General features: G+C 63.6%; 104 protein-coding genes, 2 tRNA genes and 1 pseudogene (2 of these 107 running past the window's edge). 47 read left to right on the plus strand and 60 right to left on the minus strand.

Features of this window, described 5'->3' with window-relative positions:
• The 4 genes from pstA to phoR form a co-directional block, all read right to left on the minus strand.
• Positions 1 to 322, minus strand: partial view of a phosphate ABC transporter permease PstA gene (gene pstA / locus IB267_RS12785; protein ID WP_192447940.1) — the 5' end (the start) only. It extends 1,001 nt beyond the left edge of the window; the window shows 322 of its 1,323 coding nt (coding positions 1–322); the start codon lies at positions 320 to 322; its stop codon lies off the left edge, out of view.
• On the minus strand, positions 319 to 1,803 hold the full coding sequence (pstC, locus tag IB267_RS12790; protein ID WP_192447941.1) for a phosphate ABC transporter permease subunit PstC: 1,485 nt from the start codon (positions 1,801 to 1,803) through the stop codon (positions 319 to 321). Before pstC ends, pstA begins: the two co-directional genes overlap by 4 nt.
• Positions 1,804 to 1,897: 94 nt before the next feature.
• A complete protein-coding gene (locus IB267_RS12795; protein WP_192447942.1) occupies positions 1,898 to 2,932 on the minus strand; it encodes a substrate-binding domain-containing protein in 1,035 nt (344 codons plus the stop codon).
• Between the two features lie 195 nt (positions 2,933 to 3,127).
• Positions 3,128 to 4,393 (minus strand): phosphate regulon sensor histidine kinase PhoR, encoded by a 1,266-nt coding sequence (gene phoR, locus IB267_RS12800; RefSeq protein WP_192447943.1) that lies wholly within the window; start codon positions 4,391 to 4,393, stop codon positions 3,128 to 3,130.
• A 232-nt stretch (positions 4,394 to 4,625) separates the two neighbouring features.
• On the opposite strand from phoR, the gene ppk2 reads away from it, so the two are divergent.
• Positions 4,626 to 5,522 carry a polyphosphate kinase 2 gene (gene ppk2 / locus IB267_RS12805; RefSeq protein ID WP_192448315.1) on the plus strand — a complete coding sequence of 299 codons (897 nt, stop codon included), beginning with the start codon at positions 4,626 to 4,628 and terminating at the stop codon, positions 5,520 to 5,522.
• An 84-nt stretch (positions 5,523 to 5,606) separates the two neighbouring features.
• Here ppk2 and IB267_RS12810 read toward each other — a convergent pair whose 3' ends face one another.
• Positions 5,607 to 6,848, minus strand: coding sequence for a biotin transporter BioY (locus IB267_RS12810; protein ID WP_192447944.1), 1,242 nt, complete (start codon positions 6,846 to 6,848; stop codon positions 5,607 to 5,609).
• Positions 6,849 to 7,189: 341 nt separating this feature from the next.
• Here IB267_RS12810 and IB267_RS12815 point away from each other — a divergent pair, with 341 nt between their 5' ends.
• Both IB267_RS12815 and IB267_RS12820 read left to right on the plus strand, forming a co-directional pair.
• Entirely contained in the window at positions 7,190 to 8,200 is a 1,011-nt protein-coding gene (locus tag IB267_RS12815) for a nitronate monooxygenase family protein (RefSeq protein WP_192447945.1), read from the plus strand.
• Between the two features lie 76 nt (positions 8,201 to 8,276).
• Positions 8,277 to 8,352 (plus strand) — tRNA-Thr (locus IB267_RS12820).
• A 45-nt stretch (positions 8,353 to 8,397) separates the two neighbouring features.
• Here the strand turns inward: IB267_RS12820 and IB267_RS12825 are convergent.
• From IB267_RS12825 to IB267_RS12840, 4 genes are all read right to left on the minus strand, one after another.
• Positions 8,398 to 9,069 (minus strand): VOC family protein, encoded by a 672-nt coding sequence (locus tag IB267_RS12825; RefSeq protein ID WP_192447946.1) that lies wholly within the window; start codon positions 9,067 to 9,069, stop codon positions 8,398 to 8,400.
• Positions 9,070 to 9,160: 91 nt separating this feature from the next.
• Complete coding sequence (locus tag IB267_RS12830) at positions 9,161 to 10,387, minus strand: hypothetical protein (RefSeq protein ID WP_371742531.1); 1,227 nt, start codon at positions 10,385 to 10,387, stop codon at positions 9,161 to 9,163.
• 4 nt (positions 10,388 to 10,391) lie between these two features.
• Positions 10,392 to 11,348 (minus strand): DUF2950 domain-containing protein, encoded by a 957-nt coding sequence (locus IB267_RS12835; RefSeq protein WP_192447947.1) that lies wholly within the window; start codon positions 11,346 to 11,348, stop codon positions 10,392 to 10,394.
• Positions 11,349 to 11,369: 21 nt separating this feature from the next.
• Complete coding sequence (locus IB267_RS12840) at positions 11,370 to 12,731, minus strand: DUF3300 domain-containing protein (protein WP_192447948.1); 1,362 nt, start codon at positions 12,729 to 12,731, stop codon at positions 11,370 to 11,372.
• 55 nt (positions 12,732 to 12,786) lie between these two features.
• On the opposite strand from IB267_RS12840, the gene IB267_RS12845 reads away from it, so the two are divergent.
• A complete protein-coding gene (locus IB267_RS12845; protein WP_192447949.1) occupies positions 12,787 to 13,014 on the plus strand; it encodes a hypothetical protein in 228 nt (75 codons plus the stop codon).
• Between the two features lie 106 nt (positions 13,015 to 13,120).
• Here IB267_RS12845 and IB267_RS12850 read toward each other — a convergent pair whose 3' ends face one another.
• Both IB267_RS12850 and IB267_RS12855 read right to left on the minus strand, forming a co-directional pair.
• Complete coding sequence (locus IB267_RS12850) at positions 13,121 to 13,474, minus strand: EF-hand domain-containing protein (RefSeq protein ID WP_192447950.1); 354 nt, start codon at positions 13,472 to 13,474, stop codon at positions 13,121 to 13,123.
• A gap of 17 nt (positions 13,475 to 13,491) precedes the next feature.
• Entirely contained in the window at positions 13,492 to 13,743 is a 252-nt protein-coding gene (locus IB267_RS12855; RefSeq protein ID WP_192447951.1) for a glycine zipper 2TM domain-containing protein, read from the minus strand.
• 532 nt (positions 13,744 to 14,275) lie between these two features.
• Here IB267_RS12855 and ampC point away from each other — a divergent pair.
• Together ampC and IB267_RS12865 are read left to right on the plus strand one after the other, a co-directional pair.
• Positions 14,276 to 15,448, plus strand: coding sequence for a class C beta-lactamase (gene ampC / locus IB267_RS12860; RefSeq protein WP_192447952.1), 1,173 nt, complete (start codon positions 14,276 to 14,278; stop codon positions 15,446 to 15,448).
• A 299-nt stretch (positions 15,449 to 15,747) separates the two neighbouring features.
• Complete coding sequence (locus IB267_RS12865) at positions 15,748 to 16,902, plus strand: alpha/beta hydrolase (protein ID WP_371742540.1); 1,155 nt, start codon at positions 15,748 to 15,750, stop codon at positions 16,900 to 16,902.
• 30 nt (positions 16,903 to 16,932) lie between these two features.
• On the opposite strand, the gene IB267_RS12870 is transcribed toward IB267_RS12865, so the two are convergent.
• The 8 genes from IB267_RS12870 to IB267_RS12905 form a co-directional block, all read right to left on the minus strand.
• Positions 16,933 to 17,628 (minus strand): response regulator, encoded by a 696-nt coding sequence (locus IB267_RS12870; protein ID WP_192447954.1) that lies wholly within the window; start codon positions 17,626 to 17,628, stop codon positions 16,933 to 16,935.
• A complete protein-coding gene (locus tag IB267_RS12875) occupies positions 17,625 to 20,321 on the minus strand; it encodes a sensor histidine kinase KdpD (protein WP_192447955.1) in 2,697 nt (898 codons plus the stop codon). The genes IB267_RS12870 and IB267_RS12875 overlap by 4 nt, the downstream gene beginning before the upstream one ends.
• Positions 20,322 to 20,343: 22 nt before the next feature.
• Complete coding sequence (gene kdpC / locus IB267_RS12880; protein WP_192447956.1) at positions 20,344 to 20,913, minus strand: potassium-transporting ATPase subunit KdpC; 570 nt, start codon at positions 20,911 to 20,913, stop codon at positions 20,344 to 20,346.
• A gap of 2 nt (positions 20,914 to 20,915) precedes the next feature.
• Positions 20,916 to 23,033: a potassium-transporting ATPase subunit KdpB gene (kdpB, locus tag IB267_RS12885; protein ID WP_192447957.1), complete on the minus strand. Its 2,118-nt coding sequence runs from the start codon at positions 23,031 to 23,033 to the stop codon at positions 20,916 to 20,918.
• Between the two features lie 124 nt (positions 23,034 to 23,157).
• On the minus strand, positions 23,158 to 24,867 hold the full coding sequence (gene kdpA, locus IB267_RS12890) for a potassium-transporting ATPase subunit KdpA (protein WP_192447958.1): 1,710 nt from the start codon (positions 24,865 to 24,867) through the stop codon (positions 23,158 to 23,160).
• An 85-nt stretch (positions 24,868 to 24,952) separates the two neighbouring features.
• A complete protein-coding gene (kdpF, locus tag IB267_RS33875) occupies positions 24,953 to 25,039 on the minus strand; it encodes a K(+)-transporting ATPase subunit F (protein ID WP_043618850.1) in 87 nt (28 codons plus the stop codon).
• A 326-nt stretch (positions 25,040 to 25,365) separates the two neighbouring features.
• Entirely contained in the window at positions 25,366 to 26,526 is a 1,161-nt protein-coding gene (locus IB267_RS12900; protein ID WP_192447959.1) for an AI-2E family transporter, read from the minus strand.
• Between the two features lie 188 nt (positions 26,527 to 26,714).
• A complete protein-coding gene (locus tag IB267_RS12905) occupies positions 26,715 to 27,938 on the minus strand; it encodes an MFS transporter (protein ID WP_246810618.1) in 1,224 nt (407 codons plus the stop codon).
• Between the two features lie 349 nt (positions 27,939 to 28,287).
• Here IB267_RS12905 and IB267_RS12910 point away from each other — a divergent pair, with 349 nt between their 5' ends.
• From IB267_RS12910 to IB267_RS12930, 5 genes are all read left to right on the plus strand, one after another.
• On the plus strand, positions 28,288 to 29,988 hold the full coding sequence (locus IB267_RS12910) for a long-chain fatty acid--CoA ligase (RefSeq protein WP_192447961.1): 1,701 nt from the start codon (positions 28,288 to 28,290) through the stop codon (positions 29,986 to 29,988).
• 139 nt (positions 29,989 to 30,127) lie between these two features.
• The gene (gene pgi / locus IB267_RS12915) at positions 30,128 to 31,753 is read left to right on the plus strand and encodes a glucose-6-phosphate isomerase (protein ID WP_192447962.1); all 1,626 of its coding nucleotides are present in this window, start codon (positions 30,128 to 30,130) and stop codon (positions 31,751 to 31,753) included.
• Between the two features lie 159 nt (positions 31,754 to 31,912).
• Entirely contained in the window at positions 31,913 to 32,392 is a 480-nt protein-coding gene (locus tag IB267_RS12920) for a hypothetical protein (RefSeq protein WP_192447963.1), read from the plus strand.
• Positions 32,393 to 32,504: 112 nt separating this feature from the next.
• Complete coding sequence (locus IB267_RS12925; RefSeq protein WP_192447964.1) at positions 32,505 to 33,059, plus strand: DUF2975 domain-containing protein; 555 nt, start codon at positions 32,505 to 32,507, stop codon at positions 33,057 to 33,059.
• Positions 33,060 to 33,062: 3 nt separating this feature from the next.
• Positions 33,063 to 33,275 (plus strand): helix-turn-helix transcriptional regulator, encoded by a 213-nt coding sequence (locus tag IB267_RS12930; protein WP_192447965.1) that lies wholly within the window; start codon positions 33,063 to 33,065, stop codon positions 33,273 to 33,275.
• A gap of 3 nt (positions 33,276 to 33,278) precedes the next feature.
• Here the strand turns inward: IB267_RS12930 and IB267_RS12935 are convergent, their stop codons facing one another.
• The 7 genes from IB267_RS12935 to IB267_RS12965 all read right to left on the minus strand — a co-directional run bounded on the left by IB267_RS12935 (position 33,279) and on the right by IB267_RS12965 (position 39,953).
• On the minus strand, positions 33,279 to 34,205 hold the full coding sequence (locus IB267_RS12935) for a carbohydrate kinase (RefSeq protein WP_192447966.1): 927 nt from the start codon (positions 34,203 to 34,205) through the stop codon (positions 33,279 to 33,281).
• Positions 34,206 to 34,297: 92 nt separating this feature from the next.
• A complete protein-coding gene (locus IB267_RS12940; RefSeq protein ID WP_043618867.1) occupies positions 34,298 to 34,990 on the minus strand; it encodes an orotate phosphoribosyltransferase in 693 nt (230 codons plus the stop codon).
• 27 nt (positions 34,991 to 35,017) lie between these two features.
• A complete protein-coding gene (gene pyrC / locus IB267_RS12945; RefSeq protein WP_192447967.1) occupies positions 35,018 to 36,055 on the minus strand; it encodes a dihydroorotase in 1,038 nt (345 codons plus the stop codon).
• A 186-nt stretch (positions 36,056 to 36,241) separates the two neighbouring features.
• On the minus strand, positions 36,242 to 36,862 hold the full coding sequence (locus IB267_RS12950; RefSeq protein WP_192447968.1) for a nucleoside triphosphate hydrolase: 621 nt from the start codon (positions 36,860 to 36,862) through the stop codon (positions 36,242 to 36,244).
• A complete protein-coding gene (locus IB267_RS12955; protein ID WP_034797240.1) occupies positions 36,859 to 37,641 on the minus strand; it encodes an ATP-binding cassette domain-containing protein in 783 nt (260 codons plus the stop codon). The genes IB267_RS12950 and IB267_RS12955 overlap by 4 nt, the downstream gene beginning before the upstream one ends.
• Positions 37,641 to 38,726, minus strand: coding sequence for an ABC transporter permease (locus tag IB267_RS12960; protein WP_192447969.1), 1,086 nt, complete (start codon positions 38,724 to 38,726; stop codon positions 37,641 to 37,643). Before IB267_RS12960 ends, IB267_RS12955 begins: the two co-directional genes overlap by 1 nt.
• A gap of 201 nt (positions 38,727 to 38,927) precedes the next feature.
• Positions 38,928 to 39,953, minus strand: coding sequence for a sugar ABC transporter substrate-binding protein (locus IB267_RS12965; RefSeq protein ID WP_034797243.1), 1,026 nt, complete (start codon positions 39,951 to 39,953; stop codon positions 38,928 to 38,930).
• Positions 39,954 to 40,294: 341 nt separating this feature from the next.
• Between IB267_RS12965 and IB267_RS12970 the strand changes: the two genes are divergently transcribed.
• Complete coding sequence (locus IB267_RS12970; protein WP_192447970.1) at positions 40,295 to 41,527, plus strand: ROK family transcriptional regulator; 1,233 nt, start codon at positions 40,295 to 40,297, stop codon at positions 41,525 to 41,527.
• A complete protein-coding gene (locus IB267_RS12975) occupies positions 41,527 to 41,955 on the plus strand; it encodes an RbsD/FucU family protein (RefSeq protein WP_192447971.1) in 429 nt (142 codons plus the stop codon). The genes IB267_RS12970 and IB267_RS12975 overlap by 1 nt, the downstream gene beginning before the upstream one ends.
• A gap of 188 nt (positions 41,956 to 42,143) precedes the next feature.
• Here the strand turns inward: IB267_RS12975 and IB267_RS12980 are convergent, their stop codons facing one another.
• The gene (locus tag IB267_RS12980) at positions 42,144 to 42,566 is read right to left on the minus strand and encodes a DoxX family protein (protein ID WP_043618888.1); all 423 of its coding nucleotides are present in this window, start codon (positions 42,564 to 42,566) and stop codon (positions 42,144 to 42,146) included.
• 263 nt (positions 42,567 to 42,829) lie between these two features.
• On the opposite strand from IB267_RS12980, the gene IB267_RS12985 reads away from it, so the two are divergent.
• Both IB267_RS12985 and IB267_RS12990 read left to right on the plus strand, forming a co-directional pair.
• Positions 42,830 to 43,534, plus strand: coding sequence for a Crp/Fnr family transcriptional regulator (locus IB267_RS12985; RefSeq protein ID WP_043618891.1), 705 nt, complete (start codon positions 42,830 to 42,832; stop codon positions 43,532 to 43,534).
• A gap of 5 nt (positions 43,535 to 43,539) precedes the next feature.
• Positions 43,540 to 45,402: a CHASE2 domain-containing protein gene (locus IB267_RS12990; protein ID WP_192447972.1), complete on the plus strand. Its 1,863-nt coding sequence runs from the start codon at positions 43,540 to 43,542 to the stop codon at positions 45,400 to 45,402.
• 35 nt (positions 45,403 to 45,437) lie between these two features.
• On the opposite strand, the gene IB267_RS12995 is transcribed toward IB267_RS12990, so the two are convergent.
• Complete coding sequence (locus tag IB267_RS12995; protein WP_192448317.1) at positions 45,438 to 46,061, minus strand: FecR family protein; 624 nt, start codon at positions 46,059 to 46,061, stop codon at positions 45,438 to 45,440.
• Between the two features lie 215 nt (positions 46,062 to 46,276).
• On the opposite strand from IB267_RS12995, the pseudogene IB267_RS33880 reads away from it, so the two are divergent.
• Positions 46,277 to 46,822 (plus strand): annotated as a pseudogene (locus tag IB267_RS33880) (sel1 repeat family protein); the annotation flags it as partial.
• Positions 46,823 to 47,137 (plus strand): tetratricopeptide repeat protein, encoded by a 315-nt coding sequence (locus IB267_RS33885; protein ID WP_371742541.1) that lies wholly within the window; start codon positions 46,823 to 46,825, stop codon positions 47,135 to 47,137. It begins immediately after the preceding pseudogene.
• 87 nt (positions 47,138 to 47,224) lie between these two features.
• Here IB267_RS33885 and IB267_RS13005 read toward each other — a convergent pair whose 3' ends face one another.
• Complete coding sequence (locus tag IB267_RS13005) at positions 47,225 to 48,259, minus strand: proline racemase family protein (protein ID WP_034797259.1); 1,035 nt, start codon at positions 48,257 to 48,259, stop codon at positions 47,225 to 47,227.
• Between the two features lie 200 nt (positions 48,260 to 48,459).
• Here IB267_RS13005 and IB267_RS13010 point away from each other — a divergent pair, with 200 nt between their 5' ends.
• The 8 genes from IB267_RS13010 to IB267_RS13045 all read left to right on the plus strand — a co-directional run bounded on the left by IB267_RS13010 (position 48,460) and on the right by IB267_RS13045 (position 57,757).
• Positions 48,460 to 49,266: a phosphodiesterase gene (locus tag IB267_RS13010; protein ID WP_192447974.1), complete on the plus strand. Its 807-nt coding sequence runs from the start codon at positions 48,460 to 48,462 to the stop codon at positions 49,264 to 49,266.
• Between the two features lie 41 nt (positions 49,267 to 49,307).
• Positions 49,308 to 49,622, plus strand: coding sequence for a YkgJ family cysteine cluster protein (locus IB267_RS13015; RefSeq protein WP_043618902.1), 315 nt, complete (start codon positions 49,308 to 49,310; stop codon positions 49,620 to 49,622).
• Positions 49,623 to 49,808: 186 nt separating this feature from the next.
• Positions 49,809 to 53,516 carry a trifunctional transcriptional regulator/proline dehydrogenase/L-glutamate gamma-semialdehyde dehydrogenase gene (gene putA / locus IB267_RS13020; RefSeq protein ID WP_192447975.1) on the plus strand — a complete coding sequence of 1,236 codons (3,708 nt, stop codon included), beginning with the start codon at positions 49,809 to 49,811 and terminating at the stop codon, positions 53,514 to 53,516.
• A 364-nt stretch (positions 53,517 to 53,880) separates the two neighbouring features.
• Positions 53,881 to 54,465: a YigZ family protein gene (locus IB267_RS13025; RefSeq protein ID WP_192447976.1), complete on the plus strand. Its 585-nt coding sequence runs from the start codon at positions 53,881 to 53,883 to the stop codon at positions 54,463 to 54,465.
• A gap of 191 nt (positions 54,466 to 54,656) precedes the next feature.
• The gene (locus IB267_RS13030) at positions 54,657 to 55,643 is read left to right on the plus strand and encodes an aldo/keto reductase (RefSeq protein ID WP_192447977.1); all 987 of its coding nucleotides are present in this window, start codon (positions 54,657 to 54,659) and stop codon (positions 55,641 to 55,643) included.
• Between the two features lie 40 nt (positions 55,644 to 55,683).
• Positions 55,684 to 56,115, plus strand: coding sequence for a DUF1810 domain-containing protein (locus tag IB267_RS13035; RefSeq protein ID WP_192447978.1), 432 nt, complete (start codon positions 55,684 to 55,686; stop codon positions 56,113 to 56,115).
• Between the two features lie 371 nt (positions 56,116 to 56,486).
• Complete coding sequence (locus IB267_RS13040; protein WP_210335835.1) at positions 56,487 to 56,882, plus strand: MerR family transcriptional regulator; 396 nt, start codon at positions 56,487 to 56,489, stop codon at positions 56,880 to 56,882.
• 206 nt (positions 56,883 to 57,088) lie between these two features.
• Positions 57,089 to 57,757, plus strand: a complete 669-nt coding sequence (locus IB267_RS13045) for a hypothetical protein (protein ID WP_192447979.1) — start codon at positions 57,089 to 57,091, stop codon at positions 57,755 to 57,757.
• A 235-nt stretch (positions 57,758 to 57,992) separates the two neighbouring features.
• On the opposite strand, the gene IB267_RS13050 is transcribed toward IB267_RS13045, so the two are convergent.
• From IB267_RS13050 to IB267_RS13060, 3 genes are all read right to left on the minus strand, one after another.
• Positions 57,993 to 58,069, minus strand: a tRNA-Arg gene (locus IB267_RS13050).
• A gap of 319 nt (positions 58,070 to 58,388) precedes the next feature.
• Positions 58,389 to 59,870, minus strand: a complete 1,482-nt coding sequence (locus IB267_RS13055; protein WP_192447980.1) for a HAMP domain-containing sensor histidine kinase — start codon at positions 59,868 to 59,870, stop codon at positions 58,389 to 58,391.
• A 442-nt stretch (positions 59,871 to 60,312) separates the two neighbouring features.
• On the minus strand, positions 60,313 to 62,316 hold the full coding sequence (locus tag IB267_RS13060; RefSeq protein WP_192447981.1) for a methyl-accepting chemotaxis protein: 2,004 nt from the start codon (positions 62,314 to 62,316) through the stop codon (positions 60,313 to 60,315).
• 397 nt (positions 62,317 to 62,713) lie between these two features.
• Here IB267_RS13060 and rpmH point away from each other — a divergent pair, with 397 nt between their 5' ends.
• From rpmH to IB267_RS13090, 6 genes are all read left to right on the plus strand, one after another.
• Complete coding sequence (rpmH, locus tag IB267_RS13065) at positions 62,714 to 62,848, plus strand: 50S ribosomal protein L34 (protein ID WP_077962533.1); 135 nt, start codon at positions 62,714 to 62,716, stop codon at positions 62,846 to 62,848.
• Between the two features lie 20 nt (positions 62,849 to 62,868).
• Positions 62,869 to 63,267 (plus strand): ribonuclease P protein component, encoded by a 399-nt coding sequence (rnpA, locus tag IB267_RS13070; RefSeq protein ID WP_034797300.1) that lies wholly within the window; start codon positions 62,869 to 62,871, stop codon positions 63,265 to 63,267.
• Positions 63,267 to 65,054 carry a membrane protein insertase YidC gene (gene yidC / locus IB267_RS13075; protein ID WP_192448319.1) on the plus strand — a complete coding sequence of 596 codons (1,788 nt, stop codon included), beginning with the start codon at positions 63,267 to 63,269 and terminating at the stop codon, positions 65,052 to 65,054. Before rnpA ends, yidC begins: the two co-directional genes overlap by 1 nt.
• A 158-nt stretch (positions 65,055 to 65,212) precedes the next feature.
• Positions 65,213 to 66,145, plus strand: coding sequence for a DMT family transporter (locus tag IB267_RS13080; RefSeq protein ID WP_060607210.1), 933 nt, complete (start codon positions 65,213 to 65,215; stop codon positions 66,143 to 66,145).
• Positions 66,146 to 66,201: 56 nt separating this feature from the next.
• On the plus strand, positions 66,202 to 66,855 hold the full coding sequence (gene yihA / locus IB267_RS13085) for a ribosome biogenesis GTP-binding protein YihA/YsxC (protein WP_043616883.1): 654 nt from the start codon (positions 66,202 to 66,204) through the stop codon (positions 66,853 to 66,855).
• Between the two features lie 150 nt (positions 66,856 to 67,005).
• The gene (locus tag IB267_RS13090) at positions 67,006 to 67,542 is read left to right on the plus strand and encodes a DUF1269 domain-containing protein (protein ID WP_192447982.1); all 537 of its coding nucleotides are present in this window, start codon (positions 67,006 to 67,008) and stop codon (positions 67,540 to 67,542) included.
• A 13-nt stretch (positions 67,543 to 67,555) separates the two neighbouring features.
• On the opposite strand, the gene msrB is transcribed toward IB267_RS13090, so the two are convergent.
• From msrB to IB267_RS13110, 4 genes are all read right to left on the minus strand, one after another.
• A complete protein-coding gene (gene msrB, locus IB267_RS13095) occupies positions 67,556 to 68,047 on the minus strand; it encodes a peptide-methionine (R)-S-oxide reductase MsrB (RefSeq protein ID WP_192447983.1) in 492 nt (163 codons plus the stop codon).
• Positions 68,048 to 68,253: 206 nt separating this feature from the next.
• Positions 68,254 to 68,811 carry a fasciclin domain-containing protein gene (locus IB267_RS13100; RefSeq protein ID WP_192447984.1) on the minus strand — a complete coding sequence of 186 codons (558 nt, stop codon included), beginning with the start codon at positions 68,809 to 68,811 and terminating at the stop codon, positions 68,254 to 68,256.
• Positions 68,812 to 68,976: 165 nt separating this feature from the next.
• Positions 68,977 to 69,696 carry an anti-sigma factor domain-containing protein gene (locus IB267_RS13105; RefSeq protein ID WP_192447985.1) on the minus strand — a complete coding sequence of 240 codons (720 nt, stop codon included), beginning with the start codon at positions 69,694 to 69,696 and terminating at the stop codon, positions 68,977 to 68,979.
• Positions 69,693 to 70,232: a sigma-70 family RNA polymerase sigma factor gene (locus IB267_RS13110; RefSeq protein WP_192447986.1), complete on the minus strand. Its 540-nt coding sequence runs from the start codon at positions 70,230 to 70,232 to the stop codon at positions 69,693 to 69,695. The genes IB267_RS13105 and IB267_RS13110 overlap by 4 nt, the downstream gene beginning before the upstream one ends.
• A 156-nt stretch (positions 70,233 to 70,388) precedes the next feature.
• On the opposite strand from IB267_RS13110, the gene argB reads away from it, so the two are divergent.
• A complete protein-coding gene (gene argB, locus IB267_RS13115; protein WP_065372260.1) occupies positions 70,389 to 71,276 on the plus strand; it encodes an acetylglutamate kinase in 888 nt (295 codons plus the stop codon).
• 86 nt (positions 71,277 to 71,362) lie between these two features.
• Here the strand turns inward: argB and IB267_RS13120 are convergent, their stop codons facing one another.
• The 4 genes from IB267_RS13120 to IB267_RS13135 all read right to left on the minus strand — a co-directional run bounded on the left by IB267_RS13120 (position 71,363) and on the right by IB267_RS13135 (position 75,047).
• Complete coding sequence (locus IB267_RS13120) at positions 71,363 to 72,130, minus strand: isocitrate lyase/phosphoenolpyruvate mutase family protein (protein ID WP_192447987.1); 768 nt, start codon at positions 72,128 to 72,130, stop codon at positions 71,363 to 71,365.
• Positions 72,127 to 73,206 (minus strand): bifunctional transcriptional activator/DNA repair enzyme AdaA, encoded by a 1,080-nt coding sequence (locus IB267_RS13125; protein ID WP_192447988.1) that lies wholly within the window; start codon positions 73,204 to 73,206, stop codon positions 72,127 to 72,129. The genes IB267_RS13120 and IB267_RS13125 overlap by 4 nt, the downstream gene beginning before the upstream one ends.
• 76 nt (positions 73,207 to 73,282) lie before the next feature.
• Entirely contained in the window at positions 73,283 to 74,197 is a 915-nt protein-coding gene (locus tag IB267_RS13130; protein WP_192447989.1) for a DMT family transporter, read from the minus strand.
• 58 nt (positions 74,198 to 74,255) lie between these two features.
• Positions 74,256 to 75,047, minus strand: a complete 792-nt coding sequence (locus tag IB267_RS13135) for a sterol desaturase family protein (RefSeq protein WP_192447990.1) — start codon at positions 75,045 to 75,047, stop codon at positions 74,256 to 74,258.
• Between the two features lie 159 nt (positions 75,048 to 75,206).
• Between IB267_RS13135 and IB267_RS13140 the strand changes: the two genes are divergently transcribed.
• Complete coding sequence (locus IB267_RS13140) at positions 75,207 to 75,920, plus strand: pyrimidine 5'-nucleotidase (RefSeq protein WP_043616820.1); 714 nt, start codon at positions 75,207 to 75,209, stop codon at positions 75,918 to 75,920.
• A 172-nt stretch (positions 75,921 to 76,092) separates the two neighbouring features.
• A complete protein-coding gene (locus tag IB267_RS13145) occupies positions 76,093 to 76,614 on the plus strand; it encodes an EF-hand domain-containing protein (RefSeq protein ID WP_192447991.1) in 522 nt (173 codons plus the stop codon).
• Between the two features lie 107 nt (positions 76,615 to 76,721).
• On the opposite strand, the gene IB267_RS13150 is transcribed toward IB267_RS13145, so the two are convergent.
• Positions 76,722 to 77,621: an LOG family protein gene (locus tag IB267_RS13150; protein WP_192447992.1), complete on the minus strand. Its 900-nt coding sequence runs from the start codon at positions 77,619 to 77,621 to the stop codon at positions 76,722 to 76,724.
• Between the two features lie 365 nt (positions 77,622 to 77,986).
• Between IB267_RS13150 and dapD the strand changes: the two genes are divergently transcribed.
• The 3 genes from dapD (at position 77,987) to IB267_RS13165 (ending at position 81,343) form a co-directional block, all read left to right on the plus strand.
• The gene (gene dapD, locus IB267_RS13155) at positions 77,987 to 78,844 is read left to right on the plus strand and encodes a 2,3,4,5-tetrahydropyridine-2,6-dicarboxylate N-succinyltransferase (protein ID WP_192447993.1); all 858 of its coding nucleotides are present in this window, start codon (positions 77,987 to 77,989) and stop codon (positions 78,842 to 78,844) included.
• A gap of 5 nt (positions 78,845 to 78,849) precedes the next feature.
• Positions 78,850 to 79,233: a DUF805 domain-containing protein gene (locus tag IB267_RS13160; RefSeq protein WP_113536592.1), complete on the plus strand. Its 384-nt coding sequence runs from the start codon at positions 78,850 to 78,852 to the stop codon at positions 79,231 to 79,233.
• 139 nt (positions 79,234 to 79,372) lie between these two features.
• Entirely contained in the window at positions 79,373 to 81,343 is a 1,971-nt protein-coding gene (locus IB267_RS13165; RefSeq protein ID WP_192447994.1) for a DEAD/DEAH box helicase, read from the plus strand.
• Between the two features lie 160 nt (positions 81,344 to 81,503).
• Here IB267_RS13165 and IB267_RS13170 read toward each other — a convergent pair whose 3' ends face one another.
• On the minus strand, positions 81,504 to 82,415 hold the full coding sequence (locus tag IB267_RS13170; RefSeq protein WP_192447995.1) for a LysR family transcriptional regulator: 912 nt from the start codon (positions 82,413 to 82,415) through the stop codon (positions 81,504 to 81,506).
• A gap of 140 nt (positions 82,416 to 82,555) precedes the next feature.
• Here IB267_RS13170 and IB267_RS13175 point away from each other — a divergent pair, with 140 nt between their 5' ends.
• From IB267_RS13175 to IB267_RS13195, 5 genes are all read left to right on the plus strand, one after another.
• Entirely contained in the window at positions 82,556 to 83,380 is an 825-nt protein-coding gene (locus IB267_RS13175; RefSeq protein ID WP_192447996.1) for an alpha/beta hydrolase fold domain-containing protein, read from the plus strand.
• Between the two features lie 79 nt (positions 83,381 to 83,459).
• On the plus strand, positions 83,460 to 84,662 hold the full coding sequence (locus IB267_RS13180; protein ID WP_192447997.1) for an efflux RND transporter periplasmic adaptor subunit: 1,203 nt from the start codon (positions 83,460 to 83,462) through the stop codon (positions 84,660 to 84,662).
• Between the two features lie 128 nt (positions 84,663 to 84,790).
• Positions 84,791 to 87,976 carry an efflux RND transporter permease subunit gene (locus tag IB267_RS13185; RefSeq protein WP_192447998.1) on the plus strand — a complete coding sequence of 1,062 codons (3,186 nt, stop codon included), beginning with the start codon at positions 84,791 to 84,793 and terminating at the stop codon, positions 87,974 to 87,976.
• A 246-nt stretch (positions 87,977 to 88,222) separates the two neighbouring features.
• Entirely contained in the window at positions 88,223 to 89,416 is a 1,194-nt protein-coding gene (gene dapE / locus IB267_RS13190) for a succinyl-diaminopimelate desuccinylase (protein ID WP_192447999.1), read from the plus strand.
• Positions 89,403 to 90,002 (plus strand): hypothetical protein, encoded by a 600-nt coding sequence (locus tag IB267_RS13195; protein WP_192448000.1) that lies wholly within the window; start codon positions 89,403 to 89,405, stop codon positions 90,000 to 90,002. The genes dapE and IB267_RS13195 overlap by 14 nt, the downstream gene beginning before the upstream one ends.
• Positions 90,003 to 90,012: 10 nt before the next feature.
• Here the strand turns inward: IB267_RS13195 and truA are convergent, their stop codons facing one another.
• The 3 genes from truA to def all read right to left on the minus strand — a co-directional run bounded on the left by truA (position 90,013) and on the right by def (position 92,378).
• Positions 90,013 to 90,756, minus strand: coding sequence for a tRNA pseudouridine(38-40) synthase TruA (truA, locus tag IB267_RS13200; protein ID WP_034797373.1), 744 nt, complete (start codon positions 90,754 to 90,756; stop codon positions 90,013 to 90,015).
• Positions 90,756 to 91,691, minus strand: a complete 936-nt coding sequence (gene fmt, locus IB267_RS13205; protein ID WP_192448001.1) for a methionyl-tRNA formyltransferase — start codon at positions 91,689 to 91,691, stop codon at positions 90,756 to 90,758. The genes truA and fmt overlap by 1 nt, the downstream gene beginning before the upstream one ends.
• A 162-nt stretch (positions 91,692 to 91,853) precedes the next feature.
• Positions 91,854 to 92,378: a peptide deformylase gene (gene def / locus IB267_RS13210; protein ID WP_192448002.1), complete on the minus strand. Its 525-nt coding sequence runs from the start codon at positions 92,376 to 92,378 to the stop codon at positions 91,854 to 91,856.
• A gap of 151 nt (positions 92,379 to 92,529) precedes the next feature.
• Here def and IB267_RS13215 point away from each other — a divergent pair, with 151 nt between their 5' ends.
• The 3 genes from IB267_RS13215 to IB267_RS13225 all read left to right on the plus strand — a co-directional run bounded on the left by IB267_RS13215 (position 92,530) and on the right by IB267_RS13225 (position 97,441).
• Positions 92,530 to 93,723, plus strand: a complete 1,194-nt coding sequence (locus tag IB267_RS13215) for a DNA recombination protein RmuC (protein ID WP_192448003.1) — start codon at positions 92,530 to 92,532, stop codon at positions 93,721 to 93,723.
• Between the two features lie 52 nt (positions 93,724 to 93,775).
• Entirely contained in the window at positions 93,776 to 94,675 is a 900-nt protein-coding gene (locus tag IB267_RS13220; RefSeq protein ID WP_192448004.1) for a ribokinase, read from the plus strand.
• Positions 94,676 to 95,035: 360 nt separating this feature from the next.
• A complete protein-coding gene (locus tag IB267_RS13225) occupies positions 95,036 to 97,441 on the plus strand; it encodes a methyl-accepting chemotaxis protein (RefSeq protein WP_192448005.1) in 2,406 nt (801 codons plus the stop codon).
• A 75-nt stretch (positions 97,442 to 97,516) separates the two neighbouring features.
• Here the strand turns inward: IB267_RS13225 and IB267_RS13230 are convergent, their stop codons facing one another.
• Positions 97,517 to 98,461, minus strand: coding sequence for a nucleoside hydrolase (locus tag IB267_RS13230; RefSeq protein WP_192448006.1), 945 nt, complete (start codon positions 98,459 to 98,461; stop codon positions 97,517 to 97,519).
• 240 nt (positions 98,462 to 98,701) lie between these two features.
• On the opposite strand from IB267_RS13230, the gene IB267_RS13235 reads away from it, so the two are divergent.
• Positions 98,702 to 99,133: an Hsp20 family protein gene (locus IB267_RS13235; RefSeq protein WP_034797386.1), complete on the plus strand. Its 432-nt coding sequence runs from the start codon at positions 98,702 to 98,704 to the stop codon at positions 99,131 to 99,133.
• A gap of 47 nt (positions 99,134 to 99,180) precedes the next feature.
• Positions 99,181 to 99,438: a DUF1150 family protein gene (locus tag IB267_RS13240; RefSeq protein ID WP_034797387.1), complete on the plus strand. Its 258-nt coding sequence runs from the start codon at positions 99,181 to 99,183 to the stop codon at positions 99,436 to 99,438.
• 165 nt (positions 99,439 to 99,603) lie between these two features.
• On the opposite strand, the gene IB267_RS13245 is transcribed toward IB267_RS13240, so the two are convergent.
• From IB267_RS13245 to trpS, 14 genes are all read right to left on the minus strand, one after another.
• Entirely contained in the window at positions 99,604 to 100,302 is a 699-nt protein-coding gene (locus IB267_RS13245; RefSeq protein WP_192448007.1) for a tRNA (guanosine(46)-N(7))-methyltransferase TrmB, read from the minus strand.
• A 165-nt stretch (positions 100,303 to 100,467) separates the two neighbouring features.
• Positions 100,468 to 101,736 carry a methionine adenosyltransferase gene (metK, locus tag IB267_RS13250; RefSeq protein WP_192448008.1) on the minus strand — a complete coding sequence of 423 codons (1,269 nt, stop codon included), beginning with the start codon at positions 101,734 to 101,736 and terminating at the stop codon, positions 100,468 to 100,470.
• A 202-nt stretch (positions 101,737 to 101,938) separates the two neighbouring features.
• Positions 101,939 to 102,358 carry a helix-turn-helix domain-containing protein gene (locus IB267_RS13255; protein WP_034797393.1) on the minus strand — a complete coding sequence of 140 codons (420 nt, stop codon included), beginning with the start codon at positions 102,356 to 102,358 and terminating at the stop codon, positions 101,939 to 101,941.
• Positions 102,359 to 102,504: 146 nt separating this feature from the next.
• Complete coding sequence (lnt, locus tag IB267_RS13260; RefSeq protein ID WP_192448009.1) at positions 102,505 to 104,100, minus strand: apolipoprotein N-acyltransferase; 1,596 nt, start codon at positions 104,098 to 104,100, stop codon at positions 102,505 to 102,507.
• A 233-nt stretch (positions 104,101 to 104,333) separates the two neighbouring features.
• Positions 104,334 to 105,494 carry a hemolysin family protein gene (locus IB267_RS13265; protein WP_192448010.1) on the minus strand — a complete coding sequence of 387 codons (1,161 nt, stop codon included), beginning with the start codon at positions 105,492 to 105,494 and terminating at the stop codon, positions 104,334 to 104,336.
• 12 nt (positions 105,495 to 105,506) lie between these two features.
• The gene (gene ybeY / locus IB267_RS13270; protein WP_192448011.1) at positions 105,507 to 106,013 is read right to left on the minus strand and encodes an rRNA maturation RNase YbeY; all 507 of its coding nucleotides are present in this window, start codon (positions 106,011 to 106,013) and stop codon (positions 105,507 to 105,509) included.
• An 18-nt stretch (positions 106,014 to 106,031) separates the two neighbouring features.
• Positions 106,032 to 107,087, minus strand: coding sequence for a PhoH family protein (locus tag IB267_RS13275; protein ID WP_043615671.1), 1,056 nt, complete (start codon positions 107,085 to 107,087; stop codon positions 106,032 to 106,034).
• 27 nt (positions 107,088 to 107,114) lie between these two features.
• Complete coding sequence (miaB, locus tag IB267_RS13280; RefSeq protein WP_192448012.1) at positions 107,115 to 108,515, minus strand: tRNA (N6-isopentenyl adenosine(37)-C2)-methylthiotransferase MiaB; 1,401 nt, start codon at positions 108,513 to 108,515, stop codon at positions 107,115 to 107,117.
• A gap of 71 nt (positions 108,516 to 108,586) precedes the next feature.
• Entirely contained in the window at positions 108,587 to 109,378 is a 792-nt protein-coding gene (locus tag IB267_RS13285) for a 1-acyl-sn-glycerol-3-phosphate acyltransferase (protein WP_060519777.1), read from the minus strand.
• A gap of 155 nt (positions 109,379 to 109,533) precedes the next feature.
• Entirely contained in the window at positions 109,534 to 110,031 is a 498-nt protein-coding gene (locus IB267_RS13290) for a GNAT family N-acetyltransferase (protein ID WP_192448013.1), read from the minus strand.
• A 6-nt stretch (positions 110,032 to 110,037) separates the two neighbouring features.
• On the minus strand, positions 110,038 to 110,697 hold the full coding sequence (gene tsaB / locus IB267_RS13295) for a tRNA (adenosine(37)-N6)-threonylcarbamoyltransferase complex dimerization subunit type 1 TsaB (protein WP_192448014.1): 660 nt from the start codon (positions 110,695 to 110,697) through the stop codon (positions 110,038 to 110,040).
• Between the two features lie 101 nt (positions 110,698 to 110,798).
• Positions 110,799 to 111,365, minus strand: coding sequence for a NifU family protein (locus IB267_RS13300; RefSeq protein WP_043615659.1), 567 nt, complete (start codon positions 111,363 to 111,365; stop codon positions 110,799 to 110,801).
• A gap of 106 nt (positions 111,366 to 111,471) precedes the next feature.
• Complete coding sequence (locus IB267_RS13305) at positions 111,472 to 111,963, minus strand: universal stress protein (protein ID WP_043615656.1); 492 nt, start codon at positions 111,961 to 111,963, stop codon at positions 111,472 to 111,474.
• A gap of 165 nt (positions 111,964 to 112,128) precedes the next feature.
• A protein-coding gene (gene trpS, locus IB267_RS13310) for a tryptophan--tRNA ligase (RefSeq protein ID WP_192448015.1) crosses the window boundary here: on the minus strand, positions 112,129 to 112,667 show its 3' portion. It continues 526 nt past the right edge of the window; only the last 539 of its 1,065 coding nucleotides appear in the window; its start codon lies off the right edge, out of view; the stop codon is at positions 112,129 to 112,131.

Raw genomic sequence — 112,667 nt, forward strand, 5'->3', positions numbered from 1 at the left:
TGACGAGCGCGTCGCGCACCAGCAGCGGATAGTTGGCGGTCATCAGCACCTTGCCGTCGGTCGCGCGTTCGCCCTTGGGGTCGATGACCTTTTCGGTGAACTCGATCGGCAGCGTGATTGTCGTCTGCTGAAATGCGGTGTAGCCGTTGGAAAATACGGTCCACAGCAGCAATGCCAGAAAGAAGAGACCGGTGCTGATCGCGGCCATGCCGTAGAAGCGGAACCGGCGTTCGGCAGCATAGCGACGCTTGATGCCGATATCGCGCTTGGCGGATGCGGGACGGGCGGAGATCCGGACGGTCGGGGAAGCGATGTCGGTCATTCGTACTGTTCCCGGTATTTGCGCACGATGTAGAGCGCGTAAATGTTGAGGCCGAGCGTGATGACGAAGAGCGTGATGCCCAGCGCGAAGGCCACCAGCGTCTGCGGCGAGGTGAACTCAAGGTCACCCGTCAGCTGGTTGACGATCTTCACCGTCACCGTCGTCATCGGCTCGAACGGATTGATCTGCATGCGGGCCGCGACACCGGCTGCCAGCACCACGATCATGGTCTCGCCGACGGCGCGCGAGGCAGTCAGCAGCAGCGCGCCGACGATGCCCGGAAGAGCGGCGGGAAGGATCACCTTCTTGACCGTTTCCGAGCGGGTGGCGCCAAGGCCGAGCGAGCCGTCACGCAGGGCCCGTGGCACCTGGGTGATGATGTCGTCCGACAGCGACGACACGAATGGGATCAGCATGATGCCCATGACGATGCCGGCCGTCAGCACGCTCTGTGCCTGGATGAAGTTCTGGTAGTTGCCGGTCATGAGACCGTTCATCTGCGCCGAGATATCGCGCAGGAACGGACCAACCGTCACCAGCGCAAAGAAACCGTAGACGATGGTCGGAATGCCGGCGAGCACTTCGAGCAGCGGCTTTGCGGTGGAGCGCAGGCGCGGGCTTGCATATTCCGCCATGTAGATCGCAGCGAAGAGGCCGATCGGCACTGCGAAGAGCATGGCGACGAAGGCGATATAGAGCGTACCGGCGAGGAGCGGGATCAGGCCGAACTGGCCCGAAGCGCCACCGCTGCCGGCAGCCGCAAAGCGCGGATCCCAGACCGTTCCGAAGAAGAACTCGAACGGCGAGACCATGGTGAAGAAGCGGCCGGCTTCCGACAGCATCGAGGCGACGATGCCGACCGTCGTCAGGATGGCGATGGAGGACGCGACGATCAGCGAGCCGAGAATGACCCGCTCGACCTGGTTGCGGGCGCGGAAGCGGGTCGCGACGTTGCGGATGGCGTAGACGCCGCCGGCAATCGCGATCAGCAGAACGGCGACCGTCATCAGCCAGCGGTTGGTCGCGGTCATCGCGTTGAAGTGCTTGGCGACGGTGACCATGTAGGGATCGCCTTCGCCAGCAAGGGCAACACCCTTGGACGCGAGCGTCGCGCGAAGATTGGCGGAGCCGCCCTCAAGGGCTGCGAGCTCTTCGCCGCTCAGGCGCAGAAGGCCACCGGCAACGGATTTGACCTGACCGAGCGCGAGCTGCACGGCGGCAGGGCCCTGGCTCTGGACGGTATCCGGCAAGGCCGCGCGCGTGCTTCCGTCGATATACACGGGAGCGGCGAACAGCCAGGTGCCGAGAACGAGTGCGGCCGGAAGCATCGCCCAGATGGCGACGTAGCTACCATGATAGCCCGGCAGAGAATGAAGGTTGGAGAGCTTGCCGCCGGACTGCGCCAGCGAACGGGCGCGGCCTGCAAAATAAGCAATGAAACCAATAACAATAATGAGCAAAAGAAGGAGCGAAGTACTCATCCGCACGTCTCCCCGGCATCGCCCGTCATGGGTGCCGGCAAATCGAATGAAGGCATGCCCCGGCGCGAAGACATCGCGCCGGGGCTTGTCATTATCAGAGCATGTTGCCGGCAGAGAAAGCCTTGCGGATTTCTTCGCGCTCAGCGTCCGGAGCGGCAACCAGGCCGTATTCGGCGAGCGGGCTTTCCGGGCCGATCATCTGATCGTCGAGGAAGAACTCAACATATTCCTTGAGGCCCGGGATAACGCCGAGATGTGCCTTCTTGACGTAGAAGTACAGCGGGCGGGAAACCGGATACTCGCCGGAAGCGATCGTTTCGGTCGACGGTACGATGCCGTTGACGGTCGCGACCTTCAGCTTGTCGGCGTTGTTTTCGTAGAATGACAGGCCGAACACGCCGATGCCGTTCTTGTTGGCAGCGATGCGAGCGAGCGTTTCGGTGTAGTCGCCGTCGATGTCGACAGCCATGCCGTCCTTGCGGACTGCGACGCACTTGCTGTGCTGCTGCTTTTCATCGGCAACGGCTGCCTTGATCACGTCAACGGCGCCAGCGTCCTTGCAGCCTGCAGCGAGGATCTTTTCTTCGAAGACTTCGCGGGTGCCGTGCTTTTCGCCCGGGATGTAAGCGGCGATTTCGACGGCCGGCAGAGCGGCGTTGACTTCGGACCACTTCTTGTAGGGGTTGGCGACGACCTTGCCGTCGACGACGACTTCAGCAGCGAGCGCCTTGTAGAGGTCTTCCGGCTTCAGGGCGAGGTCGGCATTGCCGGCGTCGGTCGCAAAGACGATGCCGTCATAACCGATCTTCACTTCCTGGATTTCGGTGACGCCAGCGGCCTTGCAGGCCTCGACTTCGCTGTCCTTGATCTTGCGCGAGGAGTTGGCGATGTCGATGGTATCAGGGCCGACGCCCTTGCAGAATTCCTTCAGGCCAGCGGAGGAGCCGCCGGATTCGACGACCGGGGTCTTGAAGTCAGGGAAGGTCTCGCCGAACGTCTCGGCGACGATCTTGGCGTAGGGAAGAACGGTCGAGGAGCCAGCGACCTGAACCTGATCGCGAGCGGCGGCTGCGCCGGCAAATGCGGCCGAAGCTACCAGCGCCGCGACAGTGAGTTTAAGAGCTTTCATAAAAGTTCTCCCGGAATGGGCTTGTGTTGGTGTGCGCCAAGCGTTGCAGCGCTCTTCGCCGTCTTATCGGCTGCCCCTAACTAGCTGCCGATGGCCACACCTTTTATGTCAGTTTGACGAAACATTTATGACAGCTCATGTCGTTGAAAACGCTAATGAAAAATGAAAGGCCCCGGGTTTTCCCGCGCCAATATGTCAGAAGCGGACCGTAAAAGTCGTACCTTTACCGACCTCGGAATGGATGAGGAGGCGGGCGCGGTGGCGCGTAAGAATGTGCTTGGCGATGGCAAGGCCAAGGCCGGTGCCCTTCTTCGAGCGGCTGGCTTCGACATTGACCCGGTAAAACCGCTCGGTGATGCGCGGCACATGTTCGGCCGGAATGCCCGGGCCATAGTCCTTGACGACGACTTCAGCCTCGCCGCCCTCGCCGCCGCGCAAGGTGACATCCACCTTCTTGCCTTCCTGGCCGTACTTGCAGGCATTCTCGATCAGGTTCTCGAAGACCTCGATGAGCTCGTCCCGTTCGCCGCGGACGACCACGGGCTTGTCCGGCACGACGAGCGAGACAGTGACATCCAGATCCTTCGCCAGCGGCAGCAGGCTGTCGCGGACATGCCCGAGCAGCGGCGCCAGATCGACCGGATCATCTGGCGCAATATGCGAGCGCAACTCCAGCCGCGACAGCGACAGCAGATCGTCGACGAGCCGGCTCATGCGCGTCGCCTGCTCGTGCATGATGCCGAAGAACTTTTCCTGCGCCTTCAGATCGTTGCGCGCCGGGCCCTGGAGCGTTTCGATGAAGCCGCGCAAGGATGCCAGCGGCGTGCGCAGCTCGTGGCTGGCATTGGCGACGAAGTCAGAGCGCATGCGGTCGATGCGGCGCGCCTGGGAGATGTCGCGATAGGTCAGCAGGAAGATCCGCTTGACCGGCCCGTCGCCCGGAATCTCAGCCGGAGCGACGCGCACCACATAGACGGCGTCGGACGGCAACTGCTCGTTATGCTCGATCTGGTTCGCCTTGCCGGTCGCCATCGTCTCGCGGACCATGTCGAGGATGCCGGGCGAGCGCACCCGAGCGGCAAGATAGGTGTTTGGCGGGATGGTCCCGAAGGCCTTCTCGGCGGCGATGTTCTGGAAGACCACCGTCTCGTCGGCGGCAATCACCAGAACCGGCATGTCGAGTGCGTTCAATGCCGGCACGAGCGGATCGCTCGCCGGGCCGGCAGCAACCACCGCCTTGGCCGGACTCAGGATCACCGAGGCCGGCGCGCTACGGTTGAGCAATGCGGCGACGAGAACGATCCAGAAGGGCAGGACAATGAGGAAATGAATGCCCGCGACGGTCGCAAGGATCGCCAGCAGCACGGTCAGTCCCAGCAGCCAGCGCTCTGCTTTCAGTCGCGGAACCAGGTCCCGCCAGAACGCTTTCGAACCGTCCACCTCGACATCCTCGTGAATCACTTTCTTTTCCTCCCGGACCAAAATGGTCGAGGAATAGCGATACTTCATGACATGATTTTCACGACCGGCTTGAATCCGCAACGCAATTATGGCCTCCTCCAACGAAATCGGGTCGCGAGCGCCTTCTTCATCAAACGGCAGGCGCGCGTCCGAAAGTTTGAAAACGCGCATGATCCTTCCGATGATCGAGGCCGGTTTTCGGGCCCGTGCGCCAAGCCGAAAGGGCGAACCGATGGCGTTGACGGAAACGGCGGACAAGGGTGCGAACCGCGCAGTGGAACTCGTGATCGACGGCAAGAGCCGCGTTTTCGACATCGACAATCCCGAGTTGCCGAAGTGGATCGACGACGCGTCCTTTTCCTCCGACGACTATCCCTACAAGAAGAAGCTCGACGAAGACGAGTACACCGAGACGCTGGAAGCGCTTCAGGTCGAGCTGGTCAAGGTCCAGCTCTGGCAGCAGAAGACCGGCAAGCGCATGATGGCGCTGTTCGAGGGCCGGGACGCTGCCGGCAAGGGCGGTGCGATCCATGCGACGATGGACAATCTCAACCCCCGCTGGGCGCGCGTCGTCGCGCTGACCAAGCCGACCGAAACCGAGCACGGCCAATGGTATTTCCAGCGTTATGTCGCGACCATGCCGACGGCTGGCGAATTCGTGCTGTTCGACCGCTCCTGGTACAACCGCGCCGGCGTCGAGCCGGTCATGGGCTTCTGCACGCCCGAAGAGCACAAACAGTTCCTGAAGCAGGTTCCTCGCTTCGAAAAGATGATCGTGCACGAGGGCATCCAGTTCTTCAAATTCTGGATCAATATCGGCCGCGAGATGCAGCTCAAGCGCTTCCACGATCGCCGCCACGACCCGCTGAAGATCTGGAAGCTGTCGCCGATGGACATCGCGGCGCTCAACAAATGGGACGATTACACCGCCAAGCGCGACGAGATGCTGAAGGCGACCCACACGGATCATGCGCCCTGGACAGTGGTGCGCGGCAACGACAAGCGGCGGGCCCGGCTCAACCTGATCCGCCACATCCTGCATTCGCTCGATTACGACGGCAAGGACAAGGGTGCGATCGGCGAGATCGACGACAAGATCGTCGGATCCGGCCACGGCTTCCTGAAATAGACGCCGGCCCCCTCAGAGCCGGCAAAGCTGAGCGGCCGGCAGGTTTTCCTGCCGCCCTGTCTCGAAAAGCCTTGGCGACCGGCCTTATTGCCCCGGCAGGACGCGGATGGCGTAGAGGTTGAGGCTGTTGCCCTCGCCGGTAATATCGCTGTTGATCACGATCTGGCCGGGCGAACTCGGCGCCAGACTGCGGTCGAAGGTGACCTTGAACAACATGTCGATCCGCTCGTCATGCACGGTGAAGCGATAACGGCCGCATTCGCCGAGCGAGGAGAAATTGCACTCGACGGCAAACTCCGTGGTCTTGCCGGGCTCGGCCTGCACGGTCAGCGCCAGGGTCGACGTCTTGCCGGAGAGTTCGGCCAGAACCGCGGCCGGGATCTCGATGGTGATGTCCCCAGCCGCGTCGGCGACTTGCGAAGTCAACAAGACACGCCGCCCGCCTTCGTCGTCTACTGGCTCGACCTTGGCCTGCGCCCCGGGCGCGATCGCGCCGGTTTCCGTCGGCTTGAAGACCTCCACCCAGTCACCGGTGAATCCCTGCTGGGCACCCAGCGTCTGCAATCCGGCGGCGCCATCGAAGTTTTCGGAGGCAACCGATGCCGGAGGATTGGCGACATTGGTGTCGCGCTCGGCGGCGGACTTCAGGAGATCGTTGGTCTGCACCCACCAGACGGCGGCCCCGACTGCGGCTGCAAGCGTGAGAACCACCATGGTGAAGGACAAAAAGCGGCTGCGCTTGCGCCGGCGCTTGCGCGTATCTCCGCGGACCGTCGGCGCAAGGCCCGTCGCTTCACCAGCATCCGCCTTGCTCTCGGCGGCTGCGCGCGTCGACACCACCGGACCGTCACGATCGGCGCGCAGACCGCCGAGACCACCGAGACCGCCGTCGCTCGCCGCCTGACGCGGCGCGTCAGCGGCAAAGCCGGGCTCCCGACGTCCCGTTGCCGGGGCATGTGGCTGGCTCTGCGGCGGTGTCTGGGTCTGGGGTTGAGGTTGGGCCTGCGTCTGGGGCTGTGACCGGACTTGCGGCTCGACCCGCGGCTGTGCGGCCCCGCGCGTCCGCGCGGCATCGTCGAGGCTGACCACGGGCGGCGCCGGCTGTCGCGTCCTCAGCGCCGCTCTTTCCTCCGTTTCGATCGCATGGATGACGGCTTCGAGCCGATGGCGCTGCTGGGCGATGACGTTGCCATCCTCGATACCCTGCTTCTGCAGTCCGGTTTCCAGTGCCTGGCGGGCAGATTGATAGATGCGCGCCCGCGTTTCCGCATTGGTGCGATCGGAGCGCTCAAGGGCATTTCTGATTGCAGTCTCAAGTCCGCTCACATCAAGTCCTTCTGTGTAGGCAGGGCTTTGGACCTGCCGGCGCGCCGCGGTTGACCACCGCTCTCGATCCAACCGCAAGGGCATAAGGGTTAAATCTGGAGGCACGCCGTTGGTTTTGTTAACAATTGCGTAACCGCTGCTGCCAAAATCCGCAAGTCCGGCGACGGGCGCTGCCGGCCAAGGCGGGGGAAAACGCTTTGCTTGGCCGCGCCTGCGCGAAAAAGAGGCGGCGACATCGCGGTCAAGCCGCCCTTTGCAAGCGGCGAACTTGCTGCTATCTATTTTGACGTTTACGCAAACGTCAAAAATTTGGCGCGCCTTACTGAGGGATGGAGAAACCGATGCCGCTTCCGCCAATTCTTTCCGGAACGACGAGACTGCCGGTTGTCGGCGCCCCCCTGTTCATCATTTCCAACCCGCAGCTGACGATCGCGCAATGCAAGGCCGGCGTGATCGGCGCCTTCCCGGCGTTGAACGCCCGCCCGCAATCGCAACTCGACGAATGGCTGGCGGAGATCACCGAGACACTCGCCGATCACGATGCCAAGAATCCGGGCCGGCGCGCCGCGCCCTTTGCCGTCAACCAGATCGTGCACAAGTCCAATGCGCGGCTCGAGCAGGACCTGATGCTCTGCGTCAAGTACAAGGTGCCGGTCGTCATTTCCTCGCTCGGCGCCGTGCCGGAGGTCAATGCCGCCATCCATTCCTATGGCGGCATCGTGCTTCATGACGTCATCAACAATCGCCATGCCAATTCGGCGATCCGCAAGGGCGCCGACGGCCTGATTGCGGTTGCTGCCGGCGCCGGCGGCCATGCGGGCACGCTGTCCCCCTTCGCTCTGGTCCAGGAAATCCGCTCCTGGTTCGACGGGCCGCTGCTTCTCTCCGGTGCGATCGCGACCGGCGGCGCCATTCTGGCCGCCCAGGCGATGGGCGCCGACATGGCCTATATCGGCTCGCCCTTCATCGCGACGGAGGAAGCACGCGCCAGCGACGCCTACAAGCAGATGATCGTCGACAGCAATGCGGCCGACATCGTCTACTCCAATTACTTCACCGGTATCCACGGCAACTACCTGAAGCCCTCGATCTCGGCCGCCGGCATGGATCCGGAAAACCTGCCCGAGGCCGACCCGTCGAAGATGGATTTCGGCGCAGCGACTGATGGCGCCAAGGCCTGGAAGGACATCTGGGGCTGCGGCCAGGGCATCGGCGCAGTCAAGGAAGTGACATCCGTCGCCCGCATGGTCGACCGGCTGGAGCGCGAATACGACGCGGCCCGCACCCGCCTCGGCCTGCATCCCACACCCGCAGTGACAGCCAACAAGGAATTTTCAAGTTCTCGCAACTGATGGCTTGAAATCTCGGCGCTTTGCGTTTATCAGCGCCTCACATTCGTTCCGCGGACGTCCGCGGAACTGCCTCCGGGCCGCTTTAGCTCAGTCGGTAGAGCACATCATTCGTAATGATGGGGTCACGTGTTCGAGTCACGTAAGCGGCACCACTTCTCTCCCATAAATCAAGCCGACCTTTACTTCGCGAACGCAGGCTATACCGCGTGAACCTTCCAGCCGCGGAGAGGGTTCACCAGCATTCCTGGCGCTTTCACGCCTTCAAGTAAGATTTCCAGGCCCTTCGCACTCGGCAACTGGCGCCGCTCCGGGAACCACGGCCGGTCTGGGGCGACGGCGATCACAAGTCCCTCGTCGTCACCAATGGCGGCAAAGCTGGGTGAGGCCTGCCCAAGAGTGGTCACCGCGAACGTACGGGCGAATTCGGCAGCGGTGCCGACAACATCGTCGGCTGGAACACCGACCTCGCTGACGCAGTCCAGGTCCGAGCCGCCAAAGGGTCCTGTTTGGGAAGAGCCAGCGAGCCTGCGGCGGCCGATCAGCTCGAGAACCGCATTGTCGGGACCTTCGAAATAGACGGATTTCGACTGCCAATCGCCCTCCAGCACCGCGCATTCTCCGCTTTCCGGCACGCGTTGCAGCGGGGTGCGTTGCTTCAACCATGACATTGCGGCATCAAACCGCTCATAGCCCACATTGAACGCCAGATGGACACCGCGCGGCGGCTCGCCGATCGCAGGAACCAGGCGAATCTCGCTCCATCCGACGCGGATCGAACTTTCGGTCGCCGGCAACTCAAGCAGGTCTCGAAAGAAGGCAACGCTTTTCGAAACATCGGACGTTGGCAATGTCAGTTTACGGATGCGCATGGAGCCTGATCCTATCGCGAGTGAGTGACTCGTGACGGATACGACCTCAAGCCAACTTGAGGTCAAGACTGGCGCCGATGGCAGTGCCTGATCAAAGCAGCAGCAGCTTCTTCAGCACCGAGAAGACTTCCTTGTAGGGCAACCTGGTTGCGCCGGCGACGGCGAAGGGGATGAGGGCGGCGGCGGCAACGGGGACGACGGCGCTCCGGCTGATGAGCACGGTCGAGAGCTTGCTGGTCGCGTCGAAGAGCTTGCCGGGATCGGCCAGTTCCTCTTCCGGTTCCGGGCCCGGATCGGCAGCCACGTTGCGACCGAGCACCTTGCGTTCGGCGGCGCGCTGGAAGCGCGTCGCCTGCACGCCGAGCATCAAAAGCCCGCTCTCCTTCAACTGCGCCAGAGGCTTCGAGAAGGCCGACAGCGGATAGGCGAAGAACGCGACGACGATCGCGAGCCAGCCGCTCATGATCATGCTGAAGGTCGTCATCGACAGCGTTTCCTGCAGCAGGTGCTTCATGACCGCGGCAGCGATCGCAGCACTCATGCCGAAGACGAAGAACATGTAGGCGTTCGGATATTGCGACAGAAAGCCGAGCCCGCCCTTGCCATCCGGATGGGTCGCGACCAGGCGAAGCTCCAGCCGGGCGATCTTGCGCAACAGCCGCGCCCAGACGAAGTGCCGCCAGACCCCACGCAGGAACAGGAAGACGAACAAGGGCAGGCTGACACAGATCGACCACCAGCCCGCCGCAGTAATCCGGTTGCCCTCGGCCGCATGCTCGACGGCCCAGAACGAGGCGGGCGACGTATGGAAATTCAGGAAGGAAAGCAGCGCTGCGACCGCGGCGAGAGCCAGGCAGACGGCTTCCGCGAGCCCGGAATCGCGCTGCTTCAGTGCGTCGGAAATCGCGCGCGCGGCTGATGGCATCGAGGTCGGGGCGATCAGCGGCGCGCGCGAAAACTGGCCGAGCTTGATGCGCAGCCCGCGTTCGACCTGCTGTTCGGCCAGCACGAAGGCGGCAATGGCAATGAAGAACTTTGCCCAGACGCCCGGGTCGCTCAGAAACGCGCCCTGCTCCAGCGGGAAGCTCCCCGGCAGGCTCAGCAAGAAAGGCACGCCCCAGGCGAGCGCGACGAAAACCAGCGCCCGCTTGCCCGACTGCAGCGCATTTGCATGTAGCAGCTTCAGCCGGGCCTGAAGCTCGAAGAACGGCCCGCCATGGGCGGCGAGGAACTCGGCGATCCTTCCCTGCCGAGACACCGGCGCGGCATCCGCCGCGTCGCTGCCGGATGTCTTGGCGCCTGGGTCCGCTCCGTCCACCGCATCAATCCTCCACGACCTGCCAGTTGTCGTTCGGATTGAACTGCCGGATTCCGTTGGCAACGCTCTCGGTCTTGTCGCCCAGATCGGCCTGGTAGACGGTTCCGTTGCGGTTGACGACGAAGGTGTGAACGCCCGTCGCGCCGTATCGCACCGGCCAGGCGACGAGCGCGAAGCCGGCGATCATGTTGCCGTTGATGATGTAGTCGAACTTGCCGCCCGCGATGTTATCGCCCTGGCTCGTCAGCACCCGGTAGCGATAGCCGAAGTAGCCCTTGCCGGCTTGCGCCTTGGCAAGCACCGCGCCATCGGCGAGCGCCTCGCCGGCCGGGCTTTGCGGTTCGCCTTCGCCGGCGGGCCAGTAGAGCCCATCGGTCTTGCCCTCGCTGCTGATCAGCTTCTGCGCGTATTCGAGAACGCCGTCGCCGTCATGATCCTCGAGCGCATATTCCTCCTGCGCCTCGACATAGGCGCGGACCGTCGCGATCGTGTCGAGTTCGTTGCGGCCGACGAGGCGATTGGCGATCTCCTCGAGCCCGACATAGGTGTCGAAGGCCCACTTGCCGTCTTTGCCCTTGGCGATCGGGAACGGGAAGGGCCAGAGCACCTCACCGATCTCCAGAACCTTGCGGTTCTCGACATCCTGCACCGCCACCTTCTTTTTCACCCCTGCCTGGATATCGGCATAGGCATCCATGACGCCGTCGCTCGTCTTGGCCTTGGCGGCATCAAGGCCGACGAGGTTTGCGAGCTTGTCGAAATCGCCGGAAGCAACGGCCGACTTGAAGGCGTCGATCGCCTGTTCCGGCGTGTCGAACACCGGCGGATCGCTTGCTGCCGCATAGTCGGAGAGCGGCGTGTGCGCCGCGGCATCCTGTGCCGACGCGAACGTCGCGGAACCGCTGACGAGCACGGCGGCAGCTATGGAGGACAGGAGCAGATGATGTACGCGCTTGGTCATTTTCGTTCTCCTCTCCTTCAGTTACCGGTGCCGTCCGCCGCCACCACCGCCACCGCGCTTGATTTCGCGATGCGGCTGGCCACCACCACGCTGACCGCCGCCAAGCGCCTGCCGGCCGCGGTCCGACTGGACCTTGGTGACCCGTCCACTCTGGACCTGGCCGAGCGCCGATGGCTTGCCACCGCCGCCACGATCGACCTTGCCACCCGGTTTCGGCTTGGCGACCTGCCGGTCGGCCCGGGCCGCGGGCTTGGCATTGCCGACCTTGCCGGCGCCGTCGGGCCTTGCCTTGACCTGGTTGCCCGGTTTGCGGTCGCCAGGAGCTGCGTTGGCTCGCCCGACATTTTCGCGCTGGCGCGCCTCGACCTTGCTCTTGCGGACATCGTCGACCGAGACCCGGCTACCGGCCCTGTTTGCCGCCGCGCCGACCTGGTCGGTGCGGGCCACCTTCGCCCGGTTGGCGATGTTGTTGCCTTTCGCCGACTTGAAGTCCCGCTCCATCGAGGTGCGATCGATCTTGGCGAACTGGTTCTTGTCGAAGCTGATCTTGCTGCGATCGACATTCTTCCAGTCGACGTCGTTGAACTTCACCTTGCCGTTGACGTTGTTGAAGCAGTTGTTGCAGTCGATATCGACATCGCCGCCGTTCCAGCGCCCGCCCCAGACGCCCCAGTCGTCCCAGTCGACGACCGCGGCAAAGGCAGCGCCCGTGACCACGCCGGCAAAGAAGGTCGCCGTCGGATAGTAGTAATTCGGATAGGGCTCGGGATAATAGGCGATCGGGGCCGGCTGATAGCCCGGATCATAGAGCATCTGCGGCTCGTATTGCGGGACGTAGATTTTTTCCGGATCGGCGGCCTGGATCACGACGTTGTTGTTTTCCTGCTTCACCACCACCTTGTCGTCCGACTTGATGACGCCGTCGGCGACCGCCTTGTCGCGCAATTGCTGGATGGCGACGAGCACATCCTGCTGCTGGTAGGCGAGCGCGTCGCTGAGCGACTGGGTCCAGTCGAGGTCGTCGCTCATCATCTTGACGATCTGGGGGTAGTTCAGCAGCGAAACGATGCTGCCGTCCCAGCTGTCCTTGGGCTTCATATCCTTCTTGGTCTTGGAAACCTCCAGGAAGCGCTCCGCCTCGACGATCTGCAGCGGATAGAGCGAGGCGGAGGTCACGAGCGCGACGAGTTCGTCGGGATAGAGCGCAATGCGCGCGACGAGGACCTCGAGTTCGTCCTCGCTGAGCGGCTGCGGCGCCTCTTCGCTCGCCGCCTGGGTGGCGGCCTGCTCCTGCGCCAGCGCAGTGCCCACTGCAAACGAACCCGTCAGCATGGCAAGCAATGCCACCGTCGGCGCACGCAAAGAACGAGGTCGGTCGAACATGGTCTCTCCTATCCAGGCACAACGATCAACAAACGAGCCCGGGAGATCCCCCGGCTTGGACGTCAAGGCGCCGGCCATGCGGCCGGCGGAGCAATCGCGAGAATTCCCATTTGCTGTCGTCGACGCCCCCTTGCGCAAGACGGATGCTTGCATTGGGAGCCAGCTCGCTTGTCAGAAAGCCGAATGGGACAATCAGGAAGAGCGGCATGAGCACCGGCAGCCAGCTGCCGGTGAATTTCAGCTAAGAGAAACAGAACGCCCGGCAAATGCAACCGGAAAATGAGGCTATCAGCGTGCACGCCTCCTTTCTTGCGCGATGCCGTCGGCCGGAGCCTGTGCCGGCAGCCGGGACGATCGAAATTCATGGTGGTCGGCTCCGGCACCGCGCGTCATTTCAGGGCACCGTCACCACTTCGGTCGGCGGTCTTGAAGTCCGCCATGACCCGATCCAGGAACTCGTTCCGGCTGATCTTGCCGTCACCGTTGGTATCGGTGGCGGCAAACTGCTGAGCGTTCAGCGCCTGCTTCGTCTCGTCGGAGGTCAGGTTTCCGTCCTTGTTCTTGTCGAGATTGACGAAGGCGTTCGACATGAAGGCCTCATACTCGGACCGCTCGATCGCGCCGTCCTTGTTGCTGTCGAGCGCGCTCATCTGTCCCTGATTCATCGTCGCAGCCTGCTGCTGCGCGATCGCCGGTGTGATCTGGCCGAGCGCAAGCACGCTCATAAGAACGATTTTCTTCATCCTGCTTTGTTCCTTGATCAATAATAGCGGCATGCCAGCGCATTGCCGGCAGCAGCGCCAAGCGTCGCTCCGCCACCAACCGCCCAAAGCTGACCGGTACCTGAACCGATCGTCGAGCCGATCAGGCCGCCGACGATGGCCCCGCCAACGGTTCCGGCAATGCAGCCGAATTCGTTGCCGGTCGGACCGCTCTTGGACACATAGGCTGATTGGCACCCCGATAAGGCTAGGGCGCCGGCAAGAATGAGAGTTATGGTCTGCTTGCTCATTTTATCCTCCAATATGGCCGTCTGATTGCAATAGAGATCGGCGGAGGCGCCATTGATTGGCGTCGGATGTAAATAAGCTTCCGAATATGCCCCCGGAATCGGGGAGACTCTTCTGTTCGATCAGAAGCAGCTCGTGGATTAAAAATGCAGTCTGGCAACAACGAGGCCTTAAACTGCCGGCGAATACTACGCCCGAGCGCCCGCAATGACAACGGACCACGCAATTTTATGGAATGCACGGCGCCAACGCCCCTCGCCGCCGCCTTCGCCCCCTGAAAATCGGCTCCCCCGGCGCGACATCTCGCCTTAGATTTTCTAGGGTCTCCCTCGAAATATCGTCATTTGTGCCGTCGGGCCGGGCGGTCTAGCTCTTTGCCGTCCTTTTGGGCTCCCCTTGCAGGTCTCCATGGCCTGACGGGAAAAAGGGGTTGGTACAGCGCCGGCTCGATCCGACACCCATCTCCGACCGTGGCCGCACGCCCCCCAATGCCCGCGCCACCGACAAAACACCTATCGAGAGAGAACACATCGAATGGACAGATTGGCGACAATTAGATTAGGCCTTGCTACTGCAACCCTTGCAGCCCTGGCGTCGAACGCGCTCGCCGAAGGCGGCGATCGGGCCCAGATTGCCGCCGTCGTGGACAAGGCAATCCGCCCTGTCATGCACGAACACAAGGTGCCGGGCATCGCCGTCGCGGTGACCGTTGACGGCCAGCGCTACTTCATGAATTACGGCGTCGCTTCCAAGGAAACGAAGGCTCCAGTCACCGAAGATACGCTGTTCGAACTCGGCTCGATCAGCAAGACTTTCGCCTCGACACTGGCGTCCTATGCGCAGGTAACCGGCAAGCTCTCGTTCGCCGACCATCCCGGCAAATTCATGCCGGCCCTTGCGGGCACGGCGATCGACAAGGCGACCCTCCTCCATCTCGCCACCTATACCGCCGGCGGGCTGCCGCTGCAGTTCCCCGACGCGGTCAAGAGCGACGCCGACATGGTCGACTATTTCAGCACGTGGAAGCCGGAAGCCAAGCCCGGCAAGAAGCGTCGCTATTCCAACCCGAGCATCGGCCTCTTCGGCCACACCGCGGCATTGGCGATGGGCGGCGACTTCAGCGCGGTCCTCGAAAGCGAGATCTTTCCCAAGCTCGGGCTGAAGCACAGCTATGTCCGCGTTCCAGACAGCCAGATGGGCAGCTACGCCTGGGGCTACGGCAAGGCTGACAAGCCCATCCGCGTCACTGCCGGAACGTTCGACGCGGAGGCCTATGGGGTGAAGTCGTCGGCGGCAGACATGATCCGCTTCGTCGAGGCCAACATCCGGCCTGAACAGTTGGACGGGCCTATCCGCAAGGCGATCGAAGCCACTCACGTGGGGTATTTCGACAGCGGCAAGATGGTGCAGGGGCTCGGCTGGGAGCAGTACCCCTACCCGGTTTCGCTGGAGCGGCTGCTCGACGGCAACTCGCGCGACATGGCCCTGAAGAGCAACCCGGTCAAGGCATTGAGCCCGCCGAGGCAACCCGACGGTTCGACGCTCTACAACAAGACCGGCTCCACCAACGGCTTCGGTGGATATGTCGCCTTCGTGCCGGAAAAGAAGATCGGCATCCTGCTGCTTGCCAACCGCAACATTCCGATCCCCGAGAGGATCAAGGCGGCCCACGCGATCCTGACGGCGCTCGAAGCGAGAGCGAAGTAACGGCGGAAAATTCCCGTGCCGCGGCGAGCCCGCGACACGGGAAACGACATCCATCAACAACTCTGTAGCGAATCTTCAATCAGGGCCTGCTTGCATATTAGCGCCGAGTATTGTCATCTGCGTTTCGCGAAAGCGCGATCAGATGCAGTCGAGTTCAGGCGTATGTGGGGATGCCGATGTTCGAGTGGTTGGGAGTTCAGAGTTCGCTACATCGGCAACGTGCAGGCAGGGGGCGGACAATCTTCGTGCTTGCAGCGTTGACGCTGCTTGCCGGCTGCGGCGGCCATGCCAAGGGCGTGATGGCGCCTGTCGCGCTGACCGCTCCGGTTCCAGGCGCCTCCACCGTCGACATGCTTGTGGCGACCACGCGCGAACCCTCGGGCGATCCGGCGACACTCTTTTCCGGCGAGCGCGACGCCAACACCTTCCTTACCGATGTCGCGGTTTCGATCCCGCCCGAAACGGCACGCAAGTCGGGCACGGTGCAATGGCCGCGCAAGCTGCCGCCGGATCCGGCCAAGGAATTCGCCGTCACGCGGGTCAATGAGCTCAGATCGCTCGACGAGGCCAAGTCCTGGTTCCTGCAGCACGATGTCGGCGGCAACGCCTTCGTCTTCGTGCACGGCTTCAACAACCGCTACGAGGATTCGGTCTACCGGCTGGCGCAGATCGTCCACGATTCGGACGTCAAAGCGACACCGGTTCTCTTCACCTGGCCTTCGCGCGCCAACGTGTTCGACTACAATTACGACAAGGAAAGCACGAACTATTCGCGCACGGCCCTTGAAGACATTCTGAAGAAGCTTTCCGACGCACCGAAGGTCAAGAGCATCACCATCCTCGCCCACTCCATGGGCACCTGGCTGACGATGGAATCGCTGCGCCAGATGGGTATCCGCGACGGCAACGTGCCGTCGAAGATCGAGAACGTCATTCTTGCTTCGCCGGATATCGATCTCGACGTCTTTGCCAAGCAGTTTGTCGAGATGGGCCACAAGCGGCCGAAATTCACGATCTTCGTTTCGCAGGACGACCGGGCGCTGGCGCTTTCGAGCTTCATCTCCGGCGACGTCTCTCGCCTCGGCGCAATCGACCCGTCGGCAGAGCCCTACCGGACCCAGCTGGAACGCGCCGGCATCACCGCCATCGACCTGACGAAGGTTAAGTCTGAGGACGGCCTGCACCACGGAAAGTTCGCTGAAAGTCCTGAAATCGTTCAGTTGATCGGCACGCGGCTCGCCACGGGACAGACGCTGACCGACTCTGACATCTCGGTCGGAACCGGCATCGCTGCAGTCGTCGCCGGCACGGCCAGAAACGTCGGCAACGTCGCGGCCGTAACGGTCTCGGCGCCTGTTTCGATCCTCGAAAACCCGCAACCGGCAAAGAAGAAGAAGGTGGTCGTCGGAGACACGCTCGCGACCGACATGCCGACGCCGGTGAAGATCAAGTAAGGGTCTCAGCGGCCGTTGGCGGTAACCCCGTCAACCGTCGTCGTCGCCGACGAAGCGGTAGCCGACGCCGGGCTCGGTGCGGATGATCTTCGGGTCGGCCGGATCGCGCTCGATCTTCCCGCGCAGTTGCCCGATGAAGACGCGCAGATAGTGCAGGTCTTCGCCATGGGCCACGCCCCAGACCGAGGTGAGCAGCGTCTTGTGGGTGACGACCCGGCCGGCGTGATGCGCCAGCATCACCAGGAGGTCGTATTCCTTCGGCGTCAGCCGCACCGGTTCGCCGTCCTTCGTCACCACCCGCTTGATCGTGTCGATCGAAACGCCATCGGCGGACAGCTGCGTCTGGCCGCCTTCCATCTGCACCCGGTGGCGAAGGGCCGCACGGATGCGGGCCGTCAGTTCGCCGATGCCGAAGGGCTTTTCGATGTAATCGTCGGCGCCGAGATCGAGTGCGGCGATCTTTTCGCTTTCCCGGTCGCGGGCCGACAGAATGATGATCGGCACCTGCGACCAGCCGCGCAAGTTGGCGATGACCTCCTTGCCGTCCATGTCCGGCAGGCCGAGATCGAGTATGACGACATCCGGCGCCATCGTCGCGGCCGCCTTCAGCGCCTCGGCACCGGTCATCGCCTCGCGAACGTCATAGCCGGCGGCACTCAGCGCGGGTTTCAGGAAACGCTGGATCTGGGGTTCGTCGTCGACGACGAGGATACGCTCCACGCTCATGCACGGTCCTTTTCGGAAATTTCAGCCTTGGCGGCGGGAAAGCGCATGGAAATGCGCGTGCCGCGGCGGCGAAGCGCCGGGCTTTCCGCCTTGATCTGTCCGCCCATCGCCTCGACGAAGCCCCTGGCGATCGACAGCCCCAGCCCCGTTCCCGGCGTGCGGCCGTCGGCCTTGCCGCGACGGAAGAATTTCTCGAAGACCTGCTCGAGATCCCGCGGCGGGATACCTTTGCCGAGATCGGTTACCGACAGCACGATCTCGCTGCCTTCAGTACGGGCATAGATGCTGATCGGCTCGTCGCCGCCATACTTGTTGGCATTGTCGAGCAGGTTGAACAGCACCTGGCCGAGCAGCACGCTGTCGCCGCGCATCAAGGGCAGGTCGGCTGCAATGCTGGTTTCGACCTCGCGGTCCGGGAAATACTTGCGGGCGCGATCGACGGCGGCTCGCACGACGTCGGCGACATCGACCCAATCGCGCTTGGCGTTGACGGTGCCGGCCTCGATGCGGGTCATGTCGAGCAGGTTGGCGACAAAGCGCGTCAGCCGACCGCCCTCCTCCTCGATCGACTGCAACAGGTCGTCGCGGCTTTCCGGCGGCATCCGGTCGCCGAGTTGGCGCAGGCTGGTGACGGCACCGGTGATCGTCGCAAGCGGGGTTCTCAGGTCATGCGAGATGGATGAGAGAAGAGCGGCGCGGAAGCGTTCGCCTTCGAGCTTGGCCGCCTGGTCGAGGCTTTCGCGCGACAGGCGCGCCCGATCGACCGCGATCGCCGTCTGGTCCAGGATCGCCGCCAGTGCCCGCTCTTCGTTGATCTCCAGTGGCTTGTCCGCCTGGACGAAGCCACAGACGCCGACGACGCCATGCGGGCTTGTCAGCGGACGGAAGTGGAAGGGGCTGTTCGGCAACGTGCCGGTGCCATTGCCGGCCGGCTCGCGTTTGTCCATCGCCCAGCGTGCAGCCATGATGTCGGTGACGTCAAGCTCGGTGTCCGGAGGCCAGGCTGCCTTCAGCTGCAGGTCGCCTTCCGCGGGCAACAAGAGGGCGGCGCTGCGTTTCAGCGTCGACTGCATCTGCGTGACCGCCGCCCAAAGCACGTCGTCCGGCTTGGCCGTGCCGGAAAGTTTGCGGGAAAAATCATAAAGCGCCTGGGTCGCGGCGGCACGCTGCCGCGCTGCCTTCGCCTGCTCGCGCACGCGGGAGGCGAGGCTGCCCGCGAGTGCCGCGGCGACCAGGAAGACAACGAGCGCGAAAACCTCGTGCGGCTCGGCGATGGTGAAGGTGCCGGTCGGCTTGATGAAAAAGAAATTGTAGGCGAGCACCGAAAACAGCGCTGCGGCGATCGCCGCGATATGGCCGGCATAGGTCGCGGACGCCAGCACCGCGAGCAGATAAAGCAGCGATATGTTGGGCAGGACGACGAAACGGCCGAGCAGCAGGCCGACACCGGTCGAGATGGCGACCGATCCGGCAGCGATGCCGATCGCCCGCCCGGTTCCCGGCGGCAGCGTCCTCTTCCTCTTTGATCGCCGCTTGACGGGCGTCGTCTCGCGATCGGTAACGAGGTAGATGCCGATGCCGGACACGCGCTCGGCCAGGGCATCGGGAAGCGACTGCCGGAAGAACCGCATCGGGAAGGATTGGCGGCGCGCGCCGATGACGATCTGCGTCGCATGCTCGCGGCGCGCGAGCTTCAGGATTTCCTCGACAAAATCATTGCCGACGATGCGACGGGTTTCGGCGCCGAGCTGTTCGGCAAGGCGGAAGGTTTCGTCGAGCCGGCGCACATCCTCTCCGTCGCCGCTTTCACGGTCGGCGCGCTCGATGAAGACGACGATCCACGGTGCGTTCAAGCCCTCAGCAAGCCGGCTTGCGGTACGCACGACTTTTTCCGACAGCGGATCGGGGCCGATGCAGACGAGCAGGCGCTCTCCGCTCGCCCAGATGCCTTCGATCGCGTTCTGCTTGAGGTAGTCGACCATCTGGTCGTCGACCCGGTCGGCCGTGCGCCGGAGCGCGAGTTCGCGCAGCGCCGTCAGGTTGCCGAGGCGGAAGAAGCGATCGACGGCGCGCTTGGCGCTGTCGGGCAGATAGACCTTGCCGTCCTTCAGGCGCTCGATCAACTCGGCCGGCGGCAGATCGACAAGCAGCACCTCGTCGGCCCGCTTCAGCACGGTATCCGGCACCCGCTCGCGCACGGGAACACCGGTAATCTGGGCGACGATGTCCGAGAGGCTTTCGAGATGCTGGATGTTGAGCGCGGTCCAGACATCGATGCCGGCGGCGATCAGTTCCTCGATGTCCTGGTAGCGTTTGGGGTGCCGGCTTTCGGCCGGGTTGCTATGGGCCAGTTCGTCGACGACGATGATCCTTGGACGCCGCGCAAGGGCGGCGTCCAAGTCGAATTCCGACAGCAGTCGGCCGCGATGGTTCACATCGCGGCGCGGCAGTATTTCCAATCCATCGATGAGCGCTGCGGTCTCGCTGCGCCCATGTGTCTCCACCAGCCCGACGACGATATCGATGCCGTCGTCCTTCAGTCGGCGGGCCCGCGACAACATCGCATAGGTCTTGCCGACGCCGGGAGCGGCACCGAGGAATACGGTCAGCTTTCCCCGGCGGTCCTGCGCGGCAAGCGCCAGCAATGCGTCTGGATCCGGGCGACTTTTGGCGTCGCGTTCACTGTCGGGCATTCATGATCTCAGGCGTGAGGAATCAGGTTCGGGGCGCATCAAGGGCCAGGTTGAGTTCTAGCACATTGACGCGCGGCTCGCCTACGACCCCGAACAGCCGTTCCTCCGTCGCCCTGGAAACCAGGCCGGCAACGTCCGCTTCGCTCAGGCCCCGCGCCTTGGCGACGCGGGCAACCTGGGCTTCGGCAAAGGCCGGCGTGATGTGCGGGTCGAGACCGGAGCCTGACGTGGTCGCCGCATCCGCCGGAATTTCACCGTTGACGCCGGCCGCCTTCAGCCGCTCGACATCGGCTGCAACGCGATCCTTCAGCTTGACCGAGGTGGTGCCGAGGTTGGAGCCGCTCGAAGCGCCGGCATTGTAGGCTTCCGGACCGGTCGCGGAGGGCCGCGGCCAGAAATACTTGTCGGAGGTGAAATTCTGGCCGATGAGGGCGGAGCCGATGAGGGCGCCGTCCTTTTCGATGAGGCTGCCATTTGCCTGGGCGGGCATCAGCACCTGCGAGGCGCCGGTGATGGCGAAGGGATAGGCAAGGCCGGTGATCGCGGTCAGAAGTACGATCATCACGATGGCGGGGCGAAGTTGGTTCAGCATGGTTACACCAGATTGAGTGCGTTGACGGCAAGGTCGACGAGCTTGATGCCGGCGAAGGGCAGGACAATGCCGCCGAGGCCGTAGACGAGCAGGTTGCGGCGCAGAAGCGCTGCCGCACCGACCGGCCGGTACTTGACGCCCTTCAGCGCCAGCGGGATCAGCGCGACGATGATGAGCGCGTTGAAGATCACCGCCGACAGGATCGCCGATTGCGGCGAGGCGAGGCCCATGACGTTGAGCGCGGCCAAGGCCGGATAGGTGGTGATGAACAGCGCCGGGATGATGGCGAAGTACTTCGCAACGTCGTTGGCGATCGAAAAGGTCGTCAGCGACCCACGGGTCATCAACAGCTGCTTGCCGATCTCGACGATCTCGATGAGCTTCGTCGGACTGGAATCGAGGTCCACCATGTTGGCGGCCTCGCGGGCGGCCTGCGTCCCGGTCTGCATGGCGACGCCGACATCGGCCTGGGCAAGCGCCGGCGCGTCGTTGGTGCCGTCGCCGCACATGGCGATGAGACGACCGCCCTGCTGTTCCTTGCGGATATAGCCAAGCTTGTCCTCGGGGGTGGCTTCGGCGAGAAAGTCATCGACGCCGGCTTCAGAAGCGATGGCTGCCGCAGTCACCGGGTTGTCGCCGGTGACCATGACCGTGCGAATGCCCATGGCGCGAAGGGCGGCGAAGCGTTCCTTGATGCCGGGCTTCACCACGTCCTTCAGGTGGATGACGCCGAGCAGGCGCGGACCGTCGGCGACGGCAAGCGGAGTGCCACCGGTGCGGGCCACCTGATCGACGGCGCGGCGAAACTCGTTCGGCACGTTCTCGTCGCGGATGCCGGTGAACTTCAGGATCGAGTCGACGGCACCCTTGCGCAACCGGCGACCGCCGAAGTCGACGCCCGAAAGCCTCGTTTCCGCAGCGAAGGGAATGACCGCGTCGATCCGGGTCGCACCGGCCCGACTTGCGCCGCCGCCGACGGCAAGCGCCAGGACCTCGCCCTTGTCGGACGCGGGCAGCGACACATCTGGCGTCTGGCGGCCAAATTCACCGGTGGCGAGCGCTGCGATCGAGCGCCCCTCCGGCGTTTCGTCGGCAAGGCTCGCAAGCAGTGCGGCATCGGCAAGCTCGGCCTCGGTAACGCCCGGCACCGGCATGAAGTCGGCGGCCATGCGGTTGCCGAAGGTGATGGTGCCGGTCTTGTCGAGCAGCAGCGTATCGACGTCGCCGGCAGCCTCGACGGCGCGGCCGGAGGTGGCGATGACGTTGAAGCGGACCAGACGGTCCATGCCGGCGATGCCGATCGCCGAAAGCAGACCACCGATGGTGGTCGGGATCAGCGTTACCAGAAGCGCGGCCAGCACGGTGACCGAGAGAACGGTACCGGAATAACCGGCAAGGCCCCAGAGCGTGACGACGGCGACGAGGAAGATCAGCGTCAGGCCCGAAAGCAGGATCGAAAGGGCGATCTCGTTCGGGGTCTTCTGGCGCTGCGCGCCCTCGATCAGAGCGATCATGCGGTCGACGAAGGTGTCGCCCGGTGCGACGGCGATGCGGATCTTGATCCAGTCTGACAGCACCTGCGTGCCGCCGGTGACAGCCGAGCGGTCGCCACCGGATTCGCGGATGACGGGCGCCGATTCACCGGTGATGGCGCTCTCGTTGACGGAAGCGACGCCTTCGACGACTTCGCCGTCGCCGGGGATCAGTTCGCCGGCCTCGACAAGCACGAGGTCGCCGACCTTGAGTGATGTCGCCGGGATCGTCTGGGTCTCACGGCCTTCGTCGGCGACGAGTTTGCGCGCCGTCAGCTCGGACTTGGTACGGCGCAGGCTGTCGGCCTGGGCCTTGCCGCGACCTTCGGCGACGGCTTCGGCAAAGGTGGCAAAGAGCACGGTGAACCAGAGCCAGGCAGCGATCTGGCCGGAGAAGAGTGCGCCTCCGCCGCCGGTTACGAGATCACGGACGAAGAGGCCGGTGACGACGGCGGCGACCACTTCGGTGACGAAGATCACCGGATTGCGCACGAGCTGGCGCGGGTCGAGCTTGACGAACGCCGCCTTGATCGCCGGCAGCAGGATCGCCGGGTCCAGAAGACTGGGAGCGATGGGTTTGGAAGACATGTGTCGAATTCCTTTAGATCGCGATGGTTTGGGTCTAGTCGACCCAAACCATAAACGTGATCGTTTCTAATAAGTTAGAGCGGGATGCGGGCGGAAAACCGCACACACTTTTCCTCATCCCGCTCTAGAAGGTCTGACCGGCAAGCATCGAGAGATGCTCGACGATGGGACCAAGCGCGAGCGCCGGGAAGAACTGCAACCCGCCGAGAATGAGGATGATGCCGACGAGCAGGCCGACGAAGAGCGGCGTGTCGGTCGGGAAGGTACCCTTGGAGGCCGGTACGCGGGTCTTGACCGCGATCGAGCCGGCGATCGCCATCACCGGAACGGCATAGGCGAAGCGGCCGAGCAGCATCGCGAAGCCTAGCGTCGTGTTGTACCAGGGTGTGTTGCCGGTGAGCCCGCCGAAAGCCGAGCCGTTGTTGCCGGCCGCCGACGTGAAGGCGTAGAGGATTTCCGACAGGCCATGCGGACCCGCCGTGCCGATGCTGGCGACAGCAAAGGGCAGCATCGCGGAGACGGCGGCAAAGCCGAGGATCGTTGCCGGCAGGATGAGGACGGCGAACATCGCGTATTTCATCTCGCGGCTTTCGATCTTCTTGCCGAGCAGTTCCGGCGTACGGCCGACCATCAGGCCGGCAACGAAGACGGCGAGGATCGCAAAGACGACCATGCCGTAGAGACCGGAACCGACGCCGCCCGGCAGGACTTCGCCAAGCTGCATCAGGAACATCGGCACGAGACCGCCGAGGCCCGTCAGCGAGCCGTGCATGCTGTTGACGCCGCCATCCGAGAGGCCCGTCGTAACAGCCGCATAGAGCGCCGTCATCGCCTGGCCGAAGCGAACTTCCTTGCCCTCCATGTTGCCCTGGGCGGCATCGAGGCCAAGGGCGGTCAGGATCGGGTTGCCCTGGGCTTCAGCCCAGTAGACGACCGCGACGCCTGAGATCAGCAGGATGCCGGTGACGGCGATGAAGGCCCAGCTCTGGCGGCGGTTGCCGACCATCTGGCCGAAGGTGTAGACGAGCGCCGCCGAGATCGACAGCATCGAGAAGATGTTGAGATAGTTGGAGAAGGCCGTCGGGTTTTCGAACGGATGGGCGGCGTTGACGTTGAAGAAGCCGCCGCCATTGGTGCCGAGCTGCTTGATCGCTTCCTGGCTTGCGACCGGGCCGACTGAGATCGTCTGCTTGACGCCTTCGAGCGTGGTTGCGGTGAGATCGGCGTGGAAGGTCTGCGGCAGGCCGCTCCAGACCATGGCAAGCGCCATGACGACGGCAATCGGCAGGAGCACGTAGAGCGTCGAACGGGTGAGGTCGACCCAGAAATTGCCGACGGTCGAGGCGTTCGAGCGGGCGAAGGCGCGGGTGACGGCAAGCGCCATGGCGATGCCGGTCGCAGCCGAGACGAAGTTGTGCACCGTGAGCCCGGCCATCTGGCTGAAATGGCTGAGCGTGGTTTCGCCGCCGTAGTTCTGCCAGTTGGTGTTGGTGACGAAGCTGGCCGCCGTGTTGAAGGCGAGGTCGGACGGCATGCCCGAGAAGCCTTGCGGGTTCATCGGCAGATAGGCCTGCAGCCGGAGGATCGCGTAGAGCGAAACGAAGCCTGCGAGGCTGAAGGCAAGCATCGACATCGTATAGGCGAGCCAGCCCTGCTCCTTCTTCGGATCGACGCCGGCGGCAAGATAAAGGCCGCGCTCGACGGGGCCGAGGACGGGCGAAAAGACGTTGCGTTCACCGGAGAAGACCCGCGCCATGTAAAGCCCCAACGGCTTGATGACGATCAGGACGGCGATGAAGAGGAGGCTGATCTGCAGCCACCCGATGATAGACATGAGATTACTCCGCTAAGGGCGGCCGGACGGCGCGACGGCGCCCGGCTGATGCGAACGGCCAACGGGTCCGATCCCGTCGACCGGGTCAGAACCGTTCCGGGCGAACGAGGGTGACGACGAGGTAGGCCGCAAGCGCGACAGCGACGGCAAGACCGAGCAGGGCTTCGAACATGACGCCCTCCTAAAGCCGGCTTAGCGCGCGCGCATAAAGCGCGAACACGACAAAGCCGCCGACGCCGGCAGCAAGAAAAAGAACATCGGACATGCAAATTCTCCGGACTGTTGAGGTCCGGAGTGTGCATCCGCAACGGGTCAATTATCGATTGCGATGGTCGGAAGGCGGCATAAGGAAAAGATAAAGACGCCCGCCAGGGTCCGCTGACGAAGGCGGAATACGATCTTCATAAGCGCGGGATCCGGTCGTTATCGGCCTATCAGCGAGATGCCGGACAGATCCAGGGCGACCGCACGTCCGCGACCGCCGGCTTGGCGTGACGCCTAGCCCTTGATGATGTGGTTCACGCTCGTTTCGGTGGGCGCGGTGACTTCGCGCATCCATTCGCGCCAGATGGCAACGAGCAGCGCCATCAGCACCGGGCCGACGAAGAGGCCAAGGAAGCCCATGGTCTTCACGCCACCGACAAGGCCGAAGAAGGTCGGCAGGAAGGGAAGCTTGATCGGGCCGCCGACGAGGCGCGGACGCAGCGTCTTGTCGACGATGAAGAGTTCGGTCGTGCCCCAGGTGAACAGCGCCAGGCCGTGAACGGGCGAACCGCTGGCGACGAGGTAGACCGAGACCAGCGTGAAGCAGAGCGGCGCGCCACCCGGGATCAGTGCCATCAGGCCGGTGATGATGCCGAGGGTTACCGGCGACGGTACGCCGGCAAGCCAATAGGCGACGCCGAGCACGATGCCCTCACCGATGGCGATGATGCCCATGCCGGTGACCGTGGAGCTGATCGTCAGCGGCACGACGCGCGACAGCCGCTCCCAGCGCATCGGGAAGATGCGCTCGCCGAGCTTGTCGAGCTGGCCGGAGAAGGACTGGCCGTCGCGATAGACGAAGAACAGCGTGATCATCATGAACAGCAACGTCAGGAAGGCATGGAACGTCGACGCGCCCACGACCAGGACGCCGCGGTAGATATTGCCGATGTTGGAGCCGCTGACGAGCTGGACCAGTTCGCCGAGCGCACCCGGATGGCCGATATGCTTGACCCATTGTTCACCGAGCCAGGCGCCGGCAACCGGGATACCGGACAGCCAGGCGGGCACCACGGCACCATTGGCATTGGTCTCGACCGCCCAGACGACCCAGTCGCGCACCTCGTCGACCGCATAGACGGAAGCGATAGAGATCGGCACGACGATGAAGGAAATGACGCAGACGATCGCGATAGTGGCGGCCAGCGTCCGGTTGCCGTTCACACCGGCGAGCAGCCGGCGATAGATCGGCCAGCTGGCAAAACCGATGACGACGGCGGCCAGAACCGGAACGACGAAACCATGGAAGAAGTAGACGCCGGCAAGCAGAACGAAGACCAGCATCCAGCGGGCAGCGGTCATGGGGCCGACAAGGGCATGGCGCGAAATAGCGGTTTGCCCGAGGAGCCGCGGCTCCACGGCAAAATTCTCTCGTTCACGATTGCCCAATTGCACCAATGATCCTCCGTCTTTCGACGACTTTACAACAAACCCGAGGCCTTGCCAGCCTGTCTGGCGCCGGGCGCCGCCCCTTTGCCCCTGCTTTACGGTAGTTTCAGGGCCGTGGTCGACGCTAACGGCGGGACATGACAGAAAAATTTAGGAGGGTTCAAGAGCCCCTGGCTTTCTTTCGATAAAGCCGGTCATTCCGCCGCAGGTTTTGCAGCCATACGCGCAGGCTGTGCGCGATCGACGAAGACTGAAGCGAGAAAGATGCCGAAGCCGGCGACGCCGAGAACGGCGCCGACGAGACCGGTGGAGGTCCAGCCGTAACCGGCGGCGATCGAAACACCACCGAGCCAGGCGCCAAGCGCATTGGCGAGATTGAAGGCGGAGTGGCTAAGGGCGGCGGCCAGCGTCTGGGCCTCGCCGGCGACATCCATCAGCCGCGTCTGTACGCCCGGGACGACGGCAAAGCCGCCGCCGATGAAGAGCACGTTGACGATGGCGATCCACGGATTGCCCATGGTGAAATAGAAAAGCACATAGGCAAAGATGTTGAAGGCGATGGCGATGCCGATCGCCGGCATCAGCGCCCAGTCGGCAAGCCGTGCCCCGACGATGTTGCCGAGGATCATGCCGGCGCCGAAGACAGAAAGCATGATCGGCACGTTACCAAGCGAAACACCCGCGACTTCGGTCAGCGCCGGCGTGATGTAGCTGAAGACGGCGAACATGCCGCCGCAGCCGATGGCGCAGATGCCGAGCATCAGCCAGACCTGCAGCTTGCCGAGCGCGCCCAGTTCGCGAAGCGGCGTCGCCTTCGGGTTGCCCTTGTCCCGCGGCACGTGGGCGAAGGTGAGCGCCATGGTCAGGAGGCTGATGGCGCCGACAATGGCAAAGGCGGAGCGCCAGCCGAGCGCCTGGCCGAACCAGGCGACGAGCGGCGTGCCGAAGAGAGTGGCAATGGTCAGCCCCATCATCACGCGCCCGACGGCGCGGGCGCGCTGGTTCGGCGCGGCAAGTCCCGCCGCCACCAGGGCAGCGACGCCGAAATAGGCGCCGTGCGGCAGGCCGGCGAAGAAGCGCGCGGCAATCAGCGTGTAGAAATCCGGAGCGATGGCGCTCGCGAAGTTGCCGACGGCAAAAACCAGCATCAGGACCAGAAGCACCCGGAAACGCGAGAAGCGAGCGGCAAGCACCGCGATCAGCGGCGCACCGACGACAACGCCGAGTGCATAGGCACTGATGACAGCGCCGGCCTGGGGTACCGAGACCGATACATCTTCGGCGACCTGCGGCAGCAGACCCATGATGGCGAATTCGCCGGTACCGATGCCGAAGCCGCCGACGGCGAGCGCCACTTCGGCGGCGGAGACGCGGGCCCGGCGCGGATCGACGGCAGAGGTGAATGCTTCGTCACACATGGGATCACTCATGGGCAATGGCCAGTGTCGCCGTGCCTTGCGGCCGGAGAAAAATCTGGGGGATATGTCGACGGATGTTGGATTGGACCAACAGGGATATGCTGCAATGCAATACAGGTTTTTCCTGCGGCAGGCAAAGCTTTTGCGGTTCTCGTCATACTTTTTCGCGAGGCTCGCAGAGGCCTGTTAACCGTAAGCTTGGTTGACGTTTACGTCAAAGTTATATAATCCCGAATCTCAGCTTGAAGAGGTGTCGCAAAAGCATCATCTTCATCGGCGTGAGAGGATCGGGAGGGATTTTCTCAGGCCGCGATCAGGCCAGCCTGTGGCGACCAGAGGGAGAGAGGTCATGGCGGAAGTCAGCGCACAACAGACGGGTATCAGCCCAGGCAAGATCTGGCTGAAATCCTACCCAGCCGGAATAGCCGGCGAAATTGCCCCCCTGCCCTACAAGTCGATCGGCGAATTCTTCGACCATGCCGTGGCCCGCTATTCGAGCCGCCCGGCCTTCACCTGCATGGGCAAGACGCTCACCTTTGCCGATCTCAACGCCCAGTCCGCACGGATCGGGGCCTGGCTGCAATCACTCGGCCTTGCCAAGGGCGACCGCGTCGCGGTGATGATGCCGAACATCCTGCAGAACCCGGTGATCGTCTACGGCATCCTCAGAGCCGGCTTCACCGTCGTCAACGTCAACCCGCTCTACACGCCGCGCGAGCTGCAGCACCAGTTGGTCGACTCCGGCGCCAAGGCGATCTTCGTTCTGGAGAATTTCGCCCATACCGTGCAGCAGGTGGTCGACAAGACCTCGGTCAAGCACGTCGTCGTCGCGACTATGGGCGACATGCTCGGCCTCAAGGGCGCGATCGTCAACCTGGTGGTCCGCCGCGTCAAGAAGCTCGTTCCGGCCTGGTCGATCCCTGGACACCTTTCATTCAAGGACGTGCTTGCCAAGGGTGGGCGAGCCAAGCTGACGACGCCCAACGTCGCCGCGAGCGACGTCGCCTTCCTGCAATATACCGGCGGCACGACCGGCGTTTCGAAGGGCGCGACGCTTACCCATTCGAACCTTTTGTCGAACATGGCACAGATGGAAATCTGGTTCGAGACGGCGTTCCGCTCGAGGGCCCGGCCGGACAATCTCGTCTTCATGTGCGCGCTGCCGCTCTACCATATCTTCGCGCTGACGGTGAATTCGCTGATGGGCCTTGCCACCGGCGGCAACAACATCCTGATCCCCAATCCGCGTGACATTCCGGGCTTCGTCAAGGAACTCGGCAAGCACAGGACAAACATCTTCCCGGGCCTCAACACGCTGTTCAACGCGCTGATGAACAATGCGGAGTTCCAGAAGCTCGACTTCTCGTCGCTGATGCTGACCTTCGGCGGCGGCATGGCGATCCAGCGCCCGGTCGCCGAACGCTGGAAGCAGATGACCGGCTGCTCGATCGCCGAGGGCTACGGGCTTTCGGAAACCTCGCCGGTGGCAACGGCCAACATCCTCGACGCGACCGAGTTCACCGGCACGATCGGCATGCCGATCCCGTCCACCGACGTCGAGATCCGTGACGACCAGGGCAATACGCTGGCGATCGGCGAAGTCGGCGAAATCTGCATCCGCGGGCCGCAGGTGATGGCTGGCTACTGGCAGCGGCCGGACGAGACGGCCAAGGCAATTTCGCCGGATGGCTTCTTCCGCTCGGGCGACATCGGCTTCATGAACGCCGACGGCCTCGTCAAGATCGTCGACCGCAAGAAGGACATGATCCTGGTCTCCGGCTTCAACGTCTTCCCGAACGAGATTGAGGAAGTGGCCATGACCCATCCGGGCATCCTCGAATGCGCGGCGATCGGCATTCCGGACGAGCATTCCGGCGAAGCAGTCAAGCTCTTCGTCGTCAAGCGGGACCCAGCACTGACGGAAGAAGAGGTCAAGCGCCACTGCGCCGCCAACCTCACCAACTACAAGCGCCCGCGTTTCGTCGAATTCCGCACCGAACTGCCGAAGACCAATGTCGGCAAGATCCTGCGCAAGGACCTGCGCGGGTAAACTACTCCCAAATTCAAACGATTTAAAAAATCCTGAAAACCGCCACTTCGGCGGTTTTCCAGTCTTGATTTGGTCCACTTAAAGCGAATAGCTACGCAGGCGATTGTCCGACACCCCTGTCCGACCAAGGAGCCCCGCGATGAAAGCGCTTGTCGACCAACTCAAAGCAACCGCCGCTGAAACCAACGCGACCGATATCCGCGCGGCCTTCGCCGCCGACGCAGAACGTTTCGCGCGCTTCAGCACCACACTCGGCGACCTGCTGTTCGACTATTCGAAATGCGCCGTCAACGACAAGGTGCTGGATGGCCTCGAGGCGCTCGCCAAGGCCGCCAAGGTCGAGGAGAAGCGGGACGCCATGTTCCGCGGCGATATCATCAACATCACCGAGGAGCGTGCCGTCCTGCACACGGCGCTACGCAACCGCAGCAACCGACCGATCCTCGTCGACGGCAAGGATGTGATGCCCGATGTCAACAGCGTGCTTGCCGCCATGGGCGCTTTTGCCGACGGCATCCGCTCGGGCGCGCTGAAAGGTGCGACCGGCAAGAAGATCACCGACGTCGTCAACATCGGCATCGGCGGCTCCGATCTCGGCCCGGTGATGGCGACGCTGGCGCTCGCGCCCTTCCACGACGGCCCGCGCCTGCACTTCGTTTCCAACATCGACGGTGCCCATATCGCCGATACGCTGAAGCTGGTCGATCCGGAAACCTCGCTCTTCATCGTCGCCTCGAAGACCTTCACCACCATCGAGACCATGACCAATGCGGCGACCGCCCGCGCCTTCATCGCCGGCAAGCTCGGCGAGGCTGCGGTCGGCCATCACTTCGCTGCCGTTTCGACCGCGCTCGACAAGGTCGCCGCCTTCGGCATCGACCAGACCCGCGTCTTCGGCTTCTGGGATTGGGTCGGTGGGCGCTACTCGATCTGGTCGGCGATCGGCCTGCCGCTGATGATCGCGGTCGGCAAGGAGAATTTCGGCCGCTTCCTCGATGGCGGCCATGCCATCGACGAGCATTTCCGCACCGCCCCGATCCGTGAGAACATTCCGGTCCTGCTCGGCCTCCTCGGCTTCTACCACCGCAACGTGCTCGGCTACCCGTCGCGGGCGATCCTGCCCTATGACCAGCGCCTGTCGCGTTTCCCCGCCTACCTGCAGCAGCTCGACATGGAATCGAACGGCAAGGCCGTGACGCTTGAGAGCACATCGGTCGAGTATTCGACAGGCCCGGTCGTTTGGGGCGAGCCCGGCACCAACGGCCAGCATGCCTTCTACCAGCTGATCCACCAGGGCACGGACGTCATTCCGGCCGAGTTCATGATCGCCGCCAACGGCCATGAAAAGAACCTGCGCCACCAACATGAGCTTTTGATCGCCAACTGCCTGGCCCAGTCGGAAGCGCTGATGAAGGGCCGTACGCTTGCGGAAGCCAAGGCACAGTTGACCGCCAAGGGCATAGCAGACGCCAAGGCCGACAAGATTGCCCCGCACCGCGTCTTTCCCGGCAACCGTCCGTCGCTGACGATCGTTTACGACCAGCTCGACCCCTTCGCGCTCGGTCGCCTGATCGCGCTTTACGAGCACCGCGTCTTCGTCGAGGGCGCGCTCTTCAACATCAACTCCTTCGACCAGTGGGGCGTCGAGCTCGGCAAGGAACTGGCCACCGGCCTGCTTCCGGTGGTCGAAGGCAAGGAAAGTGCCGAAGGTCACGACTCGTCCACGGCAGGGTTGGTGGCAGCACTGCTGAAGGCTGCGCATTAGACCAAAGGCTGAGCGCGGAGGGTGCATATCGCGCCTTCCGTGCAACCTTTCGGCGCACGGGGCCATGGGCCTTGGCAGACGCACAATCAGAGGCAGCATTATTTCTTAGCCGATTCTTATGGCATTGACCTGTAGTTGTACGCGCAACGGAGAGTGTTGATGCGTATAGCAATCCTTGCGGCCGCACTTTTGGCGACAGGCGCCTATGTCATATCGAATGATGACAAGACGCCTTTTGCCGCGACCTATATTTCCGTCTTCGAAGAGAGCCCCGATCTCGTTCAGTCCCACGTCGAACGGGCGATGGAGGGGTGCCCACTGACGAGCATGCAGTTCCGCCACAGTACGCAACCGGTCAAAACACTGGCGGCGCGGACATTCACGCGGTCGATGCTGCTGACGGCAAAGGACACGCCACCGGAAGAGGCCTCTCGCGAAATTATCCCTTGGGTCATGGAGAACGCGGAGCAGCTCAATTCGGATGAGCAAGCGAGATATCTCGAACTCATCCGTCAGATGAACAAGATCGACTCTATGCTCTGCATCATGTCTTCGATCCAGGATTCTGCAAATTCAGGTTCGATGCCGCTGCAGCGGCCTGGGCAATCCGTTCCCAGGGCGTGCCTCCCTTGCGCCTGAGAGGCGAGCCCGCCCGTGCTCGTTCAGCCTCGCCACAAACCAAGATCACAATTGACGGTAATTATTTATTGTTTTACGATAAAAATACAAGCCAAACGATAAAGGACTTTTCATGACGAACTCCGCCGAGAGGCTGCGCAAGCTCAGCCGCTTGATGAAACTCATGATCATTTTGTGCGGAGCGTTGTTCTGTTCGGCGGTCGTCTACACCCATTGGCAGATCTTCTTCGACCGGCAAGGCTTCGAACAGGGCGTTCGCGACATCGTCTTCCCTCGGGTTGAGATCATCACCCTGTCCTATCGCGCCATCGGGACCGTCATCTTTCTGGCCGCGCTCAACAACGCGCTCGTCATTGCCGGCCTGGCATTCGCCTGGCAGCTTTTCGACAGCTTCCAGCGTGGAGAGATCCTCTCCAGCCGCAACGGCGTGCTGTTGCGGCGAGTGGGCCTCACGGTCCTTTTCGGTTCGCTGTGCATGACCGTCAGCAATGGGATCGGCATATTGGCCGTCACCTATGACAATCCGGGCGCCACGGGGCATGCGGTGATGTTCGACATCAACGGCGGCACGATGATCGTGCTATTGATGGCGGGCCTGGTCGTCGGACTGGGCCACGTCATGGTCATCGCGTCGGGGATCGAAGCGGAGAACAGGAGCTTCGTCTAACGCATGCCGATCGTCGTCAATCTCGATGTGATGCTGGCGAAACGCAAGGTCCGCTCACGCGACCTTGCCGAGCAGGTGGGGATCACCGAGCAGAACATCTCGCTGCTGAAATCCGGAAAAGTGAAGGGCGTGCGCTTCGACACACTGGAAAAGATCTGCGCAGCCCTCGACTGCCAGCCGGGCGATATTCTGGAATACCGCCCGGACCCAGGCTAACGATCAAAGACCGATTTCATGCTTCCACGGCGGGTTGGCGCCGGCGCGCGAGACGGTGACGGCTGCCGCCTTGGCGCCGAGCGCCAGCGCATTGCGGACGGCGGCCTCAGTGAGATCTGCAACATCTGCCTTGCTCAGGAGGCCGGCCAGCTTCAGCGATGCCAGCACGCCGGCATCGAACGTGTCGCCGGCGCCAACGGTATCGACCACCGTCACCCGCTCACCGGCAACTTCGACCTTGTGGCGCGCGGTGTAGCCGACGGCGCCATCGGCGCCCTTGGTGATCAGCACCAGCTTCGGGCCGCGTCTCAGCCATTCGGCGGCGAGATCGTCGTGGCTGCCTTCCATGCCGAACCAGGCGAGGTCCTCGTCGGAGAACTTGATGATATCGGACATCGCCGCCATGCGGTTCATGCGGGCGAGGTGCGATTCCCTGTCCTTGATGAAGCCCGGCCGGATGTTCGGGTCGAAGGAAATCACCCGCTTCTCATGCTCGCGCGTCATCAGCGCTTCATAGGTCGAGCCGCAGGGCTCGGGGATCAGGCTGATCGCGCCAAAATGCAGCGCCTCGCAGAAGTCGCCAAGCGCCGGCAGATGCTCTGACGTGATCATGCGACCGGCAGTGTTTTCGTCGAAGAAGGCGTAGCTGGCATGGCCGTTGACCAGCTTGACGAAGGCAAGCGTCGTGTGCAGCGACAGCGTGGCGCAGGGGCCGAAATCGACATTCGCTGCCGTCAGCGTGTCGCGCAGGATATCGCCGAACATGTCGTCGGAGAGACCCGTGAAAAATCCGGTCTGGATGCCGAGGCGGCCAAGGGCGATCGCCGTGTTGAAGATCGCGCCGCCGGCATAGGGCGCAAAGGCGCTCTCGCCCGCGGTCGTGTCCCGCGGCAGCATGTCGATCAGCGCTTCTCCGCAACATACGATCATCGGCTTATCCTCCTCGACAGATTTTCAATCGATTTAAAAATTATGACTGAAGACGCTACGAGGCCCCGGCAGAACCGGGGCTTCGCCAGAGATTACGCCAAGGCGCTGACGCCGCCGTTGCGGCCCGACCAGGCGAGCGGCGCGTTGAGGAAGGCCTCGACTTCGCCGAGCGTCTTTTCGTCGAACAGCTTCTGCTCGCGGGCGACCGCAAGCACGTTGCGCCAGGTGGCGATCCAGTGCAGGTCGACGCCCTTGCCCTTCATCTCGCCGACCGCTTCCGGGAAGATGTCGTAGTAGAAGAGCGCAATGCCGTGGTCGACGATGCCACCGGCCGCACGAATGGCGTCGATGAACTTGAACATCGAGCCACCAGCCGTCGTCAGGTCCTCGATGACGAGAACGCGGGCGCCTTCCGGCATATGGCCTTCGATCTGGGCGTTGCGGCCGTGGCCCTTGGGCGCCTTGCGCACATAGATCATCGGCAGACCGAGACGTTCGGCAAGCATGGCGGCGAAGGGAATGCCGGCGGTTTCGCCGCCTGCAACCACGTCGAACTTCTCAAAACCGGCTTCGCGCAGGATCGACGCTGCAGCAAAATCCATCACCGCCGAGCGGATGCGCGGATAGGAAATCAGCTTGCGGCAGTCGATATAGACCGGGCTCGCCATGCCGGACGACAGCTTGTAGGGCTTGTCGGCGCTAAAATGCACCGCCTTGATCTCCCAGAGCATCTTGGCGACCAGCTCGGCCATGACGGCCTTGTCGGTGAACGCGTTGGAAAACATCAAACTCTCCTTCAAAACTTCAAGCGATCAAACGACGGCCCAGTGCAGCGGGAACATCGGATCGAAAACAGTGACCGTACCGGCGCCGGTCTCGATCTTCTTCGGATAGGTTACGGCCTCGGCCTGCTTGCGCAGCGTGATCGTTTCCTCGTTAACCGGCAGGCCGTACCAGGCGGGGCCGTTCAGCGAGGCGAAAGTTTCGAGCTTGTCGAGCGCGCCCTCCTCTTCGAACACATGCGCCAGGCAGCTCATGGTGTTGATCGAGGTGTAGATGCCGGCGCAGCCGCAGGCGCATTCCTTCAGCGGATCGACGTGCGGTGCGGAGTCCGTGCCGAGGAAGAAGCGCTTGTCGCCGGAGACGGCAGCCGCGCGCAATGCCAGGCGGTGGTTCTCGCGCTTGGCGACCGGCAGGCAGTAATAGTGTGGCTTGATCCCACCGACGAGAATGGCGTTGCGGTTGATGATCAGGTGATGGGTGGTGATCGAACCTGCAAGGTTCGCCTTCGACGCCTTGATGTAGTCGATGCCGTCCTTGGTGGTGACGTGCTCCATCGTCACCTTCAGTTCCGGCAGGCGCTTGCGCAAGGGATCGAGCACGGTCTCGATGAACACGGCCTCGCGGTCGAAGATGTCGACATCCGCGCTGGTGACTTCGCCATGCACGCAGAGCGGCAGGCCGATCTTTGCCATGCGCTCCAGCACCGGCATCGCCTCGTCGATGTTGCGCACGCCGCTGTGCGAGTTGGTCGTCGCACCTGCCGGGTAGAGCTTGACCGCCTTGACGAGACCGCTCTTGTGGCCGGCTTCGACGTCGTCGGGATGGGTGCCTGCGGTCAGGTAGAGCGTCATCAGCGGCTCGAACCGGTCCCCGGCCGGGATCGCCGAGACGATACGTTCGCGATAGGCGGAGGCGTCTGCAGTGGTGACGACAGGCGGCACCAGGTTGGGCATGATGATCGCGCGGGCGAAATGGCGGCTGGTATCGGCGATAACACCCTTCAGCATGTCGCCGTCGCGCAAATGAAGGTGCCAATCATCCGGGCGGCGGATAACGAGGTCTTGCATGGTCAGCGTTCTCCTAGGTCAGAGCAGGCGCAGACGGAAAACCGCAGCCCCGGGCTCGCGCCCGATCCGCGCGCGCGGCTTTGCGAGCCGGCGGGTGCGCGGGTGGCGGGCGGTTTCTCATGTGGTGGAACCGCGTCTCGATATCACCAATGCGCCCGCAAACACAATCCGCAATCCGGCCATCGCTCAGAAATCCGCAAGCACCAGATCGGCAGCCCGCTGATGCTCGACCACCCGATGCGCGTTCGGGATGTCGTTACCGAGAGCCTTGCGCTTTGCCGCCTCCTCGTCATAGCCGTGATCGTACCAGCGTTTTAGAAGCCGCCGCTCCAGTTCCTCGACGCCGGGATTGATGAAGATCGAGAAATCGAAGGCGCCTTCGAGCCCCGACCAAGGCGCCTCGTCGAGCAGCAGGTAATTGCCCTCAACCAGGATGATGCGGGTCTCGGGCGCAACGATCCGGGCCGAGGCGATCGCGATCTCGCGCGAGCGGTCGAAGACCGGAACCAGCACCTCGCCGTCATTGGCGCGCACCGCGGCGACCGTCGAAAGAAAAGCCCTGACGTCGAACGTCTCCGGCGACCCCTTCCGTGGGAGGAGACCTTTTTCCTCAAGAACGGCATTGTCCATGTGGAAGCCGTCCATCGGCAGAACCGCCGCCCTTTCGCCGCCGACAACCAGGGTTTCGGCCAGCGCCTCGGCCAGCGTCGACTTGCCGGCACCGGGCGGCCCAGCGATGGCGACGACGAAGCGGGCGGCACCGGCCGCCCGTTTCAGGATTTCGTTGGCGACCGGCTCGACATTCATGCCGCAAGCGCCTCGCGCGGCGGCTCCTTCGCCCCGGTCATGAAGGCAACCGCATCCGACATCGTATGCTCCTTCGGATTGATGACGCAGAGGCGCTTGCCGAGACGGTGAACGTGGATGCGGTCGGCCACCTCGAACACATGCGGCATGTTGTGCGAGATCAAGACGATCGGCAGGCCGCGCGAGCGCACGTCGAGGATCAGCTCCAGCACCCGCCGGCTTTCCTTGACGCCGAGTGCCGCCGTCGGCTCGTCCATGATCACCACCTTGGAGCCGAATGCCGCGGCCCGAGCCACGGCAACACCCTGGCGCTGGCCGCCCGAGAGCGTTTCCACCGCCTGGTTGATGTTCTGGATCGTCATCAGCCCGAGCTCGGACAGTTTCGCCCGCGCCCGCTTTTCCATTTCCGCGCGATCGAGGGTGCGGAAGAGCTTGCCCATGATGCCAGGTTTGCGGATTTCGCGGCCGAGGAACATGTTGTCGGCGATCGACAGCGCCGGCGACAGCGCCAGGTTCTGATAGACCGTTTCGATGCCGGCCGTTCGCGCTTCCATCGGCGAACGGAAGTTGATCAGTTGGCCCTCAAGCCGGATCTCGCCCTCATCCGGCGTGATGGCGCCGGAGATCGCCTTGATCATCGAGGACTTGCCGGCACCGTTGTCGCCGATCACGGCGAGGATCTCGCCTGGATAGAGATCGAAATCGGCATGATCGAGGGCGGTGACGCGACCGTAACGCTTGACCAGGCCGCGCGCGGTGAGAATGGGTTCCTGAGCCATCAGCCTGCTACCTTTCTGATCCATTGGTCGATTGCGACGGCGGTGATGATCAAGACGCCGGTGAGGAAGACTTTCCACTGCGGATCGGCGCCGAGCATGTTGAGCCCCATGGAGACGACGCCGACGATCATCGCGCCGATCAGTGTGCCGAGGATCGACCCGCGGCCACCGAAGAGCGAGATGCCGCCGATCACGGCTGCGGTGATGGCCTGCAGATTGTAGTCGGTGACGGCTGCAGACGGCGAGATCGAGCCATTGCGGCCGATCGACACCCAGGCGGCAAGCGCCGCGATCAGGCCGGCCAGCGTGTAGGCGCTCAAAAGCACGCGGCTGGTGCGGATACCCGAGAGCTTCGCCGCTTCCGGATCGTCGCCAACGGCATAGAGGTGGCGGCCCCAGGCTGTGTGGTTCAGCGCGTACCAGAGGCCCAAGACCAGCACGACCATCATCACCACGCCGAGCGTGAAGACGGCGGAGCCCACCTTGAAGCTGACGCCGAAGAGGTGGAGCATCTGGGTGACGGCCGTCACGTCGGCCTCGCGGATCGTCGCGTTGGCCGAATAGATGAAGTTCGTCGACATGATCACGTACCAGGTGCCGAGCGTCACGATGAACGGCGGCAGCTTTACCCTGGAAACGAGGAAACCGTTGAGGAAGCCGCAGGCGCCGCCGACGAGGAAGCCGATGGCGATGGCGATCGGTGCGGGAAGTCCGTAGGTCACGGCGCAATTGCCCATGATGACGGCTGAAAGCACCATGATCACGCCGATCGAAAGGTCGATGCCGGCGGTCAGGATAACCAGCGTCTGCGCCGCGCCGAGGATACCGACGATGGCGATCTGCTGGAGGATGAGGGTCAGGGTATAGGACGAGAAGAACTTACCCCCGATGGCGATGCCGAAAATCAGGATCGCAGCGACCAGCACGATGAACGGCACGGCGGCCGGCGTCGAATGCAGGAAATGCTGGATCTTCTGGACCGCTGTCTTGTCATGCGTGTCGAACGACGCGACCTGCGTCGAACTGTTGACCAGGACTTTTTCGAATTCCTGGGATGGCTGCGCGGCTGTGTTGGGCTCGCCCATGGACCTTCCTCCCGTGAACCCCGCTCCCAAGGGGTTGCGATGCTGCTTGGTGCACAGCCCGCCCGCCTTCGGGCGGGCATCAGCACTCCTACAAGAGGCTGCGCGGTTTTCTTCGCCTTGTCAAAGACATCGGCGCTTATGCGAAGGGCGGCCGGGGCCGCCCTTCGGTGACTGGCTCATACGTTCGAAGCGAGGTGGCGATCAGCCCCAGCACTTCTCCGTGCCGACCTTGGTATCGATCGATTCGACGCCGGCTGCCGGCTTGTCGGTGACCAGCGAAACGCCGGTGTCGAAGAAGTCCTTGCCTTCGGTTGGCTTCGGCTTCTCGCCGGTGTCGGCGAACTTCTTGATCGCCTCGATGCCCAGCGCCGCCATCATCAGCGGGTACTGCTGCGAGGTTGCGCCGATGACACCTTCGGCGACCGACTTGACGCCCGGGCAACCCCCGTCGACCGACACGATCAGCACGTCCTTTTCCTTGCCGACGGCCTTCAGTGCCTGGTAGGCGCCGACGGCGGCCGGCTCGTTGATCGTGTGGATGACGTTGATATCAGGATCCTTCTGCAGAAGGTTCTCCATCGCCTTGCGGCCGCCTTCCTCGTTGCCGTTGGTGACGTCGTGGCCGACGATGCGCGGATCATCCTCGTCGCCGATCTTGTTCGGATCCTTCGTGTCGATGCCGAAGCCCATCATGAAGCCCTGGTCGCGCAAAACGTCGACTGTCGGCTGCGACGGCGTCAGGTCGAGGAAGCCGATCTTGGCGGTCTTGGCACCATCACCCATGGTGGCGGCGGCCCATTGGCCGATCAGCTTGCCGGCGAGCAGGTTGTCGGTAGCAAAGGTCGCATCGGCGGCGGTTGCCGGATCGAGCGGCGTGTCGAGCGCGATCACGAGCAGACCGGCTTCCTGCGCCTTCTTGACCTGATCGACGATCGCCTTGGTGTCGGAGGCGGCGATCAGGATGCCTTTGGCACCGTCTGCAATGCAGGATTCGACCGCAGCCACCTGGCTGTCATGGTCGCCGTCGATCTTGCCGGCATAGGACTTCAGCGTCACGCCGAGTTCCTTGGCCTTGGCAGTCGCGCCCTCTTTCATCTTGACGAAAAAGGGGTTGGTGTCGGTCTTGGTAATCAGGCAGGCGCCGACATCGGCGGCTTGCGCGGGCATGGCGAAGACAACGCCAAGCGACAGCGCGCCAAAAGCAGCGGAAAGAACAGTCTTCTTCATGAAATCCTCCCAAGGATTGAAAATCGTGCCGGCGGACCGGCCCTGGCTACACCACCGCAGCATTCTCCTCCGCTGCAACTGGCGCTTCCGAGACAAAAACAAACACTAAATTTCCGGGGTGTCAATAAATAAATCAAATTGAATTATTATTTCGATGTGGCATTCTTGGGATGACAGCGGTCCACCGGAGGATTGGCGCGCCGATCAAATTGACAGAGCCGCGACAAGTGGAAACAAGAGACCTGCGCCAAGCGGGCAGCAGAACGGAATGGGACTGCCCCATGCGGTTTCCGCCTGCGTCCTGCGCACATGATCCAATGCCAACGGGAGGAGACGGTGGCATGTCACTGACAGACGGCCCCGACAGGGGACCGACGCAACCTGAAGTCATCGACCCGAGTGGCGGCGCCAACCAGACGCGTGTGCGCGCCTATAACGAGCGGCTGGTCATGTCGCTTGTCCGGCGCCACGGCGGCCTCTCCAAGGCCGACATCGCCCGGCGCTCCGGCCTGTCGGCGCAGACCGTCTCGGTGATCATGCGGGCGCTCGAAAGCGACGGCCTTCTGGTCAAGGGCGACCCCGTCAGAGGCAAGGTCGGGCAGCCCTCGACGCCGATGCGGCTCAATCCGGACGCGGTCTATTCCTTCGGCGTCAAGATCGGCCGACGCAGCGCCGATCTGGTGTTGATGGATTTCGTCGGCACCATCCGTCTGCATCTGCACCATGTGCACCCCTATCCGCTGCCCGGCGATCTCGTCGATTTCATCATTTCGGGCATGGCAAAGCTCGAACAGCAGCTTGGCCCCGACCAGCGCAAGCGCATTGCCGGCATCGGCATCGCCACGCCCTTCGAACTCTGGAACTGGGCGGAGGAAGTGGGCGCGCCGCGCGAAGAGATGAACAAGTGGCGCGACGTCGACCTGCAGGCGGCGGTCGCAGCCCGCACCACCTATCCCGTTTTCCTGCAGAACGACGGCACCAGCGCCTGCGGCGCCGAACTCGCCTTCGGCGTCGGCGCCAGCTATCCGGATTTCGTCTATTTCTACATCGGCTCGTTCATCGGCGGCGGCGTCGTGCTGAACTCCGCGCTCTTTTCCGGACGCACCGGCACGGCCGGCGCCGTCGGCCCGCTGCCGGTCTCGGGCAAGGACGGCAAGACCATTCAGCTCCTCAAGATCGCCTCGGTCTTCGTGCTCGAGAACCTCCTGCGCGAGCGCGGCATCGATCCGCGACCGCTTTGGTATTCGGCCGACGACTGGATCGATTTCGGCGAGCCGCTCGACATCTGGATCGACGATTGCGGCGCAGCTCTTGCCCAGGCCGTCGTCTCCGCCGTCTCGATCGTCGATTTCTCCGCCGTCGTCATCGACGGCGGCTTTCCGCCCTGGGTGCGGGCGCGGCTGCTTTCCGCCACGCGCAAGGCGCTCTACGACCTCGACCTTCAGGGCGTGACCATTCCCGAACTGGTGGAAGGCATGGTTGGCAGCCACGCGCGCGCCATCGGCGGCGCGAGCCTGCCGCTCTTTTCCCGCTACCTGCTCGACACCAATGTCCTCTTCAAGGAGCTCGGCTGATGCTGAAAGGCCTAAACCCGATCCTCAGTCCCGAACTGCTCGCAACGCTGCGGGCGATGGGCCATGGCGACGAGATCGCGCTGGTGGATGGCAACTATCCCGGCCAGGAACATGCGCGCCGGCTCGTGCGGCTCGACGGGCATGGGCTGATCCCGGTGCTCGACGCCATCTTGAGCGTCTTGCCGATCGACGATTTCGTGGCCGACGCGATCTTCCGGGCAACGGTCAAACAGGACAAGGACGCGCTCGATCCGGTCCACCAGGAGATCATCGCGTGCTGCGGCAGGCACGAGCCGAACCGCCGCGTCGTTCCCCTGCTCGGCGCCGATTTCTATCCGCGGGTGAGAGCCGCCCATACGGTCGTGCAGACCAGCGAGCCTCGACTTTACGGCAACGTCATCCTGCGCAAGGGCGTGATCTATCCCTAGAGCATGTCGCGCAAGAGCGCGCAGCGGTTTTGCGATGACGACATGCGAAAATCAAAGACCGAATGCGCCGAGAACGCGATGAGGAAACGTGTGCGCGGTTTTCCGCACGCACCCACTCCGACCCTGTTCAAACGCAAAAAAGCCCGCCGATGGACGGCGGGCTTTTGTTATTGCGGTGAGACCAAGCCTCAGGCGCCGCGCTTGTCGACCGACAGCGCGCCGGGGCCGAAAGCGCCGAGCACCAGGAAGCCGCCGGCGATCGCAACGTTCTTCATCATCATCAGGCCGTTGAAGACGGTGAGCAGGCCATTGGCTTCCGGCGGGAAGTTCGGAACATTGATCGCGCCGCTGTGGAAGGCAAAGGCGGTGACCAGGCTGAAGGCGGCGAGCAGATAGGCAGCAATCTTCGTCTGGAAGCCGACGAGGACGGCGAGACCGGCAACAAGCTCGAAGAGACCTGCGAGGTAGGCAAGCACGGTCGGAGCCGGCCAGCCGGCGCCGGTGATCATCTGGGCAGTGCCCGAGGGATCCATCAGCTTGCTGAAACCGGACATGATGAACATGATAGAAAGCAGGATGCGCCCGACGAGGACGGCAACATTCTGAGGCATGGAAGGCTCCTGTGAGAAACGGTTGTTGACTACAGAAGTATCAGCATTCTCAAAATCATCTAGCCGCTCCGCAAGCGACAGATCGTTCACAAAAATGAAACGCCTACGACCCATCGTCAACCTTCTACCGACCGGTTCTCGACGCAGAACTGCAAGGCAATGCGGGACCACAACGACGGCGCGCCGTTCTTTTCTGTTGCAAGGACGCAGCGGCTGAGCAAAGAATTTCGGCGCGGCTGGGGAACGCCGCGCGGGGGCATGACATGAACGAAATCAACCGGAGCCCGACATTCTGGCGCTCGTTTCCGATTTTTGAAGAATTCGACAAGAGCACGATTGCCGAGCTTGCGGATATCGCAACCTACCGGAAGTGGCCGGCCGGCACCGTGATCTTCCAGCGCGGCGATGAAGGCAATTACATGATTGTCGTCATCTCTGGGCGCATCAAGCTGTCACTGATCACGCCGCAGGGACGCGAGCTCATGCTGCGCCAGCACGAAGCGGGCGCGATCTTCGGCGAGATGGCCGTGCTCGACGGCCAGACCCGTTCGGCCGATGCGACGACCATGACCGCGTCCGAAGGCTATGTGATCGGCAAAAAGGCCTTTCTCGATATCGTCACCAATCGCCCGGAAGCGGCCGAAGCGGTCATCCGCTTTCTCTGTGCCCAGCTTCGCGACACGACCGAGCGGCTGGAAACTATCGCGCTTTACGACCTCAACGCCCGGGTGGCGCGCTTCTTCCTCGCGACGCTCCGGCAGATCCACGGCAACGAATTGCCGGAAAGCGCCAATCTGAGGCTGACCATGAGCCAGACGGATATCGCCGGCGTGCTCGGCGCCAGCCGGCCAAAGGTGAACCGCGCCATCCAATGGCTGGAGGAAAGCGGCGCGATCAAGCGCAACGAAGGCATCATCGCTTGCAAGGTCGGCCGCCTGCAGAGCATTGCCGACCCCGAGGAGGACTAGTCCGTATGGTCGCTGAGCAGCGCCGGCGTTTGCGTTTCACGCCGCTTGCCGGCGGTTGCCTCACGAGCCTGCTTGCGGCCATAGCGCTCTATCTCTACGCCGGACCTCTGTTCGAAACCCAGCGCGAGTTGTTCTTCGACAGTCTGACGCAATGGGTTCCGGCACCCCAGTCCCCTGATATCATCGTCGTCGACATCGACAGGCAGGCCCACCAGTCGCGCCCGTCGGGCGAATGGGACCGGGCAGCGACCGCCGAGCTTCTGTCGCAGCTCGCGACCGCGGGCGCCAAGGTGATTGCGGTCGACTTCGTCTTCAGCGCCGATTGTAACTCGACCTCCGACGGCAACCCGGCGCTTGCTGCAGCACTCTCGAAGACCGCCGTCGTGCTTGGTTTCCTCGTTGCCGATACGGTACAGGAGCGGCCGCGTCCCGTGCCGCCGCTGGCGCTCAGCCGTCCCTTCACCGCACCCGAACTGTGGTTTCTCGACGGCGCCGAAACCTCGTGCCCGGCCTTCATGGACCAAGCGAGCGCGGCGGCCGCCTCGTTTCTCGTCGGCGACGAGGATGCGCGCATACGCCGGGTTCAGGCCTATGCCATCCTCGGCAACGACGCCTATCCGACGCTGGCGATCGAAGCGACCCGGCAGATGCGGGGCGGTGGCACGCCCATCCTCGGCGGCCAGCCGGCCTGGGTGCGCATCGACGGGCAAACGATCTTGCTCGACGACACCGGTAGCCTGCGTTTCGTCGCAAGCCCGCAGGAGCGGCTGAGCGAACGCACGGTTTCGGCGGCCGACGTCCTGTCCGGCAAAGCTTCGGCGGAACGCTTCGCCGGCAAGCTCGTGCTGATCGGAAGCAGCCTGCCAAGCCTCGGGGGCCTCAGGCCGAGCGCTTCGATGCCGCTCGAACCCTCGGTGCAGATCCACGCCGACATCGCCAATGCGATCCTGACCGGCTTCCTGCCGCAGCGCGACGGCCGACTGCCGCTGGCGGAAGCCGTGGCAGCACTTGTCGCCGGCCTCGGCGTCGCCTTCGCCGCCACCCGCCTGCGCCCGCTGACATCGGCAGCGCTCGGCCTTGGCGCTGTCGCCACCGCCGTGACGGCCGCCGCCGTCATCTACGATGGCAGCGGCTGGCTCATCGACGCCGTCAGCATTTCGATCGCGCTTATTGCCGTCCTTGCGGTGACCAGCGTGCTGCAATTTGCCGAGGTTCGGCGCGCGGAAGCGACGGCCCGGCAGAAGTTTTCGCAATATCTGCCGCAGTCGGTGGTCGCCCGCTACATCGACAATCCCGGACTTGCCCGCATGGCAGGCGAGGAGCGTCAGGTGACCGCGCTCTTTACCGACATCGAGAGCTTTTCCACCCTGTCGCAGAGGCTGAAGCCGCGCGAGCTCATCGCCCTGCTCGACATCTATTTCGCCGAAGTCAACGCGCTGGTGGCCGACCATGGCGGCATGGTCGACAAGGTGGTGGGCGATGCGGTGCACGCGTTCTTCAACGCCCCGGAGGACCTGGCCGATCATGTCGACAGGGCGATCGATTGCGCCAAGGCGATCCACGCGCTGACGGAAGAGATGCGCAGGCGTCCGCAGTTCGCCGCCAACGCTTTCGGCCGGACGCGGATCGGCATCGAGACCGGGCCGGCCGTCGTCGGCGAGGTCGGCGCCGGCGGCAAGCTCGACTACACCGCCCACGGCGACGCGATCAATCTGGCGGCGCGCCTGCAGGAGGCAAACAAGTTTCTCGGCACGGCGATCTGTGTCGGGCCCGCTGCCGCTCAGGAAAGCAAGCGGCCGCTTCGCCCGCTCGGCAGCCACGAGATCCGCGGCTTCTCCATGATGGAACTGTTTACGGTCGCCGACTGACGCGGCGCGCCGGATAATCTCGGTCCGGCGTCAGTTCAACGCGTCAGGCCGACGCTGGCATAGGCTTCCTTGATGCGCGCCTCGCCCCAGTTGACGGGCTCGCTCGGGGCGTCGCCGCGGTGATGAAACTCCACCCCCTGCCCGGCAGAGACGATCTTGGTGACGCCGCCGCGCGCGACCGAAACGCTTCCATGTTCGACGAAGACGGCAAAGGCTGCCCGGCTCGGACCACAGAAGAATTTGGTGCCACGCACGCCGATCATGCCGAAGGCGGTGCGCACAGCCACGTCGACCTTCGGCAGCCCCTCAGGCCGGTCGAAGACCATGCGACCCGTTCCAAGCTCGAGCGTGCCGCCCTGCCCGGCAATGAAACTGTCGACGAGCAGTTCGGTTTCGGCGCCCAGAAGCACGCGCGTATCCGTGCCGAGGTTCAAGGTTGCAAAACTCTCGGCGTTCGTGTGCACGCGGTCGTTCTCAAAAAGCTGGCCGCCGACGGCGAGCGGCTTGTCCTTTTTCGCCTGCCTTAGCCGGACATCGCCGCGGATCTCCGTTGCTTCGCCAAGGGCCGAGTCTGCCCAGGCGGGCGCAGCACCGCGGCCAACTGCCGTCAGCAACAGGCCGCCGACGACGACGCGCCGGCTCACCAGCAACTTGCGCATCGACGCTGCCAGATCATCCATTTGCATCTCTCCCGTTTTGAGCGCTGCCGCCATCCGAGGATAGTCGCGGCGCTCCCGGATGCAAGCGGGGGCGAGGCCGGGCCTGCGGCAATCCTCGTCACTTCGCCAGAGCTTTCGTTGCCGGGCTGTTCCCGCCGGAACAGCCGTCTCCAACGGACAGCGATAAGTTCAGCGTCAAGAGAAGGGAGAGCTTCATGGAAAATCGCAGCGCATCCGGCACCCGCATCATCAACGCCGTATTCCTGGCCGTCGTCAGCTTGCTGGCGGTTGCTGCGATCGCACTTCCTTCAGCCCGCGCCGCCGAGCTTTCCGCAGCCGATGTCTGCGACCGCGAGGCAGGCAGCATCTTCGACCTGCAGCGCAATATGGCCTTCCCGGCCGTTGCCACCGAGGACATCAAGATCGGCGTGGCGCTGTCGGCCTGCCGCGAGGCCTATAACCAGAAGAGTGGCGCCCGCACCGAGTTTCAGCTGGCCCGCGTTCTCGACAAGGCCGGCCAGAAGATCCAGTCGCAGCGCATCCTCGGCGAAGCCGCCGAGCACGGCCATGCGCTCGCCATGACCAACTATGCCGTCCTCGTCGGCGAAGAGGGCGACATCGCAACAGAATTCGCACTGAACCAGAAGGCGGCCGCCGCCGGTAACGTTCTTGCCGCCTACAATCTCGGCGTCTCCTATCGCGACGGCATGGGAACCTCGGTCAACGGCGAACTGGCGATCGCATGGTTCGAACGGGCATCGCTGGCCGGCGACGACGTCGCCGCCTTCAATCTCGCGGTCATCCTGGATGAAGGAAAGCTGGTCGCCGAGGACAACGCCAAGGCCGCGAAGTTCTACCGGCTGGCCGCAGACCGCGGCAATGTCGATGCCATGGTCAATCTCGGCCTGATGCTCGAGAACGGCGAAGGCATCAACAAGGACGTCCCCGCGGCACGGGAAATCTTCCGCAAGGCGGCCAATGAAGGCGATGCGTTTGCCGGCCAGAAGCTCGCCGAACTCAGCGTCAGCGACGGATTTGAGACAGCCATGCTGCCCAAGGCCAGCCGCGTCAAGTAATCGAACACGCCTCCCAAGGGCCACGCGGGTCGGAGATCCCATGATCTTCGGCCCGCGTTTTCGTTTGGAACAGCCCCTAAGAGCCGACTAGCGGATTTCGCCTGCCTGCGGCCCCCAGGTATCGGTCAGCGCGAAGCCATCGGCCAAGGGATCGAACGGGTCGAGCGCCACCTGGTGCAGGCCGAAGGTCCAGCCTCGGCCGGCGATCGTCGGGATGATCGCCTCGCGGCCGGCAACGGTGGTCACACCTTCGAGGCCGACTTCGAACTCCGAACCGATGATGGAGCGTGACTTCAGGACGTCGCCGACCTTCACCTTGCCGCGCGCATGCAGCGTTGCGAGGTTGGCCGAGCTGCCCGTGCCGCAGGGCGAACGATCGACGCGACCCGGCCACATGGTGGTGCAGGTGCGGATCGTGCCGTCGGCCTCGACATCGCGGAACATGACGTAGGCGACGCCCTTGATCTCGGGGATTTCCGGATGGACGACGGGAATGGTGCGGTTGACGATGTCTTTGAGGATCATACCGGCTTCGACGATCTCGCGGGCGTTCGCCTTGTCGATCGTCGTGCCGATCTGGCCGACATCGACCAGGGCGTAGAAGATGCCGCCATAGCAGAGGTCGAGCTTGATCTTGCCCCACTTCGGCGTGTCGACCTCGACATCGAGCTCATGCACGAAGGACGGCACCATGGTCAGCTTCACCTTCTCACAGCGCCCATCGCGGCAGGTGGCGGTTGCCTTGACGAGGCCGGAGGCGGTGTCGAGCATGACGACGGTCTCGGGTTCCTTCATCTCGATGATGCCGGATTCCAGAAGCGCGGTCGTGACGCAGATCGAGTTCGAGCCGGACATGGCGTGCGCCTGGTCGGCCTGCAGGATGATGAAGCCGGCGTCGGCTTCCGGCCGCTTCGGCGGCACCAGCAAGTTGACCGAGCCGATCGAGCCGGAGCGCGGCTCCAGGCACAGGAACCGGCGCAGGCTATCGTCGACCGTATTGATGTGGTTGAGCTGCTCGGCGATCGAGTTGCCCGGGATCTTCGGCACGCCGCCGATCGCGACCTTGCCGATTTCGCCCTCGCAATGAACGTCCAGCAACTGGATCGTGCGCTTCCACCGCATGCCGTTTCTCCAACGCGTTTGCCATCGCCTCAACAGCGATCATGACTGATATATCAGATGCGCCTGCATTACCGCTTTCCGCGGGCGCCCGCAAGAAAAACCGCGAGCCGCTGTTCGTCTGTCGAGCCCAAAGATGCGGCTTGACGCAAGTCCGCCCGCACGACAGCTTGGGCCAATCGGACGCAACCCTCTGGAACTCCATGACAAAGCTGATCATCTTTACCGACCTGCACATGGTGCCCGAGGGCACGACGATCATCGGCCTCGATCCGTATCAGCGGCTGGCCAACGGCATTGCCCATGTCAACCGCTATCATGCGGATGCGGACCGGGTGGTCTTCATGGGCGATCTCACCCACCATGCAGACCATGCGTCCTACCAGCGCCTGAAGCGGCTGATCGATCAGCTGGCGCCGCCGGTCGCCATCACCATCGGCAATCACGACCGGCGCGAGGTGTTCCGCGAGGTCTTTGCCGCTGCAGAGACCGACGAGAACGGCTTCGTGCAGCAGGCTATCGATTTTGCCGACTGCCGTATCCTCCTGATCGATACGCTGTTTGCCCCGCCCTATGATTATCCGACCAGCCATGCGGGTGTGCTTTGCGCCAAGCGGCTCGCCTGGCTCGACAGGCAACTGGCCGATGCCGGCGACCGGCCGGTGCTCATCTTCATGCACCATCCGCCGCACAGGACGGGCTTTAGCGGCATGGACATGATCCGGCTCGCCAACGAGACGGAGTTCTACGACCTCGTCAAACGGCACGGCAATGTGCGGCACATCTTCGCCGGCCATGTGCACCGGACGATCAGTGGCTCCTGCCGCGGCATTCCGTTCTCGGTCTTCAAGAGCCCTGTACACCAGCAGCCGATGCCCTTCGATGCACCCGACGCCTCGCTGTCGGTCGACGAGCCGGCCGCCTATGGCATCGCCGTCGTGACCGACGATGGCGTGCTGGTGCATACGGAGGACTACGAGATCGCCCGCCGAGATGCCGCCATCGCGTAAGGGCCATTTCAGACCGCGGACCTTCATGCTAGTTTGAGGCTATGACCGAACCCGTATCCCTCGACGAAAGCTTCGATTGCCAGAGTTGCGGCGCCTGCTGCGCCTATTCGGCCGACTGGCCGCGTTTCTCGCTGGAGACGGACGAGGAGCTCGACCTGATCCCGGCGGAATATGTGTCCGCCGACCTCGGCGGCATGCGCTGCGAGGACGATCGCTGCTTGGCGCTCAGCGGCAAGCTCGGCGACCATGTCGGCTGCAAGATCTACGCGATCCGGCCGATCGTCTGTCGCACCTGCATGCCCGGCGACGACGAGTGCCTGATGGCCCGCGAGAAGCACTTCGGCAAGGCCGCATAACACCGGATCATCCGGTGATTTTGCGAACATTCCGCATCCTCTGCGGCTCCGCACGCACCGGACGGTGAAACATTCCGCGAAAGATCAAATTTGCCGGATGGATGTACGGCGAAAGGAAGCGTATTTTCCGGCCACGATCGGGCGCGCGCTGCGCCCTTCAAACCGCTTCCCGGAGGATAGCGCTCGATGAGCCAGACACCGCTTTACAAGACCACTGCAGAGACCGGCGCGCCTCAGGCTCCCTTTGCCGAGTTCGCCCCGCCGGTTCGACCGCAGAGCACGCTGCGCCAGGCGATCACCGCCGCCTACCGCCGGCCGGAAACGGAAGCACTGCCGGCACTGGTCGAAGCTGCAACGCTCGACGCGGCCACCCGTTCCGCCGCCGCCAAGACCGCCCGCAAGCTGATCGAGGCGCTGCGCGCCAAGCACAAGGGCTCGGGCGTCGAAGGACTGGTGCAGGAATATTCGCTGTCGAGCCAGGAAGGCGTGGCGCTGATGTGCCTGGCCGAAGCGCTGCTGCGCATCCCGGACACGGCAACCCGTGACGCGCTGATCCGCGACAAGATCGCCGACGGCGACTGGAAGTCGCATATCGGCGGCGGCCGCTCGCTGTTCGTCAACGCCGCCACCTGGGGTCTCGTCGTTACCGGCAAGCTGACCTCGACCGTCAACGACCGCAGCCTTTCCGCCGCCCTCACCCGCCTGATCGCCCGTTGCGGCGAGCCGGTCATCCGCCGCGGCGTCGACATGGCGATGCGCATGATGGGCGAACAGTTCGTCACCGGCGAGACCATCGACGAGGCGCTGCGCCGGTCGCGCGCGCTCGAACAGAAGGGCTTCCGCTACTCCTACGACATGCTCGGCGAAGCGGCGACCACGGCTGCCGATGCAGAGCGCTACTACCGCGACTACGAGCAGGCGATCCACGCCATCGGCAAGGCATCGGCCGGCCGCGGCATCTATGAAGGCCCGGGCATCTCGATCAAGCTTTCGGCCCTTCACCCGCGCTATGCCCGTTCGCAGGCCTCGCGCGTCATGGAAGAGCTGCTGCCGAAGGTGAAGGCCCTTGCCGTCATCGCCAAGAAGTATGACATCGGCCTCAACATCGACGCGGAGGAAGCCGACCGTCTCGAACTTTCGCTCGACCTGCTCGAAGAGCTGTGCCTCGACAAGGACCTCGCCGGCTGGGCCGGCATGGGCTTTGTCGTCCAGGCCTACGGCAAGCGCTGCCCCTACGTGCTCGACTTCATCATCGACCTTGCCCGCCGCGCCGAGCGCCGCGTCATGGTCCGCCTCGTCAAGGGCGCCTATTGGGATGCCGAGATCAAGCGCGCCCAGCTCGACGGCCTGGAAGATTTCCCGGTCTACACGCGCAAGATCTACACCGACGTTTCCTACATCGCCTGCGCCAAGAAGCTCTTGGCTGCGACCGACGTGATCTTCCCGCAGTTTGCCACCCACAACGCCCAGTCGCTCGCCACCATCTACGAAATGGCCGGCAAGGACTTCAAGGTCGGCAAGTACGAGTTCCAGTGCCTGCACGGCATGGGCGAGCCGCTCTATGACGAAGTCGTCGGCAAGGGCAATCTCGACCGTCCCTGCCGCATCTATGCGCCTGTCGGTACGCACGAGACCCTGCTTGCCTATCTCGTTCGTCGCCTGCTCGAAAACGGTGCGAACTCCTCCTTCGTCAACCGCATCGCCGACCCGAAGGTGTCGGTCGACGAACTGATCGCCGATCCGGTCGAGATCGTCCGCGGCATGCCGGTCGTCGGCGCGCCGCACGACCAGATTGCGCTGCCCGACAACCTCTTCGGTGACACGCGCCGCAATTCCGCCGGCCTCGACCTTTCGAACGAAGCGGGCCTGACCTCGCTGACCGCAGCGCTGCAGGCAAGCGCGACGGTCGACTGGAAGGCCGTGCCGCTGCTGGCAACCGGCCCCGCCTCCGGCGAAACCCGCGCTGTCGTCAACCCCGGCGATCATCGCGACGTCGTCGGCTCGGTCACCGAGGCTTCGGAAGCCGACGCCCGCCAGGCAGCGAGCCTTGCCGCCAACGCCGCTGCAAGTTGGGCTGCCGTTTCGCCGGCCGAGCGCGCCGCCTGCCTCATGCGCGCTGCCGACCTGATGCAGGCGCGCATGCCGACCCTGCTCGGCCTGATCTCGCGCGAAGCCGGCAAGTCGCTGCCGAACGCAATCGCCGAAGTGCGCGAGGCGATCGACTTCCTGCGCTATTACGCCGAACAGACGCGCCGCACGCTCGGCCCGGCCCACAAGGCGCTTGGTCCGATCGTCTGCATCAGCCCGTGGAACTTCCCGCTGGCGATCTTCGCCGGCCAGATTGCCGCAGCGCTGGTTGCCGGTAACCCGGTGCTGGCAAAGCCTGCCGAGGAAACGCCGCTGATCGCCGCCGAAGGCGTGCGCATCCTGCACGAGGCCGGCATCCCGGCCGCAGCGCTGCAGCTGCTGCCCGGCGACGGCCGCATTGGTGCCGCACTGGTCGCAGCTCCTGAAATCGCCGGCGTGATGTTCACCGGCTCGACCGAAGTCGCCCGCCTGATCCAGGCGCAGCTTGCCGACCGGCTGTCGCCGGTCGGCCGGCCGATCCCGCTGATTGCCGAGACCGGCGGCCAGAACGCCATGATCGTCGACAGCTCGGCGCTTGCCGAACAGGTCGTCGGCGACGTCATCGCCTCGGCCTTCGACAGCGCCGGCCAGCGCTGCTCGGCGCTGCGCGTGCTCTGCCTGCAGGAAGACGTCGCTGACCGCACGCTTTCGATGCTGAAGGGCGCGCTGCACGAACTGAAGATCGGCCGCACGGACCGGCTCTCGGTCGACGTCGGCCCTGTCATCACCGCCGAAGCCAAGGGCATTATCGAGAAGCACATCGAGACGATGCGCGGTCTCGGCCGCAAGGTCGAACAGATCGGCCCTGCCTCCGGCACCGAACAGGGCACCTTCGTGCCGCCGACGATCATCGAGCTCGACAAGCTCTCCGACTTGAAGCGCGAAGTCTTCGGTCCGGTGCTGCATGTCATTCGCTACCGCCGCGACGATCTCGACCGGCTGATCGACGACATCAACGCCACCGGCTACGGCCTGACCTTCGGCCTGCACACGCGCCTCGACGAGACGATTGCCCACGTCACCTCGCGGGTGAAGGCGGGCAACCTCTATGTCAACCGCAACGTCATCGGCGCCGTCGTCGGCGTTCAGCCGTTCGGCGGGCGCGGACTCTCGGGCACCGGCCCGAAGGCCGGCGGCCCGCTCTATCTCGGCCGCCTCGTCGCCACCGCCCCGGTTCCGCCGCAGCACAGCTCGGTTCACACCGATCCGGCGCTGCTCGACTTTGCCAAGTGGCTCGACGGCAAGGGCGCCAAGGCGGAAGCCGAAGCCGCCCGCACCGCCGGCAGCAACTCGGCCCTCGGCCTTGCCTCCGAGCTTCCGGGCCCGGTCGGCGAGCGCAACCTCTATGCGCTGCATCCGCGTGGCCGCGTACTTCTGGTTCCGGCGACGGAAACCGGTCTCTACCACCAGCTGGGTGCCGCCCTTGCCACCGGCAACACCGTCGTCGTCGACGCGGCCTCCGGCCTGCAGGCTTCGCTGAAGGATTTGCCGGCGAGCGTCTCCGCACGCCTCACCTGGTCCAAGGACTGGGCGGCAGACGGTCCGTTTGCAGGCGCGCTTGTCGAAGGTGACGGCGCCCGGGTGCGCGAGGTCAGCAAGACGATCTCCGGCCTTCCGGGCCCGCTCGTTCTCGTCCAGGCGGCTTCCACCGAAGAAATCGGCAAGAACCCCGACGCCTATTGCCTGAACTGGCTGCTCGAGGAGGTCTCGACCTCGATCAACACGGCCGCTGCCGGCGGCAATGCCAGCCTGATGGCGATCGGCTGATCGAAACCGATCACACGACAAGAATGCCTCTCCCGAACGCGGGAGAGGCGATGAAGAAACAGGGGCATCATCCGGCGGTAACGGCCGTCCCCTCTCCACCTCATCCCCTGTGCCCCATCACGGGGATCCAGCCGCGCCGCGTCGGCGGCGCGAAAAACATGCCCCAGTACATAAAGAGTCTTCTCACGGCGCAGACGCGCCGTGAGTGGAATCCTGTGACAGGCACAGGAATGGCGCGGGAGAGGCATGCGGGCCTCATTACTTTAGCGGGCGATTAGCGCCGACCGGACCCGCACAGCCCCCAAACCAAGGTAGCGCCCTCCCCCGCAATCCGTTATCAGCTTCTCAAGAAACGGAAGCAGCCATGTTCACCCTCAAGCGCATCGAAACGGCAAACCAGGACGTCAAGAAAAGCCGCTTTCTGGCCTTTGCCGCGCCCATTGCCGACGAACAGGCTGCGAAAGACTTCCTCGCCTATCATTCCGATCCCACCGCCAACCACAATTGCTGGGCATGGCGCATCGGCCAGGCCTATCGCTTCAGCGACGACGGCGAGCCGAGCGGCACGGCCGGCAAGCCGATCCTTGCGGCCATAGACGGCCAGGAACTCGACCGCGTCGCCGTCGTGGTCACCCGCTGGTTCGGCGGCATTCTGCTGGGCAGCGGCGGCCTGGTGCGCGCCTATGGCGGCACAGCGGCGCTCTGCCTTCGCGCCGCGGAAAAGATCGAGATGATCGAAACCGTGCGCGCAACTGTCGCCGTCGACTTTTCCGACATGGCGCTGATCAAGGCGCGGCTTCTTGCCCGCGACGTCACCATCGTCAACGAGAGCTTCACGGACAAAGGCCCGGTTCTGAGCGTAGACCTGCGCAAGGATGAGGCGGAGGCGATCCTCGCCATGGTCGTCGATCTCAGCCGCGGCAAGGCAGTGGTATCGCTCGACGACTAACGCCCGGCGCGCTCGCGGACCTAACCTCCTATCGAAATCGCGTTTCTTGATCGGGCACCTGCGACAGCATTGAGAAAATATGTGCGCGGTTTCCCGCTCCACATCTCGCTCTAATTTACGCGATCAGATCAGTCATAATAGAAGTGCTCCACCCAGCGTATGTTCGATGACGCACAACAGGAGACAGCACCATGCAGACGAGAGTTCTTGGCAAGACCGGCGCAACCATATCCGAGATCGGCTTCGGCGCCTGGCAAATTGGCGGCTCCTGGGGAGATGTCAGCGAGGCGGACGGCAAGCGGGCGCTCAATGCGGCGCTCGATGCTGGCGTCACCTTTGTCGATACGGCCGACGTTTATGGCGACGGCCGCTCCGAAAAGATCATTGCAGCGGTGTTGAAGGAACGCGGTGGCGACAAGCCCTTCGTCGCGACCAAGGCCGGCCGCCGGCTGAGCCCGCATGTGACCGAAGGCTATACGGGCGAAAACATCGAGGCCTTCATCGATCGCAGCCTTACCAATCTCGGCGTCGAGACGCTCGACCTGGTACAGCTCCATTGCCCGCCGACCGAAGTCTATTATCGGCCGGAGCTGTTCGGCGCGCTCGACCGGCTCGTAGCCAAGGGCAAGATCCGCCACTACGGCGTCTCGGTCGAAAAGGTCGAGGAAGCGCTGAAGGCGATCGAATATCCCGGCGTTGCGACCGTGCAGATCATCTACAACATCTTCCGCCAGCGCCCGCACGAGCTGTTCTTCGCGGAAGCACAGAAAAAGAACGTTGGCGTCATCGTGCGCGTGCCGCTTGCCTCCGGTCTGCTTTCGGGCAAGATCAACCGCGAAACCGCCTTTGCCGCAGACGACCACCGCAACTTCAACCGCCATGGCGAAGCCTTCGATGTCGGCGAGACCTTTGCCGGCGTGCCGTTCGAAGCGGCGCTGGAAGCCGTCGAGCAGCTTCGCCCGCTCACGCCTCAGGGCGTGCCTATGGCGCAGTTTGCGCTACGCTGGATCCTCGAGCAGCAGGCGGTCTCCGTGGTGATCCCGGGCGCCCGCAACGAGGCGCAGGCGCAAGCCAACGCGGCCGCCAGCGCGCTTGCCGCCATCGACGACGACACGAAGGCGGCGATTGCAGCGGTTTACGAGCGGCTGGTGAAGGTTCATGTTCATCACCGCTGGTAACTGACGCCTCGCCGACGGGGCGGCCAAGGGAGGTGCTGCGATGACCGACCCCTTCGACCTGCAACGGTTTGTCGACGCTCAGGACCGCGTCTATGCCGCGGTCTTCGATGAACTCGGGAATGGCCAAAAGCGAACCCACTGGATGTGGTTTGTCTTCCCACAGCTTGCCGGCCTTGGCCATTCGCCGATGGCACAGCGCTATGCGATCTCCGGGCTCGACGAAGCGTCGGCCTATCTCGCCCACCCGGTGCTCGGCCCCAGGCTGCGTGAATGCACCGAGCGCGCCAATGCGGTTGCGGGCAGATCGGCCCACGACATTTTCTCAAGCCCCGATGACATGAAGTTCCGGTCATCGATGACCCTGTTTGCCGAGGTCGAGAAAGACGGGGGGCCGTTCGGAGTGGCGCTTGCGCGCTATTTCGCGGGAGAGAAGGATCGGCGCACTATGGAAATCCTGGCGCAGCGGCGTTGATGCCGGCGTTCAAGCGCTCAGGAAGCGCGCTTCGGCGACCCTCAGAGGTTGGGTGTCGAATTGATCAGGAAGAACAGGATCATGAAGGCACAAACCGAAAGGCCAGCAACAATCACCAGCAGTTCTTTCATCATATAGCGATACATCGGCACCTCCTTTCCTCGAGCGGCCCCTTCCTCCTTCATATAGGAAGCCGCTGGACCGATTTTCACACTTCGGCGTCAAAAGATCGTGAACCCGCCGGTGCTTTCGTGATCGGGTCTTGATCGTAGCAACCCGGCCCGTTCGCCGCAGCAACACCGCTCACGAGAAGCGTAAATCATTATATACTAACATATATTATTGTCTCCTAATCCTTTCGAAGGGCGGCGTTGCCGGAACTGACCCGGCGCCTGAAGCCCCACCGGTCGGAACGGGCCGGCGTCAGCCAGCGCACGATCCATTATTACGAGCGGCTGGGCCTGGTGAAGCCGGCCGAGCGCGAAGGGGCCGGCTACCGCTACTATGACGAAACCGCCGCGAAACGGCTGGAAAAGATCGCGGCGCTGAAGCGTCTCGGTCTCAGCCTCGACGAGATCGCCGCAGTCATCCACCTCTATTTCGAGGACGCAAGCGGCATCCGGGGCAAGGAGCGCGTGCTGGAAATCCTGCAGGCACAGCTCGACAAGACGAATGCCCAACTCGACGAACTCTCGACATTCAAACGGGACCTCGAAAACAACATCACCCGCATGCACGGGCTGATCGCCGAGGCGCGGCGAAGGTAAACGCGGCACGAACGGGATTTGGCACATACTAAATCTACACCTGACGTCAGGTTTCATTCATAGATCCACGTGCCCCGCCAGCTCCCTGCCGGCACTCCGCTTCCGTTGTCGGCAACATCCGCCTCTCAAGTGCCCCCTCGGCGATCCGCGATCGGTTTCATGACCACCTACCGCCTCCCCCAAACCACACAAAAGGAGCTCTGGACATGCCGCATAGACGCCCTCTCGCGGTCCTCGTCGCCCTTGGCCTTGCCGCCGGCACGGCAACCGCAAACATGGCCTTCGCAGTGAGGCCCGCTGCAGCCGACAGCGCTCGACCCGCCACCATCGGCGCCTTCATGCCCGCCGGTTACCGCGAGGCGGGCCGCCGTGCCGCCGTCGTCGACGGTGAAGCCGCGGAACTCGTCCGCTACGCGCGCGCCGACGGGCGCAATGCAACGCTCGGCGCCGAGCATTTCAGCACCGTCATCGCCGACGATGGCCGCATCAAGGGCTTTGCCCGGATCGACCTGGATCTGGTCGGCCGCCCGTTGTCGACCCGCGAGGACGCGCAGGTAATCGCCATGGATTTCCTGCGCGAGGCAGCGCCAGACCTTCTGCCCGGAATGAGGGTCAGTTGGATCGACCCGCATGACGAACCCCTGCGGGTTGCCCGCAACGGCCGCAGCGAAGACCTGACCCTCACGGGCATGAAGGTCAAGATGCGCAACCAGGCCGACGGCCTCTGGATGGGGGTCATCGTCGGCGCGGACCGAAAGGTCATTGTGTTCGAGCGCGACATTCACTGGATCAGCTTTCCCGGCCGCCGCGGAACGGAAAAGTGGCTTCACGATGCCTGGCTCGTCGAGAAGGGCTACAGCGTAGGCCAATCCTGAGCGATCAACCGGACTAGGCGAACGCGATTCTTCAGGATCGAGCGCTGCTTGCTTCGGATCCCGTGAAGCAACGTAGCGGCGATTCACCAGCCGCGAGCCTGGCCCACGGAACACTGCAAACGAAAGACACTTGAGGGATGTGAGAGGCGCGTCGCGAAACGCAAGGTCGCGACGCGCGACCCAAGGTGGGATCCGAACAACCGGATCTAGACATCATCTATGTCATTGAAAAGAATGGCGCACCCGAAGAGATTCGAACTCCTGACCCCCAGATTCGTAGTCTGGTGCTCTATCCAGCTGAGCTACGGGTGCTTTTGCCTGAAGCGGTCGAACCGCTTGCGTGAGCGGTTCTCTAAAGGGTCCTTTCGGGGATTGCAAGCGCCGTTCTGTAAAAATTTTCTTTTTTACGACGACATGTCCGCTTTGCTGTGGACGGAGGCGGCCGCGCCGGCGCTGAACCCGCTGGAAAGCAAGGGATGCCGCCGCAGGACCCGACTGCAGAAAATAATTGAGGGGTGCCCCTGCGCCGCCCGTACGCCGGGCGAGCCGCGCGCCGTGGCCGGGCAGATCCTGCCCAAACACGGAATCATCAGGGGCCACGGCTGACACCCAGGAGGGTGAATGTGCGGCTCTAGTGGCGGAACTTCGAACGGAAGGCGTCGAGCGGCACCGGGCGGTCGGGCAGTTCGATGCGAAACAGCGTGCCGGGCGTCGGCTTCTCGACGAGGGCGATGGTGCCGCCATGGGCAAGCACAAGCTCGCGCGCGATCGCCAGCCCAAGTCCGGTGCCGCCTGAGCGCGCCGAGCCGCGGAAAGCAGCAAACAGGTTCTCCCGCGCCTTGGGCGGCATGCCGGGGCCAGTGTCGTCCACGGAAATGGTGACGACACTGCCGATGCGCATGGCGGAGACGACAACGGCGCGTGGGCGCCCGTCCTCGGGTTCGTGATTGGTCAGCGCCTGCACAGCGTTCCGGCAGATATTGTGCACCACCCGGAAGAGCTGCTCGCTGTCGGCGTCGACTTCGAGGTCGTCTTGCATCTGGATCTGGAAATCGATGCCGGATTGCGGATCGATCGCCAGCAGTTCGGCGACATCGGAGACCAGCGGCTTCAGCGCGACGAAGCGCCGATGCGGCTCGGCCTCGGTGGTGCGACCGTAGGACAGAACTTCGCGGGTGTAGCCGACGGCGCGGTCGATGGTGCGCAACAGGGTCGGCGCGAAGCGCTTGACGACAGGATCGTCCACATCGGCCAGCCGGTCGGAAATCAGTTGCGCCGAGGACAGGATGTTGCGCATGTCGTGGTTGATCTTCGACACCGCGAGCCCGAGTTCGGCCAGGCTCTTCTGCTGCTTCAGCGTCTTTTGCAGTTCGCGCTGCATGCTGGCGAGATGCTGGCCGGCGACGGCGAGTTCGTCGTGGCCCTGCGGCGGCACGAGTACGCGGGCGGGATCGGCCGGGTCGTTGGAAAAGTCCTGCATGTTCGCCGTCATCCGCCGGATCGGCGCGATCAGCATGCGGTTGATGGCAAGAAAGATCAGCGCCGCGGTGATCAGCGAAATGATAAGCGACAGGACAAAGACATTGCGCGAGTAGACGAGCATCGCCTTGCGCAGGCTCGCATCCTTCATCAGGAGCTCGATCGTCGCATCGCTTTCGCCAAGCGGACCATAGACGCGGATCACGCGGTCGCCGCCGAAAAGCAGCGTGTCGAAGGCATCGCGGATGGCCGCAACGGCGGTGGAATTGGCGACGTCGTATTCACCCTGGATCTCAAGCGGCATGTCGGTCAGCGCGATCATGCGCGAGGCATCCTTGCGCCGGATGACGATCGCCTTGGTGCCGGTCGCCATCAGCGTGTCCTTCTGCACGCTGCGCGGCAGCTCGACATTCTGCAGGCCGTCGACGACGACGGCTGCGGCCGCTGCCGTATTCAGCCGATCCTCGAGCCAGCGGATACGCATGGTGGCAACGGACGGAGCGAAAATAAGCACTTCGGCCAGCATGACGAAAACGATGGTCAACAGCAGCAGCTTGCCAGATAGACCGCGGAAAAACCCGGCACTGGTTCTCAATGCCTCGCCTGCCTTCGCCGGACGTGTTTCTTCCGTCATGCCTTAAAAACTTTCCTGCCCGTCAACCAAAACGCCTGGGACCCCGTATGAACATCCGGGCCATGGGGCATCGCGCCTGAAGCGCATAATAGGAGATGGCCGCCGTTTTTCCAATCGCAGACGGACTTTAGAGGGTGCGGCATAGGCGCGGCCATCTCTCCGTCTCCTGCCGTCGATCATGACCAAGGATCGCATCCCGTTCATCTTCCTCCCCTTGCATCGCCGAAGCAAATCTCGGCACACCGCCGCCTCGGCTCGACCTACCTGCACAGAATTGGCATCGATGTAAGTCACCCAGGGAACAGTTCGCGTGGCGCCGTTGCGGACGACGACGACAGCCCTGCCCATGATCAGGGGCAAGTCTTGATGGCTTCAAAAGCAGAAAGCCCGCGGCGCCTTGTGGCACCGCGGGCTCCAATCACCTGGCGAGGCAAGCCGCCGATCAGAACTCTTCCCAATCGTCCTTGGCGGCCGCCGCAGCGGCGCCGCCGCCGCCAAAGGCGCGGGCGACGTTGCCCATCATGCGCCGCGCCGGCGATGCGACCGGCTGGGCCGTCTCGCGGGCCACGGCGATCGGCCGCGCGGCAACATGGTCGACCTTGAAGTAGGCGATCAGGCTGGCGAGATTGTTGGCTTCGCCGGAGAGCTTGTGGGTTGCGGCATTCGCCTCTTCCACCATGGCAGCGTTCTGCTGGGTCACCTGGTCCATCTGGTTGACGGCGGTGCTGACTTCGCTGAGGCCTGTCGACTGTTCGCGTGCGGCGGTCGCGATCGAGTGGATGTGGTCGTTGATTTTCAGGACCCGTTCCTCGATCTCGCCAAGCGCCGAACCGGTCTCCTGCACCAGGCGGACACCGGTTGCTACTTCGCTGCCGGACTTGGAGATCAGCGACTTGATGTCCTTGGCAGCACTTGCGGCGCGCTGGGCGAGCTCGCGCACTTCCTGCGCGACGACGGCGAAGCCCTTGCCCGCGTCACCTGCTCGGGCCGCCTCGACCCCGGCGTTCAGCGCCAGGAGGTTGGTCTGGAAAGCGATTTCGTCGATCACGTTGGTGATCTGGCCGATTTCGCTCGAGGCCTGCTCGATCCGGCCCATGGCGTCGACGGCGTTGCGCACGACGGCTGCCGACTGCGCGGCGCTGTGCTTGGCCTCGTTGACCATGACGGTCGCTTCCTGCGCCCGCTCGGTGGAGCTCTTGACGGCGACCGTGATCTGATCGAGCGCGGCAGACGTTTCCTCAAGGGCGGCGGCCTGCTGTTCCGTCCGCTTCGACAGATCGTCGGCGGCCGAACGCAGCTCGGACGAATTGCCGTTGATCGAGTCGGTCGTCACACGGACCTCGCGCAGCGTCTTTTGCAGCGTGGAGAGCGTCTCGTTGACGTTCTTCTGCAGCTCGGCGAAGGCGCCCTGGTAGTGGCCGTTCATGCTCTGGGTCAGGTCCCCGGCCGCAAGGCTCGCGATCACCCGGCGGGTTTCGGCGATACCGGCATCGACGCTGCCGACCAGCTCGTTGACGCTGCCAGCAAAGCGGTTGAGGTCGTCGTTCTCGTAGTCCTTGCCGATGCGCTTGGTGAAATCGCCGGCGGCGGCGGCCGCAACGACGACACCGATGCTCGACTGCAGGTCGGCGCTCTTTTCACGCAACACCGCTTCCTGCGCATTGAGGTCGCGCACGGCCAGGCCGTTCTGCTTGAAGACCTGCACGGCTTCGGCCATTTCGCCTATCTCGTCCGTGCGGCCCACGAAGGGCACGTCTGCGGTGAGATCGCCGCCAGCCAGTTGCTTCATCTTGCCGGTCAACTCGAGGATCGGACGGCTCAGATGGTTGGTGGCGATATAGAATGCCGCGCCTATGCCGGCGATGAGGCCAAGGCCAGCGATAGCAAGAATCGTGATGATCACGCCGCGCTCGAAGACAGCAACGTCAGCCGTCACGACTTCAAGCGTCTTCAGGTTGATGTCGACGACGCCGTCGATCTGCTCCTGGAACGCCTTGCGGTTGGCGCGATTGGCGTCAGTATTGCCCTGCTCGTTGGCAGCCTGCGGCGAAACTTCCTCGCCAAGACGGGCGGTCTCGACGCGGAAAGCCTTGAACTCCGCGGCGCGCGCGACCAGCGTGTCGAAGGAGGCCATGGTTTCAGCCGGGATCAGCAGGCGCCACTCGGCGAGCAGCGTATCGATCTTGTCGAGATTCTTGCGAATGCCTTCGGCGAAGGGCTTTGCCTTCTCAAGGGTCGGGGCGGCATAAATGCCACGCGATTCCATCACCACCGCGGTCACCAGGCGGTTGAGGCGCTCGGCATTGAAGGCGCGCTCCGCAACGTTCTCGTACTGATGGAATTTTTCGTTGTATTTGTTGACCGCCACCAGCGACATGCCGGTCACAGCGATCGCCAGCATGCTCATGATGCCGACGATTAGATTGATCTTTCCGCGTATTTTCATCCCGACCTCCACGGAGTGACGAGAGCGTCCGATTATCGGACATGCCGCCGCCCCATATGCACCGGGAAGACCCTAAAATAGGCGTGGTTAATAAAGCTCGTCGGCCTCGACCGGCATTCTGGGGAGATCCAGTTAGGGCTCCCTTTACCAATCTCGGCTAGTTGACCTTCCTTTTCGCGGTCCGACGGATCGCCATTGGCGGGTGCACCGGCGCTTTTTGCGGCGCTGTCGCCACTGAATCGCCGCCCGCAATTGACTTTCCGGGAAAATTCCCCTTATAAGCCGCCCACGTCCGGTCAAGCCCTCCTGCCCGAAATGGCGGAGCCATGTCCGATAACGTAAACGCTCCTTGCTACACGCAAACCCAAGAAGGGCCGCACACCGCGGTATTAAATAAATGAAGCGTACTTACCAACCGTCCAAGCTTGTCCGCAAGCGTCGCCACGGCTTCCGTTCGCGTATGGCTACCAAGGGTGGCCAGAAGGTCCTCGCAGCCCGCCGGGCTCGTGGCCGCAAGCGTCTTTCGGCTTAAGCCGAAACTGCCCGAAACCAGTGTCCGGGCACATGACGTCAGATAAAGACAAAACGACTGTCGGGCGGCTGAAAAGCCGTCCGCAGTTTTTGGCCGTTCGGGCTGGAGAAGGCCGCAGAGGCCCCCTGTTTCTCCTCGAAGTGCTCGACCGCAACGATCCGGAAGGCGAAGCCCGCGTCGGCTTCACCGTGACCAAGAAACACGGCAATGCCGTCGAGCGAAACCGGATGCGCCGACGCCTGAAAGAGGCGGTGCGGCTTTCCGCCGGGTTTGCAATGAAACCCGGACACGACTATGTGATTGTCGCCCGACGCGAACTCCTGAATGCTCCCTTCGACGCCTTGACCCGGGGCCTTCACGAGCGCATCGAAAACAAGCCGAAACAGAAGCGGCCGCCGGCCGGTTCCAGGAAACTATGATGGAAAAAAACCGCAACTATTTCGTGGCGATTGGCCTGTCCGTGCTGATCCTCATTGCCTGGCAGTTCCTTTACGTCAATCCGAAGATTGAAAAGGAACGCATCGCTGCGGAAGCGCTGCAGGCCCAGCAGGCACAGTCGCAGCCGGCAACACCGACACAGCAGACGCCAGGCCAGGCCCTGCCGGGCGGCGGCGCAATCCCGGGTGCCGGTGAAAACCGCGACCAGGCGATTGCCAAGTCGGCTCGCGTTGCGATCGACACGCCGGCGCTTTCCGGCTCCATCAACCTGACCGGCGCCCGCTTCGACGACCTGAAGCTCAAGGAGTACCGCGAGACGGTCGATCCGAAGAGCCCGGTCATCACCCTTTTCAGCCCGGCTGAAACCGCTGACGGCTACTTTGCCGAAATCGGCTATGTCGGCAGCGACGCGACCGGCACCGTGCCCGGCCCGCAGACCGTCTGGACGCTTTCGGGCGGCGACAAACTGACCTCGGCAACCCCGGTGACACTGACCTTCACCAACGAAAAGGGCGTCACGTTCAACCGCACCATCTCGGTTGACGAACATTACATGTTCCAGGTGGTCGACAGCATCAAGAACGGCGCAGCCGAGCCCCTCAGCCTTTCCTCCTACGGCCGCGTGACCCGCTTCAACAAGCCGACGACGCCGAGCGTCTACGTGCTGCATGAAGGCTTCATCGGCGTGCTTGGCGAGCACGGCCTGCAGGAACTGAAGTACGGCAAGATCGAAGACGAAAAGTCGGTCGAGCCGGGCAAGGCTACCGGTGGCTGGCTCGGCATCACCGACAAGTACTGGGCAGCGGCCATCGTTCCGCCGCAGGCAACCCCCTACGACACGCGCTTCACGCACTTTACCGACGGTCGCGCCCGCTACCAGAGCGACTACAAGAGCGACGCGATCACGGTCGCGCCCGGTCAGTCCTCGGAAATCAAGAACCTCGTCTTTGCCGGCGCCAAGGAAGTTCCTGTCGTCGACAACTATGAAGTGGCCTACTCGATCCCCAACTTCGACAAGCTGATCGACTGGGGCTGGTTCTACTTCATCACCAAGCCGATGTTCAAAATGATGGATTTCTTCTTCCGTCTGTTCGGCAACTTCGGCATCGCGATCCTGATCACCACGATCGTCGTCAAGGGTCTGTTCTTCCCGCTTGCCAACAAGCAGTACGCATCGATGGCGAACATGAAGAAGGTTCAGCCGAAGATGGAGGAACTGAAGAAGAAGTTCGGCGACGACCGCATGGGGCTGCAGCAGGCGATGATGCAGCTCTACAAGGACGAGAAGATCAACCCGCTGGCCGGCTGCTGGCCGATCCTGATCCAGATCCCGGTGTTCTTCGCGCTCTACAAGGTGATCTACATCACCATCGAGATGCGCCACGCGCCGTTCTTCGGCTGGATCCACGACCTTTCGGCGCCCGATCCGACGACGATCGTCAACCTCTTCGGCCTCCTGCCGTTCGACGGTCCGGCCTTCCTGCACCTCGGCGTCTGGCCGATCATCATGGGCGTCACCATGTTCGTGCAGATGCGCATGAACCCGACGCCGCCGGATCCGACCCAGGCGATGCTGTTCACCTGGATGCCCGTGGTCTTCACCTTCATGCTGGCCTCCTTCCCGGCCGGTCTGGTGATCTACTGGGCCTGGAACAACACGCTTTCGGTGCTGCAGCAGTCGATCATCATGAAGCGCCAGGGCGTGAAGATCGAGCTCTTCGACAATCTGAAGGGCCTGTTCTCGAAGAAACCCAAACCGGCGGAATGACGCCGGCCGACACCACAATCGCAGAGCCCCGGACTTCGGTCCGGGGCTTTTTTGTTTCCACGCCGCGGCGCGACACGCGGATGGCGTTGACGCGGGCGTGCGGTCCGGGCATCTGGCGTTATTGAAATCAGCGTCCCCCTGCTCCAGGACAACTTGCCATGACCGACCCGTCGGCCACTTCCGCCCCGTTTGCCGCCAACGAGAAGCTTGGCGCCCTGCTCGTCTTCGGCTCGGCCTTCTTCTGGAGCTTCGGCGGGGCCATTGCGCGCTTCCTGCACATTTCCGACAGCTGGACGATCGTCTTCTGGCGCTGCCTGTTCGCCGGCCTGTTCCTGCTCGCCTTCATGCTGGTGCGCGACGGACCGCGCGGCACGGTGGCGCTGTTCAAGGGCATGGGCTGGCCGGGCATCGCCGTCGGGCTCTGTTTCACCATCGCCTCGACGTCCTTCATCATTGCGATCTCCTACACGACGATCGCCAATGTCGTTCTGCTCGGCGCCGGTGTGCCGCTGTTTGCAGCGCTGATGAGCTGGGTATTGTTTCGCGAACGGGTCTCCCGCTTCACGTGGGGCGCGATCACCGCCGTCATCTTCGGCGTCGGGATCATGGTGTCGGAAAGCCTGACGGGAACAATGTCACCGGTCGGCGACGCGCTGGCGCTCTTGATCCCCGTCGTCTTCGCACTGGCAACCGTCATTACCCGCCGCTACCCGCATGTGCGCATGACGCCCGCCACCTGCTTCGGCTGCTTTGCCGCAAGCGGCATTGCCGCCAGCCAATCATCGGGCCTGGCGGTGACCGGAGGCGAACTCGCGCTGCTCTTCGTCTTCGGCGCCTTCAACCTCGGGCTTGGCATGGCGCTCTTCGTCACCGGCGCCCGGCTGGTGCCCTCGGCGCTGGCCGCACTGCTCGGGACGGCGGAAACCGTGCTCGGGCCGCTCTGGGTCGCGATCATCCACGGCGAAGTGCCGAGCAGCCGGACGATCGTCGGCGGCACCTTCATTCTTCTGGCGTTGCTTGCCTACTTGCTCAACGAATTCCGGCGGACGCAAACCATCCCCACACGGCCAGTCCGCACGCCGACGCCTTGACATCCACGGCCAAAACCTTGAAGCCAAGGACTTTCTCGATGAAGGACCGACCGCCGATGGCCGATACCAGACCCAAAGACGACAAGCCGTTGTTCGGCCGGCCGTGGATTTTCATTCGCGGCGTTCCCGCCATGAAATTCCTGCCACCCGAAGGACCGGCCGAGATTGCCTTTGCCGGTCGCTCGAACGTCGGCAAATCGTCGTTGATCAACGCGCTGGTCGGCCACAAGGGCCTGGCGAGAACCTCCAATACCCCTGGCCGCACGCAGGAACTCAACTACTTCGTGCCGGATGGTTTTTCCGGCGAGGCCGACGACCTGCCGCCTATGGCGCTCGTCGACATGCCCGGCTACGGCTATGCCCAGGCGCCGAAGGACCAGGTCGATGCCTGGACGAAGCTCGTCTTCGACTATCTGCGCGGCCGCTCGACGCTGAAGCGCGTCTATGTGCTGATCGACAGCCGTCACGGCATCAAGAAGAACGACGACGAGGTGCTCGACCTGCTCGACAAGGCAGCGGTCTCCTATCAGCTCGTGTTGACCAAGACCGACAAGATCAAGGCCGCCGGCGTACCGCGGCTGGTCGCCGAGACGCTCGAAAAGATCAAGAAGCATCCGGCGGCCTATCCGGAGGTCCTTTCGACCTCTTCGGAAAAGGGGGAAGGTCTCGAGGAACTGCGGGCCGCGATCGCCACGGCGATTGCCCACTAGCGGAACCCGCGGGACAAACCCGGGGCGGTGAGGCCTCGACAACCTCTGCCAATCCTCTGTCTTTGATCTCTGTCACTACCCCGACATGCAATCCGCTCTATCTCTGCGTTGCGCCCAGAACGGTGGCGCGGCCAGAGATAGGAGTGAGACATGTCCGATTTGATCGTTGTCGGGTTCGATTCCCCCGAGGAGGCTGACAGGGTTCTGGTCCGGCTCGCCGGGCTGAAGAAGGAATATCTGATCGACCTCGAGGATGCGGTGGTCGTCGTGCGCGACACCGAAGGCAAGGTCCACCTGAAGCAGAGCCTCAACCTGACGGCCGTCGGCGCCACCTCGGGCCTGCTCTCCGGCTCGCTCTGGGGCGGCCTGGTCGGCCTTCTGTTCCTCAATCCGCTGGCGGGCTTTGCAATCGGCGGCGCGCTTGGCGCGGGTGCCGGCGCTCTTTCGGGGTCGCTCAGCGACTACGGCATCGACGACGAATTCATCAAGTCGCTCGGCAACACCATCCCGAACAATTCCTCCGCTCTGTTCATCCTGGTGCGCAAGGTTCAGCCGGAAAAGGTTCTCGCCGAATTCCCCGACCTGCGCGGCCGCGTGCTGAAGACGTCGCTTTCGCCAGAACAGGAGCAGAAGCTGCAGGAAGCCCTCTCCGGCGCAGCACCGGCTACGCCGCCTGCCGGCGCCTAGTCGTCCGGCTGGCTTATCGAGACATCGCGAAGGCAAGCGCCAAGCCATTGATGCAATGGCGCTTGCCGGTCGGTGGCGGGCCGTCGTCGAAGACGTGACCGAGGTGTCCGCCGCAACGGCGGCAATGGCATTCCGTCCGGGTCATGAGCAGCGAATTGTCTTCCCGTGTCGCCACGGCATTGGGGAGCGATTGCCAGAAGCTTGGCCAGCCCGTGCCGCTGTCATATTTCGCCTCGGACGAATAGAGCGGCAGCGCGCAGCCGGCGCATTGGAAGGTGCCCTTGCGCTTTTCGTGGTTGAGCGCGCTGGTAAAGGGGCGCTCCGTATCCTCGTGCCGCAGGATCCGGTACTGGTCGTCGGTGAGGGTCGCCCGCCATTCGGCATCGGATTTGACGACTTCGAAGGTCACCGTTCCCGCAGCCCATGCCAGCGGCGTGAGGCCGCGAAACGCGAATGCTGCGGCCAATGCCGTGCCTGCCATCAGGAAGACGCGCCGACTGATCATGATAACCTCCTACCGGGCCTAAAGCACATCACGGTCATTCGTGCGGTGCGCTGTAAGTTGTCGATTTGTCGGATGTCGAGATCGACGATATCGCCCGGACGGAGGCACTGCAAAACAATGCCGTTCAAAGCGTCGTGACGCGGCGAAAAGCCATCCCGTGCGATAGATGCGCCAGGCCGCTGGCAGCGGCCCGGCGCTACAGAGGGTCAGCTTTTCGGCAGGAGAACCTTGTCGATCACGTGGATGACGCCGTTCGACTGCTTGACGTCGGCGATCGTTACCGTCGCGGTACCGCCGGTTTCGTCGGTCAGCATCAGCTTGCCGCCATCTTCCCTGGCTTTCAGCACACAGCCCCCGACCGTCTTGACGTCATGCTCGCCGCCGTCCTTCTTGATCATCTCGGCAATCGTCGCCGACATCGCGTCGGCGGCAACCACATGGCAGGTCAGGACCTTGGCGAGCTTGTCCTTGTTTTCCGGCTTCAGCAACGTGTCGACAGTACCGGCCGGCAGTGCGCCAAAGGCGGCATTCGTCGGCGCAAACACCGTGAATGGCCCCTTGCCCTCCAGCGTCTTCACCAGGCCGGCGGCCTTGACGGCGGCGACCAGCGTCGTGTGATCCTTGGAATTGACCGCGTTTTCGACAATGTTTTTCTCCGCATACATCGGCGCGCCGCCGACCATCGGATTTTCGGCGTGGGCGACGAATGCACTTGCTGCGAGGACGGACGCTGTTGCGACCAAGCGGATGGCAGACGTGAACATCTTCTCTTCCTTCCTGTTGAGGGAGGCGGCATAGCGCCGCCCGCCGAAGCTGCCGTTCCCTGCGGGGAACAGGACAAGCAACGGAAGGACGACAGAAAGAGTTTCAGGAATTCGCGGGGAAAGTTAGCCGACTGATAAATAACGATATTTAATAGGCTGATGTGATCAGAGGTTTCGCGCCTTGCCGAGCGCGATGATCGGTCCAGTGGCCACGCCGGTTGGCGAGCCGCCGAGCGGCTCGACGCTGACGGCAAGAACCGAACCGGCGGAGATCCTCGAGCGGAACGTCGACGGCACGGCGATTTCGCCTTCCCCGGTCTGCGGCAAAACACCGAGCGAAATCGCCGGATTGCTGCCGTTGATCAGCCAGAGTTCGAGCGATTTCTGTTCCGCCTGGCTGGCGGCCACCGGCGTTACCTGCAGGCGGCCCGATGCCCGGTCGAAGCGGGCGACGAGATCGATGGCGGCCCCTTTGCCCGTAAGCTCTGCAACGAGCGAAGCACCGGTCGACGGCGTCTCGAACAGGCCGGCCATGGAGGCGGCCATCACCATCAGCGCGGCGAGCGAGGCCAGCGCCAACCCACGCCAGAGCGCCAGCGAATGCCACAGCCCGCGGGACCGCGCAGGCTCCGGCCGAAACGTATCGAACAGTTGCCGCTCGATCGCGGCGAAGGTCCTGGGTGGAGGCACCACCGGATCGTAGGCTTCGTCGAAGGAGGATAGGTTGCTCTGCCAGCGGTCGACCATGGCGGCGAAGTTGCGATCGGAGGCAAGCCGGGCTTCGACCTTGCGGCGATCGTCGGCAGACAACACGCCGAGCACGTACTCGCCCGCAATCACCTCGTCGCGGCGAAAGTCCCGGCCCTCTGGGGTTGGTGTAGTCATCGCTCCATACACTCTCGCAACTTCAGGAGACTGCGCCTCAACCAAGTCCGCATCGTGTTCAGCGGCACCGCGAAGACGTCAGCCAGTTCCTGGTAGCTCAGGCCCTCGACATAGGCGCGCCGCACCGCTTCCGCGCGGTCTTTTTCAAGCTCCTCCATGCAGGCGTCGATCCGCCTGCCCTCCGCTTTCACCACTGCCGATTTTTCCGGATCGGCAGCAGGATCAGCCAAATCGTAGGCTTCGTCAATCACGTTGGCGGCTGGTTTGCGCGCCCGGATGAGATCGATCGCCTGATTGCGCGCGATCGCCGCCAGCCAGGACGCCGCCGACGCCTGTCCTTGCGCGAAACGCCCGGCGCGCTGCCAGATCTTGACGTAGATTTCCTGCAGGGCTTCTTCCGCTTCGCTCCTGTTTGCAAGGATACGCAAGCAGATGCCGAAGAGTTTCGGGCTGGTCTGGCGATAGAGTTCGGAAAAGGCATCGCGGTCGCCGAGCGAAATGCGGCCGAGCAGCCCGGCTATGTCCTCGTCCATCATCCAGTGCGCGCCCCAAAGCCTCGTTCACGAACGGAGATAGGGCGCTGATCACAATGTGCCAGCCGTTCCGTCATTCCGGCTTTATCTTGTTCGCCGATCATTCCCTCGGTCCGGAACTTGCGCTAAACAGCAGCCGGTATTTTTCGAGGGTCCGCCATGTCCGCCAATGAAAGTGAAATCCAGGCACGCCTGCTCACCCAGGCCCTGCCCTACATGCAGCGCTACGAAAACAAGACGATCGTCGTCAAATATGGCGGCCACGCCATGGGCAACAGCGAGCTCGGCCGCGCTTTTGCCAGCGACATCGCGCTTCTGAAACAGTCGGGCGTCAACCCGATCGTCGTGCATGGCGGCGGCCCGCAGATCGGCGCGATGCTGACGAAGATGGGCATCGAATCGAAGTTCGAAGGCGGCTTGCGCGTCACCGACGAAAAGACCGTCGAGATCGTCGAGATGGTGCTGGCCGGCTCGATCAACAAGGAGATCGTCGCACTCATCAACCAAACAGGCGAATGGGCGATCGGCCTTTGTGGCAAGGACGGCAACATGGTCTTCGCCGAAAAGGCGCGCAAGACCATCAAGGATCCGGACAGCAACATCGAGCGCGTGCTCGATCTCGGCTTCGTCGGCGAAGTGGTCGAAGTCGACCGCACGCTGATCGACCTGCTTGCCCGCTCGGAAATGATCCCGGTGATCGCGCCGGTGGCGCCGGGCCGTGACGGCCACACCTACAACATCAACGCCGATACCTTTGCCGGCGCGATTGCCGGCGCGCTCAACGCCACGCGCCTGCTGTTCCTGACGGACGTTCCGGGCGTGCTCGACAAGCAGGGCAACCTGATCAAGGAACTCTCGGTTTCCCAGGCGCGTGCACTAATTGCCGACGGCACGATCTCCGGCGGCATGATCCCGAAGGTCGAGACCTGCATCGACGCGATCAAGGCGGGCGTCCAGGGCGTCGTCATCCTCAATGGCAAGACCGCCCATTCGGTGCTGCTCGAAATCTTCACCGAGCGCGGCGCCGGCACGCTGATCGTGCCCTGATCGGCTTCAGCAACCATCGCTTCAAACAAAAAAGCGGGAGAAGGCATCGGCCCTCTCCCGCTTTTGTTTTGAACAGCGAGATCCGATCAGCCCTGATAGACCTCGGTCGCCGCCGCCTTCAGCTTCTCCATCATCACGCGATACGGCCCCGGGCCATAGCTGACGCGCGAGACGCCGGCGCGGGCGAGCGCCTTCAGGTCGGGTGCGGTCGGTCGCATCATGATGTTGACGGGCAGGCTAGAGGCAGCACAGACCTTGGCGATCAGCGCCTCGTCCACCAGCCACGGCACGAAGAAGCCGCTGGCGCCGGCTTCGGCATAGGCCTTGCCGCGGGCAATCGCCTCGTCGACGAAGCCGGCATGCCGGCTCTCGTCACCCTCCTGCAGGAAGAGATCGGTGCGGGCGTTGATGAACAGGGGGATGCCGCGCCGGTCGGCCATCTCGCGGATGGCGCGGATGCGCGTCGCCTGCTTTTCGACCGGGTGCACGCCGCCCTTGCCAACGATCTGGTCCTCGAAATTGATGCCGATGGCGCCGACGTCAAGGATGCGCGAGACATTGGCGGCACCGGTCGCCGGGTCGTCGGAATAGGCGCCCTCGAAATCGATGCTGACGGGCAGGTCGGTCGAAGCCACGATCAGGCGCGCGATATCGGCAAGCCATGCCAGCGGCACCTTCTCGCCGTCGCCAAAGCCGTGGGCGGCGGCCACCGACCAGCTTCCGGTCGCAAGCGCCTTGGCCCCGGCTTCGGCCACCGCCTTGGCGCTGCCGGCGTCCCAGATATTGTAGAGCACGACCGGGTCGCCCTTTTTATGCAGGGCGGCAAAGGCGAGCGCCTTTTCCTTCTGGTTCATTGCGTTTCCTCCACCAATAGGCTGACTGGTTTCATCTTCGCCTCGTGCCGAAGCAGCCATTGCTTGCGCCAGAGCCCGCCGCCGTAGCCGGTCAACGAACCATCCGCACCGAGGCAACGGTGGCACGGAATGACGATGGCGATCCGGTTGGAACCGTTGGCCTTGGCGACCGCACGAGCGGACTGGATGGTAGCGACCTCGCGGGCAATGTCACCATAGGAACGCGTTCCGCCGGCGGGAATCTTCACGAGCTTCGCCCAGACGTTGCGCTCGAAGGGCGTCCCCCCAGGCGCAAGCGGGGTTTGAAATCCGCTCGCCTCGCCGGCGAAATAGCTCTTCAACTCGCCTTCGATCTGGTCGATCGGCGTCGTCCGGCCGGGAACGATGGCCGAGCGCGTCGCGCGCTTCAGCGCCTCCAGTTCCGTCGGCAGCGCCTTGCGTTCGTGGAACTCCAGTAAATGGAGATGCGTCGCATCGGCAACCGCGACCATCGGCCCGATCGGCGTTTCGATCCAGTCGGACGAGAGCAGCGCCCTCCCCTGGGCTGCCGCTGGCGCATCGCCGAGCAGGCGCTGGAAGGCGGCGCGAAAGCCGCTCGGCGATTGATAGCCGGCCTCGAGCTGCGCATCGATCACCCGCCCGCCGTCCGCGAGCTGGCGGGCGGCGAGCCCCAGGCGGCGATGCCGCGCGAGATCGAGGAAGGTAATGCCGAGTGCCCGCTTGAAGGCGCGCCGGACGGTCGACGGATCGAGCCCGCGGCGAACGAGATCGTCCTCGCTCCAGCGCCGTTCGGGCGCCGCTTCCAGCGCCTGCAGAAGCTCCTGGACGAGCGGGTCCTTGGCGCCGAAGGTGGCAAGCGGCCGGCACCGCTGGCAGGGGCGGAAGCCTGTCTCAAGGCAGGTTCCGATCGAGCCGACGAAGATCGTATTCTCCCGCTTCGGCTTGCGGGCGGGGCAGGACAGGCGGCAGAAGACGCCTGTTGTCTTGACGCAGACGAAGGCGGAAGCTTCGTAGTCGCTGCTGCGCGCAATCAGTGCATCGTAGAGCGTGTCATCGGAGGGGAGATCGAACAACATGCTGCCGTTCTAGCACGCCGCGGGGTCGGGCGACGCCGGTTTTCGGGCGTCTATTTTGTGAGATCAGCGCCCGTCTTCAGATGAGCACGAGCATCACGACGCCAAGCACGATCAGGAGGCAGCCCAGGAGCTCCAGCCGGTTGATCCATTCCCGGAAGATGAAGAAGGACGAGGCGAAGGTGAAGAGCATTTCCACCTGGGCCACGACCTTGACGACGGCCGCCTGCTGCAGGGTCATCGCCATGAACCAGCCGAAGGAGGCAGACGCGCCGACGAAGCCGACAACAAAGGCCGGCTTCCAGGCTGCCGCGATGCGCGGCAGCTCGTCGCGCTCGCGCAGCACGATCCAGATCAGCATGACGACGGTCTGCAGGAGGATGACGAAGCCAAGCGTGAAGCTTGCCTGCATCATGTAGTCGGGTGCCGGCAGGCTCGGCGCCAGTGCGAGCGACGCCGAACGGTAGGCGACGGCCGAAAGACCGAAGAAGGTGCCGGACAGCAAGCCGATGCCGGCCGTGCGCGAGAATACCGAGGTCACCAGCGTGCGCGCGCTCAGGGTCGTGCGCGCCACCGAGATCAGCATCACGCCGACGACCGAAATGGCGATCGCCACCAGCGTACCCTCGCTCGCCTTTTCACCGAGGAAGATCAGACCGAAGAGAGCCGCCTGCGCCGGCTCGGTGCGCGAATAGGCGGTGCCGACGGCGAAGTTGCGGAAGGAGAAGAGATGGACGAGCAGGAAGGTCGCGGCAATCTGCGCAAGCCCCCCGATCACCGCCCAGAGGAAGAATGTGCCATTCGGCACCGGCAGCGGACGGCCCACCACCTGCCAGAGCACAAGGAGATAGAGGAAGGCGAACGGCAGGCCGAAGCCGAAGCGCACGAAGGTCGCACCCGTCGTGCCCATGACGCCTTTCAAGTGTTTCTGCATTGCGGAGCGGACATTCTGAAGGAAGGCCGCGGCGATGGTGATGAGGACCCAGGTTTCCATCGTTTCGAGCTAGCATGCAGGCCGGCTCATTGCCAAGGACCACCTAACGGACCGACCGCTACTCTGCCCGTTCCCGCGCCTCTGCGAGTTCGGTGCCCTCGCTGATCGTGATCCGCGGCGCTTCGTCCTCGAAGGTCTTCACACGCTGATCGTAATTGGGCGCGAGCGTCCCGAGCACACGGTCCCAGAAGGAGAAGTAGTTGGCGTAATTGTACCTGAAGCCCGAATGGTGCTGATCATGGAACGTCGTGCACAGCAGCGGAGACGGGTAGCGCGCAGTCGAAGCGGCAAAATATTCAAAGCCGCAATGTCCGATCATGCCGTTGAAATGTTCGAACAGCCGATGGGCGACGAGCACCAGCGGCGGAAACGGCACGACGAAAACGACGACGGCCGAAAAGCTCTGAAGCAGGAAGTTGTCGACGACGTCTTCCGAATAGGTGCTCCAGATTGTTGGTGCGACGCTTTTATGATGCAGGGCATGCAGCGGATAGAGCCACTTGGTGTGCAGCAGCCGGTGCATGAAATAGAACCAGGCATCATAGAGGATCATGCTGAGCACGAAGAGCGGCAGGGCGTTCCACCAGGTGAGCGTCCAGGGCGCCGGCGCCCAGCCCTTCTGCTGGGCGTAAAGCCCGATCGTCAGCGGCAGGCAGGCGCTGAACATCGATTTGAGGCTCTGGCGGATCTCGGCGCTGCGGCGTCTGTCGGAGCCGCGTCCCTTCTGGATCTTTCGCTCGGGGTTGCGCTCGTTGAGCCATGTGATCCCATGGCCGAGCGCGAAATAGGTGACGACCGTGAACGTGTAAAATCCGAACAGAAAGAGCAGATAAAACACTTCGTCAGACATTGGCATCCGCGTCCCCGAGCCAAAAACCGCGCGAGCCGGAAGATGCCACGCACAACTGCCAATTCAAAGCGCTAATCTATGCGCGAGCATTACGCCCCCCGCACCCCGCATCGCTATTTTCCCGTTTGCCGCCACGGTTGGCCGTGTCATAAGGCGGTCATGAAAAAGCTCGACCGCCTGCCGACCCGCTCCGAATTCGCCCATGTCACCGACTGGGTGTTCGACCTCGACAACACGCTCTATCCGCACCACGTCAACCTGTTTGCGCAGATCGACCGCAACATGACGGCCTATGTGGCGAAGCTTTTGTCGCTGGAGCCGGCCGACGCCAAGAAGCTGCAGAAGGATTACTACCGCGACCACGGCACGACGCTCAAAGGCCTGATGGTCCATCACGGCATCGATCCGAACGAGTTCCTCGAGCAGGCGCATGCGATCGACTATTCGATCGTTCCGGCCGACCCGGCGCTCGGCGAGGCCATCAAGTCGCTTCCTGGCCGCAAGTTCATCTTCACCAATGGCAGTGTTGCCCATGCGCAGATGACGGCCCGGGCACTCGGCATCCTCGACCATTTCGACGACATCTTCGACATCGTCGCCGCCGATTTCGTGCCGAAGCCCGCCGGCGAGACCTATGACAAGTTCATGAGCCTGCACCGGGTCGATACCCGCAATGCGGTCATGTTCGAGGACCTGCCGCGCAATCTCCTGGTGCCGAAAGCGCTGGGCATGAAGACTGTACTGCTGGTGCCGCAGAACCTCGAATACACCTTCGCGGAATCCTGGGAAAAGTCGAACGACACCGACGAACAGATCGACTACGTGACGGAAGACCTCACGGGCTTCCTGCGCCGTCTCCTCACGGATCTCTAGAAAAACGGATACGGGCGGCGACCACAGAGACGGTGTCCCGCCCGCCCCGACACAATTTCGCCGCCGAAAAACCCCTTTTCTGCCAATGACTTAAATTACCAAAGTTTAACTGGTGCCGGCTGCACCTGCGTCTATCCTTGCGATCAGAAACAACCGATCGAAAGGACATATGATGCCGAACAAGACCCTGATCCTCGGCGTGGCTGCACTCTCCGTCGCCGTCACCGGAATGGCCTCCCCCTCCTTTGCCGCCCGCGATAAGATGACGCCCGAGCAGCGCGGCCAGCGCATGATTGAGCGGCTCGACACCAACAAGGACCAGAAGGTTTCGCTCACCGAGTTCCAGGCGCGGATCTCCGACAACTTCAAAACCTTCGACACCAATGGCGACGGCCAGATCAGCACCGAAGAGATGAAGGTGAAGCGCGAAGCCTTCCGCGAGGCGCGCAAGGCCTGGAAGGACGCCAAGGCGAAGACCGGCGAAGAGCGCGAGACCGCCCTTGCCAAGCTGAAGGAAGCCCGCCCGGCCATGCTGCCTGGGCTCAAGCCGAAGGCCTTCAAGCGCGTCGATACCGACGGCAACGGCTCCCTGAGCGCCAGCGAAGTTTCAAGCGCCGCCGAGACGATGTTCAAGCGGCGCGACAAGAATAGCGACGGCGTCATCGACGCGGCCGACTTCACCAAAGAGATCTGACGGGAGCTCTTCTCTCTCTCCCCACCGCCCGGTGGAGAGGCTCCTGCCTAGCCCATAGCCCCTTGCAACCCGCGCGAGGGGCTATGCGCTTGTTCGAACCGCTGCGATCAGCGGCGGCCGTTTGCCATCGGAACGGACTTCGGGTCGACCGTTTCGTAGAAGCGGGAAATGATATCCCAGGCTTCATCGGCCGTTTCGACGAACTGGACCAGATCGACATCGTTGGGCGCGATCGTGCCGAATTCGGCGAGCGCCTCGAAATTGACGATCGAGCGCCAGAACTTTTCCCCGAACAGAATAAGCGGAACCAGCGCCAGGCGCCCGGTCTGCATCAGCGTCATCGTCTCGAACAGTTCGTCCAGTGTGCCGAAGCCACCGGGGAAAACGGTGACGGCCTTCGCCCGCAGCAGGAAATGCATCTTACGGATCGCGAAATAGTGGAAGTTGAACGACAGTTCGGGCGTCACGTAGCGATTGGGCGCCTGCTCGTGCGGCAACACGATGTTGAGGCCGATCGATGGCGCGCCGACATCATCGGCGCCGCGATTGCCCGCCTCCATCACGCCCGGCCCGCCGCCGGTGACGACGACATATTCCTTGTAGTGCAGCTTGGCCGAATGCTCGGAGCAGAGCCGCGCGAACTTGCGTGCTTCCTCGTAATAGACCGAGGCGGCTTCGAGGTTCTTACGCTGCGTCTCGTTCTTCGCCGCCCAGGCGTTGCCGCCAGGCTCGGGAATGCGGGCGCCGCCGAACATGACGACGGTGGAATTGATGCCGCGCTCCTCCAGCATCATTTCGGTCTTTAAGAGTTCAAGTTGCAGCCGGATCGGGCGCAGCTCCTCGCGGCAGAGAAAATCGTCGTCGATATAGGCGAGGCGATAGGAAGGCGAAGCCGATTGCGGCGTGACCGGAACGGTCTGTGCGCGTTGCCGGCTCTGCGAGCTGTCGGCCAGCGGATCCCAGACCCCATCTTTGCGGCGCAGAGCGCGCTTCTTCATGCGTGCCATATTCTCGTCTTTCCCGTCGCGTTCCGGACAATCGGCATCTCGTCCAGACGCGTCCTATCCTCAATCCTCGGTCATGAAGGTCGCACGCGCATCAGCGCGCTGCGGCGGCCTTTGCGTATCCCGAACGGGTACGCGGCGCTGTAGTGCCGTGTTCGCCTCAGTTTGCCAAGCCCCGGCCACTCCAGGGACCTGAAAAGCCCTTCAACTTTTCAGGATCATGTCGTGCAGCCGCTGCCGCTTGGGACATATCAAGGTCGCTGCAGCAGCTAGATCTGCTGCATAATTTTGTCCTTAAATCGATTCCGATTTTCGGATTTATGCAGTAGAGCTTTCGCAGGATAACCGCCGAACTTTAAGGAATTCCGATGACGAACCACGACCTCGCCTCCCTGTCGCAGACGATCGAAGCCGCCTTTGAAGACCGCGATTCCGTCAACACCGGAACCCGCGGCGCGGTGCGCGATGCCGTCGAGACGGCGCTGAACCTGCTCGACAGCGGCAAGGTCCGCGTCGCCCAGCGCGGCGAAGACGGTAACTGGACGGTCAATCAGTGGCTGAAGAAGGCCGTGCTGCTCTCCTTCCGCCTCAACCCGATGGAAATCGTCAAGGGCGGCCCGGGCCAGTCGGTCTGGTGGGACAAAGTGCCCTCGAAGTTCGACGGCTGGAGCGTCAACGAGTTCGAGAAGGCCGGCTTCCGCGCCGTTCCGAACTGCGTCGTGCGCCGTTCGGCCCATATCGCCCCCAACGCCATCCTGATGCCCTCCTTCGTCAATCTCGGCGCCTATGTCGGCGAAGGCACGATGGTCGACACCTGGGCGACCGTCGGCTCCTGCGCCCAGATCGGCAAGAACGTGCATCTTTCCGGCGGCGTCGGCATCGGCGGTGTGCTGGAGCCGATGCAGGCCGGCCCGACGATCATCGAGGACAATTGCTTCATCGGCGCCCGCTCGGAAGTCGTCGAAGGCTGCATCGTGCGCGAAGGTTCCGTCCTCGGCATGGGCGTCTTCATCGGCAAGTCGACCAAGATCGTAGACCGCGCCACCGGCGAAGTGACCTATGGCGAAGTGCCGCCCTACTCGGTCGTCGTCGCGGGCTCGATGCCTTCGGGCTCGACCATGGGCAACGGCCAGCCGGCGCCGAACCTCTATTGCGCCGTCATCGTCAAGCGCGTCGACGAGAAGACCCGCTCGAAGACCGGCATCAACGAACTGCTTCGGGACTGATTGCGATGACACCGGAGGGGCCGCAGCCGAGCATGACCTGGCTGTTCTTCAGTCCCTCCGGTCGCATCGGCCGCCTGCCCTTCTTTCTCTCCTGGCTGTTCTGGTTCCTGATCGGCGGCTTCATGGTCGCCCGGATGGTCGCCAACGAGGGCAACGAGACGGTGCTGGCGCTCTGGACGCTGGCATTCGTCGTCTCGAGCCTCGTCTCGCTACCCTCCATCGCGCTGCTGGCGATCAAGCGCCTGCACGACATCGGCTATCCCGGCCCGCTTTCCCTCACTCTATTTATCCCGGTCTTGAGCCCGGTCGTCTTCATCGCCCTTTGCCTCTGGCCGGGCGATCAGGGGCCCAACGAATTCGGCGCGCGCAGCGACGAACCCGGCCCCTGAAGCCTTCGCCCCTGTACAAGAACCGCGCGAGCGCGTATGTAGCGCGCCATGACAGGCCCGCGACGTGTTGGCCGCGGCAATTGGCGCCGAGACGATCCATTCGTCCTGGGCTCTACGACCGATATCCGAAAGACAAGATATGACTGAATTCGAAGGGATCGCGCCTGCGATCGCCGAGGCGTTGGCAAAACGCGGTTACAACGAATTGACGCCGGTTCAACAGGCGATGCGCGATCCGGAACTCGCCGGCCGCGACGCCCTGGTTTCGGCGCAGACCGGCTCCGGCAAGACCGTCGCCTTCGGCCTGGCGCTGGCGCCGACGCTGCTTGGCGACGAACGCCGCTTCGGGCATGCGGGTGCCCCCCTGGCGCTCGCAATTGCACCGACGCGCGAACTGGCGCTGCAGGTCAAGCGCGAGCTTGAATGGCTCTACGGTGAGACCGGCGCGACGATCGCTTCGTGCGTCGGCGGCATGGACATGCGCACCGAGAAGCGCACCCTGGAGCGCGGCGCCCACATCGTCGTCGGCACGCCCGGTCGCCTTTGCGACCACATCCGCCGCAACTCGCTCGACATCTCCGCGCTGCGCGCCATCGTGCTCGACGAAGCCGACGAGATGCTCGACCTCGGCTTCCGCGAAGACCTCGAATTCATTCTCGAAGAGTCTCCGGATGACCGTCGCACGCTGATGTTCTCGGCGACCGTGCCGAAGTCGATCGCGACGCTTGCCAAGAACTACCAGCGCGACGCCGTGCGCATCAGCACCGCTTCCGAACAGAAGCAGCATGTCGACATCGAATACCGTGCGCTGACGGTCGCGCCGAACGACCGCGAAAACGCGATCATCAACGTGCTGCGCTACTACGAAGCCCGCAACGCCATCGTCTTCTGTTCGACGCGTGCCGCCGTCAACCATCTGACCGCCCGCTTCAACAATCGCGGCTTCTCGGTGGTGGCGCTTTCGGGCGAGCTCAGCCAGAACGAACGCACCCATGCGCTGCAGGCCATGCGCGACGGCCGCGCCCGCGTCTGCATTGCGACCGACGTCGCTGCCCGCGGCATCGACCTTCCGGGCCTGGAACTGGTCATTCACGCCGACCTGCCCACCAACTCCGAGACGCTGCTTCACCGCAGCGGCCGCACCGGACGCGCCGGCCAGAAGGGCGTCAGCGCCCTGATCGTTCCGGTCAACCAGCGCCGCAAGGCCGAGCGCCTGCTCGACGGCGGCCGGATCACCGCGACCTGGGCACGCCCGCCGTCGGCCGACGAGGTCAGCCAACGTGACGACGAGCGGCTGCTCGCCGATACGAGCTTTGCCGAGCCGATCCGCGAAGACGAGCAGGCGATCGTCGCAGCGCTGCTCGAGCGCCACGGCGCCGAGCAGATGGCCGCCGCCTTCGTACGCCAGTTCCGTTCAGGCCGGTCGGCTCCGGAAGACCTGATCGAGGTCGCCGTCGGCGCCAAGCCGCGCCGCGACGAACGCGCGCCGCGCGAAGACCGTGGACCGCGCGAGGATTTCGGCGCCGAGCGCGCGGATTTCAGCGACGGCAGCTGGTTCTCGCTGTCCGTCGGCCGCAAGCAGAGTGCCGAGCCGCGCTGGCTGATCCCGATGCTCTGCCGTCACGGCAAGCTGACCAAGCGCGACATCGGTGCGATCCGCATGCAGCAGGAAGAAACCTTCGTCGAAATGACCGCCGATGGCGCCGAACGGTTCCTGTCGGCGATCGGCAAGGACAAGATGCTGGAGAAGGGCATCCGCGTGAAGCCGCTCGCCGGCGCGCCGGATCTCTCGCAGCAACGGCAGGAAAAGCCGAGCTTCTCCAGGGACAAGCCAAACTTTTCCAAGGACAAGGCGGGCTTCGGCAAGAAGCGCCCCTATTCTGACGACACGGCCCGTGGCGACGACCGCGGCGACTTCAAGCCGAAGCGCAAGTTCGACAAGAAGCCCGGTTATTCCGAAGGGCCGGCCTATACCGAGGACCGGCCGCCGGCAAAGGCCGCCGAAAAGCCCTGGGCCAACAAGAAGAAGGGCAAGCCGGACGCGGGCAAGGACGGTGGCTTCAAGCCCAAGACCAAGCCCAAGGGCAATGCCAAGAACCGCCAGGGCTGAGCCCGGCGACGGCAACTCCAAAGCCAATCAAGAAGGCGCTGCGATCGGATCGCGGCGTCTTTTTTATTACGCCGAAGACCGGGAAAGGCGTCTCGGCACCAGCGCACGACGCTCAGCACAACGCGGATCATGCACGGCATCGAGCCAGCGCGCGTGATGGTCAGGCGGCGTCGAGTTGCGACTGGGCGACGATCTTGACCACCCAATCGGCGAAGACACGCAGGCGGCTGCTGAGGTGCCGGTTCGGCGGATAGACGAGATAGATCGGCATGGGCTCGACCTCCCAATCCTCCAGCACCGGCCGCATGGCACCGGTCTCGAGGTCGTCCCGCACCATGAAACGCGGCGCCTGGATGACGCCGAGGCCGGCGCGCGCCGCCGCAAGATAGGTGGTGGCCTCATTCGCCGCCACGGCGTAGCGACCGTTCACCTCGATCTCCTCGTTGCCGCGCTTGAAATAGAACGGCAACTGCTGCCCGGTCTGCGGCCGGAAATAGCCGACGACATAGCAGTTCTTCGAGAGATCAGAGGGGTGCTGCGGGACCGCGTGGCGCGAGAGATAGTCGGGGGCTGCGCAGGCGACGAAACTCATCTCGGTGATGCGGCGCGCGATCAAGGACTGGTCGGTGAGCGCGCCGACACGAATGGCGCAGTCGACATTCTCCGCCACATAGTCGACCGTCCGGTCGGAGACCCCAAGATCGATCTGGATGTCGGGGTAGCGCTTGTGGAACTCCGGCAGGGCCGGAATGACGATCAGGTTGGCGATCGCGCTGGCCATCTCCACCCTGAGCCGTCCCTTCGGCAGGGTCTGGGCGCTCGAAAGACTGCCGTCGAGTTCGTCGAGGTCGGTCAAAAGGCGGGCAGCGCGTTCGTAGTAGAGCGCGCCATCGGGCGTCACCAGCACCCGGCGGGTGGTGCGGTTCAGAAGTTTTGTGCGCAGATGCGCCTCCAATCCCTGGATAAGATTGGTCAATGTCGCCTTGGGCATATTCATCGAAGCGGAAGCGCGGGTGAAATTTCCGGTTTCGACGACCCGGAGAAACGCGCGCATGGCCGTGAGCTGGTCCATTTTCAAGAGCCGTAATTGTTCGAGAATACGAATAGTGTAATCAGATTGAAAAGACTATTCCAGACAGAAGACAATGCTATTCTCCCATCGTGGCGTGATGTCGCCACATGTGGGTTTGGCTCGGGCCGAAGGCAAGAGAGATGGGCGAGCAGTTCAAAGTGGAGACGATGCAGACGGGCCAAGGCTCGTGCACGGCACGCGTCTACCGCGGCGAGACCCTGCTCAATCCGCCGCCGATCGTGCTGCACCTGCATGGCGGCTCCTTCGTCGGCGGAACGATCGCCGCCGGCGAGCGCGTCGCCGAGGCACTCGCGGCAGCCGGAGCGGTGGTGATCTCTCCGGAATATTCCGCGGCCTGCCTCAATCCCTTTCCCGCGGCGCTTGACGTCGCCTATGCCATGCTGTCGTCGATGCGCGCGCGCTGCCCGCAGTTCGCGCACAAGAAGTCGTCGCTGTTCGTGGCCGGCGAAGAGGCTGGCGGCAATGTCGCCGCCGGGGCCGCGTTGATGGCGCGAGACCAGTATCTGACCGATCTCAAGGGCCAGATCCTGCTGTCGCCGATGCTGGATCCGTGCCTGGCAACGGCATCGTTCCGGCAATACTGTCCCCAGTCCTCGGCGCAATCGATCGCCGACGGCTGGCAGCGTTATCTCGGCCAGAACGGTGGCTTCACCCACCCTTACGCCGCGCCGGCTCACTGTACGCGGCTCGCCGGCCTCGTGCCTTCGCTGATCGTGACCAGCGAGCAGTGTCCGATGCGCGACGAGGCTGAGGCCTACGCCGAGCGCCTGCGCAAGGCGGGCGTGGCGGTGGAGTCCCACGTGCTGCCGGGACGCGCCGGATGGTTGCCGCAGAACGCGGATACCGGCGAAAGCTGGTCAGCACAGCAGAAAGAAATTACCGGCATCTTCGCCCGCTTCTTCCAGAAGGCGGGGGCAAAGCCGGCGGAAATGACGGTGCGTTAGGCGGGGCCGCTCCGAGGCTCATTCCCCGATCTGGCATCGAACGCAAAGCGCCGGCTCCCAACCGGCAAGGAGAGAAAAGATGACATCGACAGTGACCCGCCGGGCCCTCTGGGGCGCCGGCCTGAGTATCCTTTTGTCTGTCGGCGGCGGCGCTGCCGTCATGTTCGGCCTGCCGCAGCATTTCGAGGCCGACGCCGCGACCGATGCGTCCGCCGCTGCTCCGCCGGCCGTGCCGGTCTCGGTGGCGCGGGCGCAGTCCAAGCGCATCACCACCTGGGAGGAATTCTCCGGGCGTCTGGAAGCGATCGAGCGCGTCGAAGTTCGCCCGCGCGTCGGCGGCGCCATCCTCAAGGCGCACTTCCGCGAAGGCGCGCTGGTCAAGCAGGGTGACCTGCTGGTGACGATCGATCCCGAGCCCTATGCCGCCGCCGTCGAGCGGGCGAAGGCCCAGGTCGAGGCTGCCGAAGCGCGTGTGTCGCTCGCCAAGATCGAACTCGAGCGCGGCCGCAAGCTGGTGACCACCAGCGCCGTGCCGCAGAGCAGCGTCGACCAGCGCGCCAGCGCCTATGACGAAGCCCAGGCCGAGGTGCGCTCGGCCAAGGCGGCGCTGCGCACGGCCGAACTCGACCTGCAATATACCGAGGTCCGTGCGCCGATCTCCGGCCGCGTCGGCCGGCTCGACGTCACCGCCGGCAACCTCGTTGCTGCCGGCTCGGCTTCGCCGGTGCTGACGACGCTCGTCTCCGTCGATCCGATCTATGCGAGCTTCAACGCCAGCGAAGAAGTGGTCACCACCGCTCTTGCCCGGCTCGCGGCGTCGGCCGGCGGCAACGCGATCGAGCGCCTGCCGGTCCAGGTCGGCACCGCCGCCGACGACGGCACGCCGATCTTGGGCCATATCCAGCTCATCAACAACGAGGTGGATGCGGCAACCGGCACGATCCGGGTGCGCGCGGCGCTTGAAAACGCCGACGGCCGGCTGATCCCCGGACAGTTCGTCCGCATCCGCATCGGCGAGCCGGACCCTGAGGAAAAGCTTGTGATCAGCGACCGCGCCATCGGCTCCGACCAGGACAAGAAGTTCGTCTTCGTCGTCGGCACCGACAACAAGGTCGAGTATCGCCAGGTGAAGCTGGGGCCGAATTCCGACGGCCTGCGCATCGTCGAAAGCGGCCTGAAGTCCGGCGAGAACATCGTCGTCAACGGCCTGCAGCGGGTTCGCCCGGGCGTCGTCGTGGCACCGCAGCAGGTCGAGGAAACGACCGCTTCGATCGCCAAGTAATCCCGGCGCCTCTTCGCCCGGTGTGAAGAGGCTCCTGCCTAAGCATCACTCTGCAGACATGGCTGCGCGGCGAGCTTTTTCGCCGCGCCCGCCGGAGGTCTGCCCGAACGCATCCCAAGGGGGATACCATGAACTTCTCACGCTTCTTCGTCGACCGCCCGGTCTTCGCGGGCGTCTTGTCGGTCCTGATCTTCGTGGCCGGCCTGATCGGCATGACCGGTCTGCCGATCTCCGAATATCCCGAAGTCGTCCCGCCCCAGATCGTCGTGCGCGCGCAATATCCGGGTGCAAACCCCGCGGTCATCGCCGAAACGGTGGCGACACCGCTTGAAGAGCAGATCAACGGCGTCGAAGACATGCTCTACATGCAGAGCCAGGCGACCGCCGACGGCCTGATGACGCTGACCGTCACCTTCGCGCTCGGCACCGACCCGGACCAGGCGCAACAGCTCGTGCAGAACCGCGTCTCGCAGGCCGAGCCGCGACTGCCCGAGGAAGTGCGCCGCCTCGGCGTCACCACGGTCAAGAGCTCGCCCGACCTGACCATGGTCGTGCACCTGCTTTCGCCCAACGGCCAGTACGACATCAACTACCTGCGCAACTACGGTGTGCTCAACGTCAAGGATCGGCTGGCCCGCATCGAAGGTGTCGGCCAGGTGCAGATCTTCGGCGGCGGCGACTATTCGATGCGCATCTGGATCGACCCGCAGAAGGCAGCCGAGCGCGGCCTGGCCGCCGGCGATATCGCCAATGCCGTGCGCGGCCAGAACGTCCAGGCGGCAGCCGGCGTCATCGGTGCCTCGCCGTCCGTCCCCGGTCTCGACCTGCAGCTTTCCGTCAACGCGCAAGGGCGCCTGCAGACGCCCGAGGATTTCGAGAACATCGTCGTCAAGTCCGGCGCCCAGGGCGAAGTGACCCGCCTCGGTGACGTCGCCCGCGTCGAAATGGGTGCCTCCGACTATTCGCTGCGTTCGTTGCTCGACAACAAGCCGGCCGTCGGCATGGCCGTCTTCCAGGCGCCTGGATCGAACGCGATCCAGATTTCCGACGACGTCCGCGAGGCGATGGCCGAGATGAAGCTCACCATGCCCGCAGGCGTCGACTACGGCATCGTCTACGACACCACGCAGTTCGTGCGCGCCTCGATCGAATCGGTGGTCGACACGCTGCTCGAAGCGATCGCGCTGGTCGTGCTCGTCGTCATCATCTTCCTGCAGACCTGGCGCGCCTCGATCATCCCGCTCGTCGCCGTGCCGGTCTCGATCGTCGGCACCTTCGCGGTCATGTATGTCTTCGGCTTCTCTATCAACGCGCTCAGCCTCTTCGGCCTCGTGCTTGCGATCGGCATCGTCGTCGACGACGCGATCGTCGTGGTGGAAAACGTCGAACGCAACATCGAGCAGGGCCTGTCGCCGGTCCAGGCGACCTACCGCGCCATGCAGGAAGTCTCGGGTCCGATCATCGCGATCGCGCTGGTGCTCGTCGCCGTGTTCGTGCCGCTTGCCTTCATCACCGGCCTCACCGGCCAGTTCTACCGCCAGTTCGCGCTGACGATCGCCATCTCGACCGTCATTTCGGCGCTCAACTCGTTGACGCTTTCCCCGGCACTGGCCGCCCTTCTCTTGAAGGACCACCACGCGCCGAAGGACTGGCTGACGCGGGTGATGGACAGGCTCTTCGGCTGGTTCTTCCGTGGCTTCAACCGCTTCTTCGGTGCAAGCTCGGAAGCCTATGGCCGCGGCGTCGGGCGGATCCTGACCCGCAAGTCGCTGATCATGGTCGTCTATGTGGTGCTTCTCGGCGTCACCTTCACGCTGTTTCGCGCGGTCCCTGGCGGCTTCGTGCCGGCGCAGGACAAGCAGTACCTGATCGGCTTTGCCCAGCTTCCGGACGCAGCCACGCTCGACCGCTCGGAAGACGTAATCAAGCGCATGAGCGAAATCGCGCTCAAGCATCCGGGCGTCGAAAACGCCATCGCCTTCCCTGGCCTGTCGATCAACGGCTTCACCAACTCGTCGAACTCCGGCATCGTCTTCGTCGCCCTCAAGCCGTTCGAGGAACGCAAGACGCCTGAGTTGTCAGGCGGCGCGATCGCCATGCAGCTCAACCAGGAATTCGGCGTCATCCAGGATGCCTTCATCGCCATGTTCCCGCCGCCGCCCGTCCAGGGTCTCGGCACGACAGGCGGCTTCAAGCTGCAGCTCGAGGACAAGAACGGCCTCGGCTACCAAGCGCTCGACGAGGCGGCCAAGGCCTTTCTCGCCAAGGCCTACCAGGCACCGGAATTGGCCGGGCTCTATTCGAGCTACCAGATCAACGTGCCGCAACTCTATGCCGACCTTGACCGCGTGAAGGCGCGCCAGCTCGGCGTGGCCGTCACCGACGTCTTCGAGACGCTGCAGATCTACCTCGGCTCGCTCTACGTCAACGACTTCAACGCCTTCGGCCGCACCTACAGCGTGCGCATCCAGGCGGATGCCAACTACCGCAGCCATGCCGACGACATCGGCAAGCTGAAGGTGCGTTCGCAGTCCGGCGAGATGATCCCGCTGTCGGCGCTTCTGAAGGTCGAGCAGACGGTGGGTGCCGAACGGGCAATCCGCTACAACGGCTTCCTGTCGGCCGACATCAACGGCGGCCCGGCACCGGGCTTCTCGTCCGGCCAGGCGCAGGCTGCCATCGAGCGCATCGCTGCTGAAACCCTGCCGCCGGGCATCGGCTACGAATGGACGGACCTGACCTACCAGCAGATCCTTGCCGGCAACTCCGGCATCCTGGTCTTCCCGCTGGCGCTGCTGCTCGTCTACCTCGTGCTGGCTGCCCAGTATGAAAGCCTGACGCTGCCGATCGCGATCATCCTGATCGTGCCGATGGGCATCATGGCGGCGCTGGTGGGCGTCTGGCTGACCGGAGGCGACAACAACGTCTTCACCCAGATCGGTCTGATCGTCCTGGTCGGGCTATCGGCGAAGAACGCCATCCTGATCGTCGAGTTCGCCCGCGAACTGGAACTGTCGGGCAGCACGCCGGTCAAGGCGGCGATCGAGGCAAGCCGGCTCCGCCTGCGGCCGATCCTGATGACCTCCATGGCCTTCATCATGGGCGTTGTTCCCCTGGTGATATCCACCGGCGCCGGCGCGGAAATGCGCTCGGCCATGGGTGTCGCGGTCTTTGCGGGCATGATCGGCGTCACCGCCTTCGGCATCTTCATGACGCCGGTCTTCTACGTGCTGATCCGCAAGCTCGCCGGCGAGCGACCGCTGAAGCACACGGGAGCCCAAATCGAAGCGCCGCATCTGGCGCCCGGAGAATAAGACTTCTCCTACCCTTCGCGATCTTCAGGCGGGCCGGATCACTCCGGCCCGTCGAAGCTGCGGCGCTGCGCCTCCGCCCAGGCGCAGCGCCGTTTTGCGTCCCGCGTCACAGCGCCCCGCCCCGCGCCACAGTCGCCCATCTCGCGCGACAGGTCGCCATCTTGCGTGACAGTTTGCTGGCGATCGGATAAACCAGCACCTCCATTCCCAAGGCCTCTCATGGCCATGCAGACGGCATAACGCTAAATGACCTCCACCGATCCGATCGCCAATCTCGCCACCCTCATCCGTTGCCCCTCGGTTACCCCGGCCGAAGGCGGCGCGCTTTCCGCGCTCGAAGCCATGCTGAAGCCGCTCGGTTTCGCGGTCGACCGCGTGATGGCCAAGGAGGCCGGCACGCCCGATATCGAAAACCTCTACGCGCGGCTCGGAACCGAAGGCCCGCATCTGATGTTCGCCGGCCATACGGATGTCGTTCCCGTCGGCGACGAGGCGGCCTGGAGCCACGGACCGTTTTCTGCCGACATTGCCGGCGGCGAGATGTATGGCCGCGGCGCGGTCGACATGAAGGGCGGCATCGCGTGCTTCGTCGCGGCAATCGCCCGCCATATCGAAAAGCATGGCACCCCGAAGGGCTCGGTCTCCTTCCTCATCACCGGCGACGAAGAGGGACCGGCGATCAACGGCACCACCAAGCTCCTGCAATGGGCGGCCGACAAGGGCGAGCGCTGGGATGCGTGCCTCGTCGGCGAGCCGACCAACCCAGACCAGCTTGGCGACATGATCAAGATCGGCCGGCGCGGTTCGCTGTCCGGCCGCATCACCGTTCATGGCGTGCAGGGCCATGCGGCCTATCCGCATCTCGCCGACAGCCCCGTGCGCGGCATCCTGCAGTTGACGCAGGCGCTGATGGACCCGCCGTTCGACAACGGCACCGAGAGCTTCCAACCCTCCAATCTGGAAGTGACGACGATCGATGTCGGCAACGGCGCCGTCAACGTCATTCCGGCCAAGGCGACGGCTGCCTTCAACATCCGCTTCAACGATACCTGGACGGCGGAAAGCCTGATGGCGGAGATCATCTCCCGGCTCGACCGTGCAGCGGCAAGCGGCAGCCTGCGTCCGGACCGCGCGCCCGTCCGCTACGAAATCGTCTGGGCCGAGCGCCCGAGCCACGTGTTCCTCACGCGCAACAATGCGCTGATCTCGTCGCTCTCCGGCGCGGTTGAGGCCGTCACCGGGCGCCAGCCGAAGCTGTCGACAACCGGCGGCACGTCGGATGCGCGCTTCATCAAGGACTACTGCCCGGTGGTCGAATTCGGTCTCGTCGGCCAGACCATGCACATGGTCGACGAACGGGTCGCCGTCGCCGACCTCGAGACGCTGACCAACATCTATGAAACCTTCATCTTCAGCTGGTTCGGCCATGCCGCTGCTTGATGAGGTGCTTGCCTATATCCGGGGGCTCTGGCTCCTGGCGCAGGGTAACGAAGAAGGCTTCCGCTGGCTCGATTTCAGCGAGAGCGGCCTCTGGCGTTCGTTCACGTCCATGCTCTGGTGCCTGCCAGCGATCGCCGTCACCTGGGCGTCCTGGCGGCTCTATTACCTCTCGGTCATGCCTGACGGCACCACGATCGGCATCGGCTTCATCTTCAAGCTGCTCGTCGTCGATCTTGTCAGCTGGCTCTTGCCGCTGGTGCTGATCGCCATTCTCTCGCGACCGCTCGGCTTTGCCGGAGCGGTGGTACCGATCGTCGTCACCACCAACTGGCTCTCGGTGCCGCTCTCCTACGCCATGGCGCTACCGGCAGCGATCCGCGTCGTCATTCCCGGGAGCCAGGGGCTGACGAGCTTCATCTGGCTGACGCTGCTCGTCATCAGCGTTGCGGTGCTCTTCCGGCTGTTGCGGATGGTGACCGGCAACCAGACGCTGCTTGCTTCGGCGCTGACCGCGCTCTTCCTGCTGCCGTCGATGATGATCGGCGATCTCCTGCAGCGCTTCTTCGGCCTGATCCCGACGAGCTAAGACGTCGGGATCAGTAGTCCACCTGAAGGAAATAAAGCCCATCGGGCGGGGCGACGGGGCCGCAGGCCTTGCGGTTGCGGGCTTCAAGCGCTGCCTGCAGATCGTCAGGCGTCCACTTGCCCTCGCCCACCAGCTTCAACGAGCCGGCGAAGGAGCGGATCTGGTTGTGCAGGAAACTCTGCGCCGTCGCGCGGATCTCGATCACGCCGGCGACAAGCGCGACGTCCAGCCGATCGAGCGTGCGCACCGGACTTGCCGCCTGGCAATGGGCGGAGCGGAAGGTGGTGAAGTCGTGATGGCCGACGAGGCGCTGGGCGCCCGCGTGCATCGCTTCATGGTCGAGCGGCTTCGGAACCCACCAGGCGCGCCGGGCTTCCAACGCCAGCGGTGCCGGCCGTGAGATGATGCGGTAGAGATAATGCCGGCGCAGCGCCGAGAAGCGCGCGTCGAATTCCTCGGACACTTCCTCGGCCTCGAGGATCGCCACCCGCTCGCCCGCAAGCCCCAGATGGGCGTTCAGCGCGTTGCGCAGCGTATAGGGCTTCCACGGACGCGTAAGGTCCGCATGCATGACCTGGCCGCTGGCATGCACGCCGGAATCGGTACGGCCGGCGCCGCGGATCGATACGGTCTCGCCGGTGAGCGACAGGATCGCCTTTTCGATCGCCCCTTGCACGGACTCTCCGTTGTCCTGCCGCTGCCAGCCGACATAGTCCGAGCCGTCATATTCGACGGTCAGCTTGAACCGCGGCATCAGCCGACCCTCGTGCCGGGCGCCACCGGCGTTCCACGCAGGAAATCGGCCGCGTCCAACGCCTTGCCGCCGGCGCGCTGCAAGCGGGTGAGCCGAACGGCGCCCTCGGCGCAGGCAATCGTCAGATTATCGTCGAGCACCGTGCCGGCCTCGCCCGCGCCGGAAGCGGGCTGCGAGTTCAACACCTTGATGCGTTCCGGCTTGCCGGCGATCTCAAGCTCGAACCAGGCGCCCGGGAACGGCGACAGTCCGCGGATATGGTCGTGCACCGCGCGGGCGGGACGGGCGAAATCGATGCGGGTTTCGTTCTTGCTGATCTTCTGGGCGTAGACGACACCGTCCTCCGCCTGGACCGTGAGCGGCAGATCGCCGGCCTCGAGTTTCGCCATCGCTTCCCGCATCAGGCTGGCGCCGACCTGCATCAGTCGGTCGTGCAATTCGCCCCCCGTCATCGTCTCGCCGATCTGAACCGTCTTGGTGAGGGCGACCGGGCCGGTATCGAGCCCCTTTTCCATCTTCATCACCATCATGCCGGTCTCATGGTCGCCAGCCATGATCGCGCGCTGGATGGGCGCTGCCCCGCGCCAGCGCGGCAGCAGCGAGGCGTGGCCGTTGTAACAGCCGAGCTTGGTGCCGGTGAGAATGGCCTCGGGCAGCAGCAGCCCATAGGCGACGACGACGGCGACGTCGGCGTCGAAGTCGCGGAAGGTCTGGCGATCCGCCTCGTCCTTGAAGTTTAGCGGCGTCAGCACCGGAATGCCGAGCAACTCGGCCGCCTGGTGCACCGGCGACTTCTGCAGGTCGAGGCCGCGGCGGCCACCCGGTCGCGGCGGCTGGGTGTAGACGGCGACAATCTGATGGCCGGCCTCGGCAAGGGCCGCCAGCGTCGGCACCGAAAATTCCGGCGTACCCATGAAGATGATGCGAAGCGACAAGGCGGTAACTCCGTCCTTTCAGATCACTTCATGCGGGGAAACGGCGAAATGATCTCATTCTCTAAAACAGGACAATTCCAGGAAAGCCGTTTCACGCACTTCCTGGAATGTTCAATGGGTTCCCGCCTTCAAGCTTTCGCGCGATCGTCCGCGATCGAAGGCTCAGATCGCCTTGGCGCCGCGCGTCTTGGCGGCCTTGGTGAACTTGCGGATCACCATGTCGCGCTTGAGCTTGGAGATATGGTCGATGAACAGCACGCCGTTCAGGTGGTCGATCTCGTGCTGCAGGCAGGTGGCGAGCAGGCCATCGGCGTCGATCGTCTGTTCCTTGCCGTCGCGGTCCAGATGCTTGACGGTGATGACAGCGGGGCGCTCTACCTCGGCGTAATAATCCGGGATCGACAGACAGCCTTCCTCGTAGACCGAATAGGTGTCGGACGAAGCGACGATCTCGGGGTTGATGAAGACAAGCGGCGTCTTCTCGTCGCCTTCTTTCGAAACGTCGAGCACCAGCATGCGCCGGGCGACACCGATCTGGATCGCGGCAAGGCCGATGCCGGGGGCATCATACATGGTTTCGAGCATGTCGTCGGCCAGGCGGCGGACGTCCGCGTCGACGGTTTCGATCGGCGTGGAAACCTGGCGAAGCACAGGATCGGGAAGGATGATGAGCGGCTTGATGGTCATGATGCTCCCATAGCCGATCTTTCCATCGACGCGCAAGGAAATTGCCTTGCCACCTGCGGCACCCGTTCGCCGCTGGCCGGGCATTAACCTCGACGCGCATCTGTTCTTGTTTTGATCTACACTTCGCGAGAGAATCTGTTAGGTTTGGCGCATGGAACCTGCGCCCCTTCCCTTCGCCCAGCCGCTTTTTTTCATCGGCACTCTGCCGATCACCCTGGGCCATCTCGTGCTTGCCGCCGGCCTTGTGGTCGTCGTAGCCGGTCTGATGGCGCTGTCGCGCCGACGCAATCCCCGCGACGACGAGCGGCAGGAACAGATGGCAATGCTGCTGGCCGCCCAGACGGAGATGCAGGGGCGGGTCGCGGCGATGGCCGAGGTGTTCGGCGCCCGGCAGGCGGAGCTCAACCAGACGCTCAGCCAGCGCATCGACGGCATGACCCATCGCATCGGTACCTCGATCAGCGAGCAGACCAAGGCGACGCATGAAAACCTGCGCCGGCTGCAGGAGCGCCTCGCGGTCATCGACACGGCCCAGAACAACATCCAATCGCTCGCCAAAGACATGGCCGGGCTTCAGGCGATCCTCTCGAACAAGCAGACGCGCGGCGCCTTCGGCCAGTCGCGCATGGAAGCGATCATCGCCGACGGGCTGCCGATGGGCGCCTTCGAATTCCAGGCGACGCTGTCGAACGGGGTACGGCCCGACTGCACCATCCGCATGCCGAACGGCCAGCCGCCGCTCGTCATCGACGCCAAGTTTCCGCTCGAAGCCTGGAACGCAATGCGTGACGCGCCGACCCCGGAACGCCGTCAGCAGATCGCGCAACTCTTTCGCCGCGACATGGAAACGCATGTGCGCGACATCGCCGGCAAATATCTGATCCCGGGTGAAACGCAGGACACCGCCTTTCTCTTCGTCCCCTCGGAATCGATCTTTGCAGAGATCCACGAGCATTTCGAAGCGATCGTGCAGAAGGCGCACCGCCAGCGGATCGTCATCGTCTCGCCCTCTCTGCTCCTTTTGTCGATCCAGGTGATCCAGGCTATCCTCAAGGATGCGCGCATGCGCGAGCAGGCGCACCTGATCCAGGGCGAAGTCGCGCGGCTGATGGAGGACCTTGGCCGTCTCGACGAGCGTGTGCGCAAGCTGCAGGGCCATTTCGCCATGAGCCAGAAGGATGTCGAGGACATCCTCGTTTCCTCCAGCAAGCTCACCCGCCGCGGCGCCAAGATCGAGGCTCTCGAACTGCAAGCGGAGGGCGGCACACGGGACGCTGGCGAACCACGTGCCCCGGTCGACAATCGGGTCGGGCAATTGCGCCTGCGGGTGGTTGACGAGGACTGAGGCTGTCGGGCACTCTCCGGCCCAATTCGCAAAGCCGACAGGATAGTTTCACATGATTACTGTTTTTGGGTCCATCAACATGGATCTGATCGCCACCACCGCGCGCCTTCCGAAGCCCGGCGAAACCGTCGCCGGCACCAGCTTCTCGACCGCCGCCGGCGGCAAGGGCGCAAACCAGGCGCTGGCCGCACGGCGCGCCGGCGCCACGGTGCAGATGGCAGGCGCGGTAGGCAAGGACAGCTTTGCCGACGGAGCGCTCGAACTGCTGAAGGGTGCCGGCGCCGACCTGTCGCTGACCAAGACGGTCAGCGAACCGACCGGCACCGCGCATATCCTCGTCGGCGGTGACGGCGAAAATGTCATCGTCGTCGTCGCCAGCGCCAATGCGACGGTCAATGAGGCCGATGCTGAAAAGGCAGTCGATGGCATGAGGCCCGGCGACACCTTGATGCTGCAGCTCGAAATTCCGGCCGCCTCGGTCGAAAAGGCGCTCACCGCCGCCAAACAGAAGGGCGTGCGCTCTGTCATCAACATCGCGCCGCTGACGCCGGAGGCAGCCCGCCTTGGCCGCATGGCCGACATCGTCATTGCCAACGAAACCGAGTTCGAGCTGCTGGCCGGCAAGAGCGGTATCGGGAGCACTGAGCGCGAAGAAGCGATGAAGGCGCTGCACGCGGAGACCGGCCAGACGGTCATCGTCACGCTTGGCGCCGAAGGCGTGGTGGCCGTACATGAGGGCGAGATCCAGCGCGCCAAGGGCCTGAAGATCGAGCCGGTCGATACCGTCGGCGCCGGCGACACCTTCTGCGGTTATCTCGCAGCCAGCCTCGATGCCGGCATCGCCTTCCCCGACGCTCTGCGCCGCGCAGCAGTCGCCGGCTCCCTCGCCTGCCTGAAGAGCGGCGCTCAGCCTTCGATCCCGCTCGCTGCGGACGTGGCATCGCGCCTCTAGATTCCGCACCTAAAAGCGCACGCTTGAGACGGGCGATATTCGCCCGTCTTCATTATTCCCGGCGCCTTGCCCGCATCGTTTTCCCCCTTCCGACGACCGCTTGCGCAATCCGGACAGCCGATGTCGCGGACGTAAAAGTTTGCGCGCAATTTTATCCAAGCGATGCGTAAAACAGCGTCCGTGTTGGCCCTATCTTAAGATTCTTCAGTCTATTCAGGACCGTGAGAAAACCGGCCAAAGCGCCTGGTCGTCTCCAACATGCCGGTCGGCATCTGACGCTCCATGATGGAGTTCACCCCCATTGCGAAATGCGTCCACCGCAGGTGAAAACCTGCGAACCTCCCAGCACGTGAGGATTTCATGTTCAAGTTCCAAGCCAAATCGCTGGCGACCAAACTGATCGCGGTGACAGGCGGCACGATCGCACTTGTCCTGCTTGCCTCGAATTTCGTTCTCATCTCCCAGACCCAGGACCGCGTCGAAACGCTGGTCCTCGAACAGGCTGGCGGCGAAGCCCGCGCGATTGCCTCCGACATTGCCGGCGACATCGGCGAGCTTGCAAGCGCTGCCCGCTCGATGGCGGGCATCCTCGGCCGCGCACATGCCGAAAAGTCGCTGGAGCGCACCGGGGTGATCAACATCCTCAGGGCAAACCTCGAGCAGAACCCGTTCGCCTTCGGCAGCTGGTTCGCGGAGGAGCCGAAGGCTTTCGACGGTCGCCAGGAAGACGTCGTCAACAACAAGCAACTGGGCGGCAACGACAAGGGCATCTTCACGCCCTATTGGTCGAAGAGCCGCACCAACGAAATCCAGTACTCCACTTTTGGCGCTGACTACGCGGCCGAGTGGTACAAACTCGCTGCAACAAGCGGCAAGGGTGCAATCACTCAGCCCTACACCGCACAGGACACCGACGTACCGACCGCAATGAGCTCGATCGCCTATCCGGTCATGTCCGGCGGCAAACTTCTCGGCGTCACCGGCGTCGACATTTCGCTCGCTTCGCTCGGCGATGGCCTCTCGAAGCTGAAGCCCTTCGACACCGGCCGCGTCTACCTGCTGTCGCAGACCGGCAAATGGCTGGTCGCACCGATCCCGGACCTTCTGCTCAAGGAGTATGACGGAGAAGGCAACGAGGTCGTCAAGAACGCGCTGGCCTCCGGCAAGCCGGGCATCATCTCCAACCTCTCCTATGACGGCAACGAGCCCTTCGACCGTCTCGTCTATCCGTTCACTCTCTCGGGCGTGAACACCAGTTGGGTCGTGCTCGTCGACGTGCCGCGCACCGCGATCAATGCGCCGGTCAAGGATCAGACCTACATGATGATCGTCGGCGGCCTCGTCGTGCTCGGCGCTGTGCTGCTCGGTCTCTATCTCGCGGTTCGTGGTTTCGTGCAGAAGCCGCTGGCAAGCCTCGTCAAGGACGTGAACGACCTCAGCCACGGTGACTATACCAAGGCGATCGCCGGCCAGGATCGTTGCGACGAAACCGGCGAAGTCGCCAAGGCGCTCGAAGGCTTCCGCCATCAGCTTGCCGACACCAAGCGCCTCGAAGGCGAAGCCCGCCATGAGCGCGAACAGGCCGAGCGCGAACGCGGCCGCTCGGAAACCGAGCGTGCCGAATCGAGCGCGCTTCAGCGCGACATCGTCGCCCGCCTCGGCAAGGGTCTCTCGCATCTGTCGTCCGGCGATCTCGCATTCCGCATCACCGACGATTTCCCGGGCGAATACGCCCAGCTCAAGCGCGACTTCAACGCGGCGATGGAAAGCCTCGAAGAGACGATCCGCACCGTCAACCATTCGGTCGTCAACATCGGCAACGGCACCAGCGAAATCAGCAGCGCCGCCAACGACCTGTCGCACCGCACCGAGCAGCAGGCTGCAAGCCTGGAAGAAACCGCAGCAGCCCTCGACGAGCTGACCTCGCAGGTCAACGCCAGCGCCGAAAACGCCAAGGTCGCCGCGAAATCGGTGGACGTCGCCAGCAGCGACGCCGGACAGTCGGGCGAAGTGGTGCAGAAGGCGATCGCCGCGATGAAGGGCATCGAACAGTCCTCGCACGAGGTCAGCCGCATCATCGGCGTCATCGACGAAATCGCCTTCCAGACCAACCTTCTGGCACTGAACGCCGGTGTCGAAGCGGCGCGTGCCGGTGACGCCGGCAAGGGTTTTGCCGTCGTTGCCCAGGAAGTGCGCGAGCTCGCCCAGCGCTCCGCCAACGCCGCCAAGGAGATCAAGACCCTGATCAACACCTCGGCCGGCCAGGTGCGCGAAGGCGTCGATCTCGTCGGCAAGGCCGGCGGTGCGCTCGAAAAGATCGCCGAGCAGGTGGTGCAGATCAACGGTCTCATCCGCCAGATCTCCAGCTCCGCTTCCGAGCAGGCCGTCGGCCTGAAGGAGATCAACTCGGCCGTCAACCAGATGGACCAGGTGACCCAGCAGAACGCCGCCATGGTCGAGGAAACGACTGCGGCCGGCATGGCGCTCAACGAGGAAGCGCGCACGCTCAACACGCTCGTTGCGCGCTTCCGGGTCGCGCAGGCGACAACATCGGCCCAGCCGTCCTCCGCAGCAATGCTGCGCGGCACGGCCGAGCGCATGCGCGCGGCTGAACGCCCGGCTCCGGTCCCGGCCCCCGCCCGCGAAGCGCGGCCCGCTCCGGCAGCAAGCCCGGCGCGAAGCAACTATTCGGCTTCGACGCAGCGGGTGCTTACCCAGACCTCCGGCGCCAACGCGCTTGCCCAGGACAACTGGGAAGAGTTCTGATCAATGGAACGAGAAAAGAAAGCGGCGCCTCTCGGGGCGCCGTTTTCGTTTGGAGTACGATGATCGAACCGAGGTTCAGATGCGGGCCAGCCGCTCGGTCAGAAGATCGAAGAAACCCTGGTCGTCGACGAAGCGCATGACGTTGGCGTTGTGTGGCCGGCCGGTGACCTGCCACCAGTCGACGACGGTCATGCCGGCCGTCAGCTCCGACTTGGTCTCGATCGCGACGTTGCAATCGCGGCCGGTGAAAAGCTCGGGCCGCAGCAGATAGGCAATGACCGTCGGGTCGTGCAGCGGGCCGCCATCGGTGCCGTATTTCTCGATATCGAAGCGCTCGAAGAATTCGAGCATCTCGGCCATGGCGATCGCCGGGCGGCTGCCGATGTCGCGGATCTTCTGGACACGCGCCTTGTGGGTCAGCACCCGGTGGGTGACGTCGAGCGGCATCATCACGATCGGAATGCCCGAACGGAAGACGATGTCGGCGGCTTCCGGATCGACATAGACGTTGAATTCGGCGGCAGGCGTGATGTTGCCGCCTTCGAAGAAACCGCCACCCATCATCACCAGCTCCTTGACCCGCGGAGCGATGTCAGGCGCCTTCTGCAGGGCCAGCGCGATGTTGGTGAGCGGACCGAGCGTGCAGAGCGTCACGGTACCCTCTGGCTCCTTTCGCAGCGTCTCGACGATGAAGTCGACCGCATGCTGCTCCTCGAGCTTCATCGTCGGCTCGGCAAGCTCCGGACCGTCGAGGCCGGTCTTGCCGTGCACATGCTCGGCGGTCACGAGCGGACGGGCAATCGGCTTGTCGGCGCCGGAGAACACCCGAACCCTCGGCCGGTCGCAGAGCTCGCACAGGATGCGCGCGTTGCGGGCCGTCAGCGCCAGCGGCACGTTGCCGGCAACGGCGGTGATGCCGAGCAGATCGATCTCTTCCGGGCTGCCGAAGGCGAGCATGATGGCGGCGGCATCGTCCTGCCCGGGGTCGGTGTCTATGATTATCTTTCTCGGCACGGGCACTTTCTCGTCCTCCCTGGATCACGGTGTTCGGCGCGATCGATACGTTGCATTGGGCCGGACGGGAGTGAACGCCCAAGCGTTCCTTGGTCCCATTCCCGGATTCTGCGAGAGCGGACTATGATTTGCGTGCACGCCGGAGGCAAGCGGCTTGCACTCATTGCGCACAGCTACCATATTGCGGAAAGGATGCTGCAAGGCAGGTCCGAACAACGGTCGCTTGATCTCGCAAGGACTTGAAGAATGAGCCGAATTACCCCTTTTACGAGCCCGCTCCTGCTGGGTTTCGATACGATGGAAAAGACCCTTGAGCGGATCGCCAAGGGCAACGACGGATACCCGCCCTACAACATAGAACGCGTTCGCGGCGATGCCTCGACCGACGAACCGGAACGGTTGCGCATCACGCTCGCCGTGGCAGGCTTTTCCGAAGAGGATCTCGAAGTCACCACCGAAGAGAACCAGCTCGTCATCCGCGGCCGGCAGATCGACAACGGCGACCGTGATTACCTGCACCGCGGCATTGCGGCACGCCAGTTCCAGCGCACCTTCGTTCTTGCCGACGGCATGAAGGTTCTGGGCGCGGAACTGCGCAACGGCCTGCTCTCGGTCGACCTCGTTCGTCCCGAACCGGTTCGTATGGTAAAGAAAATTAACATTTCAGTCCCAGAGTAGGATAACCGGCGGGATTCTCCCCTCACCGGCGACCACGGAGTGTCACCATGGGACTGAAAGACATCAGCTCGTCGCTGTCGAAGAACGACCTCGCCCATCTCGGCGAAGGCGAAATCGGCTACATCCGGAAAATGCGCTCGGAAGAAGTCTCGCGCTGCTTCCCGGAAGCACCGGAGATGGGACCGGGTATTGATCTCTGGGCGCTGTTCGGCGCCGATGGCACGCCGATCCTTTTGACAGACAACCGCTCCAGCACCTTCTTCAAGGCGGCAGAGGACGATCTGAAGACCGTTACCCTGCACTGACAGTGTTGCCGTCCATGGCGGCAGCGCCATGATGTTTGATTGTAAAGCTGTCGCTCGCGAGAGCGACGCAGGCCGGAGCGGAAGCCGCTTCGAACTTTCCTGGAATTGATCTTCTAGTCCGCAATTCCGGACGGAAAACCGCTTCGCACTTTTCCTGGAATTGCTTTAGACCCGCCGAAACGTGAGATAGGCGGAGCTGCGCCCTTCCCTACGCGCCTTGGCCTCGTAGCGCGTGCTCGGCCATCCCTCATAGGGCGTCAGCCAATCGGAAGCCTTCTCTGCCGTCCACTCGAAAGCCGCGTGATCGCGGCAGTGCAACAGCGTCCAGTTGACATAGGTATCGATATCCGAGGCGAAGCAGAACACGCCGCCGGGCTTCAGCACGCGGGCGAAGCGGTCGAGATTGACCTTGGAGACGAAACGGCGCTTCCAGTGTTTGCGCTTCGGCCACGGGTCCGGATAGAGCAGGTCGATCTGGTCGATCGACGCGGCCGGCAGCCAGTCGAGCACCTGGGTGGCATCGTCGTCATAGAGCCTGACGTTGCTGACGCCGCGCTCCTCGATATGGCCGACGAGCTTGGCCATGGAATTGACGAAGGGTTCGACGCCGATAAAGCCGGTGGACGGCGCTTCGGCCGCACGGTGGATCAGGTGCTCGCCGCCGCCGAAACCGATTTCGAGGCGCATGCGGTCCACGCCCTCAGGATAGAGCGTCTTCAGGTCCGCCGGAGGCGGGCTCGAAAGGTCGAGCTTCAGGGTCGGCAACACGGTTTCCAGATGCGCCGCCTGCCGCTCGCGCAACGGCTTGCCCTTGCGGCGGCCGAAAAAGGCCTCGGTTGCTCTGGCGCGGCGCGGTTCGGTCATGTCGTCTTTCCCTTGGTCATACCGATCTGAATCAGGCCAACCCAAAATCAAAATGAACGAAGCGGGCGCTCCTGTCGGAGCGCCCGCCTTGATTTTCGCAAACGCCTGATAGCAGGACGTTGCGCTATCTTCAATGCGCGGCGTGACGCCGCGCCCTATCGCCTGTTAGGCGGCAGCGCGGCCGTTGACGGCGCCGCCCTCTTCGATCGCAGCCTTCAGCGGCTTCACGAGGTCGAGCTTCTCCCAGGAGAAGGAACCGTCGCGGCCAGCCTTGCGGCCGAAGTGGCCATAGGCAGACGTCTTGGCATAGATCGGCTTGTTGAGGTCGAGATGACGGCGGATGCCGGTCGGCGACAGGTCCATCGTCTTGCGGATCGCATCCTCGACCTGGTCTTCCGAAACCTTGCCGGTGCCGTGCAGGTCGACATAGATCGACAGCGGCTGGGCGACGCCGATGGCGTAGGACAGCTGGATCGTGCAACGGTCGGACAGGCCGGCGGCAACGACGTTCTTTGCCAGGTAACGGGCAGCATAGGCGGCCGAACGGTCGACCTTGGTCGTGTCCTTGCCCGAGAAGGCGCCGCCGCCGTGCGGTGCGGCACCGCCATAGGTGTCGACGATGATCTTGCGGCCGGTGAGTCCAGCATCGCCATCCGGGCCGCCGATGACGAACTTGCCGGTCGGGTTGATGTACCAGGTGCAGTCGTCGGCGATCTTCAGATCGTCGAGGGCTTCGCGGATATAGGGCTCGACAACCGAGCGAACCTTGACCGAATCCCAGGTGTCATCGAGGTGCTGCGTCGACAGAACGATCGAGGTGACTTCCGCCGGCTTGCCGTCGACGTAGCGTACGGTGACCTGGCTCTTGGCGTCGGGGCCGAGCTTGGCGACTTCGCCCTCGCCTTTCTTGCGGGCAGCGGCGAGCAGGTTGAGGATGCGGTGCGAATAGTAGATCGGCGCCGGCATCAACTCGGCGGTTTCGCGGCAGGCGTAGCCGAACATGATGCCCTGGTCGCCAGCACCTTCTTCGCCCTGCTTGTCCGAGGCGCTGTCGACGCCCTGCGCAATGTGGGCGGACTGGAAGTGCAGGAGCACGTCGATCTTCGCGGTCTTCCAGTGGAAGCCGTCCTGCTCATAGCCGATCTCGCGGATCGCCTTGCGGGCCGCGGACTTGAACTTCGAGGGGTTGATGACGTCGTTGCCGTCCTTGTCCTTCTTCAGAAGGCTCGGCGGCAGACGCACTTCGCCGGCGATCACGACGCGGTTGGTGGTTGCCAGCGTCTCGCAGGCGATACGCACGCCCCAGGGATCGACACCGGTCTTGGCCGCTTCACGGTAGACCAGATCCACGATCTCGTCGGAGATACGGTCACACACCTTGTCCGGATGACCTTCGGCTACGGATTCACTCGTGAACAGGTAGTTTGCACGCATGCGGGAAGTCCCCTCAATGAAGAAAAAGCGCTGGCACGGTGTTAGTGGTTTTGCGACCGAAAAACAAGCACACAACGACATAAATATATCTTTATATCGCCATCGCAGCCAATCACTTTGGTGCGCCGGAGGGAAAGGCGCGCAAGAAAAAAGCGGCACAGATGGCCGCTTTATTTTCAAGTCCCGACGGGGAACGTTGGAACTATTCGCTTTCTGCTTCCGCAGCGAGTGCCTTGACGAGATCGACAAGCCGGCGGCGAACCTTCGGGTCGGTGATCTTGACGAAAGCGCGGTTGAGCTGCAGCCCCTCGGAGGACGACAGGAAATCGACGACGTAGTTCGAGCTGGAAGCTTCTGCCATGCCGGACTGACCGGCAGCGTTATCGCCCGGGGCATCTTCGAAGAAGAAGGAAACCGGAACGTTCAGGATGCCTGAAATGTTCTGCAACCGGCTGGCGCCGACGCGGTTCGTGCCCTTCTCGTACTTCTGGATCTGCTGGAAAGTGATCCCCAGGCTTTCGCCGAGCTTCTCTTGGCTCATGCCAAGCATCGTACGGCGAAGACGAATCCGACTTCCGACATGAATGTCGATCGGGTTCGGCTTCTTCTTGTTTTCGATCATATCTGCGTTCCCAAACACGCTGTTTCGTTTATCCATCGCCCAGCATGAGACCTACGCTCACCGAAGCGACCGCCAGGGTGATAAGGACAGAGCCAGCACAACAAGGACGATGGTGCGGACCACTATGCAATTTTAGGGGTTTTAGGTCAATTCTTCCTAATATTAAAACCAACACGCGAAAACACTGCAACCAGAAGGAGGAAGATCGCACCCAGCCAGAAAACGCGGCTTCGCATAGCGTCGTCCAACGGGGTAGGCATCCTTCCCGGCAGAAGTGTGTCGACCACTCCCCTATAATTGTAGGATAATCCTACCATTAAAACCCCACGTGCATCAACAATTGCTGATATACCGCTGTTGGCGGCGCGGACAAGGGGGGTGCCAGTTTCTACGGCCCGTAATTGTGCCTGATGAAAATGCTGGCGCGGGCCCGGCGTATCTCCGAACCAGGCGTCGTTGGTGATATTGAGAAGCACATCGGCCCGGCGCGCGGCCCCGTCGATCTCATCCGGGAAGATCGCTTCGTAGCAAACGAGCGGATAGAGCGTGCGGCCGCCGGGCAGCGTCAGCAACGAACGGCTCTTTGCCGCGGTGAACCCGCCGGGCATCGACGCGGCGACAGAACTCAGCCCCCAGGACGACAACAGATCCTCGAAGGGGAGATATTCGCCGAAGGGCACCAGATGAACCTTGTCGGCAGCACCGATGATCTGACCCCGGCCGTCGATCATGTAGATCGAATTGTAGTAGCGGGGCGGCAGGCCGGCACCGGCATCCTCCACGCGCACGGCACCGGCAACCAGGATCTGGTCGTCGTCGAGCACCTCGGCGATACGGGCCAGTGCGTCCGGATTGTCGGTGAGGATGAAGGGGATCGATGTCTCGGGCCAGACGACGATATCCGGCCGCTTGCCGTCTTTCTCCGGAGCGACCGCGGTCAGGGCCAGATGCTCCTCGAACACGTCGGCACGTTCGCCGTCATCGAGCTTCTTTGCCTGATCGATCACCGGCTGGACGAGGCGTACGGTCAGCGGCGGTTCAGGCGAGGCCGGCGCCGGCTGCGCCAGGCGGTAGAAGCCGAAGCCCACATGGGCGGCAAAAAGCACGACGGCAAGCGAAAGTCCGATCCGGCTCCCCCGGCCCGTTGCGATCAGGGCGGGCGCGGCGAAAACGAAGACGGCGAGCATGTTGATGGTCGCGAGATTGACGACGCTTGCCGACTGCATCATCAGCGGCATCGGCATGGCCGCATAGCCGATCGCATTCCAGGGAAAGCCTGTAAAAAGGAAGCTGCGAAGCCATTCGGCAAGGCCGAAGCCGAGGGCGAGTGCGGCGATACGCCCGACGCCGTCGGACCAGAACAGGCGGGCGATCAGCGTCGCCAGCGCATAGAAGAGCGCGAGAAAAGCCGGCAGACCCACGACGGCGAGCGGCAGCGCCCAGGCAAACTCATCGGCCTCGACGAGCAGGGCATTGCCGAGCCACCAGAGACCCCCGAGGAAGTAGCCGAAGCCGAACCACCAGCCGACAACCGCCGAGGGCCAGAGCCGCCGGATGAAGCCACCATCCGGATTTCCGGTCGCACCATCAAGCAACCAGACGAGGATCGGGAAAGCGACGAAAGCAAATGCGAAGATGCCGAAGGGCGGCTGCGCCAGAACCGCGATAAGCCCCGCGAAGAAAGCGAGCGAAGCCCGGGGAAACCCGGAAAGTAACATCACCCTGCCAGCCAGTCTTACCATGCAGCCTCCAGTCGATCCCGCCGCCTGCCACGGCGGAGGAGCGCAACAACACCCGAATCAATCGGGGCCAGTCTTCCAAAAAACCGGCTGCTTGTCCCCTTTCGGGGCTGGATTAGGCGCCAAGCCAAGGTGCCCCGGCCCTTGATCAGTACTTACGACACGGGCGTGGGAGACATCGAAGGTAGGCGAGAGAGGGTATCCCGCACGCGCAAAGACGCGCGGGAACCGGACGATTATTGTTCGTCCGCCGTTGCCTCTGGCGCGGCTGCACCGTTGGCGCGATTGATCGCTCCGGCCTCTGCAATCGTCTCGCCTTCCGGCCGCAGAACGCGGCGGCGGGCGGGCGGGCGCTTGCGCATGATGCGGACGCGCTTCACGCGGCGCGGATCGGCATCGAGGATCTGGAACTCGAAGCCCGGGATCGCCTGGACGACCTCGCCGCGCACAGGAATGCGGCCAAGCGAGGCGAAGATCAGGCCGCCGAGCGTGTCGACGTCTTCGAGCTGTTCGCGCACATCGAAGTCGGGACCGATTGCCGCGGCGATCTCTTCCAGCTCGACACGGGCGTCGGCGATAAAGACATCATCCGAGGTGCGCGCGAACATGACTTCGTCATCGTCGTGCTCGTCCTCGATGTCGCCGACGACCATCTCGACGATGTCTTCGAGCGAGACGAGACCGTCGGTTCCGCCATATTCGTCGATGACGAGCGCCATCTGGATACGGGCCGCCTGCATGCGCTGCATCAGGTCGGAGGCCAGCATCGATGGCGGCACGAAGAGAAGCTGGCGAACGATGCCCGCCTCTTCCAGCGACTTGCCGAGATCGACGCGCGCAAGGTCGAAACTTGCCTTGGGCGAGCGCGGCGTCTTTTCGGACGCAGCTGTCGTCGACGCCTGGGCCTTGCCGTTGCGCCGGCGATTGCGGGCCTGCTTGGTGACGTAGGACAGCAGGTCGCGAATGTGGACCATGCCGCGCGGGTCATCGAGCCCTTCGCTGTAGACCGGCATGCGCGAGCGGCCGGATTCCTCGAAGATCACCATCAGCTCGCCGATAGTGATGCTCTGATCGACCGCCTCGATGTCGGCGCGGGGGACCATCACGTCCTCGACCCGGACCTCGCGGAAGCGCAGGATGTTGTTGAGCATCGCCCGTTCGCCAGGCGAAAAGACCGTGTTGCTGTCGGCATCGGTCTGCAGCGCGTCAGCAAGATCCTCGCGCAGGCTCGATGGACTTGCGCCGCGCAAAAGGCGCGCGGCCCGGCTCCAAAAGGTGGAAGTGGATTTCGTGCCCTCGTGTCGAGTGGCGGTGCTACTACTGCCCGCCTCCGCCTCTCCGGAGGCATCGGCCTCCTCGGTCGCCAGCGCGACGGGCTGTGTTTTATAATCGCTCATCGGTCCAAACTGTTAATCCGGGGTACGATCCCCGTAGGGGTCAGATAAGCCAAGACGCGCCAAAATGCGAGTCTCCAGGCTTTCCATTCTTTCGGCTTCGTCATCTTCCATATGATCATAGCCGAAAAGATGCAGGAATCCATGCACGAGAAGATGCGTCAGGTGCTGATCGAAGGACTTGTCGAGCTCCACCGCCTCGCGCTCGAGCGTCTCGCGAGCAACGATGATGTCGCCGAGCATCGGCCCGGGCATCTTTCCGGGCGTCACGGGAAAGGCGGGGAAGGACAGAACGTTGGTCGGTTTGTCCTGGTTGCGCCACTCGGCGTTGATCGCCCGCATGGAGGCGTCGTCGGTGAAGACGAGCGAGAGCTCCGGCGCCACCTTCGGCAGCGGCTGCTTTTCTTCGCTTGCAAGAAAGGCTGCCGCCGCTTCGAGCACGGGCGACGCGAAGGCGAGCAACGCCTCTTCGTCCGGCCAGTTGCCCTCTTCCACGCTGATCTGGATATCCAATGCCGTCATGATCGCAGCGACCGCCTGTCAGCGGTCGCCCTGCTCGCTTTCGTCGTGCACGGCCGTGTGGGACTCGTAGGCCCTGACGATGCGCGCCACCATCGGATGGCGGACGACGTCGGCATCCTTGAAGCGGACGACCGAGACGCCTTCGACGCCTTTCAAGATCTGCAGCGCCTCGACCAGGCCCGACTTGACGCCACGCGGCAAGTCCACCTGGCTCGGATCGCCGGTGACGATCATCCGGCCGTTTTCACCCAGGCGGGTCAGGAACATCTTCATCTGCATCGATGTGGTGTTCTGCGCCTCGTCGAGGATGACGGCGGCATTGCCAAGCGTACGACCGCGCATGAAGGCGAGCGGCGCGATTTCGATGACACCGGCGGTAATGGCGCGTTCGACCTTGTCGCCCGGCATCATGTCATAGAGCGCGTCGTAGAGCGGCCGAAGGTAAGGATCGACCTTCTCTTTCATGTCGCCCGGCAGGAAGCCCAGGCGCTCGCCCGCCTCGACGGCAGGACGCGACAGCACGATGCGGTCGACGGCGCCGCGCTCAAGCAGCTGTGCGGCATGGGCAACGGCAAGATAGGTCTTGCCGGTACCGGCGGGGCCTACGCCGAAGACCAGCTCCGAGCGCTCGAGCGCACGGATATAGGCATCCTGCGTCGGCGTGCGCGCGGCGATCGTCTTCTTGCGCGTCGAAATCTGCGCCATTGTCAATTTGGCTTTACGCTCCATGGTCGGCAATTGTAGCTGATCGTCGGCGGCAACCGCCATACGGATCGCGCCCTCGACATCAGACGTATCGATCGACGCGCCGCTCTGCAACCGCCCGTAGAGATAATCGAGAGCACGGCGGGCCTGGTTGGTGGCGACGACGTCACCCGAGATCGCGACGGAATTGCCGCGCGGCCGAGCGTCGATGCGCAGGCGCTCTTCGAGAAGTTTCAAGTTCTGATCGAACTGGCCGAAGAGCTCGCTGGCGAACCGATTGTTCTCGAAGGTCAGCACGAAGTGATTGGCGTCTGTCGCAGTGGTTTTCGACTGGCGCGTGGATGAAGAGATCAATTCGTGTCCGTTCAAGCGGTTCAGGCTCCTTGTTTTCGGTCCTTACCCGATCATCTCCGCAAACAGGCTGTTCGGCCCGGCCTTGATGATTCGCACCTTGATAATGTCACCGATTTGCGATGCTTTTGCATCAACATTCACCGGCTGCAGCCACGGCGAACGCCCGACGAGCTGGCCGGGCATGCGCCCTTCCTTCTCCAAGAGCAGGTCGATTTCGCGGCCGACGCAGGACTCGGCAAAGGCGCGCTGCTGAGAAAACAGCAAAGCCTGCAATTTTTCCAAGCGCTTGGCTTTCACGTCCTCGGGAACCTGGTCGCCGAGCTCGGCGCCCGGCGTGCCGGGACGGGTCGAATATTTGAACGAAAATGCCTGTGCATAACCCACGGCCTCGACGAGGCGCATGGTGTCTTCGAAGTCCTCATCGGTCTCGCCTGGGAAGCCGACGATGAAATCGCCCGACAGGGCGAGGTCCGGCTGGACGGCGCGGATGCGCGCGATCAGCGCCAGATATTCCGCCGCCGTATGCCTGCGGTTCATCGTCTTCAGGATGCGGTCGGAGCCCGACTGCACCGGCAGGTGCAGGTAGGGCATCAGCTTTTCCATCGAGCGATGCGCCTCGATCAGGCTGTCGTCCATGTCGCGCGGATGGCTGGTGGTGTAACGCAGCCGGGCAAGGCCCTCGATCTCGCCAAGGCGTAAAAGCAGGTCGCCAAGGCCCCATTCGCGGCCATCGGGCCCGACGCCATGCCAGGCGTTGACGTTCTGGCCGAGCAGGGTGATCTCGCGCACGCCGCCCTCGACCAACTTCTCCGCCTCCGAGACGATCTGGGCGACGGGGCGGGAAACCTCGGAGCCGCGCGTATAGGGCACGACACAGAAGGTGCAGAACTTGTCGCAGCCTTCCTGAACCGTGAGGAAGGCGGTGACGCCGCGCAGGCGGGTCTTTGCCTTGTCGGGTGCCGGCAGGTGCTCGAACTTGTCTTCGACGGCATAGTCCGTCTGCACGACGCGCTCGCCGCTGCGGGCGCGCTTCAGCGCCTCGGGCAGGCGGTGATAGGTGGTCGGGCCGATCACGAGATCGACGGCGGGCGCGCGCCGCAGGATCTCGTTGCCTTCGGCCTGCGCGACGCAACCGGCAACGCCGATCACCATCTCGCGGCCTTCCTTGGCCCTTTCCTTCTTCAGGTCGCGCAGGCGGCCGAGTTCGGAATAGACCTTCTCAGCCGCCTTCTCGCGGATGTGACAGGTGTTGAGCAGCACGAAGTCTGCGTCTTCCAGCACGTCGGTCGAGACATAGCCGTCGCGCGACAGGGCGTCCGTCATGCGGTCGGAATCGTAGACGTTCATCTGGCAGCCGTAGGTCTTGACGAAGACCTTGCGGGCCGGGGCGCGCTCGTCGCCCGTGGCGGGCGTCGTCGACAGAAGGGCAGTTTCCTGGGTCATGCCGGGTTCTTTAGTGCAAAGTGGTCGGAAGTTGAAGTATTTTCGGCGCAGCCGCCCTTGCCCGGGACGTCTCAGGCCCGCCCGCGCAGACGATCCGACAGCATGCTGCGGATGCGTTGCTCGACCGTACGGCTCACTTCCTTGCGATTGGTGTGGCGGTCGTAGTCGATCGCCTCACCGAAATCGACATCGACCTCGATCGCGCCCTCGCGCAGGATGCCGAGCAGATGCGGCACCAGTTCGGTATCGCCCGGCCAGGCGGCGATCGGCCGGTTGAAGCGGCCCATCGGCATGCCGTGGATGCCGGTATAGGAGATCGCGACCGGCTGCACATGCACGAGACCGGTCGGCGAATGCGGCACGGCGGACGCGGCCGCTCCGAAAAGCGAGGTCTTGATCTCCAGAAGACGGTTGCCGTCCGAGGTCGTCCCCTCGGGAAACAGCACGACGATTTCGCCGGCGGCCATGCGCTCGCCGATTTCGCTCACCTGCTTGCCGGTCGAGCGCTTCTGTTCACGCTCGACGAAAATCGACGCCTGCAGCCGGGCAAGCACGCCGAAGACCGGCCAACCCTTCACCTCGGACTTGGCGACGAAGACGACGTCGGCAACCGAGGAAAGCACCAGAATGTCTTTCCAGGAGGCATGGTTGGCGCAGATCAAAAGCGGCCGGCGGCGATCCGCCATTCCGTGGACGCGCACCTTGATGCCGAGAAGGTAACAGGCGAGCCGGTGCCAATATCGCGGCAGACGGCGCCGGGGTTTCAGGTCAAGCCAGAGGCAGACGACCTGGATCGGCATCAGCACGAGCGAAACCAGCGCCAGAAGCGCTGCGAAGATCGCGATCCGTAGCCAATTGACCATCCGGGAAGAGTTTTCCTGCGCGAGACCTTGAGAATCGCGATGATCTTCAGCCGAACCGCGGCGCGATCATCGTGACCTGTTCCAAATTGGGTAAAGCCGGATGCGGGCGAAAGACCGCCTTGGCCTTCCTCATCCTGCTCCTGTCCGTGTCGGGACTAGCGAAGATCGAGCCGCATGACAAGCGCGGCGGTCCGCTGGCCGGCCTTGTCCTGGTAATAGGCGCGGCGTTCGCCGACCTTGTTGAAGCCAAGCTTACGGTAAAGCCCGATTGCCGGCCCATTGGTCTCGTCCACTTCGAGGAACAGGGCCTCGGAGCCCTTGACCAGCGCTTCGCGCATCGCCGCCTGCATCAACCGCCAGCCGAGACCGGAGCGGGCATAACGCGGCTCGACGCCGATCGTCAGGATTTCCGCCTCGCCGGCAACCGCACGCGACAGGACAAACCCACCGAAGGCCGGGCGGAAGCTGCCATTGGTCTGCCGGGCGACAAAGCCGAACACCGTTTCCTGCACCAAAAGCGCATGGATTTCGCCATCGCTCCACGGGGACGCGAAACGCTGACGATGCAGCGCCGCCGCGGCGATCAGGTCCGCTTCCTCCAGGGGGAAGATATCGAACTCGGTACGGCGGGTGAAGTAATCGGTAAAGCTCATCTCGGTCTATGCTCGGGCAATCGCGAAGCCCGCCTGCGGCTTGGCGTCGGGGCCTCTGAGATATAGCGGACGCGGCTTGGCCGAGGCTGGATCGGCAGCGGCTCCAAGGGCGGCAACCGCGGCAACATCGATGAGTTCTGAAGGTTTGGACGGCAGATCGTCAGCAACGAGATGCGCGCCGGAGCCGCCAATGACGCCGTCGAAATCGGCGAAGCGTTCGCGGGCACTTTCGACGGAGAGGGCTTCGGGCTCGCCTGTGGCACCGCCGGTCGCATCGAAAGCCTGGAGATAGACCTCGTCCCGCTTGGCGTCGATGGCAACGAGGACGGGCTTTCCGGCAGCCGTGCGGCGCAGCCCCTCGGCGACGACGGCAAGCGTCGAGACGCCGACGGCGGGTTTGCCGAGCGCCAGAGCCAGGCCACGAGCGGCCGCGACGCCAACGCGAATGCCGGTGAAGGATCCCGGGCCGACGGTGACGGCGATACGGTCGATAGCGTCAAGCGACCGGCCGGACGCAGCCAGCGCCTCGTCGACGAATTCCATCAGCCGCTCGGCATGTCCCTTGCCGAGATCGGCCCCGGAACGCCCGAGCACGGCTTCCGTTTCGCTGTCATAGACGGCAACGGAGCAACCGGAACCGGACGTGTCGAGCGCAAGTACAATCATTTCAACGCAGGATCTTTCAGACGCCACAAGCCGCAAAGCCGATCGGGCTTTGCGGCAAAATCGATACGCGAAACCGGCGCGCCGGACAGGCGCGCGCTATTTTACACGGCCTCGACGGCCTCCACCTCGGGAACGAAGTGGCGCAGCAGGTTCTGCACGCCATGCTTCAGCGTCGCGGTGGACGACGGGCAACCGGAGCAGGCGCCCTTCATGTTGAGGAACACAGTCCCGTCCTTGAAGCCGCGGAAGGTGATGTCGCCGCCATCCTGGGCGACGGCCGGACGCACGCGGGTTTCCAAGAGTTCCTTGATCGTGGCGACGATCGTCTCGTCACCCTCGTCGAAGAACTCGTCTTCCTCGTCGGACTGCTCGGCGCGGCCGCTGCCAGCCATGATCGCCTGGCCCGACATGAAGTGCTCCATGATCGAACCGAGGATCGCCGGCTTCAGGTGCTGCCATTCCTGGCCTTCCTTGGTGACGGTGATGAAATCGTAGCCGAAATAGACGCCGGTGACGCCGGGGATCGAAAACAGCCGTGCCGCAAGCGGCGAGCCGGCGCGTGCTTCTTCCTCGTCGCGGAATTCGGCCGTGCCGTTTTCCAGGACGACCTTGCCCGGCAAAAACTTCAGCGTCGCCGGGTTCGGCGTGGCTTCGGTCTGAATGAACATGTCTGTCTCCGTTTCGCCGGGAGCGCCATCCGCCCAGCTTTTTAGAATAATTCAAAAGAATATAGGAGCATGGCTCTCGGCTCGCAAGAGCGCATAGCGACGCAGGTCAGCTAAGCGCGTCGATCTCCTCATCCGTCAGGGCATCGGGGATGACCGTCACGGGGATCGGAAAGGCCGCGGCCTTGCCCGCAATGGACGACACCAGCGGACCGGGGCCTTCCTTCGCCGAACCGGCTGCCAGGACCAGAATGGCGATATCGCGATCCTCTTCGATCGCCGCGTGGATCTGATCGGTCGCCGTGCCCTCGCGGATGACGACTTCCGGCTCGATACCGATGCGCTCGCGCACCGACTGGGACACCTTGGCGAGCGTCGCCTCGGCCTCCTCGCGTGCTTCCGCACGCATGATTTCCTCAACCCCCAGCCATTGCTGGAAGTCGCCGTCGGCGATCACATAGAGCAGGACGAGGCCACCGTTGGAATTTTTGGCTCGCATGCCCGCATAGTGCACGGCGCGCCCGCATTCCGGGGTATCGTCAATCACCGCCATGAATTTGCGGCGATGTCCTTCAAGTCGAGAGAGTCGGGTCGAGACCATAGGGTGAACAATACATCCCGCGCGAGCCGCCGCAAGGTCTGATTTTTGCGTTTCAGACGAGGACACGGAAAAGTGCCCGAGGCTTCCGGTCGAGGTTCACTTCGGCTGGTGAAAGCCGACCATCAAAATGAAATTGGGTCCGGGAGTTCCCCGGACCCAGTCAATTTACTGCAGGAAGCCGATGATTTCGCGCACTTCGCGCATCGTCTTTTCTGCCCGCGCCCGCGCCCGCTCGCCGCCATCCCTGAGGATCGCGTCGATATGGGCGGTGTCGCCCATCAGCCGGCGCATCTCAGCCGTGATCGGCGAGAGAACCTCGACCGCGAGATCGACCAGCGCCGGCTTGAAGACCGAGAACTGCTGTCCACCGAACTCGGCGAGCACCTGCTCCTTGGTCTTGTCCGACAGCGCCGCGTAGATACCGACGAGGTTTTCGGCTTCCGGACGGCCCTTCAGGCCGTCCACTTCGCTCGGAAGCGCGTCCGGATCGGTCTTGGCCTTGCGGATCTTCTTCGAGATCGTCTCCGCATCGTCCATCAGGTTGACGCGCGAGAGATCGGACGGGTCCGACTTCGACATCTTCTTGGTGCCGTCACGCAGCGACATGACGCGCGGCGTCGCGCCACCGATCAGCGGCTCCACCGGCGGGAAGTAGGCATGGATCGGCTCCTCACCGACGACCATGTCGACACCGCAACCGGCGC

The organism is Ensifer sp. ENS09, assembly GCF_014852425.1.
Taxonomy (GTDB): domain Bacteria; phylum Pseudomonadota; class Alphaproteobacteria; order Rhizobiales; family Rhizobiaceae; genus Ensifer.

What these genes read in the sequence shown, in the direction of transcription:
- ampC (WP_192447952.1), top strand. Translation starts at nt 14,276, where the DNA reads ATGGACAGATTGGCGACAATTAGATTAGGCCTTGCTACTGCAACCCTT.
- IB267_RS12910 (WP_192447961.1), top strand. Translation starts at nt 28,288, where the DNA reads ATGGCGGAAGTCAGCGCACAACAGACGGGTATCAGCCCAGGCAAGATC.
- IB267_RS13055 (WP_192447980.1), bottom strand. Translation starts at nt 59,870, where the DNA reads ATGACGGAAGAAACACGTCCGGCGAAGGCAGGCGAGGCATTGAGAACC.
- truA (WP_034797373.1), bottom strand. Translation starts at nt 90,756, where the DNA reads ATGCCGCGGTTCAAGCTGACCGTCGAATATGACGGCTCGGACTATGTC.
- metK (WP_192448008.1), bottom strand. Translation starts at nt 101,736, where the DNA reads ATGCGTGCAAACTACCTGTTCACGAGTGAATCCGTAGCCGAAGGTCAT.
- IB267_RS12990 (WP_192447972.1), top strand. Translation starts at nt 43,540, where the DNA reads ATGGTCGCTGAGCAGCGCCGGCGTTTGCGTTTCACGCCGCTTGCCGGC.
- yihA (WP_043616883.1), top strand. Translation starts at nt 66,202, where the DNA reads ATGGCCGATACCAGACCCAAAGACGACAAGCCGTTGTTCGGCCGGCCG.
- yidC (WP_192448319.1), top strand. Translation starts at nt 63,267, where the DNA reads ATGGAAAAAAACCGCAACTATTTCGTGGCGATTGGCCTGTCCGTGCTG.
- miaB (WP_192448012.1), bottom strand. Translation starts at nt 108,515, where the DNA reads ATGACCCAGGAAACTGCCCTTCTGTCGACGACGCCCGCCACGGGCGAC.
- IB267_RS12965 (WP_034797243.1), bottom strand. Translation starts at nt 39,953, where the DNA reads ATGAAGAAGACTGTTCTTTCCGCTGCTTTTGGCGCGCTGTCGCTTGGC.
- IB267_RS12975 (WP_192447971.1), top strand. Translation starts at nt 41,527, where the DNA reads ATGCTGAAAGGCCTAAACCCGATCCTCAGTCCCGAACTGCTCGCAACG.
- IB267_RS13305 (WP_043615656.1), bottom strand. Translation starts at nt 111,963, where the DNA reads ATGGTCTCGACCCGACTCTCTCGACTTGAAGGACATCGCCGCAAATTC.
- IB267_RS13185 (WP_192447998.1), top strand. Translation starts at nt 84,791, where the DNA reads ATGAACTTCTCACGCTTCTTCGTCGACCGCCCGGTCTTCGCGGGCGTC.
- IB267_RS12995 (WP_192448317.1), bottom strand. Translation starts at nt 46,061, where the DNA reads ATGCGCAAGTTGCTGGTGAGCCGGCGCGTCGTCGTCGGCGGCCTGTTG.
- kdpB (WP_192447957.1), bottom strand. Translation starts at nt 23,033, where the DNA reads ATGTCTTCCAAACCCATCGCTCCCAGTCTTCTGGACCCGGCGATCCTG.
- IB267_RS12935 (WP_192447966.1), bottom strand. Translation starts at nt 34,205, where the DNA reads ATGATCGTATGTTGCGGAGAAGCGCTGATCGACATGCTGCCGCGGGAC.
- IB267_RS13005 (WP_034797259.1), bottom strand. Translation starts at nt 48,259, where the DNA reads ATGCGGTGGAAGCGCACGATCCAGTTGCTGGACGTTCATTGCGAGGGC.
- pyrC (WP_192447967.1), bottom strand. Translation starts at nt 36,055, where the DNA reads ATGCAAGACCTCGTTATCCGCCGCCCGGATGATTGGCACCTTCATTTG.
- IB267_RS12960 (WP_192447969.1), bottom strand. Translation starts at nt 38,726, where the DNA reads ATGGGCGAGCCCAACACAGCCGCGCAGCCATCCCAGGAATTCGAAAAA.
- IB267_RS13240 (WP_034797387.1), top strand. Translation starts at nt 99,181, where the DNA reads ATGGGACTGAAAGACATCAGCTCGTCGCTGTCGAAGAACGACCTCGCC.
- IB267_RS13255 (WP_034797393.1), bottom strand. Translation starts at nt 102,358, where the DNA reads ATGATCGAAAACAAGAAGAAGCCGAACCCGATCGACATTCATGTCGGA.
- pstC (WP_192447941.1), bottom strand. Translation starts at nt 1,803, where the DNA reads ATGAGTACTTCGCTCCTTCTTTTGCTCATTATTGTTATTGGTTTCATT.
- IB267_RS13300 (WP_043615659.1), bottom strand. Translation starts at nt 111,365, where the DNA reads ATGTTCATTCAGACCGAAGCCACGCCGAACCCGGCGACGCTGAAGTTT.
- kdpA (WP_192447958.1), bottom strand. Translation starts at nt 24,867, where the DNA reads ATGTCTATCATCGGGTGGCTGCAGATCAGCCTCCTCTTCATCGCCGTC.
- IB267_RS13175 (WP_192447996.1), top strand. Translation starts at nt 82,556, where the DNA reads ATGGGCGAGCAGTTCAAAGTGGAGACGATGCAGACGGGCCAAGGCTCG.
- IB267_RS13195 (WP_192448000.1), top strand. Translation starts at nt 89,403, where the DNA reads ATGCCGCTGCTTGATGAGGTGCTTGCCTATATCCGGGGGCTCTGGCTC.
- IB267_RS12875 (WP_192447955.1), bottom strand. Translation starts at nt 20,321, where the DNA reads ATGCCCGACAGTGAACGCGACGCCAAAAGTCGCCCGGATCCAGACGCA.
- IB267_RS13105 (WP_192447985.1), bottom strand. Translation starts at nt 69,696, where the DNA reads ATGACTACACCAACCCCAGAGGGCCGGGACTTTCGCCGCGACGAGGTG.
- IB267_RS12955 (WP_034797240.1), bottom strand. Translation starts at nt 37,641, where the DNA reads ATGGCTCAGGAACCCATTCTCACCGCGCGCGGCCTGGTCAAGCGTTAC.
- IB267_RS12870 (WP_192447954.1), bottom strand. Translation starts at nt 17,628, where the DNA reads ATGAGCGTGGAGCGTATCCTCGTCGTCGACGACGAACCCCAGATCCAG.
- pgi (WP_192447962.1), top strand. Translation starts at nt 30,128, where the DNA reads ATGAAAGCGCTTGTCGACCAACTCAAAGCAACCGCCGCTGAAACCAAC.
- IB267_RS13060 (WP_192447981.1), bottom strand. Translation starts at nt 62,316, where the DNA reads ATGAAAATACGCGGAAAGATCAATCTAATCGTCGGCATCATGAGCATG.
- tsaB (WP_192448014.1), bottom strand. Translation starts at nt 110,697, where the DNA reads ATGATTGTACTTGCGCTCGACACGTCCGGTTCCGGTTGCTCCGTTGCC.
- IB267_RS13035 (WP_192447978.1), top strand. Translation starts at nt 55,684, where the DNA reads ATGACCGACCCCTTCGACCTGCAACGGTTTGTCGACGCTCAGGACCGC.
- IB267_RS13160 (WP_113536592.1), top strand. Translation starts at nt 78,850, where the DNA reads ATGACACCGGAGGGGCCGCAGCCGAGCATGACCTGGCTGTTCTTCAGT.
- IB267_RS12985 (WP_043618891.1), top strand. Translation starts at nt 42,830, where the DNA reads ATGAACGAAATCAACCGGAGCCCGACATTCTGGCGCTCGTTTCCGATT.
- argB (WP_065372260.1), top strand. Translation starts at nt 70,389, where the DNA reads ATGTCCGCCAATGAAAGTGAAATCCAGGCACGCCTGCTCACCCAGGCC.
- IB267_RS13010 (WP_192447974.1), top strand. Translation starts at nt 48,460, where the DNA reads ATGACAAAGCTGATCATCTTTACCGACCTGCACATGGTGCCCGAGGGC.
- ybeY (WP_192448011.1), bottom strand. Translation starts at nt 106,013, where the DNA reads ATGACGGCATTGGATATCCAGATCAGCGTGGAAGAGGGCAACTGGCCG.
- IB267_RS13135 (WP_192447990.1), bottom strand. Translation starts at nt 75,047, where the DNA reads ATGTCTGACGAAGTGTTTTATCTGCTCTTTCTGTTCGGATTTTACACG.
- rpmH (WP_077962533.1), top strand. Translation starts at nt 62,714, where the DNA reads ATGAAGCGTACTTACCAACCGTCCAAGCTTGTCCGCAAGCGTCGCCAC.
- IB267_RS13150 (WP_192447992.1), bottom strand. Translation starts at nt 77,621, where the DNA reads ATGGCACGCATGAAGAAGCGCGCTCTGCGCCGCAAAGATGGGGTCTGG.
- IB267_RS12970 (WP_192447970.1), top strand. Translation starts at nt 40,295, where the DNA reads ATGTCACTGACAGACGGCCCCGACAGGGGACCGACGCAACCTGAAGTC.
- IB267_RS13180 (WP_192447997.1), top strand. Translation starts at nt 83,460, where the DNA reads ATGACATCGACAGTGACCCGCCGGGCCCTCTGGGGCGCCGGCCTGAGT.
- IB267_RS13015 (WP_043618902.1), top strand. Translation starts at nt 49,308, where the DNA reads ATGACCGAACCCGTATCCCTCGACGAAAGCTTCGATTGCCAGAGTTGC.
- putA (WP_192447975.1), top strand. Translation starts at nt 49,809, where the DNA reads ATGAGCCAGACACCGCTTTACAAGACCACTGCAGAGACCGGCGCGCCT.
- IB267_RS12940 (WP_043618867.1), bottom strand. Translation starts at nt 34,990, where the DNA reads ATGTTTTCCAACGCGTTCACCGACAAGGCCGTCATGGCCGAGCTGGTC.
- IB267_RS12850 (WP_192447950.1), bottom strand. Translation starts at nt 13,474, where the DNA reads ATGAAGAAAATCGTTCTTATGAGCGTGCTTGCGCTCGGCCAGATCACA.
- IB267_RS12980 (WP_043618888.1), bottom strand. Translation starts at nt 42,566, where the DNA reads ATGCCTCAGAATGTTGCCGTCCTCGTCGGGCGCATCCTGCTTTCTATC.
- IB267_RS13170 (WP_192447995.1), bottom strand. Translation starts at nt 82,415, where the DNA reads ATGGACCAGCTCACGGCCATGCGCGCGTTTCTCCGGGTCGTCGAAACC.
- IB267_RS12950 (WP_192447968.1), bottom strand. Translation starts at nt 36,862, where the DNA reads ATGAATGTCGAGCCGGTCGCCAACGAAATCCTGAAACGGGCGGCCGGT.
- lnt (WP_192448009.1), bottom strand. Translation starts at nt 104,100, where the DNA reads ATGGTAAGACTGGCTGGCAGGGTGATGTTACTTTCCGGGTTTCCCCGG.
- IB267_RS12795 (WP_192447942.1), bottom strand. Translation starts at nt 2,932, where the DNA reads ATGAAAGCTCTTAAACTCACTGTCGCGGCGCTGGTAGCTTCGGCCGCA.
- IB267_RS12835 (WP_192447947.1), bottom strand. Translation starts at nt 11,348, where the DNA reads ATGACCAAGCGCGTACATCATCTGCTCCTGTCCTCCATAGCTGCCGCC.
- ppk2 (WP_192448315.1), top strand. Translation starts at nt 4,626, where the DNA reads ATGGCGTTGACGGAAACGGCGGACAAGGGTGCGAACCGCGCAGTGGAA.
- IB267_RS13265 (WP_192448010.1), bottom strand. Translation starts at nt 105,494, where the DNA reads ATGAGCGATTATAAAACACAGCCCGTCGCGCTGGCGACCGAGGAGGCC.
- msrB (WP_192447983.1), bottom strand. Translation starts at nt 68,047, where the DNA reads ATGATCAGTCGGCGCGTCTTCCTGATGGCAGGCACGGCATTGGCCGCA.
- IB267_RS13235 (WP_034797386.1), top strand. Translation starts at nt 98,702, where the DNA reads ATGAGCCGAATTACCCCTTTTACGAGCCCGCTCCTGCTGGGTTTCGAT.
- IB267_RS12855 (WP_192447951.1), bottom strand. Translation starts at nt 13,743, where the DNA reads ATGAGCAAGCAGACCATAACTCTCATTCTTGCCGGCGCCCTAGCCTTA.
- IB267_RS12865 (WP_371742540.1), top strand. Translation starts at nt 15,748, where the DNA reads ATGGCGCCTGTCGCGCTGACCGCTCCGGTTCCAGGCGCCTCCACCGTC.
- IB267_RS13165 (WP_192447994.1), top strand. Translation starts at nt 79,373, where the DNA reads ATGACTGAATTCGAAGGGATCGCGCCTGCGATCGCCGAGGCGTTGGCA.
- IB267_RS12920 (WP_192447963.1), top strand. Translation starts at nt 31,913, where the DNA reads ATGCGTATAGCAATCCTTGCGGCCGCACTTTTGGCGACAGGCGCCTAT.
- def (WP_192448002.1), bottom strand. Translation starts at nt 92,378, where the DNA reads ATGACCATCAAGCCGCTCATCATCCTTCCCGATCCTGTGCTTCGCCAG.
- IB267_RS13290 (WP_192448013.1), bottom strand. Translation starts at nt 110,031, where the DNA reads ATGAGCTTTACCGATTACTTCACCCGCCGTACCGAGTTCGATATCTTC.
- IB267_RS13285 (WP_060519777.1), bottom strand. Translation starts at nt 109,378, where the DNA reads ATGGTCAATTGGCTACGGATCGCGATCTTCGCAGCGCTTCTGGCGCTG.
- dapE (WP_192447999.1), top strand. Translation starts at nt 88,223, where the DNA reads ATGACCTCCACCGATCCGATCGCCAATCTCGCCACCCTCATCCGTTGC.
- IB267_RS12825 (WP_192447946.1), bottom strand. Translation starts at nt 9,069, where the DNA reads ATGCGCATCCGTAAACTGACATTGCCAACGTCCGATGTTTCGAAAAGC.
- IB267_RS13225 (WP_192448005.1), top strand. Translation starts at nt 95,036, where the DNA reads ATGTTCAAGTTCCAAGCCAAATCGCTGGCGACCAAACTGATCGCGGTG.
- IB267_RS13120 (WP_192447987.1), bottom strand. Translation starts at nt 72,130, where the DNA reads ATGAACCAGAAGGAAAAGGCGCTCGCCTTTGCCGCCCTGCATAAAAAG.
- IB267_RS13220 (WP_192448004.1), top strand. Translation starts at nt 93,776, where the DNA reads ATGATTACTGTTTTTGGGTCCATCAACATGGATCTGATCGCCACCACC.
- IB267_RS12925 (WP_192447964.1), top strand. Translation starts at nt 32,505, where the DNA reads ATGACGAACTCCGCCGAGAGGCTGCGCAAGCTCAGCCGCTTGATGAAA.
- IB267_RS13130 (WP_192447989.1), bottom strand. Translation starts at nt 74,197, where the DNA reads ATGGAAACCTGGGTCCTCATCACCATCGCCGCGGCCTTCCTTCAGAAT.
- IB267_RS13090 (WP_192447982.1), top strand. Translation starts at nt 67,006, where the DNA reads ATGTCCGATTTGATCGTTGTCGGGTTCGATTCCCCCGAGGAGGCTGAC.
- IB267_RS13125 (WP_192447988.1), bottom strand. Translation starts at nt 73,206, where the DNA reads ATGTTGTTCGATCTCCCCTCCGATGACACGCTCTACGATGCACTGATT.
- dapD (WP_192447993.1), top strand. Translation starts at nt 77,987, where the DNA reads ATGACGAACCACGACCTCGCCTCCCTGTCGCAGACGATCGAAGCCGCC.
- IB267_RS13025 (WP_192447976.1), top strand. Translation starts at nt 53,881, where the DNA reads ATGTTCACCCTCAAGCGCATCGAAACGGCAAACCAGGACGTCAAGAAA.
- IB267_RS13245 (WP_192448007.1), bottom strand. Translation starts at nt 100,302, where the DNA reads ATGACCGAACCGCGCCGCGCCAGAGCAACCGAGGCCTTTTTCGGCCGC.
- IB267_RS12815 (WP_192447945.1), top strand. Translation starts at nt 7,190, where the DNA reads ATGCCGCTTCCGCCAATTCTTTCCGGAACGACGAGACTGCCGGTTGTC.
- kdpC (WP_192447956.1), bottom strand. Translation starts at nt 20,913, where the DNA reads ATGCTGAACCAACTTCGCCCCGCCATCGTGATGATCGTACTTCTGACC.
- IB267_RS13080 (WP_060607210.1), top strand. Translation starts at nt 65,213, where the DNA reads ATGACCGACCCGTCGGCCACTTCCGCCCCGTTTGCCGCCAACGAGAAG.
- IB267_RS12905 (WP_246810618.1), bottom strand. Translation starts at nt 27,938, where the DNA reads ATGTGTGACGAAGCATTCACCTCTGCCGTCGATCCGCGCCGGGCCCGC.
- IB267_RS13215 (WP_192448003.1), top strand. Translation starts at nt 92,530, where the DNA reads ATGGAACCTGCGCCCCTTCCCTTCGCCCAGCCGCTTTTTTTCATCGGC.
- IB267_RS13145 (WP_192447991.1), top strand. Translation starts at nt 76,093, where the DNA reads ATGCCGAACAAGACCCTGATCCTCGGCGTGGCTGCACTCTCCGTCGCC.
- IB267_RS12930 (WP_192447965.1), top strand. Translation starts at nt 33,063, where the DNA reads ATGCCGATCGTCGTCAATCTCGATGTGATGCTGGCGAAACGCAAGGTC.
- IB267_RS13100 (WP_192447984.1), bottom strand. Translation starts at nt 68,811, where the DNA reads ATGTTCACGTCTGCCATCCGCTTGGTCGCAACAGCGTCCGTCCTCGCA.
- IB267_RS13110 (WP_192447986.1), bottom strand. Translation starts at nt 70,232, where the DNA reads ATGATGGACGAGGACATAGCCGGGCTGCTCGGCCGCATTTCGCTCGGC.
- IB267_RS13030 (WP_192447977.1), top strand. Translation starts at nt 54,657, where the DNA reads ATGCAGACGAGAGTTCTTGGCAAGACCGGCGCAACCATATCCGAGATC.
- IB267_RS12840 (WP_192447948.1), bottom strand. Translation starts at nt 12,731, where the DNA reads ATGTTCGACCGACCTCGTTCTTTGCGTGCGCCGACGGTGGCATTGCTT.
- IB267_RS13045 (WP_192447979.1), top strand. Translation starts at nt 57,089, where the DNA reads ATGCCGCATAGACGCCCTCTCGCGGTCCTCGTCGCCCTTGGCCTTGCC.
- IB267_RS13140 (WP_043616820.1), top strand. Translation starts at nt 75,207, where the DNA reads ATGAAAAAGCTCGACCGCCTGCCGACCCGCTCCGAATTCGCCCATGTC.
- kdpF (WP_043618850.1), bottom strand. Translation starts at nt 25,039, where the DNA reads ATGTTCGAAGCCCTGCTCGGTCTTGCCGTCGCTGTCGCGCTTGCGGCC.